The sequence below is a fragment of the Streptosporangium sp. NPDC000509 genome (genome assembly GCF_042898365.1).
Lineage (GTDB): Bacteria > Actinomycetota > Actinomycetes > Streptosporangiales > Streptosporangiaceae > Streptosporangium.
This window is the reverse complement of record NZ_JBIAYX010000022.1, coordinates 57,672-156,717: the sequence shown is the minus strand read 5'-3', so window position 1 is coordinate 156,717 and position 99,046 is coordinate 57,672. Positions and strand designations below refer to the sequence as shown.

Below are 99,046 nucleotides of genomic sequence, written 5' to 3'. Positions count from 1 at the left end.
ACGGGGTTGTGCTTCATGCACTGGCTTTTAACACACTGTTGAGTTCTCAAGAAACGGACGCGTACACCATCACCCTGACCCGACCAACCGGTCCGGCAGAACTCCGGGGCGTTCCATTTCGTATTTCAACCGTACAAGCCTATCAAGATTGTGTCAAATTGCTGACCGGCAGCTGTATTGTCACAAAACCTGTAAACTCGCTAGGATTCTCTCCGCCTCGCTCTCGAGGCAACCCACTGAACCAACCCTGCCATCCAGGACGCAGCGAACTCAACCGGTTTTCCGGTGACCTACGCGGAGTCCGAACACTCAGGTTCGTTCAGGTGGAGTGGCCCTGGGCCCGTCCGCCGATCGGCGTCCGGCTCGCTCCGGGGCATTGAAAAGATTATGCGCCCTTCGAAGCATCGTCAAATCAGCCGCTCCCAACAAAACCGCAGGTCAGCGCGGTTGCTTAGGAAAACCAGGAGCGTTCGCTACCGGAACGTTACTCAACAAGACGGCCGGTATCCCGGCCGGAGCCGGACGCCGGCCGCTCGGGATCTTCCGCGTTGACCTGGCCAAAGGCCAGAAGCCAACAAAGACCGGGACAACGCGGAAGATCCACATCACACCAGCGTGCGGATGTGCGGAGGAAAAGTCAGGGCGCGAGAATCTCGACGCCGCCGACGGAACGCTTGCCACGGCGCAGCACCAGGAAGCGTCCGTGGAGCAGATCATCGGCGGACGGCACGTACGCCTCGTCGGTGACCTTGACGTTGTTGAGGTAGGCGCCCCCCTCCTTCACCGCTCGGCGCGCCTCCGACTTCGACTTGACCAGGCCACTCTCGGCGAGCAGGTCGACGAAGGACGCCCCCAAGGTGGGGACCTCCGCGCGCGGCACCTCGGCGAGGGCCTCCCCCAGCGTGCGCGCCGGCAGCTCCTGCAGGGAGCCCTGGCCGAACAGGGCCGCCGAGGCGGCGATCACCGCGGCGCACTCGTCGGCGCCGTGCAGCAGCGTGGTGAACTCCTCGGCGAGCGCCCGCTGCGCCTCGCGCCCGGCGGGCCGCTCGGCGGCGGCCTTCTCCAGCCCTTCGATCTCCTCACGGGACCGGAAGCTGTAGATCTTGAGGAATTTCACCACGTCACGGTCGTCCGCGTTCAGCCAGAACTGGTAGAACGCGTACGGGGAGGTCATCTCCGGGTTGAGCCAGACCGCGCCGCCGGCCGTCTTGCCGAACTTGGTCCCGTCGGCCTTGGTGATCAACGGCACGGTGAGGGCGTGCACGTGGCTGCCCGTCACCCGGCGGATGAGGTCGGTTCCCGCCGTGATGTTGCCCCACTGGTCGCTGCCACCGATCTGGAGCGTGCAGCCGTGGCGCCTGTTCAGCTCCAGGTAGTCGTTGGCCTGCAGGATCTGGTAGCTGAACTCGGTGTAGCTGAGCCCTTCTCCGCCCAGTCGGGCCGAGACCGACTCGCGGGCGAGCATCCGGTTGACCGGGAAGTGCTTGCCGACGTCGCGCAGGAAGTCGATCGCGGACATGCCCTCGGTCCAGTCGAGGTTGCTGACGAGGATCCCGGTCTTCTCGTCCGAGAAGTCAAGGAACTTCTCCACCTGGACGCGGATCCGCGCCACCCATTCGGCCACGACGTCGGAGGAGTTGAGCGAGCGCTCGGTGCTCCGCCCGCTGGGGTCGCCGATCAGGCCCGTCGCGCCTCCCACCAGGCCGATGGCCCGGTGGCCCGCCCGCTGGAGGCGGGTGAGGGTGAGTAGCGGGACCAGATTGCCGACGTGCAGGGAGGGGGCGGTCGGGTCGAAGCCGCAATAGACCGTGATCGGACCCTCGGCCATCGCCGCGCGCAGGGCGTCGATGTCGGTGGACTGCGCGATCAGGCCGCGCCAGGCGAGGTCATCCAGAATGTCGGTCACGATCCTTGCTTTCCAATGCTCGAAGGGACATTTAGCGCTCTCGTACACCCTGCCCGATCACGGCACCACCGCGCCACTCGAAACCCTTCTCGCGCCCCAGGACAGTCGGGAGAAAGATCGGCAGGGGAGAGCATGCGCGGCCTACCGCCGGCGCGGGACATGCGGGCGGTGGGGTGAGACCGTGGGCTCTCCGTCGATCCAGAAGCGCCACAACGTCTCCTTTCCTGACGAGACACCGGTGCGTGGTCCCGACAGGATGGATGACGCCTTGGCAGGTTCGCCCTCGATCACGGAGAGTGATCCCGGGGCACAGGCGTCGAGCCCGTTGTGCTCGCGGGTGAATCCGAGCGACACCGCCAGTCGCGCCGGCCCTCTGGCGAGATCGACCTCCCTGACGGGCTTGGTGCTTCCCGCGCTCCGGCGGGCCAGGGCGGTCTCCACGCCGGAGATCACCTCTCCGGCCCGCAACAGCACACCGGAGCCGATCATCTCGGGGAGGCACGTGAGGTTGGCGCAGAAGTGCATACCGTACGTGAAATAGACGTACAGGTGACCCGGTGGGCCGAACATCACCGCGTTACGTGGCGTCCGGCCCCGATAGGTGTGCGACGCGGGATCCTCACCCGGCAACCCGTAGGCCTCTACCTCGGTGAGCCGCAACGCGACCTGTCCGTGTACGAGCACCCGTCCCAGCAGGTCGGGGGCGACCTCGTGGGCGGGCCGGTCGAAGAAGCCGCGGGCCAGCGGCGTGTCGGACCGATCCTCGCCCCGCATCAGCTTCCGCTCGCCCAGGCGGCCTGAGCGTCGACGATCTCCCGCAGCGCGATGAGCTGGTCGCGGACCCGGTCGGGTGCCGTACCGCCGTGCGCCTTGCGGGCCGCCAGGGCGCCCGGCACCGAGAGGACCTCACGGGAGTCGGGTGTGAAGTGCGGTGAGACCTTGGCCAGCTCCTCGTCGGTGAGCTCGCCGAAGTCCTTGTCGTTGACCTGGCACCAGACGACCAGGTGCCCGACCGCCTCATGAGCCTCGCGGAAGGCGACCCCCCTGCGGACCAGCAGCTCGGCCAGGTCGGTGGCGAGCGCGAACCCGTCGGGGGCCGAGGCCTCCAGCTTGGCGGTGTTGACGCGCATGGTCGCGACGAGTCCGGCCATCGCGGGAAGGACCAGCAGCAGGCTGTCGACGGAGTCGAACACCGGCTCCTTGTCCTCCTGCAGGTCGCGGTTGTAGGTCAGCGGCAGGCCCTTGAGGGTCGTCAGCAGCGCCATGAGGTTGCCGATGAGACGGCCGCTCTTGCCTCGGGCCAGCTCGGCCACGTCGGGGTTCTTCTTCTGCGGCATGATCGACGAGCCGGTGGAGTAGGCGTCGTCCATCTCGATCCAGCGGAACTCCTGCGAGGCCCACAGGACGATCTCCTCGCCCAGCCGCGACAGGTGCACGCCGATCATCGCCGCGTCGAACAGGAACTCGGCGGCGAAGTCGCGGTCGGCGACCGCGTCCATCGAGTTGGGCGCGGCGGAGTCGAAACCGAGCTCTCCGGCCACGGCCCGGGGGTCGAGCGGCAGGGAGGACCCGGCCAGCGCCCCCGCTCCCAGCGGGGAGACGGCTGCGCGCCTGTCCCAGTCGCGCAGACGATCGATGTCGCGGGCGAAGGCGTGCACGTGCGCCAGGAGCTGGTGGCCGAAGGAGACCGGCTGCGCGTGCTGCAGGTGGGTCATACCGGGGGCCGCGGTCTCCGCGTGCTCCTCGGCCTGGCTCATCAGCGCGGTCTCCAGCTCCACCAGCCTGGACACGATGTGCCTGACGTGGTCGCGGAGGTAGAGCCGTAGGTCGGTGGCGACCTGGTCGTTGCGACTGCGACCGGCCCGGAGCTTGCCTCCGAGCGTGCCGAGGCGTTCCAGCAGGCCGCGCTCCAGTGCGGTGTGGACGTCCTCGTCGGCGACGGTCGGCCGGAACTCGCCCGCCTTGCAGGCGCGCTCCAGGTCGTCCAGGGCGCCGATCATGCGCGCCAGCTCGTCGTCGCTCAGCAGGTTCGCGCGGTGCAGCACCCTGGCGTGCGCGCGCGAGGCCATCAGGTCGTACGGCACCAACCGCCAGTCGAAGTGCACGCTCACCGAGAGCCTGGTCAGCGCGTCGGCCGGACCTCCTTCGAACCGGCCGCCCCAGAGCCGCATGGGCTTGCCACCATCAGTCACCGTTGTTCTCCCTCCCAGTTCAATCCGCGACCTTAGCCCAATCGGACCGGTCGGGCGTCACGGGCGGAGGCAATCTTGGAGGGCAGGCTCCACAGCTCGACGAATCCCCTGGCGAGGGACTGGTCGAAGGTGTCGCCGGTGTCGTAGGTGGCGAGGTTGAAGTCGTACAGCGACGCCTCGGAGCGGCGCCCGGTCACGGTGGCCCGGCCGCCGTGCAGGGTCATCCTGATCTCGCCGGTGACGTGCTCCTGTGCCTCGGCGATGAAGGTGTCGAGGGCCTTCTTGAGCGGGGAGAACCAGAGGCCGTCGTAGACGAGTTCGCCCCAGCGCTGGTCCACCGACCGCTTGAAGCGGGCGAGGTCGCGTTCGACGGTGACGTTCTCCAGCTCCATGTGGGCGGTGATCAGGGCGATGGCGCCCGGCGCCTCGTAGACCTCTCGGGACTTGATGCCGACGAGCCGGTCCTCGACCATGTCGAGGCGGCCGACGCCCTGGGCGCCCGCGCGGCGGTTGAGCTCCTCGATGATCCGGAACGGGGTGAGGTGACGCCCGTCCAGCGCCACGGGGACGCCCTTGACGAAGCTGATGATGACCTCGTCCGCGTCGCGCGGCTGTGCCGGGTCGGCGGTGTAGGCGTAGATGTCCTCGATCGGGCCGTTCCAGATGTCCTCGAGGAAGCCGGTCTCGATGGCCCTGCCCCAGATGTTCTGGTCGATGGAGTACGGGTTCTTGCTGGACGTCTCGATCGGCAGGTTCTTCTTCTCGGCGTAGGCGATCGCCTTGTCCCGGGTCCACGCGTAGTCGCGGGCGGGGGCGATGACCTTGAGCTCGGGGTACAGGGCGGCCAGGCCGGCCTCGAAGCGGACCTGGTCGTTACCCTTGCCGGTGCAGCCGTGCGAGACGTGCGTGCCGCCGAACTCCTTCGCCGCCGCGGCCAGGTGCTTGACGATCAGCGGCCGCGACAGGGCGGAGACCAGGGGGTAGCGGTCCATGTAGAGGGCGTTGGCCTGCAGGGCGGGCACGCAGAAGTCGGTGGCGAACTCCTCGCGGGCGTCCACGACGACGGACTCCACGGCGCCGCAGTCGATGGCGCGCTTGCGGATGACCTCCATGTCCTCGCCGCCCTGACCGACGTCCACGGCGACCGCGACGACCTCGGCACCGGTCTTCTCGGCGAGGAAGGGAATGGCAACGGAGGTGTCGAGTCCTCCGGAGAATGCGAGTACGACCCGGTCGGTCATGATGGATATCTCCAAGATCTTGTTGGCACAGGAGTCAGATGTTGCCAGGGATGACCGCCTGAGCAGGCTAAATACGTCGGTCGGCGTGCCGCAGCAATCCCTCGGCGACAGCTGCCCCGCCCATCGGGTCGCGGCTGATGACGAGAATCGTGTCGTCTCCCGCGACGGTGCCCAGGATGGACTCCCAGTCGGCGTGGTCGATGGCGGAGGCGAGGAACTGCGCGGCGCCCGGCGGCGTACGGACGATGACCAGGTTGGCGGAGGCCTCGGCGGAGACGAGGAGTTCCTCCGCGAACCTGCTGAGCCTGGCGGCGGGTGACTCTCCGGTGCCGAGCCTGGCGAGCCCTATCCGGCCGCCGCCCTCCCCTGGCAGGGCGTAGACCAGGGAGCCGTCCTCGGCGCGCAGCTTGAGCGCGCCGAGTTCGTCCAGGTCGCGGGAGAGGGTGGCCTGGGTGACCTCGACACCGCTCTCCAGCAGGAGTTTGGCCAGTTCGGGCTGGGATCTGACCGGTTGCCGCTGCAGGAGGTCGGCGATCCGTGCCTGGCGGGCGACCTTGGTCATCGGGATCGTCACACGGATCACCCGCCTCCGCGCGTGTCACCCGCGAGGTCGGCGTTCCGGGACCCGTCGCGGCCCGCCATCGAGACCAGCCAGTACAGCAGGGCCTTCTGGGCGTGCAGCCGGTTTTCCGCCTGGTCCCACACCAGGCTCCGCGGGCCGTCGAGGACCTCGGCGGAGATCTCCAGGTCGCGATAGGCGGGCAGGCAGTGCAGGACGACGGCGCCGGGGGCGGCCCGGCTCATCAGCGCGGCGTTGACCTGGTACGGCATGAGGTCGGCGATCCGCTGTTCCTTGCCGTCCTGGCCCATGGAGACCCAGGTGTCGGTGGCGATCACGTCCGCGCCCGCGGCGGCCTCGGCCGGGTCGGCGAGGACGGCGACGGATCCGCCGGTCTCGGCGGCGACCTCGCCGGCCCGCCGAAGGATCTCGGCGTCCGGCAGGTATCCGGCGGGGGTGGCGATCCGCACGTGCATGCCGGCGACGGCCCCGCCGAGCAGGTAGGAGTGGGCCATGTTGTTGGCCCCGTCTCCGAAGTAGGCCAGGGTGAGCCCCGCCGTCCTGCCGAAGTGCTCCCGCACGGTCTGCAGGTCGGCGAGGATCTGGCAGGGGTGGAACTCGTCGGTGAGGGCGTTGACCACCGGCACCGAGGACGCCGAGGCCATGGCCTCGATCCTCTCCTGGCCCGAGGTGCGCCACACGATCGCGCCCACCTGGCGTTCCAGGACTCGGGCGGTGTCCTCGATCGACTCGCCCCGGCCCATTTGGGAGGATCCGGCGTCGAGGATGAGGGGGAGCCCGCCGAGCTCGCCGATACCGACCGCGAAGGAGACGCGGGTGCGGGTGGAGTGCTTGTCGAAGAGGACGGCGACGGTCTGCGGGCCCTCGAAGGGGCGGTAGGCGTAGCGGTCCTTCTTCACGGCCTCGGCCAGGTCGAGCACCTGTGCCTGCTCTGCGGGCGAGAGGTCGTCGTCCCTCAGGAAGTGCCTGACGTGCGCCTGTCCGGCGAGGTTACTGGGCATCTGCGGCCTCGTCGAGGATGGCGGGAAGGGCGGCCACGAAGGCCGCGACCTGGGCGGATGTGATCACCAGCGGGGGCGCGAGCCGTACCGCGTCGGGCTGGAGGGCGTTGACCAGGAAGCCCGCGCGCTGCGCGGCGGCCTGGACCTGGGCGGAGCGGTTATCACTCAGCACGACGGCCCGCCACAGCCCCCGGCCGCGGACACCGGCGAGCAGCGGGTGGTCGATCGCGGCGATGCCCTCCACGAGTTCGGCGCCGAGGGTGCGGACGTGCTCCAGCAGGCCGTCCCTGTCGATGGTGTCGAGGACGGCGAGCGCGGCGGCGGCGGAGACGGGGTTTCCGCCGAAGGTGGAGCCGTGGTCTCCCTGGGCGAAGACGGTGGCCGCCGCGCCGAAGCCGACGCAGGCGCCGATCGGCATGCCGCCGCCGAGGCCCTTGGCCAGGGTGAGCACGTCGGGCAGGATGCCCTCGTGCTGGTGGGCGAACCAGTGCCCGGTGCGGCCGATCGCCGACTGGATCTCGTCGGCGACGAGCAGCGCGCCGGTGGCGTCGCAGATCTCCCTCGCGGCCGTGAAGTAGCCCTCGGGCGGGGGCACGACGCCCGCTTCGCCCTGGGTGGGTTCGAGGAAGACCGCCGCGCATTCGCCGGTGACCGCGTTCTTGAGCGCGTCCGCGTCACCGTAGGGGACGAAGCGGACATCGATCGAGAACGGGCCGAACTGGTCGCGGATCGAGGGCTTGCCGGTCAGGGCGAGCGCGCCGAGGGTACGGCCGTGGAAGGCGTTCTCCGCGGCCACGAAGTAGGTGCGGCCGTTCGACTTGCCGTACTTGAGGGAGAGCTTCAGCGCGGCCTCGTTGGCCTCGGTACCGGAGTTGCTGAGGAACACCTTGGCCGGGGCTTTGAGCAGGCCGATCAGACGCTCGGCGAGCAGCACCTCGGGCTCGTGCAGGAAGAGGTTGCTGGTGTGGGCGAGCGTGGCGACCTGACGGGAGACGGCCTCCACCAGCGCGGGATGGGCGTGGCCGAGCGAGCTGACCGCGATGCCGCCGATCAGGTCGAGATACTCGCGGCCGTCGACGTCCCAGACCCTCGCGCCCTCGCCTCGGGCCAGCGCCAACGGGGGCACGCCGTAGTTGGCCATGAAGGCGGCCTCGAAGCGCCTGGCGAGCGCCTCTCCGGTGGGGCTTTCCTGCGTGCTCACTCGTCGTTCCCCTTCAGCTGGGCGGGGGCCTCGGGCCGCCGCCTGACCGGCTCCGGCGCGGCCGCCGCCTCGGCGGCGTCCGGCAGCACCATGGTTCCTATGCCCTCGTCGGTGAAGATCTCCAGCAGCACCGAGTGGGGCACCCTGCCGTCGAGCACGTGGGCCCGTGGCACGCCGCCCTGGACGGCGGTCAGGCAGGCCTCCATCTTGGGGATCATGCCGCTGGACAGGCTCGGCAGGAGCTTCTCCAGCTCGGTGGCGGACAGCTGCTCGATGATCTCGTTCTCGTCGGTGCCGGGGCGCCAGTCGCGGTACAGGCCCTCGACGTCGGTCAGGACGATCAGCTTGGAGGCCTGGAGCGCCACGGCGAGCGCGGCGGCGGCGGTGTCGGCGTTGACGTTGTAGACGGTGCCGTCGTCGCTGCGCGCGACCGAGGAGATCACCGGGATCCGTCCGTCGTCCAGCAGCGCCCGCACGGCTCCGGCCTCGACCTTGACGATGTCGCCGACCTGGCCGATGTCGACGCCGACGCCGTCGACGACGGCGTGCTTGCGTACGGCGGTGAACAGGTGGGCGTCCTCACCGGACATGCCGATCGCGAACGGCCCGTGCCGGTTGATCAGGCCGACCACGTCGCGGTTGACCTGGCCGACGAGGACCATCCTGACGACCTGCATGGCCTCGGGGGTGGTGACCCTGAGCCCCGCGGTGAAGGTGGACTCGATGCCGAGGAGGTCGAGCTGGGCGTTGATCTGCGGCCCTCCCCCGTGCACGATCACCGGCTTGAGCCCGGCGTAGCGCAGGAAGACGACGTCGGCGGCGAACTTCTCGCGAAGGTGCTCCTCGGTCATCGCGTTGCCGCCGTACTTGATGACGACGGTCGCGCCGTGGAAACTCGCGAGCCAGGGCAGGGCCTCGATCAGCGTGGTGGCCTTCGTCAGTGCCTCGACGCGCCTCATGTGGAGTACGCCGAGTTCTCGTGGACGTACTCCGCGGTGAGGTCGGTGGTGTGGATCGTCGCCGAATGCGGTCCCGCCGACAGGTCGATGGTGATCGTCACCTCGCGCGGGGTGAGGTCGACCTTGGAGCGGTCGTCGCCCGCGGCGCCGCCCCTGCAGATCCAGATGCCGTTCATCGCCACGTTGAGCCTGTCGGGTTCGAACACGGCGTCGGTGGTGCCGACGGCCGACAACACCCGGCCCCAGTTGGGGTCCTCGCCGTAGATGGCGCACTTGAAGAGGTTGGAGCGGGAAACGGCGCGGCCGACGGTGACCGCGTCGTCCTCGGAGGCGGCTCCGACGACCTCGATGGCGATCGCCTTGGAGGCGCCCTCGGCGTCCATCAGCAGCTGGCGGGCGAGGTCGGCGCAGACGGCGAGAAGCACCTGCTCGAACTCGGCGAGGTCGGGAACGACCCCGGAGGCGCCGCTGGCCAGGAGCAGCACGGTGTCGTTGGTGGACATGCAGCCGTCGGCGTCGAGGCGGTCGAAGGTGACCCGCGTCACCTTACGGAGCACCTCGTCGAGGTGCTCGGCGGGCAGGTCCGCGTCGGTGGTGATCACCGACAGCATGGTGGCGAGGCCGGGGGCGAGCATGCCCGCGCCCTTCGCCATGCCACCGACCATGTAGCCGCCCTCGCCTTTTCTGAAGGAGATCTTCGAAACGGTGTCGGTGGTGCGGATGGCGTCGGCGGCGGCCAGGCCACCGTCCCTGGCGAGCTGGGAGACCGCGAGGTCGACCCCGGCCAGCAGCGAGTCCATCGGCAGCCGCTCGCCGATCAGGCCGGTGGAACAGACCGCGATCTCCCCCGCCGAGTCTCCCAGTGCTTCGGCGACCTTCTCCGCGGTGGCGTGGGTGTCCTGGAAGCCGAGCGGCCCGGTGCAGGCGTTGGCGCCGCCGGAGTTGAGGACGACGGCGTGGACCCGGCCTCCGGCCAGCACCTGGGCGGACCACAGGACCGGCGCGGCCTTCACCCGGTTGCTGGTGAAGACCCCGGCCGCGGCGCGCGAGGGGCCGTCGTTAACGATCAGTGCCAGGTCGCGGTCGGCGCTGGACTTGATCCCGGCGTCGACACCCGACGCCCGGAAGCCGAGAGGTGCGGTCACGCTCATGGGGCGACTCCATTGAGAGGTAGGCCGAACTCTTCCGGCAGGCCGAGGGCGAGATTGGCGCTCTGGATCGCGCCTCCGGCCGTGCCCTTGGTGAGGTTGTCGATGGCGACGACGGCGACGACGCGACCCGCGCGCTCGTCCAGGACGACCTGGAGAGCGGCGGTGTTGGCGCCGAGGGTCATCGAGGTCGCGGGCCACTGGCCCTCGGGGAGCAGCCGCAGGAACGGCTCGTCCTTGGTGGCGGTCTCGTACGCCTCGCGCAGGACCGCCGGGGTGAGGCCGGGCCTGGCGGGGGCGGTGCAGGTGGCGAGGATGCCGCGGCTCATCGGTGCCAGCACGGGGGTGAAGGAGACGGTGACCGGCTCACCCGCCAGGGGCGAGAGGTTCTGCTCCATCTCCGGGGTGTGCCGGTGGACGCCGCCGACACCGTACGCGCTGGCGGAGCCCATCACCTCGCTGCCCAGGAGGTTCGGCTTGGGCGCCCTGCCGGCCCCGCTGGTGCCGCTGGCGGCGACCACCACCACGTCGGGGCCGACGAGTCCGGCGGCGAAGGCGGGGAACATGGCCAGGGTGACGGCCGTCGGGTAGCACCCCGGCACGGCGATCCTCCGGGTGGCGCGCAGCTCCTCGCGTCGCCCCGGCAGCTCGGGCAGCCCGTAGGGCCAGGTGCCCGCGTGGACGCCACCGTAGAAGTGCTCCCAGGCGGCGGGGTCGGCGAGCCGGAAGTCGGCGCCGCAGTCGACCACGAGGGTGCCGTCGCCGAGCCGCTCGGCGACGGCGGCCGACTGCCCGTGCGGCAGGGCGAGGAAGACGAGGTCGTGGCCGCCGAGGGTCTCGGGAGCGGTCTCCAGCAGGATCCTGTCGGCCAGCGGGGCCAGGTGTGGCTGGTGGGCGCCGAGGGCGGTGCCCGCGCTTGAGGCCGCCGTCAGCGCGCCGATCTCGATGCCGGGGTGGGACAGCAGCAGGCGCAGGAGCTCACCTCCGGCGTAACCGCTGGCACCCGCGATCGCCGCTCTCATCCGACCCCTCTCGGTTTATGCATATTCATGCACTACTTCTCATGGACTTACTAGAAAGATTATGCATCTTGAAGGATTGCCATGCAAGCCCGGCGAGGGCGACGGGCTTCCAGGCTCAGAAATACCCCACCCAGGCTGAAAGATCAGAAAATCACGCTTCGCGACTTGTGAATACGGGCACGAGGCCATCGGTCATGTTTCGGCCCTGTTGCACGTACCTACCGGTCGGTATCGTGACGTTTCCGGCCCCTCGTCCTCCGGGAGTGCGAACGCATGACTGTCACCCATGACCAGCTCCAGGCCCGGCTCACCGCACCGGGGCAGCTTTTCGAGACGGAAGAGATCCTCAGCCACGGCGGGACCGTCAAAACCTGGAAGCACGCGCCCCGCGACTTCCGGGCACTTCTCGAGACGAGCAGGTTCCACGGCGACAAGGTCTTCCTGGCGTACGAGGACGAACGCATCACCTACGAGGAGCACTACCGGCTGGCCGCCTCGCTCGCGCGACGCCTGGTGGACGACTACGGCGTGGTCAAGGGCGACCGGGTGGCCATCGCCATGCGCAACTACCCCGAATGGGTGATCGCCTTCTCGGCCGCGCTGGCCGCGGGGGCGATAGCCGTGCCGCTCAACGCGTGGTGGACGCCGCAGGAGCTGGAGTACGGGCTTTCCGACTCGGGGGCCAAGGTGCTGATCGCCGACGGAGAACGGGCGGCCGGGCTCGCCGGGCCCGGCCCGGCGCTCATCGTGACCCGCGGCGAGACACCCGAGGGCGCCCGCTCCTTCGAGGACGTGCTGGGCGAGGTGGAGGCGGACGTGACGCTGCCACCGGTCGACCTCTCCCCCGAGGACCCGGCGACGATCTTCTACACCTCCGGCACCACCGGCCGCCCCAAGGGCGCGCTCGGCAGCCACCGCAACCTCGGGCAGTCGCCGATGACCGTCGCCTACGGCATGTACCGGGGCGCGATCAGGGCGGGCAAGGATCCGGGTGAGACCTCGGGGCAGCGGCGGATCACCCTGCTCACCGTGCCGCTCTTCCACGCCACCGGCTGCTTCGCGGTGCTGACCACCACCATGTTCAGCGGGGGTGGCCTGGTGCTGATGTACAAGTGGGACCCGGGCCGCGCGCTGGAGCTGATCGAGCGCGAGCGGATCACCGGTCTCACCGGCGTCCCCACCAACGTGTGGCAGCTCCTGTCGCACCCCGACCTGGGCAAGTACGACATCTCCAGCCTCAGCGGCCTCGGGTACGGCGGCGCCCCCGCCCCGCCGAAACTGCTGGAGCGCATCACCGAGCAGCTGCCCAACCGCTCCTCCTCCAACGGGTACGGCATGACCGAGACCACCGCGCTCGCCATCAGCAACACCGGAGCCGACTACCTGGCCAAACCCGACAGCATCGGCCTGCCGATGGCCGTGGTCGAGGTGCGGATCGCCGACCCGGGCGGCCGCGAGGTGCCGGTCGGCGCGGTCGGCGAACTCTGCCTGCGCGGCCCGAACGTCATCCTGGGCTACTGGAACCGGCCCGAGGCCACCGCGGAGACCATCGTCGACGGATGGCTGCACACCGGAGACCTCGCCAGGGTGGACGAGGAGGGGTTCGTGTTCATCGTGGACCGGGCCAAGGACATGGTCATCCGCGGCGGCGAGAACGTCTACTGCGCCGAGGTCGAGGCCGCACTGTTCGAACACCCGGCGGTCGAGGACGCCGCGGTGATAGGAATCCCTCACGAGGAACTGGGCGAGGAGGTCGGCGCGGTGCTCCGCCTGTCGTCCCCGGCGAGCGACGAGGAACTGCGGGCCTTCCTGCGCGAGCGGATCGCCCCCTTCAAGATCCCGGTCAGGTTCTGGGTGCGCGAGACGGAGCTCCCCCGCAACCCCGGCGGCAAGATCCTCAAGACCCGCCTGCGCCAGGAGGTCCTCAACCTCTGACACACTGCTCCGCACCCGCAGGAGACCTCCCGGGGGGCCACATCCGGCCGGGCGCCCGTCGCCATCGCCTTCCCCGCGTCGGAAACGGTTTTCCGATACCCCATCCCGACGGTGACCTGTTCGGAAAATGGTTTGCCCTCGCACAGGTCACCGTCGACACTGACTGCTCGTGCCGGAAAACGCCGATCGACCGATCAAATCCCTGCTTCGCCGTCTGGCGATGGATCTCAGCCCCCTGCGCGACTCGCGTGACTTCCGGCTGCTCTTCGGCTCCGGCGTCATCACGATGTTCGGCACCTTCCTGACACTGGTCGCGGTCCCGCTGCAGATGAAGGAGCTCACCGGCTCCTACCTGGCGGTCGGCCTGGTCAGCGTGGCCGAGTTCGTCCCGATGGTGGTGTGCGGGCTCTGGGGCGGGGCGATCGCCGACGCCCTCGACCGACGCAAGATCATTCTCCTCACCGAGGTGGGCCTCTGCCTCACGGTCGCGATCCTGACCCTCAACGCGCTGCTGCCGAAACCACAGGTCTGGGTGCTGTACGTGGTCGGCGCGCTCTCGGCCGGGCTGGGCAGCCTGCAGCGGCCCAGCCTGGAGGCGCTGCTGCCGCGCGTGGTCAGGCACGACCAGCTGACCGCGGCCGCCGCCCTCAGCGCCTTCCGGTGGAACCTGGGCGCCATCGTCGCCCCGGGCCTCAGCGGCCTGATCGCGGCCTGGTTCGGCGTCGCCGCCGCGTACGGCATCAACGTCGTGACCTTCCTTGCCTCCCTGGTCCTGCTCTGGATGGTCCGGGCCCAGCCGCGCTCGGAGGACAGTCCCGAAGCCTCGATCGGTTCCCTGATCGAGGGGGTCCGCTACGCCGTGGGCCGCTCCGACCTGATGGGCACCTATCTGGTCGACATCGCCGCGATGATCTTCGCGTTCTCCACCGCGCTGTATCCGTTCCTCGCCGACGAACTGGGCGCCCCCGAGGCTCTCGGACTCTTCTTCTCCGCCTCCGCCATCGGCTCGCTGATCGCCTCGGTCACCTCCGGATGGACCGCGCACGTGCACCGGCACGGCCTCGGCGTGATCGTCGCGGCGGCCGTGTGGGGGGTGGCGGTGGCGCTGGCGGCGCTGATGCCCAACGTCTGGGGCATCTTCGCCTTCCTGGCCGTGGCCGGAGCCGCCGACATGATCAGCGGTGTCTTCCGCTCGACCATCTGGAACCAGACCATCCCCGACGAGTTCCGCGGCCGTCTGGCGGGGATCGAGCTGCTCTCCTACACCAGCGGTCCGATGCTCGGCAATGCCAGGGCCGGCCTGATGGCCCAGCTCGGCGGCACCCGCTTCTCCCTGGGCGCCGGCGGGCTGCTGTGCGTCGGCGCGGTGGCCGCGATGGCCGCGCTGCTGCCGAGGTTCCGCACCTACGACGCCCGCACCGACGAGCACGCGGTCAGGGAGCGCGCCCGCCGCGAGGAGGCCGCCCGCGCCTGAGGCGGGCTCCGCCATACCGGCCAGACGTCTCGGACGCCGCGGGCCCCGCCCCTCCTGGCGGGAGTCCACGGCCGGGGCCGCGTCTCACCCGCTCTCGAGCCAGCCCTCGTACCTCTCGGCCAGCGCCTCCAGCCGGGTAACCCCCTCCGGCGGCAGCGCGCCGGAAGGGTCTTCTACGACCACCAGCCACTGAGCGTCCTCGGCGTCGTCCTCGCCCGCGAGGGTCTCCCTCACCACCTCGGGCACCCCGATCACCGGGAACTCCCCTGCCACGCTCTCGGCGACCTCCTTGGCCGCGTCACGCTCGGCGAACACCAACAGATGCCTCATCATCCCCTCCTCCCGGGGAAAGCTCTTCTCCGCTCCGGGCAGGCGATCCACCCCGAGCGACCGCCGAGTATGCCATCGCCACCCCCCAGAAAACAGACATCCCAGCCCGATACGGCGAAAAGGGGGCCCGGGGCACGCCCCGAGCCCCCTGTGAACCGGTCAGGCTCCGCGCTGTCGCGCCCCGGTGCGCTCCCCCGCCAGAGCCACGGCCGCGTCACGGGCCGCGGTGGTCTCCTCCACGGTGAGTGTCCGGTCGGACGCCCGGAAGCGCAGCGAGTAGGCGAGGGACTTTCCGCCCTCGCCGACCTGGGCGCCGGTGTAGACGTCGAACAGCCGGATCGACTCCAGCAGCGGGCCCGCGCCCTCGCGCAGCGCCGCCTCCACCGCGGCCACCGGGGTCGCCGCGTCGACGATGAGCGCGACGTCCTGGCTCGCGACAGGGTAGGCGGAGATCGCCGGAGCCTGCGGCGAACCGGCGGCGAGCGACTCCAGCCGGGTCAGCTCCAGCTCCATCGCGCAGGTGCGCGGCGGCAGGCCGTACGCCTCGACGACGCGCGGGTGCAGCTCACCGGCGTGACCGACGAGCACGTCACCGGCGTACAGCGCGGCGCAACGACCAGGGTGCCAGGGTTCGTGCCGGTCCGCGCGGACCTCAAGGGTGACGCCGGCCTCCGCGGCCACCACGCGGGCCGCCTCGACGGCGTCCGCCCAGCCGGCCGGGCGACCCTTGCCCCACCAGCCGGACGGCTCGAACTCTCCGGCCAGCACGACCCCGACCCGAAGCGGCTGGGCGGGCAGCGCGGACTCGATCGAGGCGAGCTCCTCCGGGCTCGGCCTGCGGTCGACGCCCAGCACGGGAGCGACGGAGGGCACGTCGGACGAGGGCCGGTAGACCAGACCCGCCTCGAACAGCGCCACGTCGCCGAACCCCCGGCCCACGTTGCGTACCAGCGTCTTGAGCAGGCCGGGCAGCAGGGTCGTCCGCATCAGCGGCTCGTCCTCGCTGAGCGGGTTGGCCAGCCTTGCGGCCACGCGGCGCGCGTCGTCGGCGGGCAGCTGCAGGTTGTCGAGATCGTGCTCCCCGGTGAAGGGGTAGGCGAGGATCTCGACGTATCCCGCGGCGGCCAGGGCGCGGCCCACCCTGCGGCGCAGGCGCTGGCTCTCACTGAGACCGGCGCCCGCGGGGGCGGCGGGCAGGATCGAGGGCAGGTTCTCGTAGCCCTCCAGCCTGATGACCTCCTCGGCGAGGTCGTTCGGGTCGGTCAGGTCGGGCCGCCACGAGGGTGGGGTGACCGCCAGCATGTCGTCACCGGTGACCGCGAGTTTCGCGGCGATTCCGGCGGAGGCCGGGTCGCCCGTGGCGGCGGTGCCGCCTGCCGTGCCACTCGTCACCGATCCGGTCGCGGTGGCGGAGCTCTCCACCGTGCAGCCGACCTGCTCCAGGCGGCGGATCACCGTCTCGCGGTCGTAGGCGGCGCCCGCGACCCTGCCCGGGTAGCCGCTCGGGACGGCGATGTGGACCGGTTCGACCTCCACCTCGGCGTGGGTGACGCCCGGCTGGATCGTACCGCCGCCGAGCTCGGCCAGCAGCTCCGCCGCACGCCAGGAGGCGTACAGCGGGAGCTCCCTGTCGACGCCCCGCTCGAAGCGCTTGGACGCCTCGCTCACCAGGTTGTGCCGGCGCGACATGCGCGCGGTGCCGCTGGCGGAGAAGTGGGCCGCCTCGATCACGATGTCGGTGGAGGTGTCGGAGATCTCGGTGTGCAGGCCGCCCATGGTGCCGGCCATCGAGATCGCGCCCGACCCGTCGGTGATCAGGATGTCGTCCGGGTGGAGCTTTCGGACCACGTGGTCCAGCGTCTCCAGCGTCTCGTCCGGCTCGGCCCTGCGCACCACGATCTCGCCGGTCAGCTTGGCCGCGTCGAAGGCGTGCAGCGGCTGGCCCATCTCCAGCATGACGTAGTTGGTGACGTCGACGGCGAGCGAGACCGGGCGCATACCGGCACGGGAGAGCCGGGCGCGCATCCACAGCGGACTCTGCGCCGACGGGTCGAACCCGCGGATCTCGCGAAGCACGAAGCGGTCGCAGGCCGACGGGTCGGCGATCGAGGCCGGATAGGACGGGTCCGACGCGGCGGGCGGGGAGACGTCGGCGGGGTCGATGAACGCCGAGTCGAAGGCGGTGGCGGCCTCGCGGGCCACACCCCTGATCGAGAGGGCGTAGCCGATGTCCGGAGTGATCTCCAGCTCGAGCACGTCGTCACGCAGGCCGAGCAGCTCGACCACGTCCGCGCCGATCGGGGTGCCGGCGGGCAGCACGAGGATGCCGGGTGAGGAGTCGGCCATGCCGAGCTCCGCCTCCGAGCAGATCATGCCGTCGGACAGGCGCCCATAGGTCTTGCGCGAGGCGATCTCGAATCCGCCGGGCAGCACGGCGCCGGGCAGCGCGACCGGAACGCGGTCGCCGGCCTCGAAGTTGGTCGCGCCGCAGACGATCTCACGTGGCGCGGCCTCGCCCACCTCGACCTGACAGTGGCGGATGGGCTTCTTGAAACCCTCCAGCGTCTCGAAGGAGATCACCTCGCCCACGACGACGTTCTTGATGTCGTGACCGTAGGAGGTGACGGATTCGAGCTTGAGCCCGGCGGCGGTGAGCTTCTCGGCGATCTCGTGCGCCGTGACGGCGGGGAGATCGACATACTCCCGCAGCCATGAAAGCGGGACCTTCATCAGATCTCCATTCCGAAGGGAAGCGTGAAGCGGACGTCTCCCTCGACCATGTCGCGCATGTCCTCGACGTTGTGACGGAACATCAGGGTGCGCTCGACGCCCATGCCGAAGGCGAAGCCGCTGTAGCGGGCGGGGTCGACGCCGCAGGCGACGAGCACCCGCGGGTTGACCATGCCGCAGCCGCCCCACTCGATCCAGCCCTCCGACTTACAGGTGCGGCAGTACGGGTTGCCCGGCAGCGCGGAGGCGCCGCGGCAGACGAAGCACTTCAGGTCCATCTCGGCGGAAGGCTCGGTGAACGGGAAGTAGTTGGGCCGGAAGCGGGTGGTGATGCCCTCACCGAACATCACCTCGGCGAACCGGTCGAGGGTGCCCTTGAGGTGGGCCATGGTCAGGCCCTCGTCGATCGCCAGCCCCTCGACCTGATGGAAGACCGGGGTGTGGGTGGCGTCGAGCTCGTCGGTGCGGAACACCTTGCCCGGCGAGATCACGTAGACCGGGAGCTCCCGGGTGAGCAGCGCGCGGATCTGGACGGGAGAGGTCTGGGTGCGCAGCACCTTGCCGGAGTCGACGGACTCCACGAAGAAGGTGTCGTGCTCCGAGCGCGCCGGGTGGTCGGGAGAGATGTTCAGCGCGTCGAAGTTAAACCACTCCCCCTCCAGCTCTGGCCCCTCCGCCACCTCGTAGCCCATCGCGACGAAGGCGTCGGCGATGCGCTCCTGAAGGGTGGTGAGCGGATGCCTGGCGCCGCGGGGAGCGCGGGTGGAGGGCAGCGTGACGTCGACGGTCTCCTCGACGAGGACCCGCTCGTCGCGCTCGGCCTCCAGCTGTGCCTGCCGCTCGGCGAGGGCGTCGGCGACCGCCCGGCGGGCGCCGCCGATGCGCTTGCCCGCCTCGGAGCGGGCCGCCGGAGGCAGTGCGCCGATCTCACGGTTGGCCAGGGCGATCGGCGAGCGGTCACCGGCGTGCGCGAGACGCACCTGCTTGAGTTCTTCGAGGTCGCGCGCCGCCTTGATGGCGTCGAGCGCTTCGGCCTGCATGCGCGCCATCTCGTCGGCGTGCAGCGGGGTCACCTCGACCGGGTCGTAGTTTGACAAGAGAGAGCTCCGAATCCAGGGCTTGAGCGGCCATGAGTCTAGTCGGGTAAGCCCACCGGGCCGACATTCGCGATCAGGCGAAGTCGGGGGTGCCGGTGGGCACCATAAATCGAAACTCGGCGCCGCCCTCGGGCCCGCGCTGCACGGAGATGGTGCCGCCGTGAGCCTCGATCAGCCCCTTGACGATGAACAGGCCGAGCCCGGTGCCACCCCGGCGGCGGGCGTTGCCCCGCCAGAACTGCCGGAAGACGCGCGTGACCAGCTCGGGCGGGATGCCCTCCCCCTGGTCGCGGACGGACACGCTCACTCCCCATTCACTCGGCTCGACGACTATTGTCACCGTACCGCGCCCGTGCCGCACCGCGTTTTCCATCAGGTTGGCGAGCACCTGATCGATCTTGTCCTGGTCGAGCCAGGTCTCGGGCAGCTCACCGCGCACCTGGAGCACGAAGCGGTCCTCCGGCTCGCCCGCGGCCACCCGGCCCGCGATGATCCTGGAGATCCTGGCCGGGACGTCGACCACCTGGCGGTGGATCTCCAGCCGCCCCGACTCGATGCGCGACACGTCGAGCAACTCGGTGATCAGCCGGGTCACCCGGTCGGCGTCGGCGTTGACGGTCTCCAGCATGACGAGCTTCTGATCGTCGGTGAAGCGGGTCCACTTGGCCAGCAGGGTCGCGGTGAACCCCTTGACGCTGGTCAGCGGGGAGCGGAGCTCGTGGGCGACGGTGGAGACCAGGTCGGCGCGGCTGCGCTCCAGGCGGGCGCGTGCCCCGGCGTCGCGCAACGTGATGACCACCCGGACGACCGCGCCACCCCGCCTGGGCTCGCGCACCAGCCGGGCGGCCACCAGCAGCTCCTGGCCGCCGGAGGTGCGCAGCGGCAGCTCGGGCTGGCGGGCCCGGCTGGACAGGCCGCCGTAGGGGTCGAACCACTTCCACCAGTCGCGCCCGTCGTGGTCGTGGAAGGAGAACACGTCGCGCAGGTGCCGCCCCGCGGCCCGCTCGCGGGTGACGCCGGTCAGGCGGGCCGCGGACCGGTTGACGGTGAGCACGCGGCCGTCACCGTCGGTCACCACGAGGCCGTCGGGAAGCTCGTCGACGTCGATCACAGAAGCGGCCTCGGTGCTCCGCTCACCGGTGTGTTCGCCGTGCACGACCCCGCCTCCTCGACGCTACATCGCCGACAATAGCGGGTTTCTCACGCCGTACGGCAGCCTCGCCGGGCGGGCGGCGTCACCCGGGGCCGGGGCCGGTGCGCTGAGAACGGGCAGATGCGTACAGACAGACCGCGGCGGCGGTCGCGAGGTTCAGGCTCTCCGCCCGCCCGTAGATGGGAACCCGGACGACCTCGTCCGCCAGCTTCAGGATCTCCTCGGGGAGCCCCCACGCCTCGTTACCGAAGATCCAGGCCGTCGGGCCTGACAGGTCCACGTCGTCCAGGGTCTGCCTGCCCGCGCCGTCGGCGGCGAGCACCCGCAGCCCGGCCCCCTTCAGGTGCTCCACCGCCCGCGCCACCGGGACGCCCGTGGTGACGGGAAGGTGGAACAGGCTGCCGGCGCTCGCCCGCACGCACTTGCCGTTGTAGGGGTCGACCGAGGCGTCGGTGAAAAGGACGGAGTCGGCGCCCGCGGCGTCGGCCGTACGCAGCACGGTGCCCGCGTTGCCGGGATCACGGACGTGGGCCAGCACCGCCACCAGGGTGGAGCCGGAGACGACGGAGGTGTTCAGGGGCACGTGCACGAAGCGGCACACGGCCAGCAACCCCTGGGGGGTGACGGTCTGGGCCAGTTCGGCCATCACCTCGCCACTGGCCCGATGGACGGGCACCCCCGCGGCGGTGGCGGCGGCGACGACGTCGGCGTGACGCGACTCGGCCTCGGCCGTGGCGAACAACTCCACCACGACCCCGTCCAGCGCCAGCGCCTCGCGGACCGCCTGCGGCCCCTCTGCCAGGAAGGAACGGTCGCGGTCCCTGAAGGCCCGCTTCGTCAGCCTCCGCGCGGCCTTGACCCGCGGTGACTTGATGTTGGTCAGCTCAGACCCGGCCATGCCCGTCCCCCAAGAATGCGAATGCGGCCCGCAGCGTCATCGCTGCGGGCCGCACGATCGTCAGTGCCTCGCTCAGCCGGCGACCGGCGCGTTCACGTCGGCGGGAAGCGCCTTCTTGGCGGCCTCCACCAGCGTCGCGAACGTGGCGGCGTCGTTGACCGCGAGGTCGGCGAGGATCTTGCGGTCGACCTCGATGGAGGCGAGCCGCAGGCCCTGGATGAGCCTGTTGTAGGTGATGCCGTTCTGGCGGGCAGCGGCGTTGATGCGCTGGATCCAGAGACGGCGGAAGGTGCCCTTGCGGTCCTTGCGGTCGCGGTAGGCGTACGTCATCGAGTGGAGCATCTGCTCCTTGGCCTTGCGGTACAGCCTGGATCGCTGACCCCGGTAGCCCTTCGCCCGCTCGAGAACGACCTTGCGCTTCTTCTTGGCGTTGATCGCCCGCTTCACGCGTGCCATGTGTATCTATCTCCCCGGGGGCGGTTACTTAGCGAGCAGCTTCTTGATCTTCTTGGCGTCGGCCTCGGAGAGCACGACCTCGGGCTTGAGACGACGCGTCAAGGTGGACGGCTTGTGCTCGTTGTAGTGCGCACGGTTGGCGCGGCGGCGCACAAGCTTGCCGGAACCCGTGAGCCTGAACCGCTTCTTCGCACCGCTGTGCGTCTTCATCTTCGGCATCTCAGCCGTCTCTCCCTCGATCGTGCCGATGTCCCGGGCCGGTAACCCAAGTCAAGGGCGTGCCTGACTACGAGACCGGACCCGGTCTCGGACTGATCTCGCGACTACCTGACGATCCAGGCTATGCGAGTTACTCCTGCGGAGCCGCCACCGCTCCGTTGACGGACACCTCGTCGTTGACGCGCGTCCCGTCCGCGGCCGATGACGCGTCCCCCGAAGGGTTCTCGTCATGTCGCGCCTTGGCGGCGGCCTTCTCGGCCTTGGCCTCGGCCTTCTTCTTGTGCGGCCCGATCACCATGATCATGTTTCGACCGTCCTGCTTGGGCTGGGACTCGACGAAGCCGAGCTCCGTCACGTCCTCCGCCAGCCGCTGCAGGAGCCGGAAGCCCAGCTCGGGCCGGGACTGCTCCCGCCCGCGGAACATGATGGTGACCTTGACCTTGTCGCCGGCCTTGAGGAACCGCACCACGTGACCCTTCTTGGTCTCGTAGTCGTGCGGATCGATCTTCGGCCGAAGCTTGATCTCCTTGATGATGGTGTACGCCTGGTTACGGCGCGCCTCACGTGCCTTCATCGCGGACTCGTACTTGAACTTGCCGTAGTCCATGAGCTTGCACACTGGCGGGCGAGCCGTTGCCGCGACCTCGACCAGGTCGAGGTCGGATTCTTGAGCCAGCTTCAAGGCGTCGCCGATGGAGACGATGCCCACCTGCTCGCCGTTCGGGCCGACGAGGCGGACCTCGGGCACGCGAATGCGGTCATTGATGCGGGGCTCGGCGCTGATGGGGCCTCCTAGGTTGCGATCCGCGGCCGTCCGGGAGGAGGCCGCAACATGCTCGATCGTGCCGGGAGGTCGTAGAACGCACACCCTGTCGAGGGCGTTCGAACGCAAGATGCCCCGCACGTCACGCATGCGGGGCCACATGAACTCGAAGGCTTCACGCCGTAAGCTCTGCCGGAGGTTTAACCCCGGTTGTGATCCTGACCTGTCAACCTTGCGGCCGACGAGGTGGGAGGACGACCTCCGCTTGCGCGTCCAGCAGGCACGCCGGACCGATCGAGTCGTTACTCTACCACAACAGCTCGCTCACACAGAATCATCCCGGCCCCGCGAGCGATCACTCCGCCGGGGCGGCACGCCTGACGATCTCGGCCTTACCCGCCTCGCGCATCGCCTCCACCGGCACGTCCGCGCGGCCGGTCATCATCTCGACCTGCCGGACCGCCTGGTGCAGGAGCATCGGGAAACCACCGACGACGATCCCGCCCCGCTCGGCCACGGCCGCGGCCAGGCGGGTGGGCCAGGGCGCGTAGACCACGTCGAAGAGAGCGGGCACGCCCGCCAACGTCCCGGCGAAGTCGTCGGCCACCCCGGAGGGCAGGGTCGAGACGACCAGGTCGACCTCGGTCGCGGTGTCGAGCTTGTCGAGGGTCCGCACCGACAGGTCCATGCCCAGCCGCTCGGCCACCCGGGTGGTCTCCCCCGCCCTGGCGGGGTCGCGGACCACGAGGATCGCCTCGTCCAGGCCCAGTTCGCGCAGGGCGGCGAGCGCGGAGGCCGCCGTCGCCCCGCCGCCCAGGACGGTCGCCGCACGTGGCGGGACCACGCCCGCCTCGGCGAGCGCCTGGACGATGCCGTACACGTCGGTGTTGTCCCCGTGCCGGACACCGTCGCGCAGGATCACGGTGTTGGCTCCGCCCACCTGGAGCGCGAGCTCGGAGACGGTGTCGAGCAGCGGCAGCACGGCCCGCTTGAGCGGCATCGTGAGCGAGAGCCCCGCCCAGTCGCCCTCCAGGCCGGCGAGGAGGGCGGGGAGTCCGGCCTCGTCGCACTCGATCGCCTCGTAGCACCAGTCGTGCAACCCCATGCCCTCGTAGGCGGCGCGGTGCAGGTGAGGGGAGAGCGAGTGGACGATCGGTGACCCCAGGACCGCCGCCCTCAGCACCCGTTCACCTTGTTCCTCTCGTACTCGGCCTTGAGCACGAAGAAGTCGGACTCCGCCGAGGCGAACTTGGTGACGCGCTTCGCCGGGCAGGTCGTCACGAACCAGACCCAGTCGCCCTTGGTGGGGTTGAGCGCCGCCTGGATCGCCTCGTCTCCCGGGTTGGCGATCGGGCCGGGAGGCAGCCCCAGGTGCTTGTAGGTGTTGTAGGGCGATTCGCTCTCAAGATCCTTGTGGGAGGCCTCGATGTTGTACTTGTTCAGCGCGTACATCACCGTGCTGTCCATCTCCAGCTTGCGGGGCGGGTTGCCGTCGAGCCGGTTGTAGATGACGCGGGCGACCTTACCCATGTCCTCCTTGGTGCCCGACTCGGCCTGGACGATGCTGGCGATCGTCATGATCTCGTGCGGGGTGTGCCCGAGAGCCTTCGCCTTGCCCCGCAGGTCGTCCTTGTCGGCGGTCTGGTTGAAGCGGTCGACCATCTTGGTCAGGATCTCCGAGGCCGTCATCTTGGGCGTGATCTCGTAGGTGGCCGGGAAGGCGTATCCCTCCAGCTTGCCCCTGGAGTAGGAGGGCAGGCCGAGCTCGCGGGTGTTTCTCGCGGCCTGCTGGAACTCCCGCAGGGGCTTGCCCGTCTGCTTGGCGAGCTGCTCAAGGGTGTCGCTCACGCGCAGTCCCTCCTTGAGGGTGACCCTCTCCCGCAGCCGCTTGTCCGGGTCGAGGAGCTTGACGGCCTCGGCGGCCGCCATCTGCTTGCGCATGGTGTATTCGCCCGGCTGCAGGGAGGAGGTCTTGCCCGCGGCGGCGACGGCGTTGACGAATGCCTTCACGCTCTTCACCACCCCCTGCTCCTCCAGGGTCTGGGCGATGTCGGAGGCGCTGTCGCCGTCCTTGATCTCCACGACGACCTCACCGGCCCCCTGACCGGCATAGTCGTCGGGGGTCATCACGTCGCGGACCCAGGTGTAGCCGTAGAAGCCGGCGGCGCCGACTCCGCCGATCAGGACGATGATCGCGAGCATGGGGGCGAGGAAGCCGCCCCGGTTACGGCGTCGCTTCCTGCGGCGGCCTCGGCGGCCCGAGTCGCGACCGGAGGACGCGTTGGAACCTCGGCGCGACCGACCTTCGTCGTCGGAGCCGACCAGGAAGTCCATATCGAGATCGTTCATAGAGGCGCTGGCCAATCTCCCGCTAGAGACGGCCTGGCGTCAAGCGGGTGTGCCGAACCGAAGGAGAGCACCCGGGAGGACGTCCCGGTGCTTCGGGAGTCGTCGTCCGATCCGCGAGTGCGGGTCGCCGCCTGGGGCGGAACGGGGGGTATTCCGCCGGGCATCAACGCTTCCCGAGGTGTTTGTTCAGCTCTTCCCGGTATCTCACAAACTCACTCTCTGTGTCAGTGAATTTCGTGATTCTATGCTCCGGATCGGTAGTGACAAACCAGAACCAATCACCTTGATCTGGCTGGAGTGCCGCGATCAATGCCTTCTCCCCGGGGTTCGCGATGGGTCCTGGTGGCAGACCGGGTTTGAGGTAGGTGTTGTAGGGAGACCTTACCTCGGTATCCCGCTGCGAGACCTCCAGGGTTCTGCGTCCCTGCGCGTACAGCACCGTGGTGTCCATCTGGAGCGGCGTCCGGGCCCTGATCCTGTTGTAGATCACTCTAGCGATCTTCGGGTAGTCCGGATCCCGCCCGCCCTCCGCCTGGACGATGCTCGCCACCGTGACGGCTTCCAAGGGAGACAACCCTTTCTTCTTCGCCCGTTTCCTCAGTTTCAGCTGAGCGGCCATCTGTTTGTAACGTTCCACCATCGCGGTGAGCACACCCGAGGCGGTCGTGGTGGGCTCGATCTCGTAGGTGGCGGGAAACAGGAAGCCCTCGGCGCTTTCCGCGTATCGGGGCAGGCCGAGCGCCCGTTCGTCGGCCGCGACCCTGGCCAGACCGGCCCGGCGCATGCCGGTCTGGTCGGCGAGCCGGTCGAGCAACTCCGGCAGGCGCAGCCCTTCGGAAACGGTGACCGTATGAACGATCCGCGACTCCGGTGCCACCAGCATGCCGAGCGCCGACAGCGCGTCCATGCCCCTGCGGAGCCTGAAGCGCCCCGGGGGCAGGCCGGCCGTCCTGCCCTGCTCCTTCGCCACCGCGAGGAACCCCCTGGCACTCGCCACCACCCCGGCGTCGGCGAGCACCAGCCCGATCTGGGCGGCACTCGACCCCCGGGGGATCTCGACGACGACCGCCCCCGAGCCGGGCCCCTCGAAGTCGGCGGGCACGAGATAGGAGCGGATCACGACGAAGCCGGCCGTCCCCGTGGCGACGGCGAGCGCGGACGTCCCGGCCACCAGCAACCACATCGGCCGCAGGCGGTTCACCGAACGGACCCGCCGCCCGGCCTTTCGACGTCCCCTCCGCCCGAGGTGGATCCGGCGGGAACACCCGGGGGCCTGCCGGTGGCACGCTCGGCGTCCAAGGCGGCCTGGAGCAGCACGATGGCGGCCGCCTGGTCCACCACGCCACGCTGGTTCTTCGCCTTCACACCGCTGGCCCGCAGCCCCTGCTGGGCGGTGACGGTGGTCAGCCGCTCGTCGAACAGCCGTACCGGTATCGGCGCCAGCCGCAGCGAGATCCGGTTCGCGAAGTCGCGGGCGGCCTCCGCCGCCTGCCCCTCGCGCCCGGAGAGCGACGTCGGCAGGCCGACCACCACCTCGACGACCTCGTACTCGGCCGCGATCTCCGCGAGCCGGTCGAGGTCGCCCTTACCGCGCCGGACGGTCTCCACCGGCGTGGCCAGCAACCCCGAGGGGTCGCTGCGTGCCACACCGATGCGGACCGAGCCGACGTCGACGCCCAGCCGAATGCCGTTTCTCATCGTTTCCGTCCCCACCCCGGTGCCGGACACGGCGCGAGGGCGTCGTTCGCCGTCAGGTGAGCGTCTGCGCGATCGCCTGCTCGACGGCGGCGAGCGCCTCGCCGATCGCCTCGGGACGCACACCGCCTCCCTGCGCGACGTCGTCCTTGCCGCCACCGCCACCTCCCAGTGCCTTCGCGGCGACGCCGACCAGACGGCCCGCCTTCAGGCCGCGACCGCGTCCCCCCTCGTTCACCGCGGCCACCACGACCGGCCGGTCACCGGGGACACCGGCCACCACGACCACCGCGGCGCGATCGCCGGGGAACCGGCCGCGCACGTCAAGCGCGAGCTTACGCAGATCGTCGGGGGAGGTGCCATCAGGCGCGCGGTGTGTCACGACGGACACTCCGTGCAGATCGTGGGCGTTTTCCGCCATCTCCCCCGCACCGGCGAGCACCTGGGCCGAGCGCAGCGCGCCCAGCTCCTTCTCCGCGGAACGCAACCGGGTGACGATGCCCTCGATGCGCTCGGGCAGCTCCTCCCTGCGGGCCTTGAGCTGCTCCGACAGCTGGGCGACGAGCACGCTCTCCCTGGCCAGGAAGCGGAAGGCGTCGAGACCGACCAGGGCCTCCACCCGGCGCACGCCCGCGCCGATCGAGGCCTCGCCCAGCACCTTGACCAGGCCCAACTGCCCGGAGCTGGCGACGTGGGTGCCGCCGCAGAGCTCGCGGGAGTATTCGCCGACCTCGACGATGCGGACGGTGTCGCCGTACTTCTCTCCGAACAGGGCGAGGGCGCCCATCGCGCGGGCCTCCGCCTGGGAGGTGTGGAAGGCGTTGACCCGCAGGTCGTTGATGAGAACGGCGTTGACCTCGTCCTCGACGTCGCGCAGCACGCTGGGCGGCACCGCGCCCGCGGCGGTGAAGTCGAAGCGGAAGCGGCCGGGGGAGTTCTCCGAGCCGGCCTGCGCCGCGGTCTCGCCCAGCGCGTTGCGGAAGCCACGGTGCACCAGGTGGGTGGCGGTGTGACTGCGGGAGATCGCCCGGCGCCGCTCGACGTCGATCTCCGCCTGGGCCTGGTCGCCCACCCGGACCTCTCCGGAGCGGACCTTGCCCCGGTGCACGACGACGCCGGAGACCGGGGACTGCACGTCCACGATCTCCACCTCGGCCCCACCGGTGCGGATGACGCCCTGGTCGGACAGCTGGCCGCCGCCCTCGGCGTAGAAGGGGGTGCGGTTCAGCACGACCTCGACCGCCGTGCCCGTGCCCGCCGCGGGCACGGAGACGCCGTCGACGAGGAGGCCGACGACCTCGGCCTCGGCCGTCACGTGGTCGTAGCCCAGGAACTCGACCTTGCCGGTCTTCTCCAGGAGCGTGCCGAAGATCGAGATGTCGGCGTTGCCGGTCTTCTTGGAGGCGGCGTCGGCCTTGGCGCGGTCGCGCTGCTCCTTCATCAGGCGGCGGAAGCCTTCCTCGTCGACCTGCAGCCCCTGCTCGGAGGCCATCTCCAGGGTGAGGTCGATCGGGAAGCCGTAGGTGTCGTGGAGCTGGAAGGCCTGGTCGGCCGCGAGCGTGGCCTTCCCCTTGCGCTTGGTCTCCTCGGCCGCCACGTCGAAGATCGCGGTGCCGGTGCGGAGCGTGCCCAGGAAGGACGCCTCCTCGGCGTCGATGACGCCGTGGATCTGCGGGGCGTCGGCCCTGAGCTCGGCGTACTGCTCGCCCATCACGTCGACGGTCACCGCGGTGAGCTCGTGCATGTAACGCTCCTCGCCCGCGCCGAGCAGGCGCAGGTTGCGGATGGCGCGGCGCAGGATGCGGCGCAGCACGTAGCCCCTGCCCTCGTTGGAGGGCAGCACCCCGTCGGCGACGAGCATCACGCCGGTCCTGACGTGGTCGGCGACCACTCGCAGCGACACGTCGGCGCGCTCGTCGCGGCCGTAGCGCGTCTTGGTGAGGTCGGCGGCCCTGTCGAGGATCTTGTACGTGGTGTCGATCTCGTAGATGTTGTCGACGCCCTGCAGGATCGCCGCCATGCGCTCCAGGCCCATGCCCGTGTCGACGCTCTTGGCGGGCAGCTCACCGGCGATGTCGAAGTCGATCTTGCTTCGGACCGCGCTGAGCTGGTACTGCATGAAGACGTTGTTCCACACCTCCAGATAGCGGTTCTCGTCGGCGACCGGACCGCCCTCGCGCCCGTACTCGGGACCGCGGTCGTAGTAGATCTCGCTGCACGGGCCGCCGGGTCCTGGCACGCCCATGTGCCAGTAGTTGTCGGCGAGGTCGCGGCGCTGGATGCGCTCCTGTGGCACCCCCACCTTGCGCCAGATCTCGGCGGCCTCGTCGTCGTCGAGGTAGACGGTGGCCCAGAGGCGGTCCTCGGGGAAGCCGAACCCGCCCTCGGACTCGGGCCTGGTCAGCAACTCCCAGGCGAACGGGATCGCCTGCTCCTTGAAGTAGTCGCCGAAGGAGAAGTTGCCGAGCATCTGGAAGAAACTGGCGTGCCTGGTCGTCTTGCCGACCTCGTCGATGTCAAGGGTCCGCACGACCTTCTGCGCGCTGGCGGCCCGCTTGTAGGGCGGCTTCTGCTGGCCCAGGAAGTAGGGCTTGAAGGGCACCATGCCCGCGTTGACCAGAAGCAGTGTCGGGTCCTCGGCGATGAGGCTGGCCGAGGGCACGACGGTGTGCCCACGCTCCTCGAAGAAGCGCAGGAAGCGGCGGGCGATCTCTGCCGACTCCATGTCAGCGGCCATCCTTTACGTTGGAGTGATAGGAGTTTTCCACGCTGTCGAGCCCGAACCTGGAACGCAACTCGATTTCCCGCTCGGCCGCGCCTCGCAGGGCCTCCCCCGCGAGGTCACGTGCCTGCCCCAGGGCGCCGGTGGCGTTGTGCACGGCCCGCCGGGCCAGGTGGTTCGGGTGCAGTGCCTGAAGCTTACGCATGGCCCACACCGCGCCGAACGCGCCCAGCCCCATGTAGAACAACCTGCGGATCATCGCGGGCGCCTCTCCAGCGCCGGCGCGGCGAGCCTGGTGCGTCTGCGGGTGCCCAGGGCCCTGCGGACACCGTGGGTGAGGGCCGCGACCTTGATCATCGGCCCGGTGACCAGGTTCTGGGTGACGTCGCTGACCTTGGCCACGTGCCCGCTGACCTGCTTGACGTCCTTGGTGATGGCCTCGATCGCGACCAGCTGCCGGTTGGTCTCGCCGACCGCGGCCGAGACGTCCTCCAGCAGCGGCACGACGCGGTCGCCCAGCTGGGAGACCATCTTGGTGGTCTCGGTGAGCAGCCGGGCCAGCCTGACCATGACGACGGCCATGAAGGACACCAGGATCGCCCAGGCCATCGCGGCGATCAGCCCCGCGACCTCTCCTGCGGTAAGCATGTGCGGACCCGCTCCCCTCACTGGTTCATAGGTGACCCCGGCCATGGTCGGGCGGATTGGCGAAACCCTATCGTGCCCGACATCGCTCATCCCCGCTCACCGCGCGCTCCGGAGGTGACCCTCGCGGGAGGCTACTCCCCACGAAGGAAGGCGCGAATCCTGGCCCAGCGGTCGGCGAAGCCCGCCTCGGCACCGTGACGGGTGGGCTGGTAGTAGCGCCGGTCCCTGAGCTCCTCGGGGGCGTACTCCTGGCGTACCAGTCCGTGCTCGAACTCGTGGGGGTATCTGTAGCCCCTGCCGTGGCCGAGCTGCTTGGCCCCCGCGTAGTGGGAGTCGCGCAGATGGTTGGGTACGTGGCCGATGTCGCCGCGCCGTACGTCTTCGGAGGCCGCGCCGATGGCGTTGATCACCGCGTTGGACTTGGGGGCCAGCGCGCAGTGGATGACGGCCTGGGCCAGGTTGAGGCGTCCCTCGGGCAGGCCGACGAACTCCACCGCCTGAGCGGCGGCCACCGCGATCTGCAGGCAGGTGGGGTCGGCCATGCCGACGTCCTCCGAGGCGAAGACGACGATCCTGCGGGCGATGAACCGGGGGTCCTCCCCCGCCTCGATCATCCGGGCGAGGTAGTGCAGCGCGGCGTCGGCGTCGGAGCCCCGCATGCTCTTGATGAAACCGCTGATCACGTCGTAGTGCTGGTCGCCCTGGCGGTCGTAGCGCACGGCCGCCTTGTCCACCGCCCGCTCCACCACCTCGACGGTGATCTCGCCGTCGGCGATCAGCGCGGCGGCCTCCAGGTAGGTGAGCGACCTGCGGGCGTCGCCGCCGGCGAGCCGCACCAGGTGCTCGGCGGCCTCGGGTGCGAGGCTCGCCCTCGCGTCCAGGCCGCGCGGGTCGGTGACCGCGCGCTCCAGCACCACCCGGATGTCGTCCTCCGACAGTGACTCCAAGGTGAGCAGCAGCGAGCGCGACAGCAGGGGCGAGATGACGGAGAAGAAGGGATTCTCGGTGGTGGCGCCGATGAAGGTGACCCAGCGGTTCTCCACGGCGGGCAGCAGGGCGTCCTGCTGCGCCTTGTTGAAGCGGTGCACCTCGTCGACGAACAGGACGGTCTGGCGGCCGGACATGCCCAGCTCGCGCCGGGCCTGCTCGATGGCCGCGCGGACCTCCTTGACACCGGCCGAGACCGCGGAGACCTCCACGAAGCGGCGCTTGGTGACACCCGCCACCACGTAGGCGAGGGTGGTCTTGCCGGTCCCCGGAGGGCCCCAGAGGAACAGCGACATGGGCGCCTCGGCCTCGACGAGGCGGCGCAACGGCGTGCCGGGACCCAGCAGGTGCCGCTGGCCGATCACCTCGTCCAGGCTCCGGGGGCGCATTCGCACCGCCAGGGGCTCCTGGCCGCGATGGGCCTCCTCCGCCGCCGAGTCGAACAGGCTGTCCACGTCTGAGACAGTACCGCCGCCCGGCGGGGCCTCAGCCCGCGCGGACGGTGGTGCGCCGGGCTCCCCCGGCGTCATGCGACATCACGGCCCCGGCCGGCTCAGCTCCAGACCGCGACGGCCCCGCTGTGCCCGCTCCGTACCACGTAGTAGATCGTCACGACGGCCAGGACAACGGTGAGCGCCGAGAGCGCCAATTCGGCCGTGCGTCCGAACCTGTCACGGCGCGTGACGTGGACGAGAGCGGCCGAGGCCACCCCGAGGGCGAGGGAGACGAGCAGCAGCGGGACGCTGAGGTTCGCATGTTCGGTGATGAGCTCGGCGAGCCGTCCCCCCGCGGAGGCGAAGCGGCCCTCCTCCAGCGCCTCCCCGCTCTCCCGCGCCACGAAGACGCTCACCGGCACGACCGGGGCGAGTCCGACCACCGCCCAGGTGAGCACGGGTCGCGTGCGGGGCGCCAGGGCGTACACGGTGGCGAGCACCGCGAGGAGCGGCGTCAAGACCACTGCCGCGTGAACGACCAGGGGATGAAGAGGCAGGCCGAGGATCTCGTCGAACATGGGGGCGCTCCGGTGGTGCGTGGTTCATCATCTGCAAGTACGGATCCCACCATGAGCGGGTTATGGAGAGCGTGAAGAGGTCTCCCCTTTCTCTCCGTCCCCCTCTGATGAATTCCGCCACTTACGTCCAGCACATCTTGGGGCCGGTACTCTTTTCGCCAGCCCATAACCATGGATCAGCAATCTTGGAGGACATAGCGGTGAGCGCCGAGGACCGCCAGAGCCGGCTGGCTCGGGAACACAAAGAGCGGCAGGCGAAGCGTGCTGCGCAGGCGACCACGTCGTCGAAGCGCAACGCCGTCATCGGAGCGGTCGCCGCGGTGGTCGTCGTCGCGGGGGGGTTGTTCGCCGGGGTGACCCTTCTGGGGGGCGACGGTGACGACCCGAAGGTCAACGCCGCCGCCACCGGTTCGCCGTCTCCTTCGGAGACACCCGCCGCGACGCCCGAGCCGACCCCCACGGCCGCTCCGGCCAACACGAGGTGTACCTACCGCAAGGACACCAGCGGCAGCCCGATGAAGAACGTCGGCATGCCACCGGCCAGGCCGAACCTGAAGCTGAAGACCATGACGATCGCCACCAACCACGGCAATGTCGTGATCGACCTGGCGACCCAGCAGGCCCCCTGCACGGTCAACTCCTTCGCCTTCCTGGCCAAGAAGCGCTTCTTCGACAACACCAAGTGCCACCGCCTGGCCACCCCGGAGAACTCCGGCGTGAGCCTGCTGCAATGCGGCGACCCGCAGGCCAAGGCCGACGGGAAGAACCCCACCGACGGCCAGGGCAGCTCGGGATACGTCTACGACAGCGAGAACCTCGACGGCGAGGTCTCCTACGCCAGGGGCACGGTCGCGGTGGCCCAGGCGATGGACGCGATCAACGAGAACGGCAGCCAGTTCTGGATCTCGCTGGGGGACGACACCGAGCAGGTGGAGAAGGCTTACACGCCCTTCGGCGTGGTCTCCCAGGGCATGGAGATCCTCGACGAGATCGCCAAGGGCGGGTGGATCACCAACCCCGACGACATCACCGGTGACGGCGGCTCCAACGCCCCCAAGATCCCGGTGATCATCAAGAGCGTACGGCTCTCCTGACCGGACTCGCGGCACCTCGCCGCCACAGGACGCCCCGGCGGTCGGACGACCGCCGGGGCGTCCTCGCGTCCCGGTGGTCGTAGCCCCGGCCCCGCCGTCTCCGCTCGCGAGCACGGGCGGCACGCGGCCCACACAGGCCTCAGCGCGACCGCACGCGGACCGCGCCCCCCTCCTCACCCCTGAACGCCATCGGCCGCCCAGGATGCCTGTGAGGGACGCACAGGGCGGTCTCCTCGACGATCGCCGGTCCGGGAATCGAGGAGAGGAGATCCCCTCTCACATCACCTCTTTCGCCGGGTACCGACACCCCGGACCCGCCCAGCTGTGCGCGCCGCGACAGCGCGCGACAGCCGGCAGCGCCACAGCAGCGCCACGGCAGCGCCATGACAAAGGCCCCCGGAACACCGTCCGGGGGCCTCGTCACATCCGGATCAGGCGCCGGTCTTGGGCCTGCCGTCGACGCCCGCCTCCTTGCGCTGCTCCACCGTGATCGGGGTGGGCGCGCCGGTCAGCGGGTCGAACCCGGAGGCCGTCTTCGGGAAGGCGATGACGTCGCGGATGGAGTCGGTGCCCGCCAGAAGCATGCAGATCCGGTCCCAGCCGTAGGCGATGCCGCCGTGCGGCGGCGGGCCGTACTTGAACGCCTCCAGCAGGAAGCCGAACTTGCTCTCCGCGTCCTCCTTGGAGATGCCCAGCACGTCGAAGACGCGCTGCTGCATCTCGGCCCGGTGGATACGGATCGAGCCGCCGCCGATCTCCATCCCGTTGCAGACCATGTCGTAGGCGTAGGCCAGGGCCTCGCCGGGATGGTCCTGGAAGGTGTCGGCCCACTCGGGCTTGGGACCGGTGAAGGGGTGGTGAACCGCGGTCCAGCCGCCCTCGCCGTCCTCCTCGAACATGGGGGCGTCGACGATCCACAGGAAGTTCCAGGCCGACTCGTCGATCAGGCCGCAGCGACGGCCGATCTCCAGGCGGGCCGCGCCGAGCAGGTCGCGGGAGGCGGCGGCCGCGCCGGCCGCGAAGAAGATCGCGTCACCGTGCTTCGCGCCGACCTTCGCGGCGAGGCCGGACGCCTCGGTCTCCGACAGGTTCTTGGCGACCGGCCCGCCGAGCGCGCCGTCCTCGCCCACCAGCACGTAGGCCAGGCCCCTGGCTCCGCGCGACTTGGCCCACTCCTGCCAGGCGTCCAGCTCCTTGCGGGTCTGCGAGGCACCGCCGGGCATGACCACGGCGCCCACGTACGGCGCCTGGAACACGCGGAAGGTGGTGTCCGCGAAGAAGTCCGTCATCTCGACGAGCTCCTGGCCGAAGCGCAGGTCCGGCTTGTCGGAGCCGTAGCGCGCCATCGCCTCCCGGTAGGTCATCCGGGGCAGGGGGGTCGGCAGGTCGTAGCCGACCGTCTCCTTCCAGATGCGGCCGACGAGCCGCTCGCCCAGGGCGATCACGTCGTCCTGGTCCACGAAGGACATCTCGACGTCGATCTGGGTGAACTCCGGCTGCCGGTCGGCGCGCAGGTCCTCGTCGCGGTAGCACTTGGCGAGCTGGTAGTAGCGCTCGAGCCCGGCGACCTGCAGAAGCTGCTTGAACAGCTGGGGCGACTGGGGCAGGGCGTACCAGCTGCCCGGCTGGAGCCGGACCGGGACCAGGAAGTCGCGGGCGCCCTCCGGGGTCGAGCGGGTCAGCGTCGGGGTCTCGACGTAGGTGAACCCCTGCTCGTTCATCACCTCGTGGGCGAGGTAGGTGGCCCGGGAGCGGACGCGCATGGCGTGCGCGACCTGCTGGCGGCGGATGTCGAGGTAGCGGTACTTCAGCCGCGCCTCCTCCGAGATGCCCGTGGTGCCCTCGATGGGGAACGGCAGCGGCGCGGACTCGCTGAGCACCTCGACCTCGGAGGCGACGACCTCGATCGCGCCGGTCGGCAGCTCGGGGTTCTCGTTGCCCTCGGGGCGGACCCGCACCTCTCCGACGACCTTGACGCAGTATTCGGCGCGCAGCCCGTGGGCGTCGTCCTCCTCGCGGAAGACCACCTGGGCCGAACCCGAGGCGTCACGCAGGTCGATGAAGACCACGCCGCCGTGGTCGCGGCGTCGCGCCACCCACCCGGCGAGCGTCACCCGCTGCCCGGCGTGCTCCTCGCGCAGTGACCCCGCTTCGTGCGTGCGGATCATTTGTCCAGTCTCTCCTTCAACATCGTGACGATCTCAGCGAGCGGTACGGCGGTCTGGTCTCCGCTGGCCAGGTCCTTGACCTGCGCGGTCCCCTCGGCGATGTCCCGATCGCCGAGGATCACCGCGTAGCCGGCCCCCGAGCGGTCGGCGCCCTTCATCGCGCCCTTGACGCCCTTGCCGCCGAACGACATGTCGGCGGCCAGGCCCGCCCGGCGCAGCTCGGTGACGAGCAGGAACATCCGGCGGCGCGCCTCGGTGCCCAGCGGCACACCGTACACCCGCACGCGTGCCTCGGCGCTCTCGTCCCCGAACAGGCCCTCGGCCTCCATCGCCATCACCGTGCGGTCGACGCCCAGCGCCCAGCCGACGCTGGGCAGCGCGGGTCCGCCGAGCATCTCGCTCAGCCCGTCGTAACGGCCCCCGCCCCCGACCGCGGACTGCGAGCCGAGCCCGTCGTGGACGAACTCGAACGTGGTGCGCGTGTAGTAGTCGAGGCCGCGGACCAGCCGGGGATCGTCGGTGTAGGCAACGCCCGAGGCGGTCAGCAGCGAGCGGACCTCCTCGTGGTACGCCTTGCACGCCTCGCACAGGTGGTCGACGACCAGCGGCGCCCCGGCCAGCCGAGCCTGCACCTCGGGGCGCTTGTCGTCGAGCACGCGCAACGGATTGATCTCGATCCGCTGCCGGGTGGGCTCGTCGAGGTCGAGGCCGCGCAGGAAGTCCTGGAGCGCGGCCCGGTACACGGGACGGCACTCCTTGTCGCCCAGCGTGTTGATCAGCAGCCGGACCCCGGTGAGTCCCAGGGCGGCGTAGCCGTCGACGGCCAGCAGGATCAGCTCGGCGTCGAGCGCCGGATCCTCCGAGCCCAGCGCCTCGGCGCCGACCTGCCAGAAGTGACGGTAGCGGCCCTTCTGCGCCCGCTCGTAGCGGAACTGGCTGCCCGAGTACCAGAGCTTCACCGGAAGCTGCCCGTTGTGCAGGCCGTGCTGGAGGACCGCCCGCACCACCGACGCGGTGCCCTCGGGGCGCAGCGTGATGGAGCGCCCGCCCTTGTCCTCGAAGGTGTACATCTCCTTGGAGACGATGTCGGTCGACTCGCCGACACCGCGGACGAACAGCGCGGTGTCCTCGAAGACCGGGGTCTCGATGTAGCCGTAACCCGCCCGGCGGGCGGGCTCGGTGAGCGCCTCGCGCACGGCGAGCGCCCGCTCCGAGCGCGGCGGAAGCCAGTCGAAGGTGCCCTTGGGCGCCTGCAAAGTCATTGTCTAAAGTCCCCTGCCGGGGCCGCGGTCGTGCCCGGAGGACGCGGAGTCCGCGCCCGCTGCCGACCTCGCCTCCGCGAGATACGGGTTGGTGGCACGCTCGTGACCGATCGTGGTCTGTGGTCCGTGGCCGGGCAGGACCACCGTGTCCTCCGGCAGCGGCAGGCACTTGGCCGCCAGGCTGCGCAGGATGGTGGGGTAGTCGCCGCCCGGGAGATCTGTGCGGCCGATGGAGCCGGCGAACAGCAGGTCGCCCGAGAACAGCACGTCCGGGATCTCCTCGGTGCTGGGCAGCCTGAACGTCACCGACCCCCTGGTATGGCCGGGAGTGTGGTCGACGGCGAGCTCCAGGCCGGCGAGCCGCAGCACCTCGCCGTCGGCGAGCTCGCGCACGTCGTCGGGCTCGGTGAAGGTGAGCCCCCCGAACAACTGCTGCTTCGTCGAGAGCGACAGCCCCTTGCCGGGGTCGGAGAGCAGCTCGCGGTCCTCCGGGTGGATCCACGCGGGAACGTCACGCGCGCCGCAGACCGGGGCGACCGACCACATGTGGTCGATGTGCCCGTGGGTGACCAGCACCGCGACCGGCTTGAGCCTGTGCTCGCGCAGCAGGTCGTCGAGGGCGCCGACGGCGTTCTGACCGGGATCGACGACCACGCACTCCTCGCCCGCGGCGGGAGCGACGACGTAACAGTTGGTCTGGAAGGACCCTGCGGGAAAGCCGGCGATGAGCATCTGCCTCAGCTGATCTCGTCAAGAATGCGGATGGGAATGTAACCGAAGGGTACCGGTGCGGGTCGGCGGGCTGCGAACCATTACCCATTGGCCGATACGATTCGCCCACCTCATTAAGTACTACTCGGCACTCGGGAGGGCGAAGCGGTGAGCGGCAAGGAGCGCCAGAAGCAGTTGGCGCGCGAGCACTACGAGCGGCAGATGCAGCGACGCGTCGAACGCGAGGCCAGGGCCAAGCGCAACGCGATCATCGGCAGCACCGTGGCCGGTGTGGTCGTGGTGGCGGGCGTGATCGCCGCGACGACCCTGTTCGGGGGCTCCGACACGACGGCCGCGACCACCGACCCGGCCCCGTCGGACAACGCCTCACCGGCCGCGTCGGAGGCCGCGGGAGCGCAGCCGAAGGCCTTCGACCCGGCCAGCGGCACCTGTGGTTACGTCGCGGACGCCGGCGGCGGTCCGGCCAAGGAGGTGGGCCTGCCCCCGGAGAAGGTCGACCTGACGCCCAAGACGATGACCCTCAAGACCAACCAGGGCGACATCGTCATCGAGGTGTCGGCGGAAAAGACGCCGTGCACGGTCAACTCCTTCGCCTTCCTCGCGAAGAAGAAGTATTTCGAAGGTTCCAAGTGCCACCGGCTGGGTTCCGACCAGTTCCCGATGCTGCAGTGCGGCGACCCGCTGGCCAAGGCCGACGGCAAGAGCCAGACCGACGGCCAGGGTGGTCCCGGCTACCGTTTCGTGAACGAGAACCTGGAAGGCGCGAAGTACACGCGCGGCGTCGTGGCCATGGCCAACAGCGGTCCCGACACCAACGGCAGCCAGTTCTTCATCGTGTTCGGTGACGCCCCGCTGAGCCCGGACTACACACCGTTCGGTACGGTCACCAAGGGTCTGGAGATTCTGGACAAGGTGAACAAGGCGGGTGTCATCACCCCGGGCCCCGACGGTACGGGGGCGCCGAAGGAAACCGTGGAAATCAAAGACGTGACAATGTCCAGCTAGAGCTGACGTAATACATACAAGGGGCGGTAAGTCCCGAAAGGCTGATGAAAGTGCGGGAGGACACGGTGAGCACCGACCCGTGGGGCCGGGTAGACGACGACGGCACCGTCTACGTACGTACGGCTGAGGGAGAGCGGGCCGTCGGGTCCTGGAAGGCCGGCGAACCGGAAGAGGCGCTTGCCTACTTCCATCGCAAGTTCGACGAGCTGGCCGGGCAGGTCGCCCTGCTGGAACAGCGGGTTCGTGGCACCGACCTGCCACCCGCCCAGGCCGAGGCGACGATCGTCAAGCTCCGAGAGGCGATCACCGACGCGCACGCGGTCGGCGACCTCGACGCGCTGCTGAACCGCCTCGGCGTCCTCACGGAGCTGGTCGCCCAGCGCCGTGAGGAGGTGAAGGCGGCTCGCGACGTGGCCAGGGCCGAGGCCAAGGGCGTCAAGGAACGGATCGTCGCCGAGGCCGAGCGCATCGCCGAGGACACGACCCACTGGAAAACCGGTGGTGAGCGGCTGCGCCAGCTGATCGAGGAGTGGAAGGCCGCCGAACGCATCGACCGGGTGACCGAGGCGGCGTTGTGGAAGCGCCTGTCGGCGGCCCGTACGGCCTTCGCCAAGCGGCGCAAGGCCTACTTCGCGGGGCTGGACGAGCAGCGCGAGGGCGTGCGTTCCACCAAGGAGCGCATCGTGGCCGAGGCCGAGACACTGGCCTCGTCCACCGACTGGGGCGCCACCGCGTCGGCCTACCGAGAGCTGATGCAGGAGTGGAAGAGCGCGGGCAGGGCCTCCCGCGAGGTCGAGGACGAGCTCTGGGGCCGCTTCAAGGGTGCCCAGGACCAGTTCTTCCAGGCGCGTTCGGCCGTCTTCGCCGAGCGCGACGCCTCGCTGGCGGCCAACGCCGAGATCAAGGAGCAGCTCCTGGTCGAGGCGGAGAAGATCCTTCCGGTCACCGACGCCCGCGCCGCCCGGGGCGCCCTGCGCAACCTCCTGGAGCGCTGGGAGGCCGCGGGCCCGGTTCCGCGCGAGCAGCGTGACCGCCTGGAGGGTGGCCTGCGCAAGATCGACGAGGCGGTCCGCAAGGCCGAGGAGACGGAGTGGAAGCGCTCCAACCCCGAGGCCAGGGCTCGTGCCCAGAACACGGTCGACCAGTTGCGCAAGTCGATCGCGCAGCTGGAGAGCCGTCTGGTCAAGGCGAGGGACGCGGGTAAGGACAAGGACGTCAAGGACGCCGAGGAGGCTCTGACCGCCCGCCGTTCCTGGCTGACGGAGGCGGAGCGCACGCTCGCCGAGTTCTCCTGACGCCCGGCGCCCTCACCGGCTGACGCGTCCCACGGGGCCGCGAGGAGCCTCCCACCGGGGAGGCTCCTCGCGGCCCCGTCGCCTGTGGTGGGCGGGGGCACGCCGGGTCGGCCGTGGGACGGGCGAGACGGTTTCGAGGGAACGGAGTCGTCGAGCCTGCGGCCACACTCCACGAGGCGGCCCGAGAGGGCCGCAAGGGACAAGGTGGAACTTGTGCCCGGTTCTCGGATTCCGTGCCCTGTGAGGCATCCTGGGGCGCCGCAGGCGGCCGGTTCAGGTCGCCTCCCATGAGGCGGCGTGGCGGGAGGGGTCGCCGCCACACCTCATGGGGCGATCCGGGAGGAGACAGGGAACGGAGCGGGAGAACCTCAGGAACTCGCGCCGCTGACCCGGTAGACGTCGTAGACGCCCTGGATGTTGCGGACGGCCTTCAGGACGTAGCCCAGGTGCTTGGGGTCGCCCATCTCGAAGGTGAACTTGCTGATCGCCACCCTGTCCCTGGAGGTCGTCACCGACGCCGAGAGGATGTTGACGTGCTGGTCGGAGAGGGTGCGGGTCACGTCGGAGAGCAGGCGGGGCCGGTCGAGCGCCTCGACCTGCAGCGCGACCAGGAACACCGAGTCGTCGGCGGCGGACCAGGCGACCTCGACCAGGCGGTCGGGCTCGGACTGCAGCTGGTCCATGTTGGGACAGTTGGTGCGGTGCACCGACACGCCGTGCCCGCGGGTGACGAAACCAACGATCTCGTCACCGGGTACGGGCGTGCAACATCGTGAGAGGCGCACCCAGACGTCGGAGTCACCCGCGACGACCACGCCCGCGCCGCCGCTGCCGCGGGGGCGTCCGCGCAGCTTGGTCGGTACGGAGGTCTCGGCGATGTCGTCCTCGGCGCCCTCCACGCCCCCGACGGACGTCACGAGCTTCTGCACGACCGTCTGCGCGGCCACGTGGCCCTCACCGACGGCCGCGTAGAGCGCGGAGACGTCCGGGTAGCGCAGGTCCCTGGCGAGGGCCAGGAGGGACTCTCCGGACATCAGTCGCTGCAACGGCAGGCCCTGCTTGCGCATCGCGCGGCCGATCGCCTCCTTGCCCGCCTCGATCGCGGTCTCGCGGCGTTCCTTGGAGAACCACTGCCGGATCTTGTTGCGGGCCCGGCCGGACTTGACGAACTTCAGCCAGTCGCGCGAAGGACCCGCGTCCGGCGACTTGGAGGTGAAGATCTCCACGGTGTCGCCGTTGCCCAGGCGTGACTCCAGGGGCACCAGGCGCCCGTTGACCCTCGCCCCGATGCAGCGGTGGCCGACCTCGGTGTGCACGGCGTAGGCGAAGTCGACGGGCGTCGCGTTCTCCGGCAGGGCGATGACCTGGCCCCTGGGGGTGAAGACGTAGACCTCCGAGACCGACAGGTCGAACCTGAGCGACTCCAGGAACTCCCCCGGGTCGGCGGTCTCCTTCTGCCAGTCGAGAAGCTGGCGCAGCCATGCCATGTCGCTGGCGGGCTTCAGCTTCGTCCCGGGAGGCCCCGAGATGGTCATGTCCTCCTTGTACTTCCAGTGCGCCGCCACCCCGTACTCGGCCCTGTGGTGCATGCCGTGGGTGCGGATCTGCAACTCCACCGGCTTGCCCTCGGGGCCGATGACCGTGGTGTGCAACGACTGGTACATGTTGAACTTGGGCATCGCGATGTAGTCCTTGAACCGGCCGGGGACCGGGTTCCATCGCGCGTGGATCGTGCCGAGCGCCGCGTAGCAGTCGCGGACCGAGTCGACCAGCACCCGGATGCCCACCAGGTCGTAGATGTCGTCGAAGGCGACATCCCTGGCGATCATCTTCTGGTAGACGGAGTAGTAGTGCTTGGGACGTCCCTTGACGGCCGCGCGGATCTTGGCGTCGCGCAGGTCACCGGAGACCTTCTCGATGACCTCCTGCAGGAACAGGTCCCTGCGCGGGGCCCGCTCCGACACCATCCGGGCGATCTCGTCGTACCGCTTGGGGTAGAGCATGGCGAACGCGAGGTCCTCCAGCTCCCACTTGATGGTGTTCATGCCCAGCCGGTGGGCGAGCGGCGCGAAGATCTCCAGAGTCTCCCGCGACTTCTGGTGCCGCTTGTGCTCGGGCAGGTAACGCATGGTGCGCATGTTGTGCAGCCGGTCGGCGAGCTTGATCACCAGCACCCGGATGTCGCGCGACATCGCCACGACCATCTTGCGCACGGTCTCGGCCTCGGCCGCGGCGCCGAACTTGACCTTGTCGAGCTTGGTGACGCCGTCGACCAGCAGTGCGATGTTGTCGCCGAAGTCCGAACGCAGCTCGTCCAGGCTGTAGGCGGTGTCCTCGACGGTGTCGTGCAGCAGCGCCGCGCACAGCGTCTCGTCGTCGGTGCCGAGCTCGGCCAGGATCGTGGCCACCGCCAGCGGGTGGGTGATGTACGGATCACCGCTCTTACGCTTCTGGTCGCGGTGGTGGTAGGCCGCCACGTCGTAGGAGCGCTCGATGAGCCGCAGGTCCGCCTTCGGGTGGGTCGCGCGGACCGTACGGAACAGCGGCTCCAGAACCGGATTCATACCGCCACCCCATTGCCCCCCAAGACGTGCGAGCCTTCGCCTTACCGCCGGCTTCTCCTCAGCGGCTCCGGACACGGCGGAACCGGCATCGCCTGCTGGGACGGCCGTCTCGGGACCGCCACCGTCGGCGGTCACATCGGGGACGACCACATCGCGGGGCACTCAGACTCCTTACGTTCGAGTCCAGATCCCTACAGTGTATCCAGACCGGGTTGTGTGCTTTCGTCCGCGGGGGCGATCAGACGACGACGAGGGAGTGCAGCTCCACGTCGGTCAGACGCTCGCGGCCCTTGAGGAAGGCCAGCTCCATGAGCACGGCGATGGCGACGACGTCGGCGCCCGCCCTGCGGACCAGCTCCACCGTCGCGCACGCCGTACCTCCCGTGGCGAGCACGTCGTCGACGATGAGAACGCGCTCCTGGGGGGCGAAGGCGTCCCGGTGGACCTCGATGACGGCGGAGCCGTACTCCAGATCGTAGGACGCCTCAAGCGTCTCGGAGGGCAGTTTGCCTTTCTTCCGTACCGGGACGAAGCCCGCGCCCGCCCGGACGGCGACCGGGGCCGCCAGGATGAACCCCCGCGCCTCGATACCGACGATCTTGTCCACCTCGTACAGCCCGGCCAGTTCCTCGATCACCGCGGTGAACGCCACCGGGTCGCCGAGCAGGGGGGTGATGTCCTTGAACAGCACCCCGGGCTGCGGGTAGTCGGGCACGTCGCGGATGCGGTCGAGGATCAGGCTGCTCAGTTCGGTCATGGGCGGCGCTCCTGTGAAGGTGTCGGGGCGGAGGACACCGGGACGGCCCGGCGGTGTCCGGAGGGTGTCGCATCGGAAGGACTCTGCGGGCGGGTGTCGCAAGGTCAGGGAAGAGCCGGGTGTCTGGAAGGGGCTGGAGGGTCTGGAGGGTAAGGAAAACGCCTCCGCTCCCTGCGAGGGGAGCGGAGGCGCGGACGTGCCCGTACTTACTTCTTCTTCCGCTTGCCGGCGGCGGAGTCGGCTCCGCCGGCGACCGTGGCGGCGCCGTTGGAGGCCCCGGCGGCGACCGGCTGACGCACCGTCTTGATCCCGGAACTCCCCCCGTGGGAGGCGATCCTGCGGGCGATCGCCTGGTAGCGCGGCTCGCGCTCCTTGAGCGTGACCAGCAGCGGTGTCGCGACGCACAGCGAGGAGTAGGTGCCGACGAGCATTCCGACGAACAGGGCCAGCGACAGGTCCTTCAACGTTCCGGCACCGAACAGCGTGGTGCCGATGAAGAGGATCGCCGCGACCGGCAGGATCGCCACCAGGGTGGTGTTCAGCGACCGGATCAGCGTGTGGTTCAGGGCGTTGTTGGCGGCCTCGGTGTAGGTCAGCTTGGAGGTCGTGCCGAGCTTGGCGGTGACCTCCTTGATCATGTCGAAGACGACGACGGCGTCGTACAGCGAGTATCCGAGGATCGTGAGGAAGCCCAGCAGGGTCGCCGGGGTGACCTCGAAGTTGGACCAGGCGTAGACACCGGCGGTGATCACCAGGTCGTGCAGCAGCGCCACGACGGCGGCCAGCGCCATCTTCCACTCGAAGGCCATCGTCAGGTACAGGATGATCGCCAACATGAAGACGATCAGTCCGATGATGGCCTTGTTGGCCACCTGACCGCCCCACGAGGCACCGATGACCTGCAGGTTGACCTGGTCCGCCGGCATCTTGAACTCGGTGGCCACCGCCTTCTGCACCGCGGTGACCTGGTCGGCCGGAAGGCTCTCGGTGGTGACCCGCCAGCCGTTCTGGGTCGTCTGCGCGATGATCTGGTGCGCACCGGCCTCGGTGAACGTGGCGCGCACCTGCTCGATGTTGGCGGTCGGGGCCTTGAAGGAGAAGACGGACCCGCCCTTGAACTCCACGCCCAGGTTGAGGCCGTTGACGATCAGACCGGCGATGGAGACCACCAGCAGGATTGCGGAAAGGGCGTACCAGAGCTTCTGACGGCCGACGAAGTCGACGTCGATTTCGCCCCGGTACAGCCGGCGCGCGATGCCGGACATCAGGCCTCCTGCGGAACGGTCTTGGGTGCGACGGTGGTCTCGCTCATACGCTCGGCATCGAGCCCGGAGAGCCTGTGCCCCTTGGCGAAGAACTTCAGCTTGGCCAGCATCGCGACGAACGGCTTGGTGAACATGAACACCACCGCGATGTCGATGAGCGTGGTCAGGCCCATGGCGAAGGCGAAGCCGGCCACGCCTCCGACCGCCAGGAAGTAGAGCACCACGGCGGCGATGAACATGACGGCGTCGGCGATGAGGATCGTCCGCCGGGCGCGGACCCAGGCGACCTCGATGGCCGTGCGCAGCGAGCGCCGGCCCTCCTTCATCTCGTCGCGGATGCGTTCGAAGTAGACGATGAACGAGTCCGCGGTGATACCGATCGAGACGATCAGTCCGATGACGTGCGGCAGCGAGAGGCGGAAGCCCGCGAACGCGCCGAGCAGCACGACGGACTGGTAGGTCAGGATCGTGGCGACCAGGAGGCTCAGCACCGACACGACGCCCAGACCCCGGTAGTAGAGCATCGAGTAGATCACGACCAGCAGAAGGCCGATCGCGCCCGCGATGAGGCCGCCGCGCAGCTGGTCGGCGCCCAGCGTGGAGGAGACCTCCTCGATGGAGCTCTTCTCGAACTTCAGCGGCAGCGCGCCGTACTTGAGCTGGTTGGCCAGCTCGTCGGCCGTCACCTGGTTGAAGCTGCCGGAGATCTGCGCCCGGCCGCCGGTGATGGGCTCCTGGATGACGGGCGCGGAGATGATCACACCGTCGAGGACCATGGCGACCTGGTTGCGGGGGGCCTGCGAGTTGAAGGCGGTGGTGGTGACCTTCGACCACTGGTCGGGGCCCTGGCCCTTGAAGGAGAGCTGGACGAGCCACTCACCGGTGGTCTGGTCGACGCCGGAGGACGCGGTGTCGATCGAGGTGCCGGTGACGGCCGCCTTCTCCAGCACGAACTTGGTGCTGCCGTCCTGGCTGCAGCCCACGTACTGCTTGTCCGGCGCGTCCTGGGCACCGACGCCCGCGTTCTTGGCGCAGTCGAGCGCCTGGAACTGCTTGAGCGCCTCCGGGTCGATCCCGGTGGGGTCGACGCCCGCCATCGGGTCGTCGGCCGCCGTCGGCGGGGTCGTCGGCACGGCGCTGGTCTCGGGCGCGGCGCTCGCGTCCGGCTTGGCGGGCTTGTCACCGCTCGGCTCTGCGGAGGGCGCGGCGGTGGCGCCGGGGCTCGGGTTGGTGAGTGCCGACGACAGGGCGCGACCGGCGGGAGAGGCGTCCGTGTCGGGCGCGGCGGTCGCGTCGGGCTTCGGAGTCACCGACTCGGCGGGCTTGGGCTCCTTGGACCCCTTGCGCCCGGATCCGGTGCTCGAAGGAGACGGGGTCGGCGTCGGCGCCTCGGTGGAGAGCTGCCCCGGGGGCGGAGGTGACCCGGCCCCGATCGCCAGCACTTGGCGGAACCTCAGCTCCGCGGTGGTGCCGACCAGCTTGACGACTTCCTCCTGGCCTGCTCCGGGAACGGAGATGACGATGTTGTCACCGGATTTGGCGACCTCGGCGTCGGAGATGCCGCTGCCGTTCACCCGCTCACGGATGATGTTCACGGCGAGGTCGAGGCTCTCCTGCGAGGGAGCGCCCCCGTTCGGCGTGATGGGCTGGAGCGTCACGGTCGTGCCGCCGGCGAGGTCGAGGCCATACTCCGGCGTGTACGCCTTGTTGAGGAGCATCGCCCCGCCCATGGCGAGAATGATCGCCAGAAGCACCAGGAGCATGCGCCCCGGTCTGCTCTGGCCGCTGGTCGGTCGGGCCACTGGTCGTCAGTTCTTTCGGTTATAGGGGGTTGGAGGTGAGGCTACTCACGGCTTCTTGCTCGTCGTGTCGTGGTCTGCACCCTGCTGTTCCGCCGTCTCCGCGAAATCGCGGTCGACAGCCTTGACATTCTCCTCCTCCGCGTCGTCGACGGGAACCAGGACACGGCCGATCGCCGCCTTGACCCAACGGGTCTCCACACCGGGGGCGATCTCCAGGATCACGTCCTCGTTGTCGATGGCCACCACGGTCCCGAAGAGGCCCGTCGTGGTCATGACACCGGTGCCCGGCGTGAGACTGTTCTGCATCTTGAGCTGCTCCTGCTGCCGCTTGCGCTGCGGCCGGATAAGCAGGAAGTAGAACACCACGACCATGAGAGCGATCATGATCAGGCTCGAATAGTTGCCGCCCACAGGGCCGCTCCTTTTCTTGAAGATTGACCGGCGAAAACCGGACGCCACGTACGACCACGCCGCTCAGCACGTCAGCCTACACAGCCAGCCAAGGCTCGGAGTTTAGGCGAGCTGTTAAGAGCGGGGCAACGAAGTCACGATTCGGCTCGCAGGGAAGTTCCCATTTCGATACAGTTGTCATCGTTCTGTGATCAATCCCGTACGACTTCCCTACCGACTCCCAACGCTAGATTTGCCCGGCATCATCCTCAAGATCGATGAGAAACGAGGCACCGAAGGCGTCGGGCGGGGGGACCAGACCCAGGTGGGTCCAGGCCGCGGCGGTCGCGACCCGGCCGCGGGGGGTGCGGGCGAGGAGTCCCTGCCGCACCAGGAACGGCTCGGCGACCACCTCGACCGTCTCCGGCTCCTCCCCCACTGCCACCGCCAGCGTCGACAGCCCCACCGGCCCGCCGCCGAACTTGCGCAGCAGCGCTCCGAGCACCGCCCGGTCGAGCCGGTCGAGCCCTTCGGCGTCGACCTCGTAGAGGTTGAGCGCGGCGGAGGCGACATCCCGGGTGACCACCCCCTCGGCGCGCACCTCGGCGAAGTCGCGGACCCGGCGCAGCAGCCGGTTGGCGATGCGGGGGGTGCCCCGGGAACGGCCGGCGATCTCGCGGGCGGCGTCGCCGGGGAGCGCGACGCCCAGCAGACGCGAGGAGCGGTGCAGCACCTCCTCCAGCTCGGCGACCCCGTAGAAGTCCATGTGCGCGACGAAACCGAAGCGATCGCGCAGCGGCGCGGGGAGCATCCCGGCCCGGGTGGTGGCCCCGACCAGGGTGAACGGGGCGATCTCCAGTGGGATCGCGGTCGCACCCGGCCCCTTGCCCACCACGATGTCGACGCGGAAGTCCTCCATCGCGAGGTAGAGCATCTCCTCGGCGGGCCTCGCCATGCGATGGATCTCGTCGATGAACAGGACCTCGCCCTCCGAGAGCGTCGACAGGATCGCCGCGAGGTCACCGGCCCGCTCCAGCGCGGGCCCGGAGGTGATCCGGATGGGCACGGAGAGCTCGGTCGCGATGATCATGGAGAGGGTCGTCTTGCCCAGTCCGGGACCGCCGCTCATCAGCACGTGATCCGGAGGTCTGTTGCGTCGCAGCGCGCTCTGCAACACCAGTGACAGCTGCTCGCGCACCCGCGCCTGGCCGATGAACTCCTCCAGCCGCTTGGGCCGCAGTGCCGCCTCGATATATCTCTCGTCGCCCTCGGCGTCCGGCGACACCAGATCACGGTCGGAACTCACGCCGCCCCTCCCTCGTCCCGCCGTACGGCGGACTCACCCGCACCCCTCATCGCACGCTCAGCGCGCGGAGGGCCGCCTTGAGCAGGGGCGCCACCTGGGGGGTGCGGCCCTCGGCCATCTCGGCGTCGGCCTGGGGCTCGACGGCGGCGACCGCCTCGTCGGCGTCTCGCGCCGAGTAGCCAAGACCGACCAGCCCCGAGTGGACCTGACCCCGCCAGGCGGGCGCGACGGCTCTGCCGTCGAGCGCGGCGCTGACGGCCTCCTCGGGAGTGCCGAGCTTGTTCTTGAGGTCGACGATGATCCGCTGGGCACCCTTCGGCCCCACCCCGGGGACCCTGGTCAACGCCTTGACGTCGGCGGAGGCCACGGCCACCCGGAGCGCGTTGGGAGTGTGCACGGCCAGCATCGCGAGAGCGACCTTGGGGCCGACCCCGCTCGCCGTCTGCAGCATCTCGAAGGTGCCGCGCTCGTCCTCGGTGGCGAAGCCGAACAGCGTGAGCGACTCCTCGCGGACCACCAGCGAGGTGGCCAGCCTGGCCTCCTCCCCCGTCCTGAGCGTCGCCAGGGTGCCCGGCGTGCAGTGCACGAGGACTCCCACCCCGCCGACCTCGACGACCGCGCCGTCGGGCGCGATCGCGGTCACCTGTCCTCGCACCGAGGCGATCACTTCGCGGTTCCTCTCGGGTGTCCGGCCCTGCCACGACTCCGGAAGTAGGCGGCGGGGGTCGTGCCGGAGGCGCTCGCGGCCTTCGCGGCGGCCTCGGCCAGCCTGCTCTGTGCCCCGCCCCGCCAAACGTGGCAGATCGCGAGGGCGAGCGCGTCGGCGGCGTCGGCGGGCTTGGGCATCGCGTCCAGCCTCAGCAGGCGGGTCACCATCGTGCCGACCTGCTGCTTGTCCGCCGTGCCGCTGCCGGTGATCGCGGCCTTGACCTCGGACGGCGTGTGCAGCGCGACCGGCAGGCCCCTGCGTGAGGCGCACAGGATCGCCACGGCGGAGGCCTGGGCGGTGCCCATCACGGTCCTGAGGTTGTGCTGGGCGAAGACCCGCTCCACGGCCACCGCGTCGGGCCGGACCTCGTCGAGCCACTGCTCGATGCCCGCCTCGATCGCCACCAGCCGGGCGCCGATCTCGTCGTCGGCGGGGGTGCGGACGACCCCCACTTTGATCAGGCTCAGCGGTGCGCCGGGCCGCCCCTCGACGGCGCCGAGCCCGCATCGGGTGAGCCCCGGATCAACCCCCATCACCCGCAACTCGGGCAATCGCACCGACACGCCTCCGCTCGCCGAACATCTGTTCGGTGGCAGACTCTACCGCGTGAGAGCATCCCGCGCACGGCTCTCCCCCGGCCCGTCGAGAGGCGGAGCGGCAGGCGCCGGCTCACCGCCTCCAGGGGATCCGCCTCACGGGTGCTGGGTGGCGGGTTCCGCGTCACGGTCGTTCCCTGCCCGGTCGCGCAGCAGGTCCAGGCGGTTCATCACCGGCGAGGCCGAGATTCCGTGGATCACCAGGGAGGCCATCGCGGTGAAGGCGACCACGGCCCAGATCTCCTCGGCGGGTACGCCGAAGTCGGCCTGGCCGAGGGCGTAGGCGAGGTAGAACAACGAGCCGATGCCTCGGACGCCGAAGAACGCCGCCACGACGCGCTCGCGCGGCCCCGCCCTGCCTCTCAGCAGGGAGAGCCACCCGACCAGCGGCCGGATGACGAGCAGCAGCGACAGGCCGACCGCGGCTCCCCGCCAGGTGAGCGCGGACAGTCCCCCCACCGCGACGAAGCCTCCGAGCAGCAGGAGCAGCCAGGCGGTGAACAGCCGCTCGATCTGCTCTATGAAGCCGTGCAGCACCCCGTTGTAGCCGTGGCTGCGCTCGGCCGCCCTGATGGTGCAGGCGGTCACGAACACCGCGATGAAGCCGTACCCGTGCACCAGCTCGGTGAGGCCGTAGGCCAGGAACGTCGCGGCCAGCGCCACGAAGCCGTCGCGGTGCTCGGCCAGCCGCAGGTCGGGCTTCTCGGCACGGAAGAACAGCCGCCCCAGCCCTTTGCCGATGAGCAGGCCGCACACCACGCCCGCGACGCACCGGTAGAGCAGGTCCACCAGCGCCCACTCGCCGATCCAGCCGGTCCCCCCGCTGACGGCCAGCGTGATGGCGGCGTACACCAGGGGGAAGGCCAGGCCGTCGTTGAGGCCCGCCTCGGAGGTGAGGGCGAAGCGGACCTCGTCGTCGGCCTTCTCCGAGTCGACGGGCTCGCCGACCTGAACGTCGGAGGCGAGCACCGGGTCGGTCGGCGCGAGGACCGCGCCCAGCAGCAACGCCGCCGCGAGGGGCCAGCCGAGCAGGCCGTACGCGGCGGCGGCCACGGCGAGGACGGTGAGCGGGAGCGTCCACCCGAGCAGGCGCCAGGTCGAGGACCAGCCGCGCCGCCCGAAGGGCCGGTTGATGGCCAGCCCCGCGCCCATGAGCGAGACCAGCACGCAGATCTCGGTGACGTGCTCGACCAGTGTCCGGTGGGCCACCGGATCGGGATCGGGCAGCTCCAGGGGCAGGGCGTAGAGGACCAGGCCGACCAGCAGGCAGGCGAGGGGCAGCGAGAAGGGGCGGCGGTTGAGAAGTCGCGGCAGTGTGGCCGCGAGCAGCGCGGCAACGCCCGCCACAGCGAAGATGAGGTCAGGATTGCCCATTGTCCGCGTGATCTGCCCTGGACCACGCGGACAAACCTCACGAGCAGCGCGAGGTCCGAAAAATCGGACTACGCGTCGAGCTTCTCCATGACCTCGTCGGAGACGTCGAAGTTGGCCCAGACGTTCTGCACGTCGTCGCTGTCCTCAAGGGCGTCGATCAGCCTGAAGACCTTGCGGGCGCCCTCCTCGTCCAGCGGGACGTTCAGCGTCGGCATGAAGCTGGACTCGGCCGAGTCGTAGTCGATCCCGGCCTCCTGCAGGGCCTTGCGGACCGGGACGAGGTCGGTGGCCTCCGAGACGACCTCGAACTGGTCGCCCAGGTCGTTGACCTCCTCGGCGCCCGCGTCGAGGACCGCGACCAGCACGTCGTCCTCGCCCAGCTCGCCCTTGGGGACGAGCACGACACCCTTGCGGTTGAACATGTAGGACACCGAACCCGGGTCGGCCAGCGAGCCGCCGTTGCGGGTCAGCGCGACGCGGACCTCGGAGGCCGCGCGGTTGCGGTTGTCGGTGAGGCACTCGATCAGCACCGCGACGCCCCCGGGGGCGTAACCCTCGTACATGATGGTCTGCCAGTCGGCGCCGCCGGCCTCGAGACCACCCCCGCGCTTACGGGCACGCTCGATGTTGTCGATCGGGACCGAACTCTTGCGCGCCTTGGTGATGGCGTCGTACAGCGTCGGGTTGCCGTCCGGATCGGGTCCGCCCGTCCGGGCCGCGACCTCGATGTTCTTGATGAGCTTGGCGAACAGCTTGCCGCGCTTGGAATCGAGTGCGGCCTTCTTGTGCTTCGTCGTCGCCCATTTGGAGTGGCCGGACATCGCCTAGAGCTCCCTCACCATCTCAGCGAAATATGAATGCACACCGACATCCCCGGTAAGTTCCGGGTGGAAGGACGTGGCGAGCAACGGTCCTTGACGGACCGCGACGATCCTATCCCCAGGTTCGGCCAGTGCCAGCACTTCGACCTCCGAACCCACCGATTCCACCCAGGGGGCGCGGATGAAGACGGCCCGCATGGCGCCGCGACCGGCGAAGTCGATGTCGGCCTCGAAGGAGTCGACCTGGCGCCCGAAGGCGTTGCGGCGGACGACCATGTCGATGCCTCCGATCGTCTGCTGGCCTTCGATCCCGCCCTCGATCCGGTCGGCCAGCATGATCATCCCGGCGCAGGAGCCGTAGGCGGGCATTCCCGCCTTGATCCGCATCCGGAGTGGTTCGAGCAGCTCGAAGGTCTCGGCGAGTTTCCACATCGTGGTGGACTCGCCGCCGGGGATGACGAGGCCGTCGACCGCCTCCAGCTCGCGGGGTCGCCGTACGGCGACCGCTCTCGCGCCCACCGCCTCCAGGGAGCGAGTGTGCTCGCGCACGTCTCCTTGCAGCGCGAACACGCCGATCGTGGGGACGATGGTCACCGATGATCCTTCCCGTACGGGTGGGGTGTGCCCTACCAGCCGCGCTCGGCCAGCCGGTGCGGGGCCGGGATGTCGTCGACGTTGATGCCGACCATCGCCTCGCCCAGCCCCCGGGAGACCTTCGCGATGACGTCGGGGTCGTCGTGGAAGGTGGTGGCCTTGACGATCGCGGAGGCACGCTCGGCGGGATTGCCGGACTTGAAGATGCCCGAGCCGACGAACACGCCCTCGGCGCCGAGCTGCATCATCATCGCCGCGTCGGCCGGGGTGGCGATGCCGCCGGCGGTGAACAGCACGACCGGCAGCTTGCCGGTCCTGGCGACCTCGGCGACCAGCTCGTACGGCGCCTGGAGCTCCTTGGCCGCGACATAGAGCTCGTCCTCGGGCAGCGAGCCCAGACGCTTGATCTCACCCCTGATCTTGCGCATGTGGGTGGTGGCGTTGGAGACGTCGCCGGTGCCGGCCTCTCCCTTGGAGCGGATCATCGCCGCGCCCTCGGTGAGGCGGCGCAGTGCCTCACCCAGGTTGGTCGCGCCGCAGACGAAGGGCACGGTGAACTGCCACTTGTCGATGTGGTTGGTGTAGTCGGCGGGGGTGAGCACCTCGGACTCGTCGATGTAGTCGACGCCGAGCGACTGGAGCACCTGCGCCTCGACGAAGTGGCCTATGCGGGCCTTGGCCATGACAGGGATCGAGACGGCGGAGATGATGCCGTCGATCATGTCGGGGTCGCTCATCCGGGAGACGCCGCCCTGGGCGCGGATGTCGGCGGGCACCCGCTCAAGGGCCATGACGGCGACGGCACCGGCGTCTTCGGCGATCTTGGCCTGCTCGGCGTTGACGACGTCCATGATGACGCCACCCTTGAGCATCTCTGCCATGCCGCGCTTGACCCGGGCGGTTCCGGTGACGGTCGTCTCGCTGACTTCGGGCGTGCTGCTGGACACGGTCTTCTACCTCACGACGGCTGGCTGCGGACACGGGCCGTCCGAGGACGGCCAGTACGCCTCCCATCGTAGGCGCTGGCGGCCTGCCCCCTTACCCGACGCCTTGTCGTCCTTGGATGATCTTCTTGGACAGTATGTACAGGACGTGCGCGTCAGGGGATGACGGGTTTGGCGGAGGCGAGCACGACCCAGACCTGCCCCGGGGCGAAGTTCATCGGCTCGCCCGTCTCGGTGGTGAAGACGGTGCCGTCCTTCTCGTCCGGCCGCGACCAGCGGGCCTTGAACGCCTGCCCGTCACGGAGCACGATCGCCCTGCCCTTGCCCGTGCTGTGCACCAGCGGGGTGTAGCTCTGGTTCTTGTCGTGGAACTGCGAACGCTCCGTCTTGGTGTACTGCACGACGATCGTGGGCGCGCCGAGCTGGCCGCCCTCGGCCGCCATGTCCTTCTTGCCGTCCTGCCAGACCAGCCACTTGCCCGCCGTCTCCGACCAGCCGAAGGTGAAGCGCGCCGCCGGGTACTTCACGCTGTACATCTTGCGCGACACGCCCCCCTCGGGGGCCTCGCCGAAGGTGAACCCGATGTCCTTGGCCTTGCTCGCCTTGGGCGCCCCGGCCAGCAGGTCCTTGGTGTTGGCGAACAGGTTGTAGGGGGCGTAGCGTCCCGGCTGGCGGAAGTACGCGCCCGGCTCCCTGCTGTCGGAGACGTCGAAGAGCGGGGCCTCGGCGATGAAGGGGAGCATCTTGGTCTGCGCGCCCGAGTAGGCGAAGGCCGGTCTGCCGAACTGCGGGACGATGTGCAGGTCGGAGATGCGGGCGCTGCGGACCGGGCCGACCTTGGCCGGGATCTTCGAGGAGAAGATCGCCATCAGGCGGGTGAGGCCCGCCTCGACCTGCTCGACGTAGACGATGTCGGCGCTTTTCAGGCCGAGCTGCGGCTTGCCCGCCGAGGTGTTCTCGATCTTCACCGCGAGCACCGCCCGGCGCGCCGCGCCGGGCAGGCCGGTGAAGGGGTGCGTCGGCTCGGGCGTGGGGGTCGGATCCGCGCTCGGCTCGCCCGCCGCGCCCGCCGGGCTCCCCGGCGAGGCCGGCCCGTCGGAGGAACAGGCCGCGACCGGGGCAAGGACCGCGACTCCCGCCAGCGTGACGGCGATCATCCGGGACACCCGCACGGCTCATCTCCTCAAGTCGGCCACTCGATCACTCAGTCAAGAATCGCCAAGAGCTTACCGGTGTCCGACTTGTCAGATACTCCAGTTTATGTGCGCCTTATTTATCCCTATTCAGCGGCCAGGGCCTTCGGGGGCACGTCGTCGATCTCGAAGAAGGCCGGATACTCGGTGTGCCCCGCCAGCCGCAGCGTGCGGGCCAGCCAGCGGCGCTGCGCCGTCCGGGTGACGCCCACCGCGTTGTTGTAGAACCGGCGGGAGTACAGGACCTTCGCCACCGCGGCGTCCAGCTCCTCGATCAGCTCCGATCCGGCCGGGGTGTCGGCCAGCCGGTCACGGAAGCGCTCCTGGTCGACGACGGCGCGCAGCGCGCGCGACAGGTCGCTCTCGGCGTGCTCGCGCTCCTCGGGACCCGCCGTACGGGCCTCGTGGGCGGCCGCGGCCAGCACCAGGCTCGTCGCCGGGTCCAGCAGCCGGGAGGCCGCCAGCTCCAGGCTGACGGCGGTCCGCCGCACCAGGGCGGCGTCCAGGGACTCGCGGGCCAGCTCCAGCCGGATGTGCAACCGGTCGAGCCGCCCCGCCCGCCAGGAGACGTAGACGGCGAGAAGCACCACGATCGCGCCCGCCACCAGGACCAGCGTGGTCGTCGTCACAGCGCGTCATTCCTCTCGGCCGGCGTACCCGCCGACTCTCCCCCGGCTCCGGCCCCGGCCGGTCCGGCGCCCGCCACCGGGCCTTCCACCGCGCCTTCCACCGGGCCTGCCGCAGGTCCTGTCACAGTGCCTGTCACGGGGCCCTCCGCAGCGTCTTCCACCGGGCCTGCCACCGCGTCCTCCTCGACCCCGGCCGTGCTCGCCACGGTCTCGTAGACCCGCAGGACGTCGCGGGCGACCGTCGACCAGTCGTACTTGCGCACGGCCTGCCGGGCGGCCTGCGACAGCCTGGCCCGGCGTTCGGGATCGTCGAGCAGCGCGGCGGCCTCGCGGGCGAGCGACACGGCGTCGCCCGTCTCGAACAACGCCCCCGCCCCGCCGTCGTCGAGCACCTTGCGGAAGGCAGGGATGTCACTCGCCAGGATCGCCGCGCCCGCCGACATCGCCTCGGTCAGCACGATGCCGAAGCTCTCACCGCCCAGGTTGGGCGCGCAGAAGACGTCGACGGTGTGGTAGGCGCGCACCTTGTCCTCCTCGCTCACCATGCCGAGCAGGCCGATCCGGTCGTGGAAGGCGGCCGGAACCCGCTCCAGCACCTCGTCGGCGTCACCGGGCCCCGCCAGCAGCAGGCGCAGCGACGGCCGCTCGGCGGCGAGCAGGGCGAACGCCTCCAGCAGCACCGGCAGGCCCTTGCGCGGCTCGTCCATCCGGCCCAGGAAGCCGATCACCTCGCCCTCGTCCCAGCCGGGGAGCCGCTCACCCTCGGTGTAGCGGCTCACCGTCACCCCGTTGGGGATGAGCACGGCGTCGCCGCCCATGAACTCGACCAGGGTCTTCCTCGCGGCGTCGGAGACGGCGATCCTGCCGCCGATCTTCTCCAGCGCGCTCATGATGACCGGCACCCCCACCGAGAAGGAACGGGAGTTGCCGTACGAGGCGTGGAAGGTGGCCACGATCGGCCCCCTCGCCACCCAGCAGGCGAGCAGGCCCAGCGAGGGGATCGCCGGTTCGTGCACGTGCAGCACGTCGAAGCGGCCCTCGCGCACCCAGCGGCGCACCCGGTTCGCCGACAGGAATCCGAACGACATCCTGGCCACCGACCCGTTGAAGGGCACCGGGACGGCACGGCCCGCCGAGATCACGTACGGGGGCAACTCCGCGTTCTCCGCGGCCGGGGAGATCACCGAGACGTGGTGGCCGTCGGCCATGAGCGCCTCCGCCAGGTCGCGGATGTGCACCTGGACGCCGCCCGGCACATCCCACGTGTAGGGGCAGACGATGCCGATCCTCATGTCTGGGCCTTCCTGGGCTCCAGGTCCTCGAGCCAGAGGCGCTGGAGCATGTGCCAGTCCTCGGGGTGCTCGGCGATGCCCTTCTCGAAGACGGTGGCGAGGCTCTGCGCCACGACGGCCACCTTCTCCTGCCTGCTGCCCTCGGCCGGGATCGCGATCTCCTCGTGGAACTGCAGCCCCCAGCCGTTCTCCTCGAAGTAGGGAATCGCCGGGATGAGGGCGGCCCCGGTGTGCACGGCCAGCAGGGCTGGACCGGCGGGCATCCGCGTGGCCGCGCCGAAGAACTGCACCTCGACCCCCTTCGCGGTCAGGTCGCGCTCGGCGGGAAGGGCGACCGGCAGACCGGCGCGCAGGCGCTGCGCCAGGGTGCCGAAGGTGTGGCCGTCACCGCCGGTGAGCGGCAGCACCTCCATGCCGAGCCCTTCGCGGAAGGCCGTGTACCGGTGGAACAGCGACTCGGGCTTGAGCCGCTCGGCGACCGTGGTGAACGGGTGACCCGTACCGGCGAACCAGGCGCCCGCCTGGTCCCAGTTGCCCATGTGCGGCAGAGCCAGGACCACGCCACGCCCCCTGGCGAGGTTGTCGTAGACGGGCTCGGCCCCGGCCACCCGCATGCGGGAGACGAGCTCGTCGACGGGGATCGAGGGCAGCCGGAACACCTCGTGGAAGTAGCGGAAGTAGGAGCGCATGCCGTCACGGCTGAGTGCCCGGATCGCCGGGTCACCCGGCGAGGTGCCCTTTACCCTGGCGAGGTTGGCCTCAAGTCTGAGCACCGACTTGCCGCGACGCTTCCACAGCCGGTCGGCGGCGACGCGGAAGGCCCAGGCGGTGAGCCTCTCCGGCAGGCGGGGCACGATCGTCCAGCCGGCGCCGAACGCCGCCGCGACGAGACGATCCTGGGGGGAGGGCTTGTCGGTCATCGCTCTTTCCGATCGGCGGAGGGTCAGCGGGGGGTCCGCGGCGGGGTGGAGACGGCCTGCCGGCGCACGTGCAGCAGACGCTGGCCGACCGTCACCGCGCTGGCGACGGCGAGCAGCCAGAGTCCCGCGGCGAGGATGTAGGGCACGCCCAGACCGCCCAGACCGGCGGAGACCAGGCCCACGACCAGGCGCTCGGGCCGCTCGGCGAGGCCGACGTCACACGTCATGCCCAATGCCTCGGCCCTGGCCTTGACGTACGAGACCACCGCCCCCGCGACGAGGCAGAAGAGCGCGACCCCCGCCAGCACCCGCTGCTCGCTCACGACGAACCAGAACACCAGCCCGGAGAAGATGCCGGCGTCGCCGACCCGGTCCAGGGTGGAGTCGAGGAAGGCGCCCCAGGTGCTTCCTGAGCCCGTCATCCTGGCCATCACCCCGTCGAGGAGGTCGGCCAGCACGAAAAAGGTGATCACCATCGTACCGGCGAACAGCTCGCCCCTCGGGTAGAAGAACAGGGCCGCGGCGACGGTGCCGAGCGTGCCGGCGGCGGTGACGGCGTTGGGGCTGATCCCGTGGCGGGTGAGTGCCCTGCCCAGCGGGGTCAAGAGCCTGGTGACGGCGGGGCGCAGAAGTTTCAACATCGCGCTCCGATCGTAGGCCACCCGGCCCCCGCGCGTGCGTCGGCGGTGGGGGGCGGCGCGCCCCGGAGAAACGGCGTTCACGGGGGCGGCCGGGACGACCCCGACACTTAGCGATCCGGTCTCACTCTGGCAAGAGGATCCCCTCACCCCTCTTGTGATATTCGCCACATGGGTATTTGGTGAACAGACCGAGTCCATGTGATGTACCCGACGCGAGAACCGTGAGCACTCGGTAGCGGACCCGGGGGTGTGGCCCCACCAGGCCGCGGCCCCTTCGGCAACGACGCGGGAGGCGATGTGGTGGAAAGAGCGACCGGCGGAACAGCGGGAGCCGCGGGGAGAGCACCCACGGCCGACCGGCCGGACATGATACGAAACGTCGTGCTGGTCGGCCATTCCGGCTCCGGGAAGACAACGCTCGTGGAGGCACTGCTGGCCGCGACCCGGACCGTCCAGCGGCCCGGCAGGGTCGAGGACGGCACGACCGTGAGCGACTTCGACGAGGTCGAGGTGCGCCAGCAACGCTCGGTGAACCTGACCGTGGCCCCCGTGGTCCACAACGACATCAAGATCAACCTGTTGGACACGCCCGGCTACGCCGACTTCGTCGGCGACCTGCGCGCCGGACTGCGCGCGGCCGACGCGGCGCTGTTCGTCGTCTCGGCCGTCGACGGCGTGGACGGCCTGACCAGGATGATCTGGGACGAGTGCGCGGCGGTCGGGATGCCCCGCGCGGTCGTGATCACCAAGATCGACCACCAGCGGGCGAACTTCGAGGACACCCTCGGCGCCTGCCAGGACGCCTTCGGCGAGGGTGTCTCGCCGCTCTACCTGCCGGTGGTGACCAACGGCAGGGTGAACGGCCTGATCGGCCTGCTGAGCCAGCGGTTCTACAACTACGCGACCGGCACCCGGACGGAGAACTCCCCCGGCCCCGCCTACGCCGACCAGATCGAGCTCTACCGGGGCGCCCTGATCGAGGGCGTCATCCAGGAGAGCGAGGACGAGTCCCTGATGGACCGCTACCTCTCCGGCGAGGAGATCGACACCAAGGCCCTCATCGAGGACCTGGAGAAGGCCGTCGCGCGCGGCGGCTTCTACCCCGTGCTGGCCGCGGGGGCGGGCGTGGGTGCCCTGGAGATCCTGGAGCTCGTCACCCAGGGGTTCCCCTCACCGCCCGAGCACCCCATGCCCGAGATCATGTCGATCGACGGCGAGCCCGTCTCCGGCATCACCTGCGACCCCGAAGGCCCCCTCGTCGCCGAGATCGTCAAGACCACCAGCGACCCGTACGTGGGCAGGATCAGCCTGGTGCGGGTCTTCTCCGGCACGCTGCGCCCGGACATGACGGTGCACGTCTCGGGGCACGGCCTGTCCGACCGCGGACACGAGGACCACGACGTGGACGAGCGCATCGGCACGCTCTCCTCGCCGCTGGGCAAGCACCAGCGGACGGTCCCCAAGTGCGTGGCCGGGGACATCGCGGCGGTGGCCAAGCTGTCGCGCGCCGAGACCGGCGACACCCTGTCCGGCCGGGACAACCCGCTGCTGATGACGGCCTGGTCCATGCCGGAGCCACTGCTGCCGGTGGCGATCCAGCCCAGGTCCAAGGCCGACGACGACAAGCTGAGCCAGGCCCTGCAGCGGCTGGTCGCCGAGGACCCCACCCTCAGGCTGGAGAACAACCCCGAGACCCGCCAGCTCGTGCTGTGGTGCATGGGCGAGGCCCACACCGACGTGCTCCTCGACCGGCTGAGCCGGCGGCACGGCGTGGAGGTGGAGAAGACCGAACTGCGGGTGCCGCTCAGGGAGACCTTCGGCGGCAGCTGCCAGGCCCTGGGCCGCAACGTCAAGCAGACCGGCGGCCACGGCCAGTTCGCCGTCTGCCACCTGGAGGTCGAGCCCCTGCCGTCCGGCGGCGGCTTCGAGTTCGTGGACAAGGTCGTCGGCGGTGTGGTGCCGCGCCAGTTCATCCCCTCGGTGGAGAAGGGGGTCCGCACCCAGATGCAGCGCGGCGTGCTCGCCGGCTATCCCATGGTGGACGTGCGGGTCACGTTGTACGACGGCAAGGCCCACTCGGTCGACTCCTCCGACATGGCGTTCCAGATCGCCGGGGCGCTCGCGCTGAAGGAGGCCGCGGCCAAGGTGCCCATGCTGCTGCTCGAACCGGTGGACGAGGTGTCCGTCCTGATCGCCGACGACCACGTCGGCGCGGTGATGTCCGACCTGTCCTCGCGCAGGGGCCGCGTGCTCGGCACGGAGCCGGTGGGCGTCGGGCGCACCCTGGTCAGGGCCGAGGTGCCCGAGCTGGAGATCACGCGATACTCGATCGACCTGAGATCCATGTCGCACGGGACGGGGACGTTCCGGCGGGTCTTCCTGCGCTACGAGCCGCTTCCCTTACATCTGATGGACAAAATCACCGGCTGACAGAGCGGTGACGGGTGTGCCGGACGGTGCCCCACCTCACAGGAAGGGCGCACCGTCCGGCACACGCCTCACATCATGCACTCATATAACGGAGTCATCACGAAAGGATTTCGTTTTTCCGGTCAGAGCACACCGGTGCTGGTGCCACACTGGGGAACCATGCGAAACGGACGCCCTCTTCTGGCCGCTGCCGCCCTCGCCGTCCTGACCACGGGGGCCGCCTACACCTTCGGTCCCGAGGCCGCACCCGCCCGGCCGAAGGGCGACAAGAGCTCGGCGGCCTCGTCCGAGACGGCCGACGCGACGACCGCCGCCTCGGCGCGCTGCGACGTCGACGCGAAGTATCCCAAGCGGCAGCTGCGCGGAGTGTGGATCGCCACGGTCAAGAACATCGACTGGCCCTCGCGCACCGGCCTGTCCCCGGCCCGCCAGCAGGCCGAGTACGTCAAGATCCTCGACGACGCGGTCAAGCGGCGGTTCAACGCGGTGTTCGTCCAGATCCGCCCCGCCTCCGACGCGCTGTACAAGTCGGATCTGGAGCCGTGGTCGCAGTATCTGACCGGCACGGTGGGCAAGGACCCCGGCTGGGACCCGCTGCCCTTCCTCGTCGCCGAGGCCCATCGGCGCGGCCTGGAGTTCCACGCGTGGTTCAATCCCTACCGCGCGTCCGCCGACGGCGACCTGTCCAAGCTGCCCGCGAGGCACCCCGCCCGGCTCCACCCCGAGTGGATCGTGAAATACGGGGGTCTGGCCTACTACAACCCCGGCCTGCCCGCGGTCCGCGACTATGTCACCAAGGTCGTCAAGGACGTGGTGACCCGCTACGACGTCGACGGGGTCCACTTCGACGACTACTTCTACCCCTATCCCGTGGCGGGCGCGAAGTTCGCCGACGACGCCGCCTTCGCCAAGTACGGCAAGGGCGCCACCCTCGCCGACTGGCGCCGCGCGAACGTCAACAAGCTGATCGCGCAGGTCGACAAGACCGTGCACGAGGTCAGGAACAGCGTGAAGTTCGGTGTCAGCCCGTTCGGGATCTGGCGCAACAAGGCCGAAGACCCCAGCGGCTCGGCCACCGGCGGTATGTCCGCGTACGACGCCATCTACGCCGACGCCCGTCACTGGATCAAGAAGGGCACGGTCGACTACGTCATCCCGCAGCTGTACTGGCCACGCGGGCTCAAGATCGCCGACTACGACGTCCTGATGCCGTGGTGGGCCAACGAGGTCAAGGGCACCGGCGTGCACCTCTACATCGGCCAGGGCCTGTACCGTGTCGGCGCCACCGACACGGCCGCCTGGACCAAGCCCGGCGAGATGTCCTCCCACCTCACGCGCAACCGCAAGTACGAGCAGGTCACCGGTGACGTCTACTTCAGCGCCAAGCAGCTCGCCACCAACCCGCTGGGAGCGATCGACCGCGTCGCCAAGGACCACTACAGCCGCCCCGCGCTGCTGCCGCTGATGAAGGACCGCGGCGGCCAGGCTCCGGCCAAGCCCGCCGACGTGCGGCTCCAGGGCACCTCGCTCGGCTGGAAGAGCTCTCCTGACGCCCGTTCGTACGCGGTCTACCGGATCGCCTCGGGCAAGCCCGGAGACTGCGCCATCGCCGACGCCCGCAACCTGGTCGCGGTCGTGCCCGCGGCGGCCGGCGACCGCCAGACCTTCACCGCGACGGGTGGCGGCACCTACCTGGTCACCGCCCTGGACCGCCTGCAGAACGAGAGCGATCCCACCACGGCCAAGAACGGGACCTGAGAACCCGATCCCCGCCGGTCTCCTGACACGCTGGACCGGTGACACGATCTTGCCCTACGGTTCCAGCACCTGGCAGGAGCCTGAAGGGGAGGTCGTTCGTGAAGCGGACGCTTGTCGCGCTCGCGGTGGTGCTGGGCCTGCTGTGGCCGGGGGCCGCGCAGTCCGCCACTCGAGTGGACGAACGGGTGGTGCTGATCGGCATTCCCGGCCTGCGGTGGAGTGACCTCAGCCCCACCGGCACCCCGAACCTGTGGCAGCTCGCCGGGCGGAGCGCGGTCGGGTCCCTCTCGGTCCGCACGGTCGGCAGGGTCACCTGCCCCTACGACGGGTGGCTGACGGTGTCGGCGGGGGTGAGGTCCGCGGTCGGCTACGGCTGCGGACTCCCCCCGCTGCCCGAGCCCGACGCGGCGGGCGCGGTCATCCCCGGCTACGAGTACCTGCACCGGGTCGCCGGCCAGCGCAACGCGGGCGCCCTCGGCGAGGCCGTTCACGCCGCCGGTGAGTGCACGCTGGCGATCGGTTCCGGGGCCGCGCTCGCGCTCGCCGACCGCTCGGGCAGGGTCGACGTGTACGCCCCCTCCCCCGCCCAGATCCGCGCCGACGCGATCACCGGGTGCCGGGTGATCGCCGTCGACGTCGACGACCTCATCAGGCCGTACCTGACCGGCGACCGGTTGCCCCGGGAGGAGGACGGGCTCACCGCGCGGGAGCGGGCCGCGGCGCTGCGCCTCGCCGACGCCAAGACGGGGGCGGTGCTGAGCATGCTGCCCGAGGACGCCCGCGTGCTGCTGGCGGGCCTGTCCGACCACGGCGGAAACCCGCACCTGCGGGTGGCGATGATGCGTGACGAAGGCGTCTCCGGCCGCTTCCTGGGCGCGGCCTCCACGCACCGCGACGACACCACGATCCTGCCGGACATCACCGCGACGATGCTCTCCCTGACGGGCGTCGCGGCGCCGCCGGGGGTGATCGGGGTTCCCTGGCAGGCCTCCGAGAGGCGCACCGGCGGCACCGAGACGGCGCGGGTCGCGCTGGATCGGGCCGACGTGGCCGGGGAGACGATCAGAAACGTGGGCGGGATCTTCTTCACCACCGTCGCGGTGCTGCAGGTCGCGTTCTACCTGGTCGCCTTCCTGCTGATGCGCCGCAGGCGAGGGTTGAGCGGCGTCCGCGTCGCCGCGGTCGCGCTGGCCTCGGTGCCCGTGTCGACGTACCTGGTGAACCTCACCCCCTGGCATCACGCGGGCTCGCCGGTGCTCGCGCTGGTCGGCGGAATCGCCGGATGCGCGTTGCTGCTGGCCGCGACCGCGCTGGCGGGGCCCTGGCGCCGGGCGCCGCTCGGGCCGCTGGCGGTGGTGGCGGGGGTGACCGCGGCGGTGCTGGCGGGCGACCTGCTGACCGGGACGACCCTGCAGCTCAACAGCGTGATGGGCTACAGCGCCGTGGTCGGAGCCCGCTACTACGGGCTGGGCAACATCCCGTTCGCGCTCTTCGCCACCTCGGTGCTGCTGTTCGCCGCCACGATCGCGCACCGGCTGACGCGCGCCGACCGCGCGGGCGCGCCGGTGGACCGGCCGGCTCTCGGCGATCACGCCGATGCCCCCGTGGTGGACCGGCCCGCGCACGAGGGCGCCACGGTCGCCGTCGTGTCGGCTCACCCGATGGGCGGGAGCCGCGCGAGCGTGGTCGCGGCCGCCGTCGTGGCGGCGCTGGGCGGTTTCGCGATGATCCTGGGCGGCTGGCCGGGCGTGGGCAGCGACTTCGGCGGGGTGATCGCGTTCGTGCCGGGCATCGCGGTGACCGCGCTGCTGATCGCGGGCAGGCGGGTCTCGATCGTCAAGCTGGGCGCGTTCTGCGTGGCGGGCGGCGTCATCGTGATGTCCATCGCCTACCTCGACTATCTGCGTCCCGCGGGCTCGCAGACGCATCTGGGCCGTTTCGTCGGCCAGGTGTTCACCGGGGAGGCCCTGGAGGTGATCGGCCGCAAGTTCGGCGCGATGCTGGGCACACTGCTCAACCCCAACCTGATGCCCGTCGTGATCGCCGCGGTGGCCTTCCTCGTCTACGCGCTGCTCCGCCCGGAGCAGGCGAGCGCGGGGGTGTTGCCCGCCGCGTTCGCGCACTCCCCCGCGCTGCGGGCAGGGCTGATCGGCACCCTGGTCAGCGGGGTGGTCGGCATGCTGGTCAACGACTCGGGGGCCGCGGTGCTGTCCATGGCGCTGGCGCTCGCCGTGCCGCTGACGCTGTCGGCGGGCATCAAGGCGCTGGACGAGGACGTGCCGCGCTACGAGGAGCCGGGCCAGCAGCCGGCGAGCAACTCCCTGGTGTCGCGCAGCAGCTGAGGAAGCACCCTGGTCTGGCCGACGACGGGCATGAAGTTGGTGTCGCCGCCCCACCGGGGCACCACGTGCTGGTGCAGGTGGGCGGCGATCCCGGCGCCCGCCACGCCTCCCAGGTTCATGCCCACGTTGAAGCCCTGCGCGCCGCTCGCCTTACGCAGGGCCACCAGCGCCCGCCGGGTGAAGTCGGCGAGTTCGAAGGTCTCGGCCTCGTCCAGGTCGGTGTAGTCGGGCACGTGCCGGTAGGGGCAGACCATCAGGTGGCCGGAGTTGTAGGGGTAGAGGTTGAGCAGTGCGAAGACCTTCTCTCCTCGCGCGACGACCAAACCGTCCTCGTCGCTCATACGGGGGATCTCACAGAACGGGCAGCCGTCCTCGGGGCCGGAACCCGCCGGTTTACCCTCCCCCTTGATGTACGCCATCCGGTGGGGGGTCCAGAGTCTCTGGAACGCGTCCGGTGTCCCCGCTCCGTGCTGCGCCTCCGGCTCGTTGCTCATGGCCGCCAGCATATTGCCACGCCGATTACCGTCGTCTCGCGCCTCCCCCCGGCCTTCCCGAGCCTCCGAGAAGGCCCGCCGGGGCTAAAGGCCCGGGGGCGCCTCAGGCTCCCGTGGAAAGGTTTCCGAGCCCTCCACGGGAGACCTTCCGCCGCCCAGGGGGCTCAGACCTGGACGCGGCGCTCGATCGCGTCGACGATCTCGGCGATCGCCTCGTCGACCGGCACCCCGTTCTTCTGCTCGCCGTTGCGGAAGCGGAAGGAGACCGCGCCGTTGGCGATGTCGTCGTCGCCCGCCAGGAGCATGAAGGGCACCTTGGACTTCTGGGCGTTGCGGATCTTCTTCTGCATGCGGTCGTCGGAGGCGTCGACCTCGATCCTGATGCCCCGCTCGCGGGCCTTCTTGGCCAGGTCCTGGAGGTAGGGCGCGTGGGCCTCGGCGATCGGGATGCCGACCACCTGGACCGGCGCGAGCCAGGGGGGGAACGCGCCGGCGTAGTGCTCGACCAGGACGCCGAAGAAGCGCTCGATCGAGCCGAACAGCGCCCGGTGGATCATGACGGGCTGCTGCCGGGAACCGTCGGTCGACTGGTACTCCAGCTCGAAGCGCTGAGGCAGGTTGAAGTCGAGCTGGATCGTCGACATCTGCCAGGAGCGGCCGATCGCGTCACGGGCCTGCACGGAGATCTTCGGCCCGTAGAACGCCGCGCCGCCCGGGTCGAGCACCAGCTCCAGCTTCTCGGACTCGGCGACCTCGCGCAGGGTCTCGGTCGCCTCCTCCCAGTCCTCGTCGTTGCCGACGAACTTGACCGGGTCCTTGGTCGACAGCTCCAGGTAGAAGTCGTCGAGGCCGTAGTCGCGCAGCAGGTCGAGCACGAAGCGCAGCAGCGACTTCAGCTCGTCGCGCATCTGCTCGCGGGTGCAGTAGATGTGCGCGTCGTCCTGGGTGAGACCCCGCACGCGGGTGAGGCCGTGCACCACGCCGGACTTCTCGTAGCGGTAGACCGTCCCGAATTCGAACAACCGCAGCGGCAGCTCCCGGTAGGAGCGTCCGCGCGCCCGGAAGATCAGGTTGTGCATCGGGCAGTTCATCGGCTTGAGGTAGTACCTCGCGCCTTCCAGCTCCATGGGGGGGAACATGCCGTCGGCGTACCAGTCGAGGTGACCGGAGATCTTGTAGAGGTTCTCCTTGGTGATGTGCGGGGTGTTGACGAAGGAGTATCCCGCCTCCTCGTGCCGCCTGCGCGAGTAATCCTCCATCACGCGGCGGATCACGCCGCCCTTGGGATGGAAGACCGGCAGGCCCGAGCCCAGCTCGTCGGGGAAGGAGAACAGGTCGAGCTCGGCGCCCAGCTTGCGGTGGTCGCGCTTCTCGGCCTCCTCCAGCAGGTGGAGGTATTCGTCCTGCTTCTCGCGCGACTCCCACGCGGTGCCGTAGATCCGCTGGAGCTGCGGGTTCTTCTCGCTGCCCCGCCAGTAGGCGCCGCCGGAGCGCATCAGCTTGAACGCCGGGATGGACCGGGTGGTCGGCACGTGGGGGCCGCGGCACAGGTCCTTCCAGCGCAGCTCACCGGTCTTGGCGTCGAGGTTGTCGTAGATGGTGAGCTCGGCACCGCCCACCTCGACGCTCTCCTCCTCGGCCGCGCCGCCCTTGAGGCCGATCAGCTCCAGCTTGTACGGCTCCGAGGCGAGCTCCTCGGCGGCCTGCTCGTCGGAGACGGGCCTGCGGGAGAAGAGCTGACCCTGCTTGACGATCTCGCGCATGCGCTTCTCGACGCGCTTGAGATCCTCGGGGGTGAACGGGTCCTTGACGTCGAAGTCGTAGTAGAAGCCGTTCTCGACCGGCGGGCCGATGCCCAGCCTGGCCTCGGGGAAGATCTCCTGGACGGCCTGGGCCATGACGTGCGCGGTGGAGTGGCGGACGATGGCGCGCCCGTCGGGGCTGCCCGCGGGGACCGGCTCGATCACGTCGCCCTCGGCCACCGGGGCCGCGAGGTCCTTCAGCTCGCCGTTGGCGCGGGCGGCGACCACCGAGCGGCCGTCCGCCTCCAGCGCCTCTCCGTACGTCGTGCCTCCCGCCACCACACGCGCTGCTCCGGCGATGGTGACACGAAGTTCTGGCACGGCGGACACTGTTGCTCCCTGGGAGAGGTCGACGAATGGTCTGGGAATCGATGCTACCGGTGTCGGCAACGCGATTTCTCAGGCGTCGCGGCTCCGGCGGTAGCCCAGGGAGGTCAGCTCGGCCCGGGTGCCGCGGAAGACGTTGCGGTCGAGGGGCCTGTTCGAGTGCTGGTGGATCGTCCACCTGTCCCACGGCCTCGGCACCTCCGGCCTGCCCCGGGGGTGGTCGGGCGCGGCGATCCACAGCGGATAGGGCTCCAGCCCGGCGCAGTTGCCGCTCCGCGCGAACGACAGGAACGTGTAGATCACCGGCTTGACCCCGGCGAGCGCGACGACCGCCTGGCACCAGACGCGGGCGAACCGCGCCACCCGGTGCGCCGGTAGGTGATCGTTGGTCTCCAGGTCGAGGGCGAGCAGGTCCCCCCTGCGCAGCCCCGCCCGCCGCACGATCCGCAGGAAGTGCACCGCCTGCGCCTCCGGGTCTCCCGCGGGACGGGCGAAGTGGTAGGCGCCGCAGACGATCCAGCTCTCGCGCATGCCGTTCCAGTTGGTGGCGAACCACTTGTCGGTGAAGGTGCTCCCCTCGCTGGCCTTGGCGAACGCGAAGGAGACCCCGCCCCTCGCGTGCGCGCCCCAGTTGACGGCGCCCTGCCAGTTCGACACGTCGATCCCCTGCAACATGGCCGCCAGGCTAACCGCCGGACGGCACGGGGCACACGCCCGACGCTACCTCGGCGTACTGCCATTGCGGCTGCTTTGGCTAGGCTTGGTCGGCGTGAACGCAGCAGCCCAGACCTCCGGCGCCTACGCGGCCGGCATCGCGACCATCACCTCCGGCGGAACCGTGCTCGACACGTGGTTCCCGTCCCCGCGGCTGGGCGAGCCCCCCTCGCCGGGCACCACGCGGCTGACCGAGCGGGAGGCGGCCGAGGAACTCGGTTCCGAGGTCGCCGCGCTCCTCGGCCCCGACGAGGACCGCGGCGTGGAGGTGGTCGCGGTGCGCACCGGCATCGCGAAGCTGTCGGAGGCCCCCGCCGACGCCCACGACGCCTACCTGCGCCTGCACCTGCTGTCGTCGCGCCTCGTCCAGCCGCACGGCCAGAACCTGGACGGGCTGTTCGGCCTGCTCAGCAACGTGGTGTGGACCAACCACGGGCCGTGCGCCGTCGAGGGCTTCGAGCAGGTGCGGCTCCGCCTGCGCGCCCGGGGTCAGGTGACCGTCTACGGGGTGGACAAGTTTCCCCGGATGGTCGACTACGTGCTGCCCACCGGCGTCCGGATCGCCGAGGCCGACCGGGTCCGTCTCGGCGCGTACCTGGCGAGCGGCACGACCGTGATGCACGAGGGCTTCGTCAACTTCAACGCCGGCACGCTCGGCACCTCCATGGTCGAGGGCCGCATCTCGGCGGGTGTCGTCGTGGGCGACGGGTCGGACGTCGGCGGCGGTGCCTCGATCATGGGCACCCTGTCCGGCGGCGGCAAGCAGGTCATCTCCATCGGGAGGCGCTGCCTGCTGGGCGCCAACAGCGGCGTCGGCATCTCCCTGGGCGACGACTGCGTCGTGGAGGCGGGCCTCTACGTCACCGCCGGGACCAAGGTGGCCCTGCCGGCGGAAGGGCCCGAGGGACGGGTGGTCAAGGCGTCCGAGCTCTCCGGCGCCTCCGGTGTGCTGTTCCGCCGCAACTCCACCTCGGGCGCGGTCGAGGCCGTGCCCCGTACGGGGACGAGCGTGGAGCTCAACAGCGTCCTGCACGCCAACGACTGACCGCCTGGTCGTCGGCTCTCGTCCGGGAGCGGCTCCGGGAGCCGCTCCGGGAGTACGGCCCGCCGTCCTCGCGAGGCGCGAGGACGCCTCTCCGGTTCGTCCCGCGCGGGGCTCGCGGATGTTCGTCCGCGGGCCCCTCAGCTGACAGAGTGGCCCCACGGGTCCGCTGGGGCCCGCTCGAGCCACTGGGGCAGCTGAGGCCACTGGGGCCACGAACCTCACGCCCGAACGGGGGCGGTCCGCGCTGGAAGGATTCGGATGACCGGTCAGGGGATGGCGGGCGACGGTGAGATCGGTGGCAGCGGCGAGAACGGTGAGAACACGGCCGGGACGGTGGCCCGGTGGGTGACCGGGCTGTTCGCGCCGCAGGTGCTGGTCATCGGGCTGCCTCCGCTCGTCGGGCTGATGGCGGACGGCTGGCCCGGTGCGGTCTGGGGCCTGGTGGCCTCGGCCCTGTGCGGCGGGATCCCGGCCCTGGTGATCCTGAACGGGGTCCGTTCCGGACGCCTCGACTCCCACCACCTGGTCGACCGGTCGAGCCGTACGGTTCCGCTGCTGGTCGCGGTCGCCTCGGTGGTCGTCGCGCTGACGCTGCTGATCCTGCTGGGTGCCCCCCGGCTTCTGGTGGCCACGGTGACCGCGATGCTGGCCGCGCTCGCGGTGACGGTCCCGATCACCTTCCGGTGGAAGATCTCCTTCCACGCGGCCGTGTCGGCGGGCACCGTGGTGGTGCTGGCCCATGTGCTGCCCGCCGCGCCCACGCTGGTCGCGGGCGCGCTCGTCGTGGCGACGGTGTGCTGGGCGCGCGTCAGGCTCACCCACCACACACCCGCCCAGGTCGCCGCGGGGACCGCCGTCGGGGCGGGGACGGCGTGGGCGGCCCTGAGCACCTTCGGCGTCTGAGCGGGACCGCCCCTACGTGGGTGGCGGGGGAGAAAGAGCCCTCAGAGGATCGGCGTCGCCGACGGCCGCTCGCGGGGCGCCGGACGGCAGGGGCGTAGGAGCCTTCACAGGAGGCTCTTGAGGAACTCCCGCGTCCGGGTGCCCGGGGAGTACTCGGCGGCGACGAAGTCGGTGACCCCGGCCTTGGCGAGCGCCTCGATCCGCGCCGACACCTCGTCCTCGTCTCCGACGATCGCCACATCCGCGGGCCCTGCGGCGCCCTCCCTGTCGAGCATCGCCCGGTACGACGGCAGCTGGCCGTAGATCTCGAATCGCTCGGCGGCCAGCGCCCTCGCCGCCTCGACGTCGTCGGTGACACAGACGGGCAGCGCGCACACGATCCTCGGCTCGGGGCGCCCCGCGGCCCGCGCGGCCTCGGTGACGGCGGGGGCGACGTGCTCGGCCACCGTCTTGGCGCCGGTCATCCACAGCACGGTGCCGTCCGCCACCTCCCCGGCCAGCCTGAGCATCCTCGGGGCCAGGGCGGCGATGAGCACGGGCATGTCCTTCGGCCCCGGCGTGTTCAGGCCCAGCCGTGCCGTGAGGGTCTCTCCCTCGAAGGAGACGTTCTCCCCGCGTACGAGCGGCATCAGGATCGACAGATATTCGCGCATGTGGCGGGCGGGCCGCTCGAAGCTCATGCCGTAGATGCCCTCGATCACGATCTGGTGCGAGAGACCGATACCGAGGGCGAGCCGCCCGTCGAGGGCGGCGTTGACGGTGAGCGCCTGCTGGGCGAGGACCGCCGGGTGGCGCGGGTAGGTCGGGACGACGGCGGTGCCGAGCTCGATCCCCGGCACCTGGCTTCCGGCCACGGCGAGCGCCGTCAGGGCGTCGAGGTCGAACGTCTGGGACATCCAGACGGAGGAGAAGCCGTCATCGGCCCCGCGGGCGATGCTTTCCCGTACGTCACCGAGCGCGTCCGGCTTCTGGGAGCCGCTGAGGAACAGTCCGAATCGCATCGTTACCGAACTCCGTTCTAGGAAGTTTCGCCCAGTCTAGATCGACCGCGGCGAACACACGGCGACCCGGGCACGGCGAGTCGGGGGCGCACGGCGCGAGGCCGGGGGGCTCACGGGAGTTCGGTGAACCGCTCCACCTGCTCGATCTTGCCCGCGATGACGATGACGTCCCCGTACCCGAGTACGGTCCCCGCGTCGGCGTAGGTGAACTCGTCGTACTGGCCCTTCACGCACACCACGGTCACGCCGTACTTGCGCCGCAGGTTGGACTCGCCCAGGGGCACGCCGACGTACTCGCGGGGCGGACGGGTCTTGACCACCGCGTAGTCGCCGTCCACCTCCATGTAGTCGAGCATCCGCCCGTTGAGCAGGTGGGCCAGCCGCTCCCCCATGTCGTGCTCGGGAAGGATCACGTGATGGGCGCCGACACGCTCCAGGATGCGGCCGTGCTCGCGGCTGATCGCCTTGGCCCAGACGTCCTCGATCTCCAGCTCGACGAGCAGGGACGTGGTGAGGATGCTGGACTCCAGGTCGGTGCCGATCGCGACCACGGCCCGGTAGAAGTCGGGCACCCCTATCTGCCGCAGCGCCTCGATGTCGGTGGAGTCCGCGACGACGACGTGGGTGAGCTTTCCCGCCAGGCTCTGCACCACCTTGGGGCGGTTGTCGATCGCCAGCACCTCGGTGCCCCTGCGAAACAGCTCGACCGCGAGGGAGCTGCCGAAGCGGCCGAGCCCGACGACCACCACCGGGTCGTTCCTTCTGTCAGCCAACGATCGTCCTCTTTCGGGAGTCCGCGGCCACGAGGGTCCGCCAATGCGAGGAGCCCGGAGGCGGACGACAGCCTCCAGGCTCCTCTATGCGTCTCACTGCGCGGGCCATCAGGCCCGAATTCGCCCGATTCTATCTCAGGGGAACTCCAGAAGGGTTTCCTCACCGCCCTCGGACTCCCCTGCGGATCCCGCGAGGGTGTCGAGAACCTGCCGGCCGTACTTGGCCAGCTTGTTCTCCCCGACCCCGCTCACCGTACCCAGCTCGGCCAGGGACGAAGGCGCCCTGGTCGCGATCTCACGCAGGGTCGCGTCGTGGAAGATCACGTACGCGGGCACGCCCTGCTCCTTCGCGGTGGCCCCGCGCCAGGCGCGGAGCAGTTCGAACACCGGGACCGCCTCCGGCGGCATCTCGACGGGCTCGGCCCGGCGCGAGGTGGAGGCCGCCGAGGACCGGGAGGCCTTGGCGGCGCGCGGTGCCCTCTCGGGCTCGCGCCGCAGTGGCACCTGGCGTCTGCGGCCCAGGACCTCCGCGCTCGCCTCGGTCAGCACCAGCGTGCCGTAGTCGCCCTCGACGGCGAGCAGTCCCTGCGCCAGCAGCTGGCGCACCACGCCGCGCCACTCGGCCTCGCTCAGCTCCGTGCCGATGCCGAACACCGTCAGCCCGTCGTGGTCGTGCTGGATGACCTTCGCCGTCTTCTTACCGAGGAGGATGTCGATGATCTGACCGGCGCCGAACTTCTGGCGGCGTTCGCGCATGAGCCGGAACACGGTCGACAGGACCTTCTGCGCGGCGACCGTGCCGTCCCACGACTCCGGGGGCGACAGGCAGGTGTCGCAGTTGCCGCAGGCGGTGCCCTCCTGGCCGAAGTAGGCGAGCAGCCGCACGCGGCGGCACTCGACCGCCTCGCACAGGGCGAGCATCGCCTCCAGGTGGGTGGCCAGGCGGCGCCGGTGGGCGTCGTCGCCCTCGGAGGTGTCGATCATCTTGCGCTGCTGCACGACGTCCTGGAGGCCGTAGGCGAGCCACGCGGTGGAGGGCAGGCCGTCGCGCCCGGCCCTGCCGGTCTCCTGGTAGTAGCCCTCGACGGACTTGGGCAGGTCGAGGTGGGCGACGAAGCGCACGTCGGGCTTGTCGATGCCCATGCCGAACGCGATCGTGGCGACCATGACGAGGCCGTCCTCGCGCAGGAAACGCGCCTGGTTGGCGGCGCGGACGCGGGCGTCGAGCCCCGCGTGGTAGGGCAGCGCCTCGATGCCGTTCTGCACCAGGAACTCGGCGATCTTCTCGACCGAGTTGCGCGACAGGCAGTAGACGATGCCCGCGTCGCCCGCGTGCTCGGTGCGCAACAGCTCCAGCAGCTGCCGCTTGGGCTCGTTCTTGGGGGCGATGCGGTACTGGATGTTGGGGCGGTCGAAGCTCGCCACGAAGTGGCGGGCCTCTTCCAGGTTCAGGCGGGAGGCGATCTCGGCGTGGGTGGCCTTGGTGGCCGTCGCGGTCAGCGCGATGCGCGGCACGTCGGGCCAGCGCTCGTGCAGCGCGGACAGGGCGAGGTAGTCGGGCCGGAAGTCGTGCCCCCACTGGGCCACACAGTGGGCCTCGTCGATCGCGAACAGCGAGATCACTCCGCTGTCGAGCAGCCGCAGCGTCGCGTCGACCCGCAGGCGCTCCGGCGCCAGGTAGAGCAGGTCCAGCTCTCCGGAGAGGAAGGCCGACTCGACGGCGCGGCGCTCCTCGAAGTCCTGGGTGGAGTTGAGGAACCCGGCCCGTACGCCGAGGGCGGTCAGGGCGTCGACCTGGTCCTGCATGAGCGCGATGAGCGGTGAGATCACCACTCCCGTGCCCTTCCGCACGAGGGCGGGGATCTGGTAGCACAGCGACTTGCCGCCACCGGTCGGCATGAGCACGAGGGCGTCGCCTCCGGAGACGACATGCTCGATGATCTCCTGCTGGCCCTCCCGGAACGAGTCGTAGCCGAAGACGCGCTGCAGGACCCGCGACGCGTCGCTCGCCTCGGGGCCGTTCTCGGGGGAAGCCATCGGGACAGTGTACGAGGATCTTCCCGCCGGTCGGCGACGAACAGGCCGCAACCGCGGGAGGCGCCCGGCACCGCACCAGGCCATACCAGGCCATACGGAACCGGGGGCGTCGGTGTGGGGCGGGCCGTGTGCCGGTTCGGCGGTGACGGAGCGATCCAGCGGGGATGGACCGGTTCGGCAGAGATAGGGAGCGGGAGAAGGTGCCGCCGGGAGGGTCGGTCCTCCCGGCGGCACCGGCTTGCTTCCCTGCTGTCTTATTTCGGCTGCTTTGTTTCGGCCTTCTTTCGGGTCTCCCGCGGGATCACGGGTTGACGTTGATCGTGAAGGTCGACGTCGTGTTCTTGATGTTCTGGAAGTTGTCGCTCATCCGGAGGTTGTTGAACGTGGCCGAGCCGACCGCCGGTCCCTGGCCCGGCTCGGGCATCTCGTTCGCCCAGATGGCCCAGCCGGACTTGGCGTCGAAGGCGTCGCCGCTCTTCCTGGCACCGGTGATCGAGATGTTCGTGAAGATCGTGTCGGTGACCGGGTTCTGCGGCTGGCCGCCGACGTAGTTGGTCTGGAACATGATGCCGCCGTAGGTCGGGTCCACGATGTCCACGTTGCTCACGCGGATGCCCTGGAAGACCTTGGAGGCGGAGAAGACCCAGATCGCCGGGAAGACCTGCTGCCCCCAGAAGTGACCGCCGGCGCGGACGATCGAGATGTTCTCGAACCTGGTGGGCGGGCTGGCACCGAAGCCGTTCATCGGGTAGCCGAAGTCCAGCGAACTGATCGTGATGCCGGAGTAGACGAGCGTGTCGGCGATGTAGATGTTCCTGAAGACGTTGTCGTACCCGCCGTAGACCGCGACGCCCGCGGCCCGCCAGGTCAGGATCGACGTCAGGTTCTCGTAGACGTTGCCGCGCATGTCGGCGCCGCCGGCGTCGATGGCGGAGAACAGCGCGAAGCTGTCGTCTCCGGTGGCGCGGGCCTCGTTGTTGCTGACGAGGTTGTCGGTGCTGCCGTTGGTCATGTTGATGCCGTCGGCGAACATGTTGCGGATGCGGGAGTTCTTGATCGTCACCCGGTCGGTGTTGGCGCCCCAGTAGAGGCAGACCATGTGCTCGTTCCAGATGTTGTCGATCACCACGTCGGCGACGTTGGCGAAGTCGAACACCTTGCCCGGCCCGTCGATGCGGGAGGTGTAGTTGCCGAAGTAGGCGAAGTTCGCGAAGGACGAGCCGTTCGCGCTGGCCTCGGCGCGGAAGCCGATGTCGGTGTTGTCCTGGTTGCCGGGCGCCCGGAACTGGGTGTACCAGGGACCGGCGCCGACGACCTTGACGGCCTTGCCGTAGACCTGGAACTTGCTCGCCGTCTGGTAGGTGCCCGCCGGGAGATAGACGCCGACCAGGGTGCCGGTGGTGTCCATCCGCACCCGGTCGAGGGCGTTCTGCACGTCCTGGTGGGTGAATCCGGTGGGGGTCGTGTACCTGGCGGGGTCGGGGTTCGCGATCGGCGAGACCTGCTCGGTGTTGATGAAGTCGATCGCGTACGTCGTGGTGTTGGCGGGGTCCTTCTGCAGCCTGATCTTGCTGCCTGCCGGGACGGTGGTCCCCAGCATGACGTTGGCCTCGTCGTAGATGTGCCGCGGCCCGCCGGAGCCCGGCGAGTTGCCGGGGCCGGCCTCGGGGCCGTACAGCCAGGCGTACTTGGACGTCAGGTTGATCGGCTTGAGGAAGGTGCCGTTGACGTAGATGTTCAGCGTCGAGTCGATGCCACCGCCGCCCGGGGCGTCGGGGATGGAGAAACGGGTGACCAGGGTGTTGGTGCTCGCCTTGGTGGTGAACTCGACGTAGCTGCCCGTGCTGTTCAGCGTCACGGCCCTGCGGCCCGACGCCTCACCCGCCACGTCGCCGATGGTGCGGTTGGGTCCGACCACCGCGGCCCCGCCGCCGACGACGGCGTCCTCGGCCTCGTACATCTCGTACGGCATGTTGGCGCCACGACCGACGAAGAGCGGCTGGACGGTGGTGTTGTTCGCCCGCTTGACCGGCAGCTCGTTGGCGTCGTCGGCGAGGACGGTCCTGACGGTGTACTTGCCGTTCGCCGCCGTCCAGGTGCCCAGGTTCACCGGGCTCGTGGTGGCACCCGGCGCGATCACGCCGCTGTGGGAGCCGGTCAGGGTACGGACGACGGTGCCCGCCTCGTTGAGCACGGTGAGGGTGATGCCGTGGGCGCCGCTCGCGGAGGCGAGTGTGCCCTGGTTCTTGATCGCCACGGAGAAGGTGACGACGTTGCCCACGGCCGGGTTGCCGGGGGTCCAGCCGGTCGTGGCGACCAGGTCGGAGGTGTCGACCGGCCTGACCACGAGCGGGGCGGAGCTCGTGAAGGTGTTGTTCGACTCGTTCTGCTCGATGACGGTGTTGTCCTCGTCGACCTTGGCGCTCAGCGGGTAGCTGCCCGCGTCGCGGGGACCGGCGGCGGCCGACACCGTGACGGACGCTCCGGCGGCCAGCCCGGCGACCGAGGCGGTGCCGACCTTGGTGGTGCCCAGGTAGAAGTTGACGTTCGTCGCGCCGGAGGCAGCGGAGCCGCCGTTGCGCACCGTGGCCGAGAGCGTGACGGAGTCGGTCTCGACGGGGGACGCGGGGGACGCGGTCACACCGGTGATCGTCAGGTCCGGGTTCGGCGCCGGGATGCCGATGACCTGGAACTCGGCGACCTGCCCGGCGGGGGCGCCGGTGTTCGAGGTGAACCTGAGCTGGACGTCGGCGTAGGCGCCGCTGACCGGGATCGTCACCGTGTTACCCGAGGCGGGGTCGAAGGTGTGGTTCGCCGCCGCGGCCAGGGTGGTGAAGGTGGTCGAGCCCTGTCCTCGCCCGAGAACCTGGATGTTCTGCGTGCGCGTCGCCCAGACGCTGTCGGGGTTCAGCTTCACCACGACCGAGCTGAGGGTGGCGTTCGCGCCGAGGCTCACGGTCAGCGTGTTGGGGTAGCTGCCGCCGTTGCCCTCCCAGTAGGTCGCCGTGTCGTTGTCGTTGGCGTTGGCGGCCACGAAGGTGAAGACCGAGGAGGAGGCGGTGATCGCCTTGCCGACGGCAAGGTTCGACCCCGGCGGGGTGCTGCCCGTACGGGTGACGGTGTTGCTGTTTCCCGACTGGTTGCCCGCGGCGTCCTTGGCCTTGACGTGGTAGGAGACCGTCGCGGTGGCCGGCTGGGTGTCGGTGTAGGTCAGCACGTTGCCCGCGACGCTGGCGCGCAGGGCGTTGTTGGCGTAGACGTCGTATCCGGTCACGCCGACGTTGTCGGACGAGGCGTTCCAGGTCAGCCTGATCTGGCCCGAGCCCGGCTCGGTGTAGGCCAGGTTCGACGGCGTGCTCGGCGGTGTCGTGTCACCGCCGGAGCCGGGTCCGTACACCTCGAACTCGGAGAGCTGACCGGCGGGCCAGCCCGTGTTCGCGGTGATGTTCAGCCGGAGGTAGCGGGCGCTGGTCGTGGCGAAGTCGATCGTCACCGTGTTGCCGGTCGCCGGGTCGAAGGTGCGGCCGGCGGAACCGGCGACGGTCGTGGTGGGCGTGGCGCTCGTGCCCGCCAGCACCGACAGGGTCTGCGTCCTGGTGTTCCAGGCCGCCGCGGGCGGCAGCTTCAGGACGACCTGGTTGACGCTGGTCACGGCTCCGAGGTCCACCTGAACCCACTGCGGGAAGGTGTTGTTGCTGCTCTCCCAGTAGGTGGTGGCGTTGCCGTCGGTGACGTTGCCCGCGCCGTAGGGGGCGTTGACACTGCTGGAGGAGGCCGCCTTCCCCACCGCCAGGTTGGGGCCGGCCGCCGCCGAGGCCGGTGCGGTGACCGCCCCGGCCAGAGCGAGCAGGCTGGTCGCGGCCGTCGCCGCCATCAGCCGTAACGCCAGGTAGTGCTTTCTCATCGCGTTCCTCTATCTCTCGTCTGGGACGACAGGGTCGGGAGGGAGGCCGCGGCCTCCGCCACGCGACGCGCTCGGCACCCGGGGGTGCCTCGCCCACAAGGCGCCGATACCCGGTCCTCTTGTTCCGGGTCCTCGGAATCCGGCGGGCCGGCCGGATGATCTGTGCCGGCCGAGCCGTGAGCCGTGCCTCGTTCGTCGCTGGGGGGTGCTGGTCGCCGTTACGCCGGGGTCCTTCCTGCGGAGGTGGCCGGCGGGACGAGCGACGGTGAACGTCGGATCTTTCTGTGGGTTCCGGACGGGAGGTGTCCGGGATCGCGGGCCCCTGACCGGTCGCGGCCCGGGGCGCTCCGCCGGGCGCGGGCCACGACGCCCTGTAGTCGGCTGTCGTCGGCTGCGTTCGGCGTCGGCGCGAAGGGCGATGAGTGTCACAACCGGAGCCACCAGGGCGGCGACCGGCCGCGCGATGCCGAGAACGACGTCACCTGGGACCTCTCCGAAGGGGTGGGAGAGATGCGCCGAAGCAGCACATCACTGCCGCAAGTTGCGAAGAACAGAGAGAATTTAACAGGACTTTGCAATATTTTTGCACTGCGCTGGCCAAAGGTTACATACGCGCTACGGCCGCGTCAACGGGTCGAGAAGGGTGGCTCACCTCGGCCGAAGCCTCCTGTGCTGCCCGGCCGCCGCCTGCCCCGGACGCCGAAGAGGACCGCCCGAGCGGCGGCGACCGCCTCCGGCGTCGCACTCCCCCGGAGACCGGACGTCCTCTCGGTCCAGGAGGCCCGGATCCCGCGCCGAGACGCTCGCCGGGGGATGGCCTGGGACGCCGAAAGGACCGCTCCGGCGAGCGAACCGTTTTTACCGGAAGTGGAAGAAGCTGAATGAGCGCGGCATGTCGAACAGCGGTCGGTGCCGACCATCGGCCACCTGTGGTGAAACCACTAGTCAGTTATCGCGCGCGACTCGATAAGGTCAAATCTTGTGGGCCGCAATGCGATTGGGCGCCGAGTCCCGAGTCGGGATCCGGCAGACAATGACTGAGCCGACGACGTGTCCGACGACGAATTTCGGCTCCGGATGTGAAGACCGTCGATTACCGCTATTTCAAGACGCCGGAAGACTCGGGTTCACGAATGTCGAGGCAGACAAGTCGAAAGGACGGGCGTAGCCATGACCCTGGTGGTACGGGATCCCACTGCACGAATCGAGCGCTTCCGCGTCGACGGTTTCGTTCGGGTCGGACCGATACTCGGCCAGGACGTGGTAAGCCGGCTCAAGGCGGGCGCCACGAGGTTGATCTCGCGTTTTACCGACCAGGGTTATGTCTCCGACGACTACTGGCACTTCGACGTCGACGGGCAATCGCCGGTGCTGTATCGCATCCACAACCTGGAGAAGCAGGACTGGCCGGAAGCCGAATTACTCCACCGCCCCGAACTCGGCCGTCTCGCCGCCGAATTCATCGGAGAGCCGGTCGTTCCCACGGCGTTCGCCCTTGTGCTCAAGGAACCACGGCGCGCGGCCGGTGTGCCGTGGCACCGCGACCGTCCCCACCTCGCTCCGCATACCGTGTGCAACATAAGCATCTGCCTGGACACAGCGGGCCCCGACAACGGTTGTCTGGAGGGCGTTCCCGGCTCCCACCTGCTGCCCGTCGACGTGGCCGCCGAGGCCGTACGGGATGCCGGCCCACGGGTGCCGGTGCCCTCCGAGGAGGGGGACGTCGTGGTGCACGACGTCCGGCTCGTGCACGGATCCGGCCCGAACCCCAGCGATCGGTGGCGCCGAACCATCGTCATCGAGTTCGCCGATCCGGCGATCTCCCTCGAGCCCTGACGTCGCGGTGGCCCATCCGCGTCGGGAAGAAAGGTCGGACAGCTTGAAGCCGAATGCCGCGGCACGACCACGCGACGCGGTGATCCCGGAATGTCACATCCGCATACCGTACAAGGAGCGCCGGCGGTGGTGAGTCTGCTGGGTTGGGTGTCTGCGGTGGGTAAGTCGCGCTTGGCCGGCCGACCGGCCACCACGGCGGAGCCCCCGCTCCACGAGGTCATGGCCGAACGTTTCCGCGAGCGGACCAAGCCGCGCCGCGGAGACTGGGCCTACGTCCACTTCCTCGACCTCCGTGAGGCGCTCGCCGAGGCGCTGCGCGACGCTTCCGGCGTCTGGCTCGACTACGGCTCGGGCACGTCGCCGTACCGTGAACTGTTCGCTGTGGCCGAGCTGCAGACGGCAGACATCCCCGGCGGTGAGTCCTACCGCGCCGATCACGCGCTCGACCGCGACGGCAACTGCCCGGCTCCCGACGGGGCCTTCGACGGCGTGCTGTCCACCCAGGTCCTGGAGCATGTCACCGACGCGGACGCCTACCTGCGCGAGGCGTTCCGGCTGTTACGGCCCGGCGGCCGGCTGGTGTTGTCCACCCACGGTGTGTGGGAGGAACACGGCGGTCAGGATCTGTGGCGCTGGACGGCTGACGGCTTGGCCCTGCAGGCCAGGCGAGCCGGGTTCGTGGTCGACCGGACGGTGAAGTTGACCTGCGGTCCGCGTGGGCTGCTGTTCCTGCTCCGCTGGTACGGGCGCGACCACGGCTGGCCCGGTGGCGGCCCGGTCGGACTGGTCCTCCGGACGCTGTGGCTGGTGGACCGTCTCCTGCCCAGGGCTATGGACACCTACCTCGACCGGGCGTTCGGAGATCTCCGCCGCCGAGAGGGCCCGGAGAGCACCTTCTACCTGGACATCCTGCTCATCGCCGGAAAACCCGAAGGCGCGACAGCCGACGCGAAGGGCACCGCTGCGGCGAGAGAGACCGGTACGTGAGCCAACCTGCGACGGTTCACGGCGAGGACGCGCCGCGGTTGATCACAGCTCGGGCCTTCGCCAGGATCTTCTCCTTGATCGCCATATCCCGCATCGAGGAAGCCGCGCCCCGGGCGCTCCCGATGAGTCGATCGCAAACCCGGAGGTGCGCATGCCGATCCACGACCGACCACAGACCTCGCTCGTCCAACGTCTGCTCTCCTTGGCGGACGCCCCCGACGCCGCCGCCCGACTCGCGGCCGAGGATCCGGAGTCGGTGGTGGCCGCGACCATCGGCGAAGTGTCCGGCCGCGCGGGCCTGTACCCCGGGCCCGGGTCACCGATGATCGTCCAGTTCGAAGTGGACGTCCCGGGCTCCGCACGGATTCCGTACCTGCTGACCGTCGGTCCCGACGGTCAGCAGGCGCGCCCTGGCCGGGTCGACGACCCGTGGGTGTGCCTCAGGTACGACCTGCCGGCGCTGATCCGTGACGTGTTCGGGCCGAGTGACCCGCGCGCCGGAGCCGACCGCGAGGTGGTGATGAAAGACGAGCCAGGGCCGGCCGAGTACAAGCCAGACGATCCGTGGATGGTCCGGCGTGACGAGGCGACCCGAGCGGCGTATCAGGTCCTGCAGGCGTGCGGGCCGTATCGCGGGGACCTGACTGCCTTGGCCGTGCGCTTCGGCTCGGACAAGTGGGGCGGGCACTGGTACACCCCCCACTATGAGCGGCATCTGGGAAGATACCGCGATCAGCGGATGACCGTGCTTGAGATCGGCATCGGCGGCTATCACGACCCCGGCGCAGGAGGCACCTCCCTGCGCATGTGGAAGCACTACTTTCACCGAAGCATGGTGTACGGGCTCGATGTGTACGACAAGTCACTGCTGGACGAGCCGCGGATCACCACGATCCGCGGGGATCAGGCCGACTCGGCGTTCCTCACCGACCTCGCGGCGCGGTACGGCCCGTTTGACATCGTGGTCGATGACGGCAGTCATGTCAGCAGCCACGTCATCACCGCGTTCAACGCGCTCTTCCCGCACGTGGGTCCCGGCGGCATGTATGTGATCGAGGACCTGCACACTTCGTACTGGCCCGAGTGGGGGGGAAACGGCGTCGACCTGGCCGATCCCGCCACGTCGGTCGGTTTCCTGAAGACGCTTGTCGACGGTTTGCACCATCGCGATCGTCTTCATGAAGGCCCCTACGAGCCGTCGTACACGGACCGAAGCGTGACCGGGATCCATCTGTACCACAACCTCGCGTTCATCGAGAAAGGCCGCAACACCGAGCAGGCGAACGCCACGTGGCGACCGCGGCATGACCCGATGCGCGACCTGCCCGCGCCGTACCGGAGTATGGGGAAGTGAGAGGCTGATGCGCGTCGTACTGGTAACCATGGCGCTACGGCTGCCGACCGATCCAAGTCAGTGGATCACCGTTCCGCCGCAGGGCTACGCGGGAATCCACTGGATCGTGGCCAACCACATGGACGGCCTGCTGGAACTCGGCCATGAGGTGTTCCTGCTCGGCGCGCCGGGCACCACGCCTGCCTCACCGGCGGTCACCGTGGTGGACGCCGGCGAGCTCGAAGACATGTACGCCTGGCTGAACGGCCCGGAGTCGTCGACCGTGGATGTCGTGCACGACTTCTCCTGCGGGCAGATCGATCCTGACCGGCTCCCGGCGGGAATGGCATACCTGTCCACCCATCACCTCACCGGCCGGCCGACGTATCCGCGCAACTGCGTGTACGCCTCGTACGCCCAGCGCACCCAGGCCGGAAACGACATCGCGCCGGTGGTACGCATCTCGGTCAACCAGGCGCGCTACCAGTTCCGGGCCGACAAGGACGACTACCTCCTCTACCTGGGGCGCGTCTCGGAGTGGAAAGGCGCTTACGAGGCCGCCGCATTCGCATCCGCCGCCGGGCGCCGTCTTGTCATGGCCGGACCATCCTGGGAGGAGCAGTATCTGCGGCGGATCGAGCGCGACTTCGGGGACACCGTCGATTTCGTCGGCGAGGTGGGGGGTGAGCGAAGGCTCGAACTGCTTTCCCGCGCGGCCGCGATCATGGTGCTCTCCCAGAGCACGATGGGCCCCTGGGGTGTGGTGTGGTGCGAGCCGGGGTCGACCGTCGTGTCCGAGGCCGCCGTGTGCGGTACCCCGGTCATCGGTACCTCCAACGGCTGCCTGGCCGAGATCGTGCCGTCGGTCGGGATCGTCGTCCCCGAAGGCTCGTCGTTCACACCCGCGCAGGCTGGTGCCTCGTTGGCCGATCTGCCCGAGCCGGGTTCCGTCCGGGCCGCAGCGCTGCGGCAGTGGGATCACGTCGTCGTCGCCAAACAGTTCGAGACGATCTACCACGAGGTGCTCGCGGGCCACACCTGGTCCTGACCGCCCCTGTGTCCGTCACCTGGGCGGCGCGAACGGCACGTCGGGCGGCGGTGCCCTGCTCCACGGCGGCCCGATCGGGCAGGCGCGTGGCCGGCGAGGGCTCATCCGGGAATCCGGGAATCCGGGAATCCGGGAATCAAGGTCACGCCAATCCATGATCCGTTACACGGAAGGGCTCGTTGCGGCAAGGCGGCACGGCGACCATGCGAAATTCGCCTCTCACCCGGCCTGTCGTGAAATTATAGGAAACCCCCTAATCTACCCCCCGGTCTAGTGCTCACGGTGAACCGGTCCGCGTATCCTGTGAATCGGGAGACGTCCTTAGGAGAGGAGACGACTTGAGCGGGGCGAGCACCATTGACCGTCGCACTCTGGAGGAGTTCCGCCGTAATGGATTCGCAACCTTACCCCAGGTGGCGGACGAGTCGGAAGTGGCGTGGTTGCGGGAAGTGTACGATCGTTTGTTCGTCCAGCGCGGAATTCCGGGCTCGGAGAACTACTACGACATCGCAGGCCAGGCCGACCGCGAAGAGTCGCCATTGTTGCCACAGATAGTCCGGCCAGAGAAATACGTTCCAGAATTGCTGGAAAGCGCGCATTTCGCACGGTGCCGGGCTATCGCGTCGGCCTTTCTGGACATCCCCGAGAACGAGCTGGAATTCTACGGACACGCCATTTTGAAACCGCCCCGGTACGGTGCCCCGACACCCTGGCACCAGGACGAGGCGTACATGGACCCGCGGTGGAGCCGTCGTGGGCTGAGTATCTGGACGACGTTGGACGATGCCACGGTCGAAAGCGGCTGCCTGCACTACCTGCCCGGCGGCCACCTCGGTCCGGTGCTTCCCCACCACCACATCGACAACGACGACCGTATCCGCGGCCTGATGACCGACGAGGTGGACCCGGCGGCCGGGGTCGCGTGCCCGCTGGCGCCCGGCGGCGCGGTCATGCACGACTTCCGTACCCCGCACTACGCCGGGCCGAACCAGACCGGCCGGCCACGGCGCGCGTACGTACTGGTGTTCATGAGCGCCCCGGTCGAGGTCACCGACCCGGAACCTCGGCCCTGGATGACGTGGGCGTGACCGGCGTGCCGGTCACGCCCACCCGGGGCCTACACCTCAGGCCCGGCTGTACCCCTTCGGCGGCACGGTGAGGTGACCCGCCACGGTCCGGCCAGACCCGGCGTGCCGATGGAGCTCTCCGGCGCCAAGGACGCGGGCCCACGTCATCAGGCCATCCCACGGCCCGTGCGCAGCACCCGGTGGCTGCGCCGACGCTCCACGATCGTCGGTGCGTGTCCCGCCAGCCACCTGAGCGCCGCCACGGTCTCGCGCGCGCCGGTCGCCGCGTCGACCCTGCCGACCACGCTCTTGCCGAGCAAGTCCGCCACCAGCCAACGGGTGGCCAGCCGGGCCGCCTTGACCGGATTCCAGTCGACGTCGGTGAGCAGGTAGTAGTAGCGATTACGTCGCATGTGCACCCGGGTGTAGGCGCTACGAGTGGTGGCACCGCCGCCACCGTAGTGCTGGATGCCCTCGTCGAGCAGCAGGGCCACCCGCCAGCCCGCCCACCTGGCGCGCCGGCAGAGGTCCACCTCCTCGTAGTACGTGTGAAAGACCTCGTCGAGTATGCCGATCTCGCGTAACATCGCCGCCCGCGCGAACAACGCCGCCCCCTGGACATAGGCGTGCTCAAGGGTCCGCGGCGCCCGCCCCTCGAAGCTGCTCGCCGGAGATGGATGATCCAGTCGGTCACCCGCGAACGCGTGCTGCTCCCCCAGCCACAGCGCGATGTTCGTCCAGGCGTTGAACTCGACCAGTTCGTCCGACTCGGCGTCATAGCAGTACTGCAGCGGCCCGATGATGCCGTACTCCGGCCATCGCTCGGCGAATTCGACCATCGTACGGACCAGCCGTGGCGGGCTCCAGGTGTCCGGGTTGACGAGGAAGACGTAGTCGGCGCCGTCGGCGAGCGCCGTCCGGATGCCCACGTTGTTGGCCCCGGTGAACCCGAGGTTGGCGGGATTGCGGGTGATCTTCACCTGTGGGAACTCCCGCGCGACCATGTCAACGCTGCCGTCGGTGGAGGCGTTGTCGATGAAGTGGACGTCCAGGTCGAAGCCTTCGGTGTCGCTGTCGACCAGCGACGCGAAGCAGCGGCGCAGCCACCTGATCTCGTTGGTGCCGACCGTGATCGTCGCAACACGCCTGCGTGCCGATGTCATCCGCCCGCCTCTCTACTTCAGCACGTCGAGGACGTCGGTGGGCAGGGGCATCGCGGCGATCTCATCGGCGAGGGAACGGGCCCCGGCGGCGTAGACCGGATCGGTGAGCAGATCGCCTGCCGCCCGCGTTACGGCGTCCGGGGTGTCCTCCCCGGGCGGCAGCGTGATCGCGACGCCCCTGGTGGCCAGCGAGCGGGCCCAGTCGATCAACCGGCTCTCCTGCGGGATGATCAGCTGCGGGACACCGGCGTGCATCGCCGTCAGCGCGGTCATCGTGCCGGAGTGGTGCACGATCAGGTCGCAGGTGGGCAGCACCACGTCCAGCGGCATCCAGCCCGCGTTGGCGACACCGCGCTCGCCGCGCAGCAGGACACCCACCTCGTCGGGGGCCGCGACGACCAGTTCGACATCGAGCTCCGCGAGCGAGGCTACCAGGTTGCGCAGCAGGCCGGTGCCGTGTGTGGGCGTGGCCAGGCTGCCCGCGGTCATCAACACCCGGCGACGCTCGCCCGGGGCGAGCATCCACGGTTCGAGCGGGCGTTGCTCGTTGACGGGCGTCCACCGCATGGGCTGCACCGGTGCGCCCTCCGGCCGGATGCTCTCCGGGAATATGTCGATGGCCAGGTCGAAGTCCGGGACGCGGTCCAGGCCGAGCGCGCACAACTCGGGCTGTAGCTCGTCGTCGACGCCGGGATGGGTGCCCTCCCGATCCGCCGGTGTCCCGGTGAGCAGGTGGCGCACACAGGGCAGGCCGAAGTGGGCGGCGAGGACGGGCCCGGCGTAGGCGTGCGGCCCGCAGACGAGAATGTCCGGCCGCCAGGAGGTGATCAGGGTCCGCAACCGGTCGAGGCTCGCGGCGGCCAGCCTGCCGAACATCCGGCCGAGGAAGATCGGCAGTTCGGCGCCGTCGCCGGGAATCCGTAGCGGGTCGCCCGCGCGATCCGTCGTCATCAGCTGCGTCAACGACAAAGGGCTCGTCGTCATGGCGGGCACGCCGACACTCGCCGCCGCGGCGACGGCCTCCTCCGTGGAGGCGAGAATGACGTCGTGACCGCTTGCCCGTGCGGCGATCGCCAGGGGAGCAAGACCAAATACGTTTGATTTCGCCGGCCCCGGGATAAACAGCATCTTCATGAGACCTCCACTCGAAGTCGAGACAATGTAGCGGCGCCGACGGCGTGCACACCATACCCACCGACTAAAGTCCAGCCAGTTCGAGTGATTCGACTAGACTTGGCCGCCGACTCTCGTTTGACGCCTTACCGGTAACTCTTGTTCATATATCTTGGCTTTGCATATCGAAAGAGCGGGGATGTGGTCACGGACTCGCGCCGGCCGTCGGGAGCCGAAAATGAAACGGGCGATATCAAGCAATACTGCGTATTTGAGTACGTCAGATCTCCGGACACCGATCTCACCTGAGGGCGAGATGATGGTGGACCTGCTGACCGGTTTCACCAGCGGAATCCGGGCAGAGGCTCGCGCGAACGACCAGAACGGCGTTTTCCCGGTGGACACGTTTCGCGGGTTCGCCAAGGTCGGCCTGATGGGCGCGGCCGTGCCCGCCGAACTGGGTGGTCTCGGCGTCACCCGACTGTACGACCTGGCGGTGGGGTTGCGCGTCCTGGCCGAGGCCGACGCCTCGACGGCCCTGGCCCTGCACGTCCAGCTGAGCCGCGCGCTGACGTTGACCTACGAGTGGCGCCACGGCGCCCCTGCCGCCTCCGCGTTGGCCGAACGGTTGCTGCGGGCCATGGCCACCGGCGAGGCGGCCGTCTGCACCGGGCTGAAGGACGCCCCCGGCGTGGTGACCACGCTCACCAGGGACGCCTCGGGCGGCTGGCGGCTGTCCGGCCGCAAGACACTGGTCAGCATGGCACCGATCGGCACGCACTTCTTCGTACACGCGCTGCGGCGCGACGGCGGCGATGTGCCAGGACTTGCCGTCCCTCTCCTGAGCAGGGACACCCGCGGGCTGACCGTACAGCCGGACTGGGACGGTCTCGGCATGCGGGCCTCCGGCACACTGGACGTCGATTTCGACAACTGCCCGGTACCGGAGACCGACATCCTCGACCGAGGTCCGGTGGGATCACGCCGGGACGCGGTGCTGGCCGGACAGACCATCAGTTCGATCACCATGCTGGGTATCTACGCGGGAATCGCCCAGGCGGCCAGGGACATCGCGGTGCAGCATTGCGCCAAACGCGGCCCGGACGTCTCCTCGGGCGTGCGTTCCACCATCGCCGAGTCCGATGCCCGGCTGTACGCGCTGCGCACGGCGACCGCCGCCGCGCTGCTCAACGCCGACCTGCTCAACGACAAGTACACGATGGACCTCGACGAGCGGGGACGACGGATGATGACGCCGTTCCAATGGGCGAAGATGACGGTCAACGACCTGGCCTTGCGCGTCGTCACCGACAGCATGTCGATGGTCGGCGGTCAGGCGTACTCGGCCGGCCACCCACTGGCACGCCTCTACCGCGACGTACGGGCAGGCGGGTTCATGCAGCCCTACAGCTACGCCGACGGCGTCGACTATCTCAGCGGTCAAGCACTGCGCCTCGATCGAGACAACGACTACATGAGTGTCCGGGCAGTCCGCTCCCAGACTCAGTCCTAGGAGAGGCAGACATGGCAATTCGGGTGTGGGACTACCTAGCGGAGTATCACCAGGAGCGGGCCGACCTGCTCGACGCGGTTGAGAAGGTCTTCCGGTCCGGCAACCTCATACTCGGCGAGAGCGTCGACGGGTTCGAGAACGAGTTCGCCGCCTATCACGGCATGCCCCACTGCATCGGGGTGGACAACGGCACCAACGCGATCAAGCTGGCCCTGCAGGCGATGGGCGTCGGATCGGGCGACGAGGTGATCACCGTGTCCAACACGGCGGCACCGACGGTGCTGGCCATCGACGCCGTCGGCGCCAGGGCCGTCTTCGTCGACGTGCATGAGGAGGACTGCCTCATGAACGTGGACCGGGTGGCCGAGGTGATCACTCCGCGGACCAAAGCGGTGTTGCCCGTACACCTCTACGGCCAGTGCGTGGACATGACGTCCTTGACACGGCTCGCCGCCGACCACGGCCTGCTCATACTCGAGGACTGCGCCCAGGCGCACGGTTCCCGGCAGCACGGCAGGATGGCGGGCACCATGGGCGACGCCGCGGCGTTCTCCTTCTATCCCACCAAGGTGCTGGGCGCCTACGGGGACGGCGGTGCGGTGGTCACCGCCGACGAGACCCTCGACAGCGGCCTTCGGCGGCTGCGCTACTACGGCATGGAAAAGGTCTACTACGTCGTCAAGACGCCCGGCCACAACTGCCGCCTCGACGCGGTGCAGGCGGAGATCCTGCGACGCAAGCTCACCCGGCTGGACACCTACATCGAGGCCAGGCGCGCAGTGGCCCGCCGCTACGCCGAAGGGCTTGGCGACATCCTCGACTCCACCGGCCTGATCCTGCCGTCGGTGACCGCCGGGAACGAGCATGTCTACTATCTCTACGTCGTGCGCCACCCGCAGCGCGACACCATCATCGAACGGCTCAGGGCCTACGACATCACCCTGACCATCAGCTACCCCTGGCCGGTGCACACGATGACCGGGTTCACGCAGCTTCGCTACGCCGACGGCTCGCTCCCGGTCACCGAACGACTGGCCGGGGAGGTCTTCTCCCTGCCCATGTACCCGTCCATGCCGCAGGACCTCCAGGACAAGGTGATCGGCGCGCTCCGCGAGGTTCTGGAAACCCTTTAGCGGTTCGGCTTCGAGCTGGCCGGCCGCAGGCCGTCGGTCCCGGTTTCCCCGGGCTCCGGCCTGGAATTCACGCCCACGGACCTGACTTTTCGACAGGCCGGCGACCACCTCTTCGGTCACCACCGTACCGTTGTTCCATTCCCTCAACGAGCCCTGGGCGTACGTGCGGCCCATCGACATTCCTCGCTCGTTTATTCCGGAACGACAGCGATCACGACAGAAAATCGCCCGGTGCGCGAACGCTCCACTAACGCTCCCACTAGACATTCCCCCGAATTGTTGAACGCCATTTTCTGCCCGCCGTAGGGTGTGGTTCGGTAAATTATCCCGCCTCTCGACGAGGAGATTCATGGTCACCAAAGTCCTGGTCATCGGTGGCGGTCCGGCCGGGTCGACCGCGGCGGCACTGCTCGCACGTGCGGGCCTGTCCGTGACGCTGCTGGAGAAGGAGAACTTTCCTCGCTACCACATCGGCGAGTCCATCGCGTCGTCGTGCCGGACGATCGTCGATTTCGTCGGCGCGCTGGACGAGGTCGACGCCCGCGGCTACACCGAGAAGAACGGCGTGTTGCTGCGATGGGGCAGGGAGGACTGGGCCATCGACTGGTCCGAGATCTTCGGCCCCGGCGTGCGGTCCTGGCAGGTCGACCGCGACGACTTCGACCAGGTACTACTGACCAACGCCGCCAAACAGGGCGCCCGGGTCGTTGAGGGCGCCGAGGTGAAGCGCGTGGTCTTCGAGGGCGACCGCGCCGTGGCCGCGGAGTGGTCCGAGTCGCACACCGGCGAGCTGCGCACCAGCCATTTCGACTTCGTCGTCGACGCCTCCGGCCGGACCGGTCTGATTCCCGCCCGGCATTTCAAGCACCGGCGAGCGAACGAGGCGTTCAGGAACGTCGCCATCTGGGGCTACTGGCAGGGAGGATCTCTGCTTCCCAGTTCGCCGAAGGGCGGGATCAACGTCATCTCGGCCCCGGACGGCTGGTACTGGGTGATCCCGCTGCGCGACAACCGCTACAGCGTCGGATTCGTCTGCCACCAGACGCGGTTCCTTGAGCGTCGTTCGGGGCACGCGTCCCTGGAAGCGATGCTGGCCTCGCTGGTCGAGGAGTCTCCGTCGGTGCGCGGTCTGCTCGCGAACGGGACCTACCAGCCGGGTGTCCGGGTCGAGCGGGACTTCTCCTACGTCGCCGACAGATTCTGCGGCCCGGGTTACTTCGCCGCGGGCGACAGCGCGTGCTTCCTGGACCCGCTGCTGTCCACCGGCGTACACCTCGCGCTCTACAGCGGCATGCTCTCCGCGGCGGCCATTCTGGCCACCGTCAACGGCGACGTCGATGAGGAGCAGGCCCGCGCGTTCTACGAGACGCTCTACCGCAACGCCTTCGAGCGCCTGTTCACACTGGTCGCGGCCGTCTACCAGCAGCAAGCGGGCAAGGACAACTACTTCGCCCTGGCCGACAGGCTTGTCGGCGAGCACGCCGAGACCGACTACGAAAAGGTGGACGGCGCCAGGGCCTTCGCTCAGCTGATCGCCGGGCTCGCCGACATGGGCGACGCCGTGGCCGGCCGCGCTCCCGAGCCACGGATGCCCGACGACGACGCGGACAACTCCGTCGACCGCCTGTTCGTCGCCGCCGAGCAGGCCCGCAGGATGGCCGAGACGCACACCCCCAAATCCCCGGTCAGCGAGGCGCTCAACAGGCTCGACGGACATGAGCTGTTCGACCCGGACACCGGCCTGTACCTGATGACCAGCCCCCGGCTCGGCATCGGAAGAAGCCGGCCGGTGGAGCCCGTGATCCGGACATCACCCCCACCACCGCCCCGGAATCACGGCGAGGAGCCCTCGACGTGAGCGGGCAGCGGGTGATCGACCCCCTCGACCGCAACGACGAGTACGACCGGCTCACCGTCCAGATCATCGAAAAGGTCTGCACCACGACCGCCGGGTGCGTCGACCTCGGCGCGGGCGTCGGCGAGATCACCCAGCACCTGGTGCGGGTGGCGCCCGAGGGCAGGCACTTCGCGATCGAACCGCTGCCCGCCTTCGCCGACGAGTTGGCGGCCAGGTTGCCTTCGGTCGCGGTGATCAGGGCCGCCGCCGCCGACGTCACGGGCTCGCAGAGCTTCGTGCACGTGGTCTCCAACCCGGGCTACAGCGGCCTGCACAGACGCCCCTACGACCGGCCGATGGAGACCCTGCGCGAGATCACCGTCGACACCGTGCGTCTGGATGACGTCATCCCGCCCGATGTGCGCATCGACCTGGTCAAGCTCGACGTCGAGGGAGGCGAGGTGCTGGCTCTGCGAGGTGCGCGCCGCTCACTGCGCCGCGACAAGCCGGTGATCGTTTTCGAACACGGCGGCGACCATGTGATGCGCGAGTACGGCACGACAACGGACGATCTCTGGTCGTTGCTGGTCGACGGGCTGGGGTACCGGGTGTTCACCCTGCCGGCCTGGCTGGCCGGGCAGCCCGCGATGGATCGCGCGTCGTTCGCGAGGGCGTTGGAGCGGGACTGGTACTTCGTGGCGGACTGCGCTGGTCCGAATTCACCACCGACGAACGAAAGGGGTCCAGGTTATGAATCCTGTCACTAAGGTACGCACCGACAGCAGGGTTCCCGAATGTGACATCCGGCGGACCGGACTGTTGCCCGAGCACGTCACCGCCTTCCGCCGGCAGGGAGTGCTCGCCGTTCGCGGGCTGCTCACGCAGGAGGAACTCGCCGACGTACAGCAGGCCGGGAAGACGCTGATCGACCGGGCGTGGTCGACGCGGTCCATGGACGACACCGTCTGGACCCTGGAGCCGCACCTGCCGGGCGCCGCGCCGGTACGGATCGAATACGTGGTGGACAAGGCCCGCCCGATCGCCATGCTGGCCGGTCACCCTTTGCTACTACAAATCATGGAACAGCTCGTCGGCCCCAACCTCATCCCGACCTGGGACAGTATGGTCTTCAAAACCCCGGCAGGGGCTCCCCGGCTCGCCTGGCATCGCGACGCCGGGTTGTACGCCGACGCGGTCGGCGTCACCGGAGCGGGTCGCGTCATCGACGCCGGGATCTATCTCGACCCTGCCCCGGAGGACAACTGCGTCTGGTGCATCCCGGAATCCAACTACTGGGACGACGAGCGGATCCGGACCACCGCGGATCGGCTCAACGCCAGCGAGTGGGACACCACCGGTGCGGTGCCCGCCGTGATGCGGCCGGGGGATGTGCTGCTGCACAACATCCTCACCCTGCACGGCGCCCCCGCCGTGGTCGGCAAGCAACGCCGCGTCGTCTACTTCGAGTTCCGGCCCGCCGAGGTGGAGTGGCAACTGGGCCCGCACACCGAGGACTACGTCGGCCTCAAGCAACAGGTCCTGCGCTCCTGCGTTCGGATGCGTGCGGCCGAATCGCGATTCCGCGGCGAGGAACCGTTCGACTACCGCCCCGCCCACTCCTTACGGCACTGGGCGCGCAAGCCGGAGCTCGCCACATTCCGGGTTCCGCATGAAGAGTACTGGCGATGGTGAGCCGAGGGGCGTTTCCATGAGTACCGAAGTCAACGGTGACGGCGCCACGGACAAGACCTTGTGCGTCCTGCCGTGGATCCATCTCTGCGCCTCCATCGACGGCGTCTACGGCCGCTGCTGCGTCGACAACGCGATGTACCACAACGAGTTGTACGACCAGCAGGAGGAGCCCGTCTTCCAGCTGAACGACGACGCGATCGGCTGTTCGCCTGATTCGCGATACGCCAAGGACAACCCGGATCGGGTGATGGGACTTCAGGAGGCGTTCAACAGTCCCAACATGAAACGGACCCGGCTGGCGATGCTGAGCGGTCGGCGCGTCGACGCATGCAAATACTGCTATTTCCGGGAAGACCACGGCGCCCAGTCCTATCGGCAGAACATCAATCAGCGATTCGAACATGAGCTCGACACTCTCGCCGCCCGCACCGCCCAGGACGGCACCGTCGAGGACTTCCCGTATTTCCTCGACATCAGGTTCGGCAACACCTGCAACCTGCGGTGCGTCATGTGCACCTATCCGGTGAGCTCGGCGTGGGGCGCCAAGCAGCGGCCATCATGGTCCTCCGCGGTGATCGACCCCTACCGCGCCGACGAGGATCTGTGGCGGACACTGCGGGCGAACGCGCACCTGATCCGGCGACTGTACTTCGCGGGCGGCGAGCCCTTCATGCAGCCGGGCCATTACGCGTTGCTCGAACTCCTCGTGGAAACCGGGAACGCGGGCAATGTCGACGTGGCCTACAACTCCAACCTCACGGTGTCCCCCGACAACGCGATCGGCCTCTTCCCACACTTCAAGAGCGTCGGCATCGGTGCGTCCTGCGACGGTGTGGGCGAGGTGTTCGAGCGGATCAGGACCGGCGGGAAGTGGCAGGTGTTCGTGGACAACGTGCACAGGCTCAAGACCCAGGTGGACGTCTGGCTCCAGGTATCGCCGCAGCGGGACAACCTGTGGGACCTGCGAAACCTGCTCGAATTCGCTCGCGCGGAGGGACTGGACATCGACCTGGCCAACGTCGTGCAGTGGCCGCGGGAACTGTCGGTCGCCAGCCTCACCGACGAGGAGAAGGCGCGCGCCACCGGGGAGCTGACCGAGCTGATCGCCTGGTGCGCCGAGCTGGGCTGGGACAAGCCGGCCGCCCACCTCGGCGCCCTGCGTTCGTTCATGAATTCGCTGGATCCGACGAACCTGGTCGACGAAGGATCGTCATGACCAGGTAGCGGGATCCGCCGGGCAGGCGCCTACGGCATCAGGGGGCCGACGGAGCGTGGTACCCGATTCGGCAGGTGGCCCCCTGAGCATTGACCGCCGTCTACAGGAAAGCGATGTCGCGGTACATCGGCGGTCATGTCCTCAGCCGGTACGTCGCCACCCGATCGACGTCCAGTCGATGTGCTCGATCGTGTCGGTGATCCCGTTGGCCTCCCGGAACTCCCTGATGGCCGCTCGGCAACCGGGCAGGATGTGGTCGTCCACGATGACGAAACCCCCGACCGAAAGCTTGGGATACAGGTTGACCAGCGCGTCCATCGTGGACTCGTACAGGTCTCCATCCAGGCGCAGCACGGCGAGGGAGCGCACCGGCGCGGTCGGCAGGCTGTCCCTGAACCAGCCCTCCAGGAAGACGACTTGATCGTCCAGCAGGTCGTACCGCTCGAAGTTCTGCCGCACCTGCTCGATGGACACCCCCAGCACCGAGTTCTCGTTGTGCAGCCCGAGTTCCACGTCCAGCGGATGGCTGGAGCGGTCGGTCCGCGGGATGCCCTGGAAGGAGTCGGCCACCCATACGCGCCGGTCGGTGATGTTGTTCGCGCGCAGGAAGGAACGCATGAAGATGCACACACCGCCACGCCACACTCCGGTTTCGATGAAATCGCCCGGCACCTCGTCTTCGACGACCTGTCGCATGCAGCGCTCCAGGTGGTCGAGCCGAATCCTGCCGACCATGGTGTGCGCGACCGAGGGCCAGTCCTTGCCTTTTTCCCGCAGCGAATCCTTGTAGCCGTTGGCCTGCTGCTGCCCCATGGGAAGCGGCGCGTCCTGATAGATGGTGTTCGTCAGCGTCTTCTTCATCAGGTCGAGATAAAGTTCGGCGCCTGTGTCCATGGTTTCCTCGCACGGTAGATTTCCGAAATTCCATAGCACTATCGGGTCCCCGCCTACAGAGAGGCGAGTCCGCCCCCACTCCACCACGGCCCCCGCGAGGGCTTGGCTCCCCCGTGGTTCGCCCTTTTTCGATAACGGCGAGATCGTGGTAGAAGCGAATGGCCTTGATCTCGGTGTCCCGTCGCCGGGCCCGGCGGTCGCCCTCGGCGAGAATCTCTTCGTCGTCGGTACCGTCCAGCGGCTTCTTCGAGAAGCCCGTCTCGTCCACCGCGACGGCCGCGACCTGCTCTGACCCGATGCCCGTGATGACGGCGTCGGAGGCCGCTCCCGAGGAAGACGCCATCAGGATCCGCACATAAGCATGGTAGCGATGCGAATCTCAAGGAATCCCTAGAGAATTCGATAAATCCGCGAGATAGCACGGATCCGCCGATGTCACCGGATTGCGGCCAGAATCGATCTGCGACGATCTGGCCGGCGGGCGCTATTTATAGGGAAATCATGAACCTTTTCCCGGTACTCTCGCGGAGAGCCCGGTCATCGACATCAAGCGAGCGGTAAGTAGGGGAGATTTCGATGCGGATTCTGTTCACCGTGTCCAACTGGGCCGGGCACTACATGTGCATGATCCCGCTGGCCTGGGCGTTCCGGGCCGCCGGACACGAGGTTCGGGTCGCCTGCCCGCCGCAGCAGGTGCAGGGAGTCATCTCCACGGGGTTGATGCCGGTGTCGGTGCTCGACGCGGCCGACATGATGGAGAGTGCCCGGCTGGCGTACTGGGTCCAGGCGATCAACACCCCGCCGCAGAGCGGCGAAATGCCGCTGCCACTGCACCCGTTCACCGGCCAGGCGCTGGACTCCGTACGCGACTTCGACACCGGCACGCTCAGCGACTTCTGGAAGAAGACCATCGCCGCGGTCCAGCGTAGCTACGACAACGCCGTCGACTTCGCCGCTTCCTGGCGCCCCGACCTGGTGGTGCACGACCTCATGGCGTCCGAGGGCGCGCTGATCGGCGCGCTGTACGAGGTGCCGAGCGTGTACTACGGGCCGGGCTTCATCGGCACCGTGGAGACCGAACCCGGCCTCGACCTGGTGTCCTCCGATCCCCTGTCCTGCTTTGCGAAGTACGGCGTGAACTGGACACGCCGCGATATCGGGTACGCGGTGGATCCGTCGCCGGACGTGGCCGTTCCCCCGATGGGCGACGCGCTGCGGATTCCCATCAGGTACCAGCCGTACAACGGATCCCAGGACGTGGATCCGTGGCTGCTTGGGCCGGTCAAGGGAAAACGCGTCTGCGTGGTGTGGGGGAACTCCGCGACCGGGGTGTTCGGCGAGCGGCTGCCCGCGCTCCGCCACGCCGTCGAGTCCGCCGCCCAACTGGCTGCCGAGGTGGTGCTCACCGCCGCGGTGGCCGAGGTGGACGGTCTGGGTTCCCTGCCCCCGAACGTGCGGGTGCTGCGTAACTGCCCGTTGGAACTGATCCTGCCCGGCTGCGACCTGATCATTCACCACGGCAGTGCCAACTGCCTGATGAACGGCCTCGCGATGGGCGTCCCGCAGCTGTCCCTGGCCCTGAACTACGACGCGCAGATCTACGGCAGGCGGATCGACCCGCAAGGCGCGACCAAGACGCTGCCCGGCCTTCTGATCGACAGTGAGGCGATCGACAAGGCTCTCGCCGAAGTGCTGTTCGACCACAAATACCGGCGTCGCGCGGTCGAGCTGAGCCGGTCCATGGCCGCCGCGCCGACCGCCGCACAGGTCGCCGACCTGCTTACCACCCTGGCCCGCACCGGCGAGTTGACCGCCGACGACGTCGCCGGTCTGGTGGCTGGCCGGTGACGGTCACCGGACCGGCGACGTCCGGGTCGTCCACGCCGCCAGGACATCACACGAGAAACCACGAGGGAGACCGTATGAACAACACGGAAGGCGCGGCGACCGTCAAGGCGAAACCGCCGCTGCAGAGCATGGGTGACCTCAACCTGATATGGGAGTGGAACTCCCCGGAGGAGATGCAGGTGCAACTGGCGGGCACCCAGGCTCGCGAGGAGTATCTGCGCGACCGCGTCGACCGGGCGAACTGGATCGCCCAACGGCTGCGGCTGACCCCGGACTCGGAGATCTTCGAGATCGGCAGCGGTGAGGGAATCATGGCCAACGTGGTCGCCCCTCAGGTGGGGCGGCTGGTGTGTACCGACGTGAGCCGGTCGTTCCTGGCCAAGGCACGCCTCACCTGCCGGGAACACACCAACGTCGACTACCACCACATCCAGAACGACTTCCTCGCGACACTTCCGTCGACGAGCTTCGACGCGGGGTTCTCCCTTAACGTCTTCATCCACCTCAACGTCTTCGAGATCTACCTCTACTTCCGGCAGATCGCCCGGATCCTGCGCCCCGGCGGCCACTTCGGTGTCAACTTCCTCGACCTCGGCGCGTCGACCCAGAGCTTCTTCCACTTCTACGCGGAGCGCTACCAGCAGGCGAATCCATTCGAGTTCAAGGGCTTCCTGGCCTGGCACGGAGTCGACCTGATCGCCAAGATCGCCATGGAGGCCGGACTGACACCGTTGCTGGACGAGTTCGTCAACGAGGACGGGGTCTGCTTCCTCATTCTGCGGCGCGGCGAGGAGCCCGCCGCATGAACCGCCGGCCGATCGGTCCGGAGTGCCGCTGATCTCCCGCTCCGCCTGGGGATCCGGGCGGACAACGGTCTGTGGAGCGGGCGGCCCGCGCCCTAGGCGTTCGACCCGGGCTGAGCGGAGCCGCACACCGGCCGGGCCGGTCGACCAGGTTCGGGAGCGGGCGTTGACGCCGCAGACGGGTCAGCGACCTCCCGTCAGGAACGGAGAGCCGATCAGGAGGCAAGGGTGAGTGAGGGTCGCATCGTCGTGGTCGGCGGCACCGGATTCCTAGGGCGCCAGATATGCAAGGACCTCGTCGCGGAGGGACGGGACGTGCTCGTCGTGGCGAGGAACGCGGCCCGGTCCGCTCCCGGGTACCGGTTCAGGGCCGTCGACGTCTCCGAAACACCGACCGGCGAACTGGCGGCCGTACTGGCCGCCGAGCATCCGGACACGGTGATCAACGCGACCGGCGGCAAGTGGGGCCTGACCGGCCGCGAGCTGGAGGCCAGCTGTGTCGGGGCGACCCGGCACATCCTGGCGGCACTGGCAAAAACCCGGTTGGTGCCCCGGCTGGTGCACCTTGGCTCGGTGCTGGAGTACGGGCACGTCGTGCCGGACGGCACCGAGTCCACCCAGCGATCGCCCGGCCCCGCCTCCGACTATGACCGGTTCAAGTCGGCCGCGACCGAGGCGGTGCTGTCGGCCGCTGCGGTCGGGACCGTGGACGCGGTGGTGCTGCGGCTGGCCAACGTCGCCGGCCCGGGTGCACCGCCGGCGAGCCTGCTCGGCCGTGTGGCCGACCGCTTGGCCGCCGCGGCCCGCCGCGGCGAGACCGCGATGATCGAGCTGACCGCGCTGCACGCCCGCCGGGACTATGTGGATGTCCGGGATGTCTCCGACGCGGTCCGCGCCGCGACGCGGATCACCGGTCGGCACACCCCGATCGCCATCGGCCGCGGCGAGGCCGTCCCGGTTCGTACGCTGGTCAACATGCTCATCGAGGTGAGCGGGGTGCCGGCCACCGTGGTCGAGCGTCCTGCCCCGGACCTGTCCGCGGACACCGACGACTGGACACGGGTGGACCCCCGGCCCGCGCGTGACCTGCTCGGCTGGACACCGCGTAGGACGCTGCGCGACTCGGTCCACGAGCTCTGGCACGAGGTGACGGAGCGGCACGACCTTCCGGCCATCTCGCACCGGAAGGAGAGCGTAGCGCGGAGGGGAAACAGGCATGAGGCGGCGATTACGGCGTCCCAACCTCATGAATCCGCGAGCTGAAGATCACCGGGCGAGACTGCCGCAGGACCGTCCTGGCCGATCCGCGCGAAGGAAGAGGCGGCCCTGTCCCACAGGAAACACGTGCCGGGCCGAGCCGTTCCATCGCGATTTCCTCAGTGGAAGAACGCCAGCAGATCTTTGAGCAGCCGCGGGTAGCCGTACGCTTCACGGAGCCTGTCCTGGATGTCGCCCACGATGCGCGCATGGCGCTCGTAGTCCACGCTCATGCGGGCGAGCGCGGTGGCGGGATCGGAGCCGAGCCTCAGGTGCTCGGCGGCGTCGCCGTATACCGAGACCATGAACTCCGCCTCGGGCGGGACTACGGGAAGGCTTCCCGACGCAAGGGTCTCGAACAGCCGGGCGGTGAGGAGGCCGGTACCGCTCACCAGCGAGCTGACGAGGATCGGGGAGATCAGTGACCGTCCCATCTCCTCGATGACGTGCCCGAAGGGCACGGGCGGATGGACCTCGACACCTTGCCCGCGCAGCCAGCCGGGCTCGCTGAGGGTGATCTCCTCGAAGCCCGGGCAGGTGTCACCGTCCCACCAGCGGCCGCAGACCCGCAGCGACTTCAGCGGCGGCTCCGCCCGCTTCGCCGCCGCCATGACATCGGCCAGCGGTTGCCAGCGGCCCCAGTTGCTGCCGATGTACTGCAGGTCGTAGTCGGGCTTGCGGTCCGGGTCCAACGGGTGCCGCACCGGGGGCAGCCCGAAGCACTTGAAGAACTCCGCGCCGGGGGGCAGCGGTCCGGCCACCTTGGGCTGCAGGATCAGGTCGCTCAGCGTGGAGTAGAGCACCTGCCAGCTCTCGGCCGAGTATTTGCGCGCCTCCACCTGGACGCCGTCGGCGATGCCCCAGTGCCCGTCGAAGTCGATGATCAGCCGCCGGTCCCTGGGGACCGAGCAGGCTATCTCGATCTGCTCTGCGGACAGGAATTGCCGGGCCTCGAACATGAGGACCAGATGCGTGCACCAGCGCACGTCACGCTCCACCGGCAGGTGCCTCGGAACCTCGTCGTCCATCCGCGACAGCGGACCGCTGATCCGGATGTCGCAGCCGGCCTCGTCGGCCGCGCGCACGTAGGCGGCCACGGTCTGGCTGAATCCGGCCTGCCAGTGAAAGTTCCCGGAGATCAGGATCCGCGGCCGAGTCACCGTTTCTCCGCCTTTCGCGCCCGCTTCGACGACCCTCGTACGGCCCCTCTCACTGCCTTCGTCAAATCCGCCCTCCCTGCGGATACGCGGTGGCCCACCAGCCGAAGGTTCGCCGCAATCCTTCGGAGACGGATATCTCTGGCTTCCAACCGAGAAGTGCCCTGGCCAGCTCGATGTCGGGACAACGCCGGTTCGGCTCGTCTGTCGGCAACTGCTGGGAGACCGTGCGGAGTTCGGCCCCGGCCTCAGCGGCGATCAGTTCGGCGATCTCCCTCACGGTGAGCTCCTGGGTGGCGCCGATGTTCACCGGCCCGGGTACCGTGCTGCACATCAGGGCAAGCAGCCCCTTGACCGTGTCGTCCACGTAGCACAGGGATCTGGTCTGCTCGCCGGAGCCGTTGATGGTCAGCGGCTCACCGGCCAGGGCCTGGTCGATGAAGGTCGGCACGACGCGGCCGTCGTTGCGGCGCATCCTCGGCCCGAAGCTGTTGAACAGCCGGGCGATGGCCGTGTCGGCGCCGAGCGTCCGCCGATAGGCGGCCGTC

The 99,046-nt window shown here is 69.4% G+C and carries 84 protein-coding genes (1 of these 84 running past the window's edge); 25 read left to right on the top strand and 59 right to left on the bottom strand.

Annotated features, from left to right (window positions below; genetic code table 11):
• Nucleotides 1–637 precede the first annotated feature (637 nt).
• The 10 genes from tyrS to argC all read right to left on the bottom strand — a co-directional run bounded on the left by tyrS (nt 638) and on the right by argC (nt 11,250).
• Nucleotides 638–1,906 carry a tyrosine--tRNA ligase gene (tyrS, locus tag ACFY3D_RS33405; protein WP_350949190.1) on the bottom strand — a complete coding sequence of 423 codons (1,269 nt, stop codon included), beginning with the start codon at nt 1,904–1,906 and terminating at the stop codon, nt 638–640.
• Nucleotides 1,907–2,047: 141 nt separating this feature from the next.
• Nucleotides 2,048–2,680: a DNA-3-methyladenine glycosylase gene (locus ACFY3D_RS33400; protein ID WP_389987011.1), complete on the bottom strand. Its 633-nt coding sequence runs from the start codon at nt 2,678–2,680 to the stop codon at nt 2,048–2,050.
• Nucleotides 2,680–4,077 (bottom strand): argininosuccinate lyase, encoded by a 1,398-nt coding sequence (gene argH / locus ACFY3D_RS33395; RefSeq protein ID WP_350949196.1) that lies wholly within the window; start codon nt 4,075–4,077, stop codon nt 2,680–2,682. Before argH ends, ACFY3D_RS33400 begins: the two co-directional genes overlap by 1 nt.
• 53 nt (nt 4,078–4,130) lie before the next feature.
• Nucleotides 4,131–5,339: an argininosuccinate synthase gene (locus ACFY3D_RS33390; protein ID WP_350949188.1), complete on the bottom strand. Its 1,209-nt coding sequence runs from the start codon at nt 5,337–5,339 to the stop codon at nt 4,131–4,133.
• A gap of 67 nt (nt 5,340–5,406) precedes the next feature.
• Nucleotides 5,407–5,913, bottom strand: coding sequence for an arginine repressor (locus tag ACFY3D_RS33385; protein ID WP_350949187.1), 507 nt, complete (start codon nt 5,911–5,913; stop codon nt 5,407–5,409).
• 5 nt (nt 5,914–5,918) lie between these two features.
• Entirely contained in the window at nt 5,919–6,920 is a 1,002-nt protein-coding gene (gene argF / locus ACFY3D_RS33380; protein ID WP_389987009.1) for an ornithine carbamoyltransferase, read from the bottom strand.
• A complete protein-coding gene (locus ACFY3D_RS33375; protein WP_389987026.1) occupies nt 6,910–8,061 on the bottom strand; it encodes an acetylornithine transaminase in 1,152 nt (383 codons plus the stop codon). Before ACFY3D_RS33375 ends, argF begins: the two co-directional genes overlap by 11 nt.
• A 56-nt stretch (nt 8,062–8,117) precedes the next feature.
• On the bottom strand, nt 8,118–9,080 hold the full coding sequence (gene argB, locus ACFY3D_RS33370) for an acetylglutamate kinase (protein WP_389987006.1): 963 nt from the start codon (nt 9,078–9,080) through the stop codon (nt 8,118–8,120).
• Complete coding sequence (argJ, locus tag ACFY3D_RS33365) at nt 9,077–10,231, bottom strand: bifunctional glutamate N-acetyltransferase/amino-acid acetyltransferase ArgJ (protein WP_350949184.1); 1,155 nt, start codon at nt 10,229–10,231, stop codon at nt 9,077–9,079. The genes argB and argJ overlap by 4 nt, the downstream gene beginning before the upstream one ends.
• Nucleotides 10,228–11,250, bottom strand: coding sequence for an N-acetyl-gamma-glutamyl-phosphate reductase (gene argC, locus ACFY3D_RS33360; protein WP_389987001.1), 1,023 nt, complete (start codon nt 11,248–11,250; stop codon nt 10,228–10,230). Before argC ends, argJ begins: the two co-directional genes overlap by 4 nt.
• 273 nt (nt 11,251–11,523) lie before the next feature.
• On the opposite strand from argC, the gene ACFY3D_RS33355 reads away from it, so the two are divergent.
• Complete coding sequence (locus tag ACFY3D_RS33355) at nt 11,524–13,185, top strand: class I adenylate-forming enzyme family protein (RefSeq protein ID WP_389986998.1); 1,662 nt, start codon at nt 11,524–11,526, stop codon at nt 13,183–13,185.
• A gap of 220 nt (nt 13,186–13,405) precedes the next feature.
• Entirely contained in the window at nt 13,406–14,659 is a 1,254-nt protein-coding gene (locus ACFY3D_RS33350) for an MFS transporter (RefSeq protein WP_362905619.1), read from the top strand.
• An 84-nt stretch (nt 14,660–14,743) separates the two neighbouring features.
• Here the strand turns inward: ACFY3D_RS33350 and ACFY3D_RS33345 are convergent, their stop codons facing one another.
• The 17 genes from ACFY3D_RS33345 to ACFY3D_RS33265 all read right to left on the bottom strand — a co-directional run bounded on the left by ACFY3D_RS33345 (nt 14,744) and on the right by ACFY3D_RS33265 (nt 31,718).
• A complete protein-coding gene (locus ACFY3D_RS33345; RefSeq protein WP_389986994.1) occupies nt 14,744–14,989 on the bottom strand; it encodes a hypothetical protein in 246 nt (81 codons plus the stop codon).
• A gap of 159 nt (nt 14,990–15,148) precedes the next feature.
• Nucleotides 15,149–17,719 carry a phenylalanine--tRNA ligase subunit beta gene (locus tag ACFY3D_RS33340; protein WP_389986991.1) on the bottom strand — a complete coding sequence of 857 codons (2,571 nt, stop codon included), beginning with the start codon at nt 17,717–17,719 and terminating at the stop codon, nt 15,149–15,151.
• Complete coding sequence (pheS, locus tag ACFY3D_RS33335) at nt 17,719–18,768, bottom strand: phenylalanine--tRNA ligase subunit alpha (RefSeq protein ID WP_350949194.1); 1,050 nt, start codon at nt 18,766–18,768, stop codon at nt 17,719–17,721. Before pheS ends, ACFY3D_RS33340 begins: the two co-directional genes overlap by 1 nt.
• A 121-nt stretch (nt 18,769–18,889) precedes the next feature.
• The gene (locus ACFY3D_RS33330; RefSeq protein WP_350949177.1) at nt 18,890–19,972 is read right to left on the bottom strand and encodes an ATP-binding protein; all 1,083 of its coding nucleotides are present in this window, start codon (nt 19,970–19,972) and stop codon (nt 18,890–18,892) included.
• A gap of 79 nt (nt 19,973–20,051) precedes the next feature.
• Entirely contained in the window at nt 20,052–20,867 is an 816-nt protein-coding gene (locus ACFY3D_RS33325; protein ID WP_389986988.1) for a TrmH family RNA methyltransferase, read from the bottom strand.
• 72 nt (nt 20,868–20,939) lie between these two features.
• On the bottom strand, nt 20,940–21,323 hold the full coding sequence (rplT, locus tag ACFY3D_RS33320) for a 50S ribosomal protein L20 (RefSeq protein ID WP_012892552.1): 384 nt from the start codon (nt 21,321–21,323) through the stop codon (nt 20,940–20,942).
• A gap of 24 nt (nt 21,324–21,347) precedes the next feature.
• A complete protein-coding gene (rpmI, locus tag ACFY3D_RS33315) occupies nt 21,348–21,542 on the bottom strand; it encodes a 50S ribosomal protein L35 (protein WP_362517752.1) in 195 nt (64 codons plus the stop codon).
• A gap of 130 nt (nt 21,543–21,672) precedes the next feature.
• Nucleotides 21,673–22,326 carry a translation initiation factor IF-3 gene (gene infC / locus ACFY3D_RS33310; RefSeq protein ID WP_350949193.1) on the bottom strand — a complete coding sequence of 218 codons (654 nt, stop codon included), beginning with the start codon at nt 22,324–22,326 and terminating at the stop codon, nt 21,673–21,675.
• A 334-nt stretch (nt 22,327–22,660) separates the two neighbouring features.
• Nucleotides 22,661–23,485: a shikimate dehydrogenase gene (locus ACFY3D_RS33305; protein ID WP_389987023.1), complete on the bottom strand. Its 825-nt coding sequence runs from the start codon at nt 23,483–23,485 to the stop codon at nt 22,661–22,663.
• Nucleotides 23,482–24,654 carry an endolytic transglycosylase MltG gene (gene mltG, locus ACFY3D_RS33300; protein ID WP_389986985.1) on the bottom strand — a complete coding sequence of 391 codons (1,173 nt, stop codon included), beginning with the start codon at nt 24,652–24,654 and terminating at the stop codon, nt 23,482–23,484. The genes ACFY3D_RS33305 and mltG (ACFY3D_RS33300) overlap by 4 nt, the downstream gene beginning before the upstream one ends.
• A gap of 163 nt (nt 24,655–24,817) precedes the next feature.
• A complete protein-coding gene (gene mltG / locus ACFY3D_RS33295; RefSeq protein WP_389986981.1) occupies nt 24,818–25,855 on the bottom strand; it encodes an endolytic transglycosylase MltG in 1,038 nt (345 codons plus the stop codon).
• Complete coding sequence (gene ruvX, locus ACFY3D_RS33290) at nt 25,852–26,352, bottom strand: Holliday junction resolvase RuvX (RefSeq protein ID WP_389986978.1); 501 nt, start codon at nt 26,350–26,352, stop codon at nt 25,852–25,854. Before ruvX ends, mltG (ACFY3D_RS33295) begins: the two co-directional genes overlap by 4 nt.
• A gap of 52 nt (nt 26,353–26,404) precedes the next feature.
• Complete coding sequence (gene alaS / locus ACFY3D_RS33285; protein WP_389779926.1) at nt 26,405–29,074, bottom strand: alanine--tRNA ligase; 2,670 nt, start codon at nt 29,072–29,074, stop codon at nt 26,405–26,407.
• Between the two features lies 1 nt (nt 29,075).
• Nucleotides 29,076–29,330, bottom strand: coding sequence for a hypothetical protein (locus ACFY3D_RS33280; protein WP_350949170.1), 255 nt, complete (start codon nt 29,328–29,330; stop codon nt 29,076–29,078).
• Nucleotides 29,327–29,719 carry a DUF948 domain-containing protein gene (locus tag ACFY3D_RS33275; RefSeq protein ID WP_389986975.1) on the bottom strand — a complete coding sequence of 131 codons (393 nt, stop codon included), beginning with the start codon at nt 29,717–29,719 and terminating at the stop codon, nt 29,327–29,329. Before ACFY3D_RS33275 ends, ACFY3D_RS33280 begins: the two co-directional genes overlap by 4 nt.
• Before the next feature lie 131 nt (nt 29,720–29,850).
• Complete coding sequence (locus ACFY3D_RS33270; RefSeq protein WP_389986973.1) at nt 29,851–31,161, bottom strand: replication-associated recombination protein A; 1,311 nt, start codon at nt 31,159–31,161, stop codon at nt 29,851–29,853.
• A 98-nt stretch (nt 31,162–31,259) separates the two neighbouring features.
• Nucleotides 31,260–31,718, bottom strand: a complete 459-nt coding sequence (locus ACFY3D_RS33265) for a DUF2231 domain-containing protein (RefSeq protein ID WP_350949167.1) — start codon at nt 31,716–31,718, stop codon at nt 31,260–31,262.
• Nucleotides 31,719–31,918: 200 nt separating this feature from the next.
• On the opposite strand from ACFY3D_RS33265, the gene ACFY3D_RS33260 reads away from it, so the two are divergent.
• Complete coding sequence (locus ACFY3D_RS33260) at nt 31,919–32,812, top strand: peptidylprolyl isomerase (protein ID WP_389986970.1); 894 nt, start codon at nt 31,919–31,921, stop codon at nt 32,810–32,812.
• Nucleotides 32,813–33,243: 431 nt separating this feature from the next.
• Here ACFY3D_RS33260 and aspS read toward each other — a convergent pair whose 3' ends face one another.
• The 3 genes from aspS to ACFY3D_RS33245 are packed head-to-tail and all read right to left on the bottom strand — an operon-like array spanning nt 33,244 to nt 36,974.
• Nucleotides 33,244–34,980, bottom strand: coding sequence for an aspartate--tRNA ligase (gene aspS / locus ACFY3D_RS33255; protein ID WP_389986967.1), 1,737 nt, complete (start codon nt 34,978–34,980; stop codon nt 33,244–33,246).
• Nucleotides 34,977–36,242, bottom strand: a complete 1,266-nt coding sequence (gene hisS, locus ACFY3D_RS33250; RefSeq protein WP_362905642.1) for a histidine--tRNA ligase — start codon at nt 36,240–36,242, stop codon at nt 34,977–34,979. The genes aspS and hisS overlap by 4 nt, the downstream gene beginning before the upstream one ends.
• 3 nt (nt 36,243–36,245) lie before the next feature.
• Nucleotides 36,246–36,974, bottom strand: a complete 729-nt coding sequence (locus ACFY3D_RS33245; protein WP_389986964.1) for an MBL fold metallo-hydrolase — start codon at nt 36,972–36,974, stop codon at nt 36,246–36,248.
• Nucleotides 36,975–37,121: 147 nt separating this feature from the next.
• On the opposite strand from ACFY3D_RS33245, the gene ACFY3D_RS33240 reads away from it, so the two are divergent.
• A complete protein-coding gene (locus tag ACFY3D_RS33240; RefSeq protein ID WP_389986961.1) occupies nt 37,122–37,979 on the top strand; it encodes a peptidylprolyl isomerase in 858 nt (285 codons plus the stop codon).
• A 65-nt stretch (nt 37,980–38,044) separates the two neighbouring features.
• Entirely contained in the window at nt 38,045–39,274 is a 1,230-nt protein-coding gene (locus tag ACFY3D_RS33235) for a DUF349 domain-containing protein (protein ID WP_362905648.1), read from the top strand.
• Nucleotides 39,275–39,642: 368 nt separating this feature from the next.
• On the opposite strand, the gene ACFY3D_RS33230 is transcribed toward ACFY3D_RS33235, so the two are convergent.
• The 17 genes from ACFY3D_RS33230 to pgsA all read right to left on the bottom strand — a co-directional run bounded on the left by ACFY3D_RS33230 (nt 39,643) and on the right by pgsA (nt 57,071).
• A complete protein-coding gene (locus ACFY3D_RS33230; RefSeq protein ID WP_389986958.1) occupies nt 39,643–41,838 on the bottom strand; it encodes a RelA/SpoT family protein in 2,196 nt (731 codons plus the stop codon).
• Between the two features lie 238 nt (nt 41,839–42,076).
• A complete protein-coding gene (locus ACFY3D_RS33225) occupies nt 42,077–42,595 on the bottom strand; it encodes an adenine phosphoribosyltransferase (RefSeq protein ID WP_350949158.1) in 519 nt (172 codons plus the stop codon).
• Between the two features lie 206 nt (nt 42,596–42,801).
• On the bottom strand, nt 42,802–43,860 hold the full coding sequence (gene secF, locus ACFY3D_RS33220; RefSeq protein ID WP_350949157.1) for a protein translocase subunit SecF: 1,059 nt from the start codon (nt 43,858–43,860) through the stop codon (nt 42,802–42,804).
• Nucleotides 43,860–45,623, bottom strand: coding sequence for a protein translocase subunit SecD (gene secD, locus ACFY3D_RS33215; protein WP_389986955.1), 1,764 nt, complete (start codon nt 45,621–45,623; stop codon nt 43,860–43,862). Before secD ends, secF begins: the two co-directional genes overlap by 1 nt.
• Before the next feature lie 84 nt (nt 45,624–45,707).
• On the bottom strand, nt 45,708–46,073 hold the full coding sequence (gene yajC, locus ACFY3D_RS33210; protein WP_350949155.1) for a preprotein translocase subunit YajC: 366 nt from the start codon (nt 46,071–46,073) through the stop codon (nt 45,708–45,710).
• A 226-nt stretch (nt 46,074–46,299) separates the two neighbouring features.
• Nucleotides 46,300–47,358 (bottom strand): Holliday junction branch migration DNA helicase RuvB, encoded by a 1,059-nt coding sequence (gene ruvB, locus ACFY3D_RS33205; RefSeq protein ID WP_350949154.1) that lies wholly within the window; start codon nt 47,356–47,358, stop codon nt 46,300–46,302.
• Nucleotides 47,359–47,404: 46 nt separating this feature from the next.
• The gene (ruvA, locus tag ACFY3D_RS33200) at nt 47,405–48,025 is read right to left on the bottom strand and encodes a Holliday junction branch migration protein RuvA (RefSeq protein WP_389986952.1); all 621 of its coding nucleotides are present in this window, start codon (nt 48,023–48,025) and stop codon (nt 47,405–47,407) included.
• Nucleotides 48,022–48,609, bottom strand: coding sequence for a crossover junction endodeoxyribonuclease RuvC (ruvC, locus tag ACFY3D_RS33195; RefSeq protein ID WP_362905710.1), 588 nt, complete (start codon nt 48,607–48,609; stop codon nt 48,022–48,024). Before ruvC ends, ruvA begins: the two co-directional genes overlap by 4 nt.
• A gap of 150 nt (nt 48,610–48,759) precedes the next feature.
• Nucleotides 48,760–50,037 (bottom strand): cation:proton antiporter, encoded by a 1,278-nt coding sequence (locus ACFY3D_RS33190; protein ID WP_389986949.1) that lies wholly within the window; start codon nt 50,035–50,037, stop codon nt 48,760–48,762.
• 68 nt (nt 50,038–50,105) lie between these two features.
• Nucleotides 50,106–50,858 carry a YebC/PmpR family DNA-binding transcriptional regulator gene (locus tag ACFY3D_RS33185; protein ID WP_350949151.1) on the bottom strand — a complete coding sequence of 251 codons (753 nt, stop codon included), beginning with the start codon at nt 50,856–50,858 and terminating at the stop codon, nt 50,106–50,108.
• Between the two features lie 3 nt (nt 50,859–50,861).
• Nucleotides 50,862–51,452 (bottom strand): pyridoxal 5'-phosphate synthase glutaminase subunit PdxT, encoded by a 591-nt coding sequence (gene pdxT / locus ACFY3D_RS33180; RefSeq protein ID WP_389986945.1) that lies wholly within the window; start codon nt 51,450–51,452, stop codon nt 50,862–50,864.
• Between the two features lie 32 nt (nt 51,453–51,484).
• Nucleotides 51,485–52,399 carry a pyridoxal 5'-phosphate synthase lyase subunit PdxS gene (gene pdxS / locus ACFY3D_RS33175; RefSeq protein WP_350949149.1) on the bottom strand — a complete coding sequence of 305 codons (915 nt, stop codon included), beginning with the start codon at nt 52,397–52,399 and terminating at the stop codon, nt 51,485–51,487.
• A 152-nt stretch (nt 52,400–52,551) separates the two neighbouring features.
• Nucleotides 52,552–53,568, bottom strand: coding sequence for a DUF3048 domain-containing protein (locus tag ACFY3D_RS33170; RefSeq protein ID WP_362905664.1), 1,017 nt, complete (start codon nt 53,566–53,568; stop codon nt 52,552–52,554).
• A 107-nt stretch (nt 53,569–53,675) separates the two neighbouring features.
• Nucleotides 53,676–54,218: a hypothetical protein gene (locus tag ACFY3D_RS33165; protein WP_362905666.1), complete on the bottom strand. Its 543-nt coding sequence runs from the start codon at nt 54,216–54,218 to the stop codon at nt 53,676–53,678.
• Nucleotides 54,215–55,510 (bottom strand): glycosyltransferase family 4 protein, encoded by a 1,296-nt coding sequence (locus ACFY3D_RS33160; protein WP_389986942.1) that lies wholly within the window; start codon nt 55,508–55,510, stop codon nt 54,215–54,217. The genes ACFY3D_RS33165 and ACFY3D_RS33160 overlap by 4 nt, the downstream gene beginning before the upstream one ends.
• Complete coding sequence (locus ACFY3D_RS33155; RefSeq protein ID WP_389986939.1) at nt 55,507–56,430, bottom strand: phosphatidylinositol mannoside acyltransferase; 924 nt, start codon at nt 56,428–56,430, stop codon at nt 55,507–55,509. Before ACFY3D_RS33155 ends, ACFY3D_RS33160 begins: the two co-directional genes overlap by 4 nt.
• A gap of 23 nt (nt 56,431–56,453) precedes the next feature.
• Nucleotides 56,454–57,071: a phosphatidylinositol phosphate synthase gene (pgsA, locus tag ACFY3D_RS33150; protein ID WP_389986936.1), complete on the bottom strand. Its 618-nt coding sequence runs from the start codon at nt 57,069–57,071 to the stop codon at nt 56,454–56,456.
• Nucleotides 57,072–57,368: 297 nt separating this feature from the next.
• Here pgsA and ACFY3D_RS33145 point away from each other — a divergent pair, with 297 nt between their 5' ends.
• From ACFY3D_RS33145 to ACFY3D_RS33135, 3 genes are all read left to right on the top strand, one after another.
• Nucleotides 57,369–59,501, top strand: coding sequence for an elongation factor G-like protein EF-G2 (locus tag ACFY3D_RS33145; RefSeq protein WP_389986933.1), 2,133 nt, complete (start codon nt 57,369–57,371; stop codon nt 59,499–59,501).
• Between the two features lie 159 nt (nt 59,502–59,660).
• Nucleotides 59,661–61,259 carry a family 10 glycosylhydrolase gene (locus ACFY3D_RS33140; protein WP_362905675.1) on the top strand — a complete coding sequence of 533 codons (1,599 nt, stop codon included), beginning with the start codon at nt 59,661–59,663 and terminating at the stop codon, nt 61,257–61,259.
• 98 nt (nt 61,260–61,357) lie between these two features.
• On the top strand, nt 61,358–63,601 hold the full coding sequence (locus ACFY3D_RS33135) for a hypothetical protein (RefSeq protein ID WP_389986930.1): 2,244 nt from the start codon (nt 61,358–61,360) through the stop codon (nt 63,599–63,601).
• On the opposite strand, the gene ACFY3D_RS33130 is transcribed toward ACFY3D_RS33135, so the two are convergent.
• The 3 genes from ACFY3D_RS33130 to ACFY3D_RS33120 form a co-directional block, all read right to left on the bottom strand.
• Complete coding sequence (locus ACFY3D_RS33130) at nt 63,544–64,095, bottom strand: HIT domain-containing protein (RefSeq protein ID WP_350949140.1); 552 nt, start codon at nt 64,093–64,095, stop codon at nt 63,544–63,546. The two genes, ACFY3D_RS33135 and ACFY3D_RS33130, sit on opposite strands and share 58 nt — an antisense overlap.
• A gap of 164 nt (nt 64,096–64,259) precedes the next feature.
• A complete protein-coding gene (gene thrS / locus ACFY3D_RS33125) occupies nt 64,260–66,227 on the bottom strand; it encodes a threonine--tRNA ligase (protein WP_350949139.1) in 1,968 nt (655 codons plus the stop codon).
• A 69-nt stretch (nt 66,228–66,296) separates the two neighbouring features.
• Nucleotides 66,297–66,899, bottom strand: a complete 603-nt coding sequence (locus ACFY3D_RS33120; RefSeq protein ID WP_350949138.1) for a glycoside hydrolase family 25 protein — start codon at nt 66,897–66,899, stop codon at nt 66,297–66,299.
• 94 nt (nt 66,900–66,993) lie between these two features.
• Between ACFY3D_RS33120 and dapD the strand changes: the two genes are divergently transcribed.
• Entirely contained in the window at nt 66,994–67,983 is a 990-nt protein-coding gene (gene dapD, locus ACFY3D_RS33115; protein ID WP_350949137.1) for a 2,3,4,5-tetrahydropyridine-2,6-dicarboxylate N-succinyltransferase, read from the top strand.
• A 258-nt stretch (nt 67,984–68,241) separates the two neighbouring features.
• A complete protein-coding gene (locus tag ACFY3D_RS33110; protein WP_389986926.1) occupies nt 68,242–68,886 on the top strand; it encodes a hypothetical protein in 645 nt (214 codons plus the stop codon).
• Between the two features lie 104 nt (nt 68,887–68,990).
• Here the strand turns inward: ACFY3D_RS33110 and ACFY3D_RS33105 are convergent, their stop codons facing one another.
• From ACFY3D_RS33105 to ACFY3D_RS33090, 4 genes are all read right to left on the bottom strand, one after another.
• Nucleotides 68,991–69,887 (bottom strand): LLM class F420-dependent oxidoreductase, encoded by an 897-nt coding sequence (locus tag ACFY3D_RS33105; protein WP_389986923.1) that lies wholly within the window; start codon nt 69,885–69,887, stop codon nt 68,991–68,993.
• A gap of 110 nt (nt 69,888–69,997) precedes the next feature.
• Nucleotides 69,998–70,660 (bottom strand): TrkA family potassium uptake protein, encoded by a 663-nt coding sequence (locus tag ACFY3D_RS33100; RefSeq protein ID WP_362517872.1) that lies wholly within the window; start codon nt 70,658–70,660, stop codon nt 69,998–70,000.
• 135 nt (nt 70,661–70,795) lie between these two features.
• The gene (recQ, locus tag ACFY3D_RS33095) at nt 70,796–72,697 is read right to left on the bottom strand and encodes a DNA helicase RecQ (protein WP_389986919.1); all 1,902 of its coding nucleotides are present in this window, start codon (nt 72,695–72,697) and stop codon (nt 70,796–70,798) included.
• Nucleotides 72,698–72,998: 301 nt separating this feature from the next.
• Complete coding sequence (locus ACFY3D_RS33090; RefSeq protein ID WP_389986916.1) at nt 72,999–76,601, bottom strand: discoidin domain-containing protein; 3,603 nt, start codon at nt 76,599–76,601, stop codon at nt 72,999–73,001.
• A gap of 1,170 nt (nt 76,602–77,771) precedes the next feature.
• On the opposite strand from ACFY3D_RS33090, the gene ACFY3D_RS33085 reads away from it, so the two are divergent.
• From ACFY3D_RS33085 to ACFY3D_RS33065, 5 genes are all read left to right on the top strand, one after another.
• Nucleotides 77,772–78,437 carry a phytanoyl-CoA dioxygenase family protein gene (locus ACFY3D_RS33085; RefSeq protein ID WP_389986913.1) on the top strand — a complete coding sequence of 222 codons (666 nt, stop codon included), beginning with the start codon at nt 77,772–77,774 and terminating at the stop codon, nt 78,435–78,437.
• 129 nt (nt 78,438–78,566) lie between these two features.
• Entirely contained in the window at nt 78,567–79,424 is an 858-nt protein-coding gene (locus tag ACFY3D_RS33080) for a class I SAM-dependent methyltransferase (protein WP_389986910.1), read from the top strand.
• A gap of 151 nt (nt 79,425–79,575) precedes the next feature.
• A complete protein-coding gene (locus ACFY3D_RS33075) occupies nt 79,576–80,778 on the top strand; it encodes a hypothetical protein (RefSeq protein WP_389986907.1) in 1,203 nt (400 codons plus the stop codon).
• Nucleotides 80,779–80,785: 7 nt separating this feature from the next.
• The gene (locus tag ACFY3D_RS33070) at nt 80,786–81,805 is read left to right on the top strand and encodes a glycosyltransferase (RefSeq protein WP_389986899.1); all 1,020 of its coding nucleotides are present in this window, start codon (nt 80,786–80,788) and stop codon (nt 81,803–81,805) included.
• A gap of 338 nt (nt 81,806–82,143) precedes the next feature.
• Nucleotides 82,144–82,893 (top strand): phytanoyl-CoA dioxygenase family protein, encoded by a 750-nt coding sequence (locus ACFY3D_RS33065; protein WP_389986896.1) that lies wholly within the window; start codon nt 82,144–82,146, stop codon nt 82,891–82,893.
• 146 nt (nt 82,894–83,039) lie between these two features.
• Here the strand turns inward: ACFY3D_RS33065 and ACFY3D_RS33060 are convergent, their stop codons facing one another.
• Nucleotides 83,040–84,035: a glycosyltransferase family 2 protein gene (locus ACFY3D_RS33060; protein WP_389986893.1), complete on the bottom strand. Its 996-nt coding sequence runs from the start codon at nt 84,033–84,035 to the stop codon at nt 83,040–83,042.
• Nucleotides 84,036–84,047: 12 nt separating this feature from the next.
• Nucleotides 84,048–84,986, bottom strand: a complete 939-nt coding sequence (locus ACFY3D_RS33055; RefSeq protein WP_389986890.1) for a nucleotide disphospho-sugar-binding domain-containing protein — start codon at nt 84,984–84,986, stop codon at nt 84,048–84,050.
• 433 nt (nt 84,987–85,419) lie between these two features.
• On the opposite strand from ACFY3D_RS33055, the gene ACFY3D_RS33050 reads away from it, so the two are divergent.
• The 6 genes from ACFY3D_RS33050 to ACFY3D_RS33025 all read left to right on the top strand — a co-directional run bounded on the left by ACFY3D_RS33050 (nt 85,420) and on the right by ACFY3D_RS33025 (nt 92,539).
• Nucleotides 85,420–86,661 (top strand): acyl-CoA dehydrogenase family protein, encoded by a 1,242-nt coding sequence (locus tag ACFY3D_RS33050; protein WP_389986887.1) that lies wholly within the window; start codon nt 85,420–85,422, stop codon nt 86,659–86,661.
• Between the two features lie 11 nt (nt 86,662–86,672).
• Nucleotides 86,673–87,794, top strand: coding sequence for a DegT/DnrJ/EryC1/StrS family aminotransferase (locus tag ACFY3D_RS33045; protein ID WP_389986884.1), 1,122 nt, complete (start codon nt 86,673–86,675; stop codon nt 87,792–87,794).
• Nucleotides 87,795–88,143: 349 nt separating this feature from the next.
• Nucleotides 88,144–89,652 carry an NAD(P)/FAD-dependent oxidoreductase gene (locus ACFY3D_RS33040; protein WP_389986881.1) on the top strand — a complete coding sequence of 503 codons (1,509 nt, stop codon included), beginning with the start codon at nt 88,144–88,146 and terminating at the stop codon, nt 89,650–89,652.
• Entirely contained in the window at nt 89,649–90,398 is a 750-nt protein-coding gene (locus ACFY3D_RS33035) for an FkbM family methyltransferase (RefSeq protein WP_389986878.1), read from the top strand. Before ACFY3D_RS33040 ends, ACFY3D_RS33035 begins: the two co-directional genes overlap by 4 nt.
• Nucleotides 90,382–91,323 (top strand): phytanoyl-CoA dioxygenase family protein, encoded by a 942-nt coding sequence (locus tag ACFY3D_RS33030; protein ID WP_389986875.1) that lies wholly within the window; start codon nt 90,382–90,384, stop codon nt 91,321–91,323. The genes ACFY3D_RS33035 and ACFY3D_RS33030 overlap by 17 nt, the downstream gene beginning before the upstream one ends.
• Before the next feature lie 16 nt (nt 91,324–91,339).
• Nucleotides 91,340–92,539, top strand: a complete 1,200-nt coding sequence (locus ACFY3D_RS33025; RefSeq protein WP_389986872.1) for a twitch domain-containing radical SAM protein — start codon at nt 91,340–91,342, stop codon at nt 92,537–92,539.
• A 141-nt stretch (nt 92,540–92,680) separates the two neighbouring features.
• Here ACFY3D_RS33025 and ACFY3D_RS33020 read toward each other — a convergent pair whose 3' ends face one another.
• On the bottom strand, nt 92,681–93,433 hold the full coding sequence (locus ACFY3D_RS33020; RefSeq protein ID WP_389986868.1) for a TylF/MycF family methyltransferase: 753 nt from the start codon (nt 93,431–93,433) through the stop codon (nt 92,681–92,683).
• A gap of 145 nt (nt 93,434–93,578) precedes the next feature.
• Here ACFY3D_RS33020 and ACFY3D_RS33015 point away from each other — a divergent pair, with 145 nt between their 5' ends.
• The 4 genes from ACFY3D_RS33015 (at nt 93,579) to ACFY3D_RS33000 (ending at nt 97,347) form a co-directional block, all read left to right on the top strand.
• The gene (locus ACFY3D_RS33015; protein WP_389986865.1) at nt 93,579–93,725 is read left to right on the top strand and encodes a hypothetical protein; all 147 of its coding nucleotides are present in this window, start codon (nt 93,579–93,581) and stop codon (nt 93,723–93,725) included.
• Nucleotides 93,726–94,009: 284 nt separating this feature from the next.
• A complete protein-coding gene (locus ACFY3D_RS33010) occupies nt 94,010–95,281 on the top strand; it encodes a nucleotide disphospho-sugar-binding domain-containing protein (protein ID WP_389986862.1) in 1,272 nt (423 codons plus the stop codon).
• Between the two features lie 74 nt (nt 95,282–95,355).
• Nucleotides 95,356–96,087, top strand: a complete 732-nt coding sequence (locus tag ACFY3D_RS33005) for a class I SAM-dependent methyltransferase (protein ID WP_389986859.1) — start codon at nt 95,356–95,358, stop codon at nt 96,085–96,087.
• Nucleotides 96,088–96,312: 225 nt separating this feature from the next.
• A complete protein-coding gene (locus ACFY3D_RS33000) occupies nt 96,313–97,347 on the top strand; it encodes an NAD-dependent epimerase/dehydratase family protein (protein WP_389986856.1) in 1,035 nt (344 codons plus the stop codon).
• A 113-nt stretch (nt 97,348–97,460) separates the two neighbouring features.
• Here the strand turns inward: ACFY3D_RS33000 and ACFY3D_RS32995 are convergent, their stop codons facing one another.
• Together ACFY3D_RS32995 and ACFY3D_RS32990 are read right to left on the bottom strand one after the other, a co-directional pair.
• The gene (locus ACFY3D_RS32995) at nt 97,461–98,501 is read right to left on the bottom strand and encodes a hypothetical protein (RefSeq protein WP_389986853.1); all 1,041 of its coding nucleotides are present in this window, start codon (nt 98,499–98,501) and stop codon (nt 97,461–97,463) included.
• A gap of 61 nt (nt 98,502–98,562) precedes the next feature.
• A protein-coding gene (locus ACFY3D_RS32990; protein ID WP_389986850.1) for an NAD-dependent epimerase/dehydratase family protein crosses the window boundary here: on the bottom strand, nt 98,563–99,046 show its 3' portion. The gene runs 482 nt beyond the window's last position; only the last 484 of its 966 coding nucleotides appear in the window; its start codon lies beyond the right edge, outside the window — the gene reads right to left on this strand; its stop codon occupies nt 98,563–98,565.

Coding starts and splice junctions, on each gene's coding strand:
- ACFY3D_RS33400 (WP_389987011.1), bottom strand. CDS start 2,680: ATGCGGGGCGAGGATCGGTCCGACACGCCGCTGGCCCGCGGCTTCTTC.
- argH (WP_350949196.1), bottom strand. CDS start 4,077: ATGCGGCTCTGGGGCGGCCGGTTCGAAGGAGGTCCGGCCGACGCGCTG.
- ACFY3D_RS33390 (WP_350949188.1), bottom strand. CDS start 5,339: ATGACCGACCGGGTCGTACTCGCATTCTCCGGAGGACTCGACACCTCC.
- argF (WP_389987009.1), bottom strand. CDS start 6,920: ATGCCCAGTAACCTCGCCGGACAGGCGCACGTCAGGCACTTCCTGAGG.
- ACFY3D_RS33375 (WP_389987026.1), bottom strand. CDS start 8,061: ATGGCCAACTACGGCGTGCCCCCGTTGGCGCTGGCCCGAGGCGAGGGC.
- argB (WP_389987006.1), bottom strand. CDS start 9,080: ATGAGGCGCGTCGAGGCACTGACGAAGGCCACCACGCTGATCGAGGCC.
- argJ (WP_350949184.1), bottom strand. CDS start 10,231: ATGAGCGTGACCGCACCTCTCGGCTTCCGGGCGTCGGGTGTCGACGCC.
- argC (WP_389987001.1), bottom strand. CDS start 11,250: ATGAGAGCGGCGATCGCGGGTGCCAGCGGTTACGCCGGAGGTGAGCTC.
- ACFY3D_RS33355 (WP_389986998.1), top strand. CDS start 11,524: ATGACTGTCACCCATGACCAGCTCCAGGCCCGGCTCACCGCACCGGGG.
- ACFY3D_RS33350 (WP_362905619.1), top strand. CDS start 13,406: ATGGATCTCAGCCCCCTGCGCGACTCGCGTGACTTCCGGCTGCTCTTC.
- ACFY3D_RS33345 (WP_389986994.1), bottom strand. CDS start 14,989: ATGAGGCATCTGTTGGTGTTCGCCGAGCGTGACGCGGCCAAGGAGGTC.
- ACFY3D_RS33340 (WP_389986991.1), bottom strand. CDS start 17,719: ATGAAGGTCCCGCTTTCATGGCTGCGGGAGTATGTCGATCTCCCCGCC.
- pheS (WP_350949194.1), bottom strand. CDS start 18,768: ATGGCGCGCATGCAGGCCGAAGCGCTCGACGCCATCAAGGCGGCGCGC.
- ACFY3D_RS33325 (WP_389986988.1), bottom strand. CDS start 20,867: ATGGCCGGGTCTGAGCTGACCAACATCAAGTCACCGCGGGTCAAGGCC.
- rplT (WP_012892552.1), bottom strand. CDS start 21,323: ATGGCACGCGTGAAGCGGGCGATCAACGCCAAGAAGAAGCGCAAGGTC.
- rpmI (WP_362517752.1), bottom strand. CDS start 21,542: ATGCCGAAGATGAAGACGCACAGCGGTGCGAAGAAGCGGTTCAGGCTC.
- mltG (WP_389986985.1), bottom strand. CDS start 24,654: ATGAACGATCTCGATATGGACTTCCTGGTCGGCTCCGACGACGAAGGT.
- ruvX (WP_389986978.1), bottom strand. CDS start 26,352: ATGAGAAACGGCATTCGGCTGGGCGTCGACGTCGGCTCGGTCCGCATC.
- alaS (WP_389779926.1), bottom strand. CDS start 29,074: ATGGAGTCGGCAGAGATCGCCCGCCGCTTCCTGCGCTTCTTCGAGGAG.
- ACFY3D_RS33280 (WP_350949170.1), bottom strand. CDS start 29,330: ATGATCCGCAGGTTGTTCTACATGGGGCTGGGCGCGTTCGGCGCGGTG.
- ACFY3D_RS33275 (WP_389986975.1), bottom strand. CDS start 29,719: ATGCTTACCGCAGGAGAGGTCGCGGGGCTGATCGCCGCGATGGCCTGG.
- ACFY3D_RS33265 (WP_350949167.1), bottom strand. CDS start 31,718: ATGTTCGACGAGATCCTCGGCCTGCCTCTTCATCCCCTGGTCGTTCAC.
- aspS (WP_389986967.1), bottom strand. CDS start 34,980: ATGATCCGCACGCACGAAGCGGGGTCACTGCGCGAGGAGCACGCCGGG.
- hisS (WP_362905642.1), bottom strand. CDS start 36,242: ATGACTTTGCAGGCGCCCAAGGGCACCTTCGACTGGCTTCCGCCGCGC.
- ACFY3D_RS33245 (WP_389986964.1), bottom strand. CDS start 36,974: ATGCTCATCGCCGGCTTTCCCGCAGGGTCCTTCCAGACCAACTGTTAC.
- ACFY3D_RS33230 (WP_389986958.1), bottom strand. CDS start 41,838: ATGAATCCGGTTCTGGAGCCGCTGTTCCGTACGGTCCGCGCGACCCAC.
- ACFY3D_RS33225 (WP_350949158.1), bottom strand. CDS start 42,595: ATGACCGAACTGAGCAGCCTGATCCTCGACCGCATCCGCGACGTGCCC.
- secF (WP_350949157.1), bottom strand. CDS start 43,860: ATGTCCGGCATCGCGCGCCGGCTGTACCGGGGCGAAATCGACGTCGAC.
- secD (WP_389986955.1), bottom strand. CDS start 45,623: ATGCTCCTGGTGCTTCTGGCGATCATTCTCGCCATGGGCGGGGCGATG.
- ACFY3D_RS33190 (WP_389986949.1), bottom strand. CDS start 50,037: ATGGGCAATCCTGACCTCATCTTCGCTGTGGCGGGCGTTGCCGCGCTG.
- ACFY3D_RS33185 (WP_350949151.1), bottom strand. CDS start 50,858: ATGTCCGGCCACTCCAAATGGGCGACGACGAAGCACAAGAAGGCCGCA.
- ACFY3D_RS33160 (WP_389986942.1), bottom strand. CDS start 55,510: ATGAGGATCGGCATCGTCTGCCCCTACACGTGGGATGTGCCGGGCGGC.
- ACFY3D_RS33155 (WP_389986939.1), bottom strand. CDS start 56,430: ATGACCGACAAGCCCTCCCCCCAGGATCGTCTCGTCGCGGCGGCGTTC.
- pgsA (WP_389986936.1), bottom strand. CDS start 57,071: ATGTTGAAACTTCTGCGCCCCGCCGTCACCAGGCTCTTGACCCCGCTG.
- ACFY3D_RS33140 (WP_362905675.1), top strand. CDS start 59,661: ATGCGAAACGGACGCCCTCTTCTGGCCGCTGCCGCCCTCGCCGTCCTG.
- ACFY3D_RS33130 (WP_350949140.1), bottom strand. CDS start 64,095: ATGAGCAACGAGCCGGAGGCGCAGCACGGAGCGGGGACACCGGACGCG.
- ACFY3D_RS33120 (WP_350949138.1), bottom strand. CDS start 66,899: ATGTTGCAGGGGATCGACGTGTCGAACTGGCAGGGCGCCGTCAACTGG.
- ACFY3D_RS33110 (WP_389986926.1), top strand. CDS start 68,242: ATGACCGGTCAGGGGATGGCGGGCGACGGTGAGATCGGTGGCAGCGGC.
- ACFY3D_RS33105 (WP_389986923.1), bottom strand. CDS start 69,887: ATGCGATTCGGACTGTTCCTCAGCGGCTCCCAGAAGCCGGACGCGCTC.
- recQ (WP_389986919.1), bottom strand. CDS start 72,697: ATGGCTTCCCCCGAGAACGGCCCCGAGGCGAGCGACGCGTCGCGGGTC.
- ACFY3D_RS33090 (WP_389986916.1), bottom strand. CDS start 76,601: ATGAGAAAGCACTACCTGGCGTTACGGCTGATGGCGGCGACGGCCGCG.
- ACFY3D_RS33085 (WP_389986913.1), top strand. CDS start 77,772: ATGACCCTGGTGGTACGGGATCCCACTGCACGAATCGAGCGCTTCCGC.
- ACFY3D_RS33075 (WP_389986907.1), top strand. CDS start 79,576: ATGCCGATCCACGACCGACCACAGACCTCGCTCGTCCAACGTCTGCTC.
- ACFY3D_RS33070 (WP_389986899.1), top strand. CDS start 80,786: ATGCGCGTCGTACTGGTAACCATGGCGCTACGGCTGCCGACCGATCCA.
- ACFY3D_RS33060 (WP_389986893.1), bottom strand. CDS start 84,035: ATGACATCGGCACGCAGGCGTGTTGCGACGATCACGGTCGGCACCAAC.
- ACFY3D_RS33055 (WP_389986890.1), bottom strand. CDS start 84,986: ATGACGACGGATCGCGCGGGCGACCCGCTACGGATTCCCGGCGACGGC.
- ACFY3D_RS33045 (WP_389986884.1), top strand. CDS start 86,673: ATGGCAATTCGGGTGTGGGACTACCTAGCGGAGTATCACCAGGAGCGG.
- ACFY3D_RS33040 (WP_389986881.1), top strand. CDS start 88,144: ATGGTCACCAAAGTCCTGGTCATCGGTGGCGGTCCGGCCGGGTCGACC.
- ACFY3D_RS33030 (WP_389986875.1), top strand. CDS start 90,382: ATGAATCCTGTCACTAAGGTACGCACCGACAGCAGGGTTCCCGAATGT.
- ACFY3D_RS33025 (WP_389986872.1), top strand. CDS start 91,340: ATGAGTACCGAAGTCAACGGTGACGGCGCCACGGACAAGACCTTGTGC.
- ACFY3D_RS33020 (WP_389986868.1), bottom strand. CDS start 93,433: ATGGACACAGGCGCCGAACTTTATCTCGACCTGATGAAGAAGACGCTG.
- ACFY3D_RS33010 (WP_389986862.1), top strand. CDS start 94,010: ATGCGGATTCTGTTCACCGTGTCCAACTGGGCCGGGCACTACATGTGC.
- ACFY3D_RS33005 (WP_389986859.1), top strand. CDS start 95,356: ATGAACAACACGGAAGGCGCGGCGACCGTCAAGGCGAAACCGCCGCTG.